The organism is Streptomyces sp. NPDC031554, assembly GCF_055580685.1.
This window is the reverse complement of record NZ_JBVIKX010000010.1, coordinates 114,052-212,771: the sequence shown is the minus strand read 5'-3', so window position 1 is coordinate 212,771 and position 98,720 is coordinate 114,052. Positions and strand designations below refer to the sequence as shown.

At 74.2% G+C, this 98,720-nt stretch carries 75 protein-coding genes and 5 pseudogenes; 44 read left to right on the top strand and 36 right to left on the bottom strand.

The window, feature by feature from the left end:
* Positions 1-126 precede the first annotated feature (126 nt).
* The 4 genes from adhE to ppdK form a co-directional block, all read right to left on the bottom strand.
* Positions 127-2,769: a bifunctional acetaldehyde-CoA/alcohol dehydrogenase gene (adhE, locus tag ACZ5FU_RS25260; RefSeq protein WP_469046676.1), complete on the bottom strand. Its 2,643-nt coding sequence runs from the start codon at positions 2,767-2,769 to the stop codon at positions 127-129.
* Positions 2,770-2,988: 219 nt separating this feature from the next.
* A complete protein-coding gene (locus ACZ5FU_RS25255) occupies positions 2,989-3,633 on the bottom strand; it encodes a CBS domain-containing protein (protein WP_451531101.1) in 645 nt (214 codons plus the stop codon).
* An 87-nt stretch (positions 3,634-3,720) separates the two neighbouring features.
* Positions 3,721-4,104 (bottom strand): hypothetical protein, encoded by a 384-nt coding sequence (locus ACZ5FU_RS25250; protein ID WP_468647042.1) that lies wholly within the window; start codon positions 4,102-4,104, stop codon positions 3,721-3,723.
* Positions 4,105-4,207: 103 nt separating this feature from the next.
* Positions 4,208-6,904, bottom strand: coding sequence for a pyruvate, phosphate dikinase (gene ppdK, locus ACZ5FU_RS25245; protein WP_468647040.1), 2,697 nt, complete (start codon positions 6,902-6,904; stop codon positions 4,208-4,210).
* A gap of 232 nt (positions 6,905-7,136) precedes the next feature.
* Between ppdK and ACZ5FU_RS25240 the strand changes: the two genes are divergently transcribed.
* From ACZ5FU_RS25240 to ACZ5FU_RS25220, 5 genes are all read left to right on the top strand, one after another.
* Entirely contained in the window at positions 7,137-8,069 is a 933-nt protein-coding gene (locus ACZ5FU_RS25240) for a universal stress protein (protein ID WP_468647038.1), read from the top strand.
* 639 nt (positions 8,070-8,708) lie between these two features.
* Positions 8,709-10,967 carry a formate C-acetyltransferase gene (pflB, locus tag ACZ5FU_RS25235; protein WP_451531097.1) on the top strand — a complete coding sequence of 753 codons (2,259 nt, stop codon included), beginning with the start codon at positions 8,709-8,711 and terminating at the stop codon, positions 10,965-10,967.
* Positions 10,964-11,710: a pyruvate formate-lyase-activating protein gene (gene pflA / locus ACZ5FU_RS25230; protein ID WP_451531096.1), complete on the top strand. Its 747-nt coding sequence runs from the start codon at positions 10,964-10,966 to the stop codon at positions 11,708-11,710. Before pflB ends, pflA begins: the two co-directional genes overlap by 4 nt.
* A gap of 238 nt (positions 11,711-11,948) precedes the next feature.
* A complete protein-coding gene (gene ctaD / locus ACZ5FU_RS25225; protein WP_451531095.1) occupies positions 11,949-13,655 on the top strand; it encodes an aa3-type cytochrome oxidase subunit I in 1,707 nt (568 codons plus the stop codon).
* 3 nt (positions 13,656-13,658) lie between these two features.
* A complete protein-coding gene (locus ACZ5FU_RS25220; protein ID WP_468835205.1) occupies positions 13,659-14,225 on the top strand; it encodes a hypothetical protein in 567 nt (188 codons plus the stop codon).
* Between the two features lie 284 nt (positions 14,226-14,509).
* Here the strand turns inward: ACZ5FU_RS25220 and ACZ5FU_RS25215 are convergent, their stop codons facing one another.
* The 3 genes from ACZ5FU_RS25215 to ACZ5FU_RS25205 all read right to left on the bottom strand — a co-directional run bounded on the left by ACZ5FU_RS25215 (position 14,510) and on the right by ACZ5FU_RS25205 (position 19,466).
* Positions 14,510-16,081, bottom strand: coding sequence for an oleate hydratase (locus ACZ5FU_RS25215; RefSeq protein ID WP_451525673.1), 1,572 nt, complete (start codon positions 16,079-16,081; stop codon positions 14,510-14,512).
* A gap of 213 nt (positions 16,082-16,294) precedes the next feature.
* Positions 16,295-17,509, bottom strand: a complete 1,215-nt coding sequence (locus ACZ5FU_RS25210) for a globin domain-containing protein (protein ID WP_451525674.1) — start codon at positions 17,507-17,509, stop codon at positions 16,295-16,297.
* A 244-nt stretch (positions 17,510-17,753) separates the two neighbouring features.
* Complete coding sequence (locus tag ACZ5FU_RS25205; protein ID WP_469046675.1) at positions 17,754-19,466, bottom strand: SulP family inorganic anion transporter; 1,713 nt, start codon at positions 19,464-19,466, stop codon at positions 17,754-17,756.
* A 291-nt stretch (positions 19,467-19,757) separates the two neighbouring features.
* Here ACZ5FU_RS25205 and ACZ5FU_RS25200 point away from each other — a divergent pair, with 291 nt between their 5' ends.
* Complete coding sequence (locus ACZ5FU_RS25200) at positions 19,758-20,606, top strand: universal stress protein (RefSeq protein ID WP_468835202.1); 849 nt, start codon at positions 19,758-19,760, stop codon at positions 20,604-20,606.
* Here the strand turns inward: ACZ5FU_RS25200 and ppk2 are convergent.
* A complete protein-coding gene (gene ppk2 / locus ACZ5FU_RS25195; RefSeq protein WP_451525677.1) occupies positions 20,603-21,406 on the bottom strand; it encodes a polyphosphate kinase 2 in 804 nt (267 codons plus the stop codon). The genes ACZ5FU_RS25200 and ppk2 overlap by 4 nt on opposite strands.
* A gap of 90 nt (positions 21,407-21,496) precedes the next feature.
* On the opposite strand from ppk2, the gene ACZ5FU_RS25190 reads away from it, so the two are divergent.
* The 4 genes from ACZ5FU_RS25190 (at position 21,497) to ACZ5FU_RS25175 (ending at position 25,133) form a co-directional block, all read left to right on the top strand.
* On the top strand, positions 21,497-22,147 hold the full coding sequence (locus ACZ5FU_RS25190) for a pyridoxamine 5'-phosphate oxidase family protein (RefSeq protein WP_468835198.1): 651 nt from the start codon (positions 21,497-21,499) through the stop codon (positions 22,145-22,147).
* A 59-nt stretch (positions 22,148-22,206) separates the two neighbouring features.
* The gene (locus tag ACZ5FU_RS25185) at positions 22,207-22,830 is read left to right on the top strand and encodes a hypothetical protein (RefSeq protein WP_451525678.1); all 624 of its coding nucleotides are present in this window, start codon (positions 22,207-22,209) and stop codon (positions 22,828-22,830) included.
* A gap of 273 nt (positions 22,831-23,103) precedes the next feature.
* The gene (locus ACZ5FU_RS25180) at positions 23,104-23,796 is read left to right on the top strand and encodes a response regulator (RefSeq protein ID WP_451525679.1); all 693 of its coding nucleotides are present in this window, start codon (positions 23,104-23,106) and stop codon (positions 23,794-23,796) included.
* A 344-nt stretch (positions 23,797-24,140) separates the two neighbouring features.
* Positions 24,141-25,133, top strand: a complete 993-nt coding sequence (locus ACZ5FU_RS25175) for an Acg family FMN-binding oxidoreductase (RefSeq protein ID WP_451525680.1) — start codon at positions 24,141-24,143, stop codon at positions 25,131-25,133.
* Positions 25,134-25,641: 508 nt separating this feature from the next.
* On the opposite strand, the gene ACZ5FU_RS25170 is transcribed toward ACZ5FU_RS25175, so the two are convergent.
* Genes ACZ5FU_RS25170 through ACZ5FU_RS25150 form a run of 5 tightly spaced genes read right to left on the bottom strand, consistent with a single transcriptional unit; the run spans position 25,642 to position 33,124 of the window.
* Positions 25,642-26,325 carry a vitamin K epoxide reductase family protein gene (locus ACZ5FU_RS25170; RefSeq protein WP_451780579.1) on the bottom strand — a complete coding sequence of 228 codons (684 nt, stop codon included), beginning with the start codon at positions 26,323-26,325 and terminating at the stop codon, positions 25,642-25,644.
* A complete protein-coding gene (gene narI, locus ACZ5FU_RS25165) occupies positions 26,322-27,107 on the bottom strand; it encodes a respiratory nitrate reductase subunit gamma (protein ID WP_451525682.1) in 786 nt (261 codons plus the stop codon). Before narI (ACZ5FU_RS25165) ends, ACZ5FU_RS25170 begins: the two co-directional genes overlap by 4 nt.
* A complete protein-coding gene (narJ, locus tag ACZ5FU_RS25160; RefSeq protein WP_468835192.1) occupies positions 27,104-27,895 on the bottom strand; it encodes a nitrate reductase molybdenum cofactor assembly chaperone in 792 nt (263 codons plus the stop codon). The genes narI (ACZ5FU_RS25165) and narJ (ACZ5FU_RS25160) overlap by 4 nt, the downstream gene beginning before the upstream one ends.
* On the bottom strand, positions 27,892-29,424 hold the full coding sequence (gene narH / locus ACZ5FU_RS25155) for a nitrate reductase subunit beta (RefSeq protein ID WP_469046673.1): 1,533 nt from the start codon (positions 29,422-29,424) through the stop codon (positions 27,892-27,894). The genes narJ (ACZ5FU_RS25160) and narH (ACZ5FU_RS25155) overlap by 4 nt, the downstream gene beginning before the upstream one ends.
* 1 nt (position 29,425) lies before the next feature.
* Positions 29,426-33,124: a nitrate reductase subunit alpha gene (locus ACZ5FU_RS25150; protein WP_451780583.1), complete on the bottom strand. Its 3,699-nt coding sequence runs from the start codon at positions 33,122-33,124 to the stop codon at positions 29,426-29,428.
* Positions 33,125-33,858: 734 nt separating this feature from the next.
* Here ACZ5FU_RS25150 and ACZ5FU_RS25145 point away from each other — a divergent pair.
* From ACZ5FU_RS25145 to ACZ5FU_RS25130, 4 genes are all read left to right on the top strand, one after another.
* The gene (locus tag ACZ5FU_RS25145) at positions 33,859-35,238 is read left to right on the top strand and encodes a TIGR04053 family radical SAM/SPASM domain-containing protein (protein WP_451780585.1); all 1,380 of its coding nucleotides are present in this window, start codon (positions 33,859-33,861) and stop codon (positions 35,236-35,238) included.
* Entirely contained in the window at positions 35,235-37,874 is a 2,640-nt protein-coding gene (locus ACZ5FU_RS25140) for a multicopper oxidase domain-containing protein (protein WP_469046671.1), read from the top strand. Before ACZ5FU_RS25145 ends, ACZ5FU_RS25140 begins: the two co-directional genes overlap by 4 nt.
* Positions 37,874-38,320, top strand: a complete 447-nt coding sequence (locus ACZ5FU_RS25135) for a hypothetical protein (protein ID WP_468642002.1) — start codon at positions 37,874-37,876, stop codon at positions 38,318-38,320. The genes ACZ5FU_RS25140 and ACZ5FU_RS25135 overlap by 1 nt, the downstream gene beginning before the upstream one ends.
* 224 nt (positions 38,321-38,544) lie before the next feature.
* Positions 38,545-39,513, top strand: a complete 969-nt coding sequence (locus ACZ5FU_RS25130; protein ID WP_469046669.1) for an Acg family FMN-binding oxidoreductase — start codon at positions 38,545-38,547, stop codon at positions 39,511-39,513.
* A gap of 142 nt (positions 39,514-39,655) precedes the next feature.
* On the opposite strand, the gene ACZ5FU_RS25125 is transcribed toward ACZ5FU_RS25130, so the two are convergent.
* Positions 39,656-40,078: a pyridoxamine 5'-phosphate oxidase family protein gene (locus ACZ5FU_RS25125; protein WP_451525690.1), complete on the bottom strand. Its 423-nt coding sequence runs from the start codon at positions 40,076-40,078 to the stop codon at positions 39,656-39,658.
* Between the two features lie 312 nt (positions 40,079-40,390).
* On the opposite strand from ACZ5FU_RS25125, the gene ACZ5FU_RS25120 reads away from it, so the two are divergent.
* From ACZ5FU_RS25120 to narI (ACZ5FU_RS25095), 6 genes are all read left to right on the top strand, one after another.
* Positions 40,391-41,674, top strand: coding sequence for an MFS transporter (locus ACZ5FU_RS25120; protein ID WP_468642005.1), 1,284 nt, complete (start codon positions 40,391-40,393; stop codon positions 41,672-41,674).
* A 103-nt stretch (positions 41,675-41,777) separates the two neighbouring features.
* The gene (locus ACZ5FU_RS25115; protein ID WP_451525692.1) at positions 41,778-42,254 is read left to right on the top strand and encodes a hemerythrin domain-containing protein; all 477 of its coding nucleotides are present in this window, start codon (positions 41,778-41,780) and stop codon (positions 42,252-42,254) included.
* A 252-nt stretch (positions 42,255-42,506) separates the two neighbouring features.
* Complete coding sequence (locus ACZ5FU_RS25110; protein WP_469046668.1) at positions 42,507-46,235, top strand: nitrate reductase subunit alpha; 3,729 nt, start codon at positions 42,507-42,509, stop codon at positions 46,233-46,235.
* Complete coding sequence (narH, locus tag ACZ5FU_RS25105; protein WP_468642010.1) at positions 46,235-47,974, top strand: nitrate reductase subunit beta; 1,740 nt, start codon at positions 46,235-46,237, stop codon at positions 47,972-47,974. Before ACZ5FU_RS25110 ends, narH (ACZ5FU_RS25105) begins: the two co-directional genes overlap by 1 nt.
* Positions 47,971-48,633, top strand: a complete 663-nt coding sequence (narJ, locus tag ACZ5FU_RS25100) for a nitrate reductase molybdenum cofactor assembly chaperone (protein ID WP_451525695.1) — start codon at positions 47,971-47,973, stop codon at positions 48,631-48,633. Before narH (ACZ5FU_RS25105) ends, narJ (ACZ5FU_RS25100) begins: the two co-directional genes overlap by 4 nt.
* Positions 48,630-49,403 (top strand): respiratory nitrate reductase subunit gamma, encoded by a 774-nt coding sequence (gene narI, locus ACZ5FU_RS25095; protein ID WP_468642023.1) that lies wholly within the window; start codon positions 48,630-48,632, stop codon positions 49,401-49,403. The genes narJ (ACZ5FU_RS25100) and narI (ACZ5FU_RS25095) overlap by 4 nt, the downstream gene beginning before the upstream one ends.
* Before the next feature lie 255 nt (positions 49,404-49,658).
* Here narI (ACZ5FU_RS25095) and ACZ5FU_RS25090 read toward each other — a convergent pair whose 3' ends face one another.
* The 4 genes from ACZ5FU_RS25090 to ACZ5FU_RS25075 form a co-directional block, all read right to left on the bottom strand.
* The gene (locus ACZ5FU_RS25090; RefSeq protein WP_469046666.1) at positions 49,659-49,874 is read right to left on the bottom strand and encodes a hypothetical protein; all 216 of its coding nucleotides are present in this window, start codon (positions 49,872-49,874) and stop codon (positions 49,659-49,661) included.
* Between the two features lie 60 nt (positions 49,875-49,934).
* Positions 49,935-51,107 carry a PP2C family protein-serine/threonine phosphatase gene (locus ACZ5FU_RS25085; protein ID WP_468835164.1) on the bottom strand — a complete coding sequence of 391 codons (1,173 nt, stop codon included), beginning with the start codon at positions 51,105-51,107 and terminating at the stop codon, positions 49,935-49,937.
* A 199-nt stretch (positions 51,108-51,306) separates the two neighbouring features.
* Positions 51,307-51,705, bottom strand: coding sequence for a gas vesicle structural protein GvpA (locus tag ACZ5FU_RS25080; protein ID WP_451525699.1), 399 nt, complete (start codon positions 51,703-51,705; stop codon positions 51,307-51,309).
* A 236-nt stretch (positions 51,706-51,941) separates the two neighbouring features.
* The gene (locus tag ACZ5FU_RS25075; RefSeq protein ID WP_451780599.1) at positions 51,942-52,355 is read right to left on the bottom strand and encodes a DUF302 domain-containing protein; all 414 of its coding nucleotides are present in this window, start codon (positions 52,353-52,355) and stop codon (positions 51,942-51,944) included.
* Positions 52,356-52,529: 174 nt separating this feature from the next.
* Between ACZ5FU_RS25075 and ACZ5FU_RS25070 the strand changes: the two genes are divergently transcribed.
* From ACZ5FU_RS25070 to ACZ5FU_RS25050, 5 genes are all read left to right on the top strand, one after another.
* Positions 52,530-53,894 carry an MBL fold metallo-hydrolase gene (locus tag ACZ5FU_RS25070; RefSeq protein WP_469046665.1) on the top strand — a complete coding sequence of 455 codons (1,365 nt, stop codon included), beginning with the start codon at positions 52,530-52,532 and terminating at the stop codon, positions 53,892-53,894.
* A gap of 69 nt (positions 53,895-53,963) precedes the next feature.
* Positions 53,964-54,371: a rhodanese-like domain-containing protein gene (locus ACZ5FU_RS25065; protein ID WP_451780603.1), complete on the top strand. Its 408-nt coding sequence runs from the start codon at positions 53,964-53,966 to the stop codon at positions 54,369-54,371.
* Entirely contained in the window at positions 54,368-55,114 is a 747-nt protein-coding gene (locus ACZ5FU_RS25060; RefSeq protein ID WP_451780605.1) for a sulfite exporter TauE/SafE family protein, read from the top strand. Before ACZ5FU_RS25065 ends, ACZ5FU_RS25060 begins: the two co-directional genes overlap by 4 nt.
* Before the next feature lie 168 nt (positions 55,115-55,282).
* On the top strand, positions 55,283-55,870 hold the full coding sequence (locus tag ACZ5FU_RS25055; protein WP_451525704.1) for a rhodanese-like domain-containing protein: 588 nt from the start codon (positions 55,283-55,285) through the stop codon (positions 55,868-55,870).
* A 139-nt stretch (positions 55,871-56,009) separates the two neighbouring features.
* Complete coding sequence (locus tag ACZ5FU_RS25050; protein WP_451780606.1) at positions 56,010-56,912, top strand: pyridoxamine 5'-phosphate oxidase family protein; 903 nt, start codon at positions 56,010-56,012, stop codon at positions 56,910-56,912.
* 150 nt (positions 56,913-57,062) lie between these two features.
* Here ACZ5FU_RS25050 and ACZ5FU_RS25045 read toward each other — a convergent pair whose 3' ends face one another.
* Entirely contained in the window at positions 57,063-57,512 is a 450-nt protein-coding gene (locus ACZ5FU_RS25045) for a universal stress protein (protein WP_451525706.1), read from the bottom strand.
* Between the two features lie 653 nt (positions 57,513-58,165).
* On the opposite strand from ACZ5FU_RS25045, the gene ACZ5FU_RS25040 reads away from it, so the two are divergent.
* The gene (locus ACZ5FU_RS25040) at positions 58,166-59,089 is read left to right on the top strand and encodes a carbamate kinase (protein ID WP_468642041.1); all 924 of its coding nucleotides are present in this window, start codon (positions 58,166-58,168) and stop codon (positions 59,087-59,089) included.
* A gap of 180 nt (positions 59,090-59,269) precedes the next feature.
* Here the strand turns inward: ACZ5FU_RS25040 and ACZ5FU_RS25035 are convergent, their stop codons facing one another.
* A complete protein-coding gene (locus ACZ5FU_RS25035; RefSeq protein WP_451525888.1) occupies positions 59,270-59,935 on the bottom strand; it encodes a GAF and ANTAR domain-containing protein in 666 nt (221 codons plus the stop codon).
* Between the two features lie 209 nt (positions 59,936-60,144).
* Here ACZ5FU_RS25035 and ACZ5FU_RS25030 point away from each other — a divergent pair, with 209 nt between their 5' ends.
* Together ACZ5FU_RS25030 and ACZ5FU_RS25025 are read left to right on the top strand one after the other, a co-directional pair.
* Positions 60,145-61,158, top strand: coding sequence for a 2-hydroxyacid dehydrogenase (locus ACZ5FU_RS25030; RefSeq protein WP_451525708.1), 1,014 nt, complete (start codon positions 60,145-60,147; stop codon positions 61,156-61,158).
* A gap of 142 nt (positions 61,159-61,300) precedes the next feature.
* Positions 61,301-61,492, top strand: a pseudogene (locus ACZ5FU_RS25025) (alpha/beta fold hydrolase); the annotation flags it as partial.
* Between the two features lie 97 nt (positions 61,493-61,589).
* On the opposite strand, the gene ACZ5FU_RS25020 reads toward ACZ5FU_RS25025, so the two are convergent.
* From ACZ5FU_RS25020 to ACZ5FU_RS25005, 4 genes are all read right to left on the bottom strand, one after another.
* Positions 61,590-62,030 (bottom strand): ATP-binding protein, encoded by a 441-nt coding sequence (locus ACZ5FU_RS25020; protein WP_451525709.1) that lies wholly within the window; start codon positions 62,028-62,030, stop codon positions 61,590-61,592.
* Between the two features lie 311 nt (positions 62,031-62,341).
* A complete protein-coding gene (locus ACZ5FU_RS25015) occupies positions 62,342-62,923 on the bottom strand; it encodes a DUF4383 domain-containing protein (protein ID WP_451525710.1) in 582 nt (193 codons plus the stop codon).
* A 143-nt stretch (positions 62,924-63,066) separates the two neighbouring features.
* Positions 63,067-63,411: a DUF3140 domain-containing protein gene (locus tag ACZ5FU_RS25010; protein ID WP_468642043.1), complete on the bottom strand. Its 345-nt coding sequence runs from the start codon at positions 63,409-63,411 to the stop codon at positions 63,067-63,069.
* A gap of 6 nt (positions 63,412-63,417) precedes the next feature.
* Positions 63,418-63,651: a hypervirulence associated TUDOR domain-containing protein gene (locus tag ACZ5FU_RS25005; RefSeq protein WP_451525712.1), complete on the bottom strand. Its 234-nt coding sequence runs from the start codon at positions 63,649-63,651 to the stop codon at positions 63,418-63,420.
* 578 nt (positions 63,652-64,229) lie between these two features.
* On the opposite strand from ACZ5FU_RS25005, the gene ACZ5FU_RS25000 reads away from it, so the two are divergent.
* The 3 genes from ACZ5FU_RS25000 to ACZ5FU_RS24990 all read left to right on the top strand — a co-directional run bounded on the left by ACZ5FU_RS25000 (position 64,230) and on the right by ACZ5FU_RS24990 (position 66,199).
* Entirely contained in the window at positions 64,230-64,853 is a 624-nt protein-coding gene (locus tag ACZ5FU_RS25000) for a hypothetical protein (protein WP_469046662.1), read from the top strand.
* A gap of 108 nt (positions 64,854-64,961) precedes the next feature.
* Positions 64,962-65,498, top strand: a complete 537-nt coding sequence (locus tag ACZ5FU_RS24995) for a SigE family RNA polymerase sigma factor (protein WP_468642046.1) — start codon at positions 64,962-64,964, stop codon at positions 65,496-65,498.
* The gene (locus ACZ5FU_RS24990; protein WP_469046660.1) at positions 65,495-66,199 is read left to right on the top strand and encodes a hypothetical protein; all 705 of its coding nucleotides are present in this window, start codon (positions 65,495-65,497) and stop codon (positions 66,197-66,199) included. The genes ACZ5FU_RS24995 and ACZ5FU_RS24990 overlap by 4 nt, the downstream gene beginning before the upstream one ends.
* Before the next feature lie 364 nt (positions 66,200-66,563).
* On the opposite strand, the gene ACZ5FU_RS24985 is transcribed toward ACZ5FU_RS24990, so the two are convergent.
* The 3 genes from ACZ5FU_RS24985 to ACZ5FU_RS24975 form a co-directional block, all read right to left on the bottom strand.
* Positions 66,564-67,412 carry a carbohydrate ABC transporter permease gene (locus tag ACZ5FU_RS24985; RefSeq protein WP_451525716.1) on the bottom strand — a complete coding sequence of 283 codons (849 nt, stop codon included), beginning with the start codon at positions 67,410-67,412 and terminating at the stop codon, positions 66,564-66,566.
* Positions 67,409-68,368 carry a carbohydrate ABC transporter permease gene (locus tag ACZ5FU_RS24980; protein ID WP_451525717.1) on the bottom strand — a complete coding sequence of 320 codons (960 nt, stop codon included), beginning with the start codon at positions 68,366-68,368 and terminating at the stop codon, positions 67,409-67,411. Before ACZ5FU_RS24980 ends, ACZ5FU_RS24985 begins: the two co-directional genes overlap by 4 nt.
* Before the next feature lie 117 nt (positions 68,369-68,485).
* Positions 68,486-69,805, bottom strand: coding sequence for an ABC transporter substrate-binding protein (locus ACZ5FU_RS24975; RefSeq protein WP_451525718.1), 1,320 nt, complete (start codon positions 69,803-69,805; stop codon positions 68,486-68,488).
* A gap of 268 nt (positions 69,806-70,073) precedes the next feature.
* On the opposite strand from ACZ5FU_RS24975, the gene ACZ5FU_RS24970 reads away from it, so the two are divergent.
* The 6 genes and pseudogenes from ACZ5FU_RS24970 to ACZ5FU_RS24945 all read left to right on the top strand — a co-directional run bounded on the left by ACZ5FU_RS24970 (position 70,074) and on the right by ACZ5FU_RS24945 (position 76,684).
* Positions 70,074-72,518, top strand: a complete 2,445-nt coding sequence (locus ACZ5FU_RS24970) for a glycoside hydrolase family 2 protein (RefSeq protein WP_468642051.1) — start codon at positions 70,074-70,076, stop codon at positions 72,516-72,518.
* A complete protein-coding gene (locus tag ACZ5FU_RS24965) occupies positions 72,515-73,552 on the top strand; it encodes a LacI family DNA-binding transcriptional regulator (RefSeq protein WP_451525720.1) in 1,038 nt (345 codons plus the stop codon). The genes ACZ5FU_RS24970 and ACZ5FU_RS24965 overlap by 4 nt, the downstream gene beginning before the upstream one ends.
* 184 nt (positions 73,553-73,736) lie before the next feature.
* Positions 73,737-74,038 (top strand): annotated as a pseudogene (locus tag ACZ5FU_RS24960) (ArsR/SmtB family transcription factor).
* A pseudogene (locus tag ACZ5FU_RS24955) lies at positions 74,035-74,424 on the top strand (VOC family protein); the annotation flags it as partial. The pseudogenes ACZ5FU_RS24960 and ACZ5FU_RS24955, both read left to right, overlap by 4 nt.
* Before the next feature lie 457 nt (positions 74,425-74,881).
* Positions 74,882-76,102, top strand: a complete 1,221-nt coding sequence (locus ACZ5FU_RS24950; RefSeq protein WP_468835138.1) for a PP2C family protein-serine/threonine phosphatase — start codon at positions 74,882-74,884, stop codon at positions 76,100-76,102.
* 90 nt (positions 76,103-76,192) lie between these two features.
* A complete protein-coding gene (locus ACZ5FU_RS24945; protein ID WP_451525722.1) occupies positions 76,193-76,684 on the top strand; it encodes a hemerythrin domain-containing protein in 492 nt (163 codons plus the stop codon).
* Between the two features lie 113 nt (positions 76,685-76,797).
* Here the strand turns inward: ACZ5FU_RS24945 and ACZ5FU_RS24940 are convergent.
* Positions 76,798-77,617 (bottom strand): annotated as a pseudogene (locus ACZ5FU_RS24940) (class I SAM-dependent methyltransferase).
* A gap of 403 nt (positions 77,618-78,020) precedes the next feature.
* Between ACZ5FU_RS24940 and ACZ5FU_RS24935 the strand changes: the two are divergent.
* The gene (locus ACZ5FU_RS24935) at positions 78,021-81,029 is read left to right on the top strand and encodes a carbohydrate binding domain-containing protein (protein ID WP_469046658.1); all 3,009 of its coding nucleotides are present in this window, start codon (positions 78,021-78,023) and stop codon (positions 81,027-81,029) included.
* A gap of 114 nt (positions 81,030-81,143) precedes the next feature.
* On the opposite strand, the pseudogene ACZ5FU_RS24930 reads toward ACZ5FU_RS24935, so the two are convergent.
* Positions 81,144-83,479 (bottom strand): annotated as a pseudogene (locus ACZ5FU_RS24930) (heavy metal translocating P-type ATPase).
* 222 nt (positions 83,480-83,701) lie between these two features.
* Here ACZ5FU_RS24930 and ACZ5FU_RS24925 point away from each other — a divergent pair.
* The 3 genes from ACZ5FU_RS24925 to ACZ5FU_RS24915 all read left to right on the top strand — a co-directional run bounded on the left by ACZ5FU_RS24925 (position 83,702) and on the right by ACZ5FU_RS24915 (position 85,062).
* A complete protein-coding gene (locus ACZ5FU_RS24925) occupies positions 83,702-84,259 on the top strand; it encodes a CGNR zinc finger domain-containing protein (RefSeq protein WP_451525725.1) in 558 nt (185 codons plus the stop codon).
* A 72-nt stretch (positions 84,260-84,331) separates the two neighbouring features.
* Positions 84,332-84,640 carry a hypothetical protein gene (locus ACZ5FU_RS24920; RefSeq protein ID WP_451525726.1) on the top strand — a complete coding sequence of 103 codons (309 nt, stop codon included), beginning with the start codon at positions 84,332-84,334 and terminating at the stop codon, positions 84,638-84,640.
* A complete protein-coding gene (locus tag ACZ5FU_RS24915) occupies positions 84,601-85,062 on the top strand; it encodes a hypothetical protein (RefSeq protein ID WP_451525727.1) in 462 nt (153 codons plus the stop codon). The genes ACZ5FU_RS24920 and ACZ5FU_RS24915 overlap by 40 nt, the downstream gene beginning before the upstream one ends.
* A 109-nt stretch (positions 85,063-85,171) precedes the next feature.
* On the opposite strand, the gene ACZ5FU_RS24910 is transcribed toward ACZ5FU_RS24915, so the two are convergent.
* Positions 85,172-85,837 carry a DUF4389 domain-containing protein gene (locus tag ACZ5FU_RS24910; RefSeq protein ID WP_468642059.1) on the bottom strand — a complete coding sequence of 222 codons (666 nt, stop codon included), beginning with the start codon at positions 85,835-85,837 and terminating at the stop codon, positions 85,172-85,174.
* Positions 85,838-86,413: 576 nt separating this feature from the next.
* Between ACZ5FU_RS24910 and ACZ5FU_RS24905 the strand changes: the two genes are divergently transcribed.
* The gene (locus ACZ5FU_RS24905) at positions 86,414-88,048 is read left to right on the top strand and encodes an alpha/beta hydrolase (RefSeq protein ID WP_468642061.1); all 1,635 of its coding nucleotides are present in this window, start codon (positions 86,414-86,416) and stop codon (positions 88,046-88,048) included.
* A gap of 157 nt (positions 88,049-88,205) precedes the next feature.
* On the opposite strand, the gene ACZ5FU_RS24900 is transcribed toward ACZ5FU_RS24905, so the two are convergent.
* Positions 88,206-88,772, bottom strand: a complete 567-nt coding sequence (locus ACZ5FU_RS24900) for a GNAT family N-acetyltransferase (RefSeq protein WP_451525730.1) — start codon at positions 88,770-88,772, stop codon at positions 88,206-88,208.
* Positions 88,773-88,948: 176 nt separating this feature from the next.
* On the opposite strand from ACZ5FU_RS24900, the gene ACZ5FU_RS24895 reads away from it, so the two are divergent.
* Positions 88,949-89,776, top strand: coding sequence for an endonuclease/exonuclease/phosphatase family protein (locus ACZ5FU_RS24895; protein WP_451525889.1), 828 nt, complete (start codon positions 88,949-88,951; stop codon positions 89,774-89,776).
* Between the two features lie 467 nt (positions 89,777-90,243).
* Positions 90,244-90,846, top strand: a complete 603-nt coding sequence (locus ACZ5FU_RS24890; RefSeq protein ID WP_451525731.1) for a LuxR C-terminal-related transcriptional regulator — start codon at positions 90,244-90,246, stop codon at positions 90,844-90,846.
* Positions 90,847-90,886: 40 nt separating this feature from the next.
* Here ACZ5FU_RS24890 and ACZ5FU_RS24885 read toward each other — a convergent pair whose 3' ends face one another.
* From ACZ5FU_RS24885 to ACZ5FU_RS24865, 5 genes are all read right to left on the bottom strand, one after another.
* Complete coding sequence (locus ACZ5FU_RS24885) at positions 90,887-92,794, bottom strand: ATP-binding cassette domain-containing protein (protein ID WP_451525732.1); 1,908 nt, start codon at positions 92,792-92,794, stop codon at positions 90,887-90,889.
* The gene (locus ACZ5FU_RS24880) at positions 92,791-94,644 is read right to left on the bottom strand and encodes an ABC transporter ATP-binding protein (RefSeq protein WP_451525890.1); all 1,854 of its coding nucleotides are present in this window, start codon (positions 94,642-94,644) and stop codon (positions 92,791-92,793) included. The genes ACZ5FU_RS24885 and ACZ5FU_RS24880 overlap by 4 nt, the downstream gene beginning before the upstream one ends.
* A gap of 232 nt (positions 94,645-94,876) precedes the next feature.
* On the bottom strand, positions 94,877-95,005 hold the full coding sequence (gene ramS, locus ACZ5FU_RS24875; protein WP_006130296.1) for a mycelium formation morphogenetic lantipeptide SapB: 129 nt from the start codon (positions 95,003-95,005) through the stop codon (positions 94,877-94,879).
* Positions 95,002-97,680 carry a class III lanthionine synthetase LanKC gene (gene lanKC, locus ACZ5FU_RS24870; protein ID WP_469046648.1) on the bottom strand — a complete coding sequence of 893 codons (2,679 nt, stop codon included), beginning with the start codon at positions 97,678-97,680 and terminating at the stop codon, positions 95,002-95,004. Before lanKC ends, ramS begins: the two co-directional genes overlap by 4 nt.
* A gap of 160 nt (positions 97,681-97,840) precedes the next feature.
* Complete coding sequence (locus ACZ5FU_RS24865; RefSeq protein ID WP_451525734.1) at positions 97,841-98,383, bottom strand: DUF2231 domain-containing protein; 543 nt, start codon at positions 98,381-98,383, stop codon at positions 97,841-97,843.
* Positions 98,384-98,720: the final 337 nt, after the last annotated feature.

The following is a 98,720-nucleotide window of genomic DNA, read 5'->3' as shown; positions in this document are numbered from 1 at the left end:
CCCCGCCCCCCCCCCCCCCCCCCCGCCCCCCCGCCGGGCCCCCCCCCCCCCCCGCCCGCGCCGGGGCCGGGGGGGGCCCCCCCCCCCCCCGCCCGGCTCTCCTCGCTCGTCGCCCGGCGACCGCGCTCAGCCGTAGTAGGCCGCGCGCATGATCTCCTGCATGTCGTCCAGCATCGGCATGCGGGGGTTGGCGGGCGCGCACTGGTCCTCGTAGGCGTTGAGCGCCTGCTGGGGAAGGGCGTCGACGAAGGCCTTCTCGTCGACACCGAGGGCCTGGAACGTCGGCTCGATGCCGACGGCCTCGCGCAGCCGCTCGACGGCCGCGGCGAGGGACTCCACGCCCTCGGCGGGGGTGGCGGCGGCCAGGCCCAGGGCGCGGGCGATGTCCTGGAAGCGTTCGGGGGCCCGGTAGTCCTCGTACTTGGGCCAGCCGGTCAGCTTGGTCGGGACACTGCCGTTGTAGCGGATGACGTGCGGCAGCAGGACCGCGTTGGTGCGGCCGTGGGCGATGTGGAAGGTGGCGCCCAGCGTGTGGGACATGGCGTGGACGATGCCCAGGAAGGCGTTGCCGAAGGCCATTCCGGCGATGGTGCCGGCGTTGTGCATCTTCTCGCGGGCCTCGGGCGAGGCGTCGCGGTCGTTCACCGCGGCCCCGATGTTGTCGAAGATCAGACGGATCGCGTGCAGCGCCAGACCGTCGGTGAAGTCGTTGGCGTAGACGGAGACGTACGCCTCGATGGCGTGGGTGAGGGCGTCGAAGCCGCTGTCCGCGGCCAGGGCCGGCGGCAGCGCGGTGGTGAGCAGTGGGTCGACGATGGCCACGCTGGGGGTGAGCGCGTAGTCGGCCAGCGGGTACTTCTTGCCGGTCGCCGGGTCGGAGATGACGGCGAACGGCGTGACCTCGGCCCCGGTCCCCGAGGTGGTCGGCACGCACACCAGGCGGGCGAGCCTGCCGAGCGTCGGGAAGCGGAAGGCGCGCTTGCGGATGTCGGAGAACTTCTGCCGCATGTCGGCGAAGTCGATGTCCGGCTGCTCGTACAGCAGCCACATCACCTTCGCCGCGTCCATGGGCGAGCCGCCGCCGAGCGCGATGATCGTGTCCGGACGGAAGTCCTCCATCAGACGGGCGCCGCGCCGCACGGAGTCGATGCTGGGCTCGGGCTCGACGTTGTCGATGATCTGGAGGGTGACCGGCTCGCGGCGCCGCTGCAGGACACCGGTGATCCGGTCGACGAAGCCGAGACGGGTCATGGTCGCGTCGGTGACGACGGTGACCCGGTGCACGTCCGGCATGGAGGTGAGGTAGCGGATGGCCTGCGGCTCGAAGTAGATCTTCGGCGGGACCTTGAACCACTGCAGGTTGTTGCGGCGCGTGGAGACCCGCTTGACGTTGAGCAGCTGGGCGGCGGAGACGTTGTTCGACACCGAGGTGCTGCCCCACGAGCCGCAGCCGAGCGTCAGCGACGGCAGCAGGCCGTTGTAGACGCCGCCGATCGCGCCCTGCGAGGACGGGGCGTTGACGATGACCCGCACGGTCTTCATGCGCATGCCGTAGGCCTCCGCGACGGCGCGGTCCTCGGCGTGGACGACCGCGCTGTGACCCTGGCCGTGGAAGGCGACCATGTCGGCGGCCAGGTCGAAGCCGTGGCGCTCGTCCTCGGCGCGCAGCACCGCCAGCACCGGGCACAGCTTCTCCCGGGTCAGCGGCTCGTCCGGTCCCACCCGGCCGGCCTCCACGAGGATCAGCGAGGTGTGCTCCGGCACGGAGAAGCCCGCCTGCTCGGCGATCCACGCCGGGCTCTGCCCGACGGCCGCCGCGTTGACCTTGGGCTCGCAGCCGGCCCCCGCCTCGTGGTCGACGGGGAAGAGGAACGCCTCCAGCTTCGCCTTCTCCTGCGCGGTGGCCAGGTGGGCGTGCAGGGTGCGGAACTCGGCCAGCGCCGCGTCGTAGATCCCGGTGTCCAGGATGACGGCCTGCTCGGAGGCGCAGATCATGCCGTTGTCGAAGGACTTCGACAGCACCAGGTCGTTGACGGCCCGGCGCAGCTTGGCGCTCTTGTGCACGTAGGCGGGGACGTTGCCCGCGCCCACGCCCAGGGCCGGCTTGCCCGCCGAGTAGGCGGCCTTGACCATGGCGTTGCCTCCGGTGGCGAGGATCAGGGAGACGCCCGGGTGCCGCATCAGCGTGTTCGTCGCCTCGACCGAGGGCGCCTCGATCCACTGCACGCAGTGCTCGGGGGCACCGGCGGCGACGGCCGCGTCGCGCACGATCCGGGCCGCCTCGGCGCTGCACCGCTGGGCGGAGGGATGGAAGGCGAACACGACCGGGTTACGGGTCTTCAGCGCCATCAGCGCCTTGAAGATCGTGGTGGAGGTCGGGTTGGTGACGGGCGTGATCGCGCACACCACACCGACCGGCTCGGCTATCTCGACCATGTCCTCGATGTCGTCGCGGGCGATGACCCCGACGGTCTTCATGGGGCCCATGCTGTGCGTGACGTGCTCGCAGGCGAACATGTTCTTGGCCGCCTTGTCCTCGAAGACCCCGCGTCCGGTCTCCTCCACCGCCAGGCGGGCCAGCGCGGTGTGCTGGTCCAGGGCGGCGACCGAGGCCTTCTTCACGATGTGGTCCACCTGCTCCTGGGTGAGGCTCTCGTAGTCGGCGAGGGCCTTGAGCCCGGCCGTGACCAGCCGGTCCACGGCGACCGCGGTGTCGGAGGGGGCCTCGGTGCCGACCGTGGCCCTGGTCCGGGAGTCGTGTCGGGTCATGGAAGAGCCTCCAGTGTCGGGGTGGCCGTGGACCCACGGCTCGGGGTCGCCGTACGAGGACGGCGGTGGCAGGGGCGGGAGCGGCACCGCGGTGGCGGGCGCCGCTCCGTGACTCCACTGTGCTGTGTGCCGGGGTCCCGCGGCAGGTACCGAAGGTCCCCGTCCGAGTCCGTCCGGCCCGGACCCGCAGGGACCGCCGGCCCGCCCGTCGAGGGCGCCTCAGCGACGCCCCGGGGCGCCGGCCGCGGCCGGCGCGCAGTCGTCGACGCGGAACGTCAGCGCGTTCACCACGCCCACGACGCCTTCGAGCCGCCACGCGGCGCGCACGGCCTCGGGGACCTGGCTGCGCGCCTCCACGCGGCCGGCCAGGGTGACGACGCCGTCGCGGACGGAGACGCGGACGGCGTCGGGCGGCAGCCCCAGCGTCCTGCCGACGACCTCCTCGGCGACCTGGCGGCCGAGGTCGTCGTCCGTGCGCAGGAAGACCCGGAGCAGGTCCCGGCGGGTGGCGATGCCGATGAGACGGTCCTCCTCGTCGACGACGGGCAGCCGCTCGACGCCGCGGCGTTCCATCAGCCGGGCCGCGTCCGGGACGCTCTGTTCGGGGTGGACGGTGATCGCGGGGCTCGTCATCAGGTCGGCGGCGGTGACGGCGCCGGTCCTGCCGTGCCCGGACCGGTGCGCCTGCGCGCGCACCAGGTCGGTCCCGGAGACCACCCCGAGCACCTTGTCGTCGTCGTCGGTCACCGGCATTCCGCTGATCCGGTGGTGGTCGAGCAGCCGCACGACTTCCTTGAAGGGCGTCGTCCGGCCTGCCTCGACGACGTCCCTGGTCATCACTTCGCCGACGGTGCGGTGTGTCACGGTGTTCTCCTCACGGGCTTGGGCGGGGAGGCGGGAGCCGTGTCGGCCCCCGCTCCCCGCCGGTTCGGGCACGGGCCCGGCCGGGCCCTACTGCTGCGGACCGCCGCGCCACGGCGGCGGTGTGGCCGTCCTGCGGGTCACGTCCCCGCGGTGCGCGACGCGTTCGGTCCCGTCGCGCAGCCGGTCCTGCAGCCGGTCGGCGAGTTCGCGGGCGCTCGCCTCGCGGGCGTGGACGACCACGAGCTCGTTCCCCACCCGGATCTCGGCGGCGGCCGACCAGGGCAGTGCGACGTGGTGGGCCACGGCCCTGGCCACGCGCACCTCGCCGCTGACGGCCGGCAGTCCGCGCCGGTCGAGCGCGGCACCCACCTTCTCCCGCAGGTACGCGAGGGAGCCCTCGTCCACGTCGCCCTCGGCGCGCACCAGCACGGTGGTGACGACCTCGCCCGCACCCGTGTCCTTGGCAGTCATGTGATCCGCTCCTCGTGATCGTTCCGGTACACCCCAAGCCTGCTGTGCGCGGCGCCCCGGTCCCAGGGTCGGCCGACCCCGGTACCGGGGCCGAGGGTCCCGCTCACCGGCTGTCGCTGACGTCCGCCTCCTCCAGCGCCGCCCGTCCGGCCTCCAGCCGCGCCACCGGCACCCGGAAGGGCGAGCAGGAGACGTAGTCCAGGCCCGCGGCGTGGAAGAAGTGCACCGAGTCGGGGTCGCCGCCGTGCTCGCCGCACACCCCGATCTTCAGGTCGGGCCGGGTGGCGCGGCCCTCGGCGACGGCGATCCGGATCAGCCGGCCCACGCCGTCCCGGTCGAGCGTCTCGAACGGCGAGACGGGGAAGACGCCCTTGTCGAGGTAGGCGGAGAAGAACTCCGCCTCCACGTCGTCCCGGGAGAAGCCCCAGGTGGTCTGGGTCAGGTCGTTGGTGCCGAAGGAGAAGAACTCCGCGTCCCCGGCGATCAGGCCGGCCGTCAGCGCCGCCCTGGGCAGCTCGATCATCGTCCCGACGGGGCAGTCGACGGTGACGCCCGACGCCGCGGAGACCTCGTCGAGCACGCGCCGCACCTCCTCGCGCACGATCCGCAGCTCACGCACGTCCCCCACGAGCGGGACCATGATCTCCGCCCGGGGGTCGCCGCCGGCCGACACCCGTCGTGCGACGGCCTCACCGATCGCCCGCACCTGCATGGCGACCAGACCGGGCACCACCAGGCCGAGGCGCACGCCCCGCAGCCCGAGCATCGGGTTCTCCTCGTGCATGCGGTTCACCGCCGTCAGCAGCTCGGCGTCGTGCGGCTCGGGCAGGTCGCCGCGGGCCTCGGCGGCGGCGACGCGGACGGCGAGTTCGGTGTGGTCGGGGAGGAACTCGTGCAGCGGCGGGTCCAGGAGCCGGATGGTGACCGGCAGGCCGTCCATCGCCTCCAGGATGCGGGTGAAGTCCTCCCGCTGGAGCGGCAGGAGAGCCTCCAGGGCCCGGTCGCGCTCGATCCCGGTGCGGGCCAGGATCATCTCCTCGACCAGCTTGCGGCGCTCGCCGAGGAACATGTGCTCGGTGCGGCACAGGCCGATGCCCTGCGCGCCGAACCGGCGGGCGCGGGCGGCGTCCTCGGGGGTGTCGGCGTTGGCGCGCACCTCCAGGCGCCGCACGGCGTCGGCCCGGTCCAGGGCGCGGGCCACCCCCTCGACCACGTCGGCCCCGTGCCCCTGCGCGCGGCCGTCCTCCAGGAAGCGCATGACCGCCGAGTCGACCAGCGGCACCGCGCCCGCGTACACGGCTCCGGCGGAACCGTCCACGGAGACGACGGTGCCCTCCTCGACGACCGTGCCGTCGGGCGTGGTGAAGCGCCGTTCCTCGAGGTCGACGGAGAGCTCCTCGGCGCCGCACACGCAGACCTTGCCCATGCCGCGGGCGACGACGGCCGCGTGGCTCGTCTTGCCGCCGCGGCTGGTGAGCACCGCCTGGGCGGCGATCATGCCGGGCAGGTCGTCGGGGGTGGTCTCCTGCCGGACGAGCACCACCTTCTCGCCGGCCGCGGCGCGCCGTACGGCCTCGGCGGACGAGAAGACCACCGCGCCGACCGCCGCGCCGGGCGAGGCCGCGATGCCGCGGGCGAGCGGCTCACCGCTCGTCGAGGCATCGAAGCGCGGGAACATCAGCCGGGCGAGCCCCTCGCCGTTCACCCGGGCGAGGCCGTCGTCCGCGGTGATGAGCCCCTCGTCGGTCAACGCGGCGGCGATGGCGAACGCGGCCTCCGCGGTGCGCTTGCCCACGCGGGTCTGGAGCATCCACAGCGTGCCGCGCTCGACGGTGAACTCGATGTCGCACAGGTCCCGGTAGTGCCGTTCCAGCGTCTCCATGTGGTCGCGCAGCCGGGCGAACGCGTCCGGGTTCAGGCGGCCCAGTTCGTCGAGGGGGACGGTGTTGCGGATGCCGGCGACGACGTCCTCGCCCTGGGCGTCGGACAGGTAGTCGCCGTACAGGCCGGGGCGTCCGGTGGCCGGGTCGCGGGTGAAGGCGACGCCGCTGCCGGAGTCGGGACCGAGGTTGCCGAACACCATGCGCTGCACGTTGACCGCGGTGCCGAGGTCGTCGGCGATGTGCTCGCGCCGCCGGTAGAGGCGGGCGCGTTCGCCGTTCCAGGACGCGAAGACGGCCAGGACCGCGCGGCGCAGCTGCTCGGCGGGGGACTGCGGGAAGTCCTCGCCGGTCTCCCGGCGGATGATCCCCTTGTACGTCTCCATCAGCCGGGCGAGGTCGTCGGCGTCCAGGTGGACGTCGTCCGGGACCCCGCGCACGTCCTTGAGGGCGGCGATGGCCCGCTCGAAGTGCGAGGCGTCGACCCCCATGACCGTGCTGCCGAACATCTGGACGAGGCGGCGGTAGGAGTCCCGGGCGAAGCGCTCGCTGCCGGAGACCTTGGCCAGACCGAGGACGGACTCGTCGTTGAGACCGATGTCGAGGATCGTCTCCATCATGCCGGGCATGGAGAACCGGGCGCCGGAGCGCACGGACAGCAGCAGTGGATCGTCCGGCCGTCCCAGCCGCCGGCCCGCGGCGGCCTCGACGGCCGACAGGTGCGCGGAGACCTCCTCCCACATGCCGGCGGGCTCGCCGCCGGATTCCAGGAAGGCCCGGCAGGCCTCGGTGGTGATGGTGAATCCGGGGGGCACCGGCAGACCGAGCCGGGTCATCTCCGCCAGGTTCGCTCCCTTGCCGCCGAGCAGGCCGGCCAGGTCACGGCCACCCTCGGTGAAGTCGTACACGTAACGCGCCATGACGCTGTGCTCCTCAGGTGTGGGGCGTGATGCTTCCAGCGTCGGGCCGGGACCCGCCGTGCGCGAGGTGCCGGCGGTCCCGCCCGCGGGGGTCGGTCGGCCCCGGGCCGGATCCGGGGACGCACAGGGCCACGAGGCCCGGTGTCCGGGCTGTTCGGCCCGGGGGCCGGCGGCCCCCGCCCGGTGCAGGCTGGAGGGGTCAACAGGTCCCACGGACCGGGAGGGACGCGTCATGCTTCACGACATCGCCGTAGGGGTCGACGGATCGCCCGCGGGTCTCGCGGCCGCGCACTGGGCGGCCCGGGAGGCCGGACGCCGGGGCACCGGGCTCAGGATCGTGCACGTGTGGCACCCCCATCCGCGCCCCGCGCCGGACGTACCGCTGGACCGCACCGAGCACCAGTGGGCCGAACAGGTGCTCCGGGAGGCGGCCGAGGCCGTCCGCGCGGCACATCAGGATCTGCGGATCACCGAACGTCTCGTGTGCGACGCCACGGTGGCCGCCCTGCTCGCCACCGCCGCCGAGACCGACCTGCTGGTCCTCGGGTCGCTGGGCCTGGGCGCCGTGGGGGGGTTCGTGACGGGATCGGTGTCCCAGCGCGTGGTCGCCCGCTCCCCGCGGCCGGTGGTGCTGGTGCGGGCGGGCCGGGGCGAGGCGGGCGAGCACCTGCCGGCCGTGGACGGCATCGCGCCGGAGGAGATCCCCGAGACCCCCTTCCGCCCGGTCGTCCTGGGACTGGACACCGGCCACCCCTGCGACGAGCTCGTCGAGTTCGCCTTCGACGCCGCCCACCGCCGCGGCACCGGCCTGCGCGTGGTGCACGCCTTCCGGGTGCCGAACCGCCCCGCCTTCGACCCGGCGGAGACCGCGGCACCGGCCGCCGGCGCCGGCCCGGCGCCGGGCCCGGAGGCACTGGCGGCCGAGGAGGGCGCGGTGGCCGCCGTGCTGCGCCCCTGGCGGGAGAAGTACCCGACCGTCCGCGTGACGGGGACGGTGCGCGAGGGGCGGGCCGCCGTCGTGCTGGCGCACGCCGCGAAGGACGCCGGGCTCCTCGTGGTGGGCCGCCGTGCGAGCGGCCACCGCCTCGGCGCCCGCACGGGGCCGGTGGCGCACGCCGCCCTGCACCACGCCGGCTGCCCCGTCGCGGTGGTCCCGCACGACTGAACCCGCCCGCGGGCGGTCCCCCGACCGACCGGCCGGAGGACCGCCCGGGGCGCTCCTCCCGCCGTGCCCGTGCGGCCCGGCCGAACGGGACCGCCCCCGACCGATTCCGGCCGACCCGACAGCCCTCCGGCAGTGCGCTCGAGGGGCCCCGGATTGGCCGTCCCCCGCCGTCCCGCGCCGCCTGCCGCGACTCCCGCGGCAGGCGGCGCACGGCTGCCCGCAGCCCGGCCGACCCGCCGCCGCCCCTCACCCGGCCCGGCCGCCGACGCCGGGCCGAGCGGTGACGGGCCGAGCGGTGACGGGCCGAGCGGCGACGGGCGGTGCGGGGCCGCAGTGGGGGCGCCGGGCCGGGCGGTGGCGGGTGGCGCCGGGCCCCGCCCGCGGGGGAGTCCGACGGCATCCGGCCCGGCCGTCCTCCCGCGCTGTCCCGCCCCGCCCCGCGTCTGGTCGCCGCCCGCCGGCCCGCCCCGCCCGACGGCCCGAAAGCCCGGCGGCCCGAAAGCCCGGCGGCACAGGGGCCGAAGGTCCCGGCACGGCGGGGCCGGGCGGGACCCGCGCGTGCACTGACCGGCACTGCCCGCCGCCGGCCGGGACGAGCAGCATCTACAGCGAGACAACGGCTCACCGAGAGGACCCGTGATGACCACGACGATGACAGCCGGCCCCCGGACCGCCGACGCCTGGCGGGAGTTCCGCGGCGGCACCTGGCGCGAACGCATCGACGTGCGCGACTTCATCCAGGCCAACTACACCCCGTACGAGGGCGACGCGTCCTTCCTGACCGGTCCCACCGACCGCACCCGGACCGTCTGGGAGAAGGTCAGCGCGCTGTTCCCCGAGGAGCGGGAGCGCGGCATCCTCGACGTGGACACCGCCACCCCCTCGACGATCACCTCGCACGCCCCCGGCTGGATCGACCGCGACCGCGAGCTGATCGTCGGCCTGCAGACCGACGCCCCGCTCAAGCGCGCGATCATGCCCAACGGCGGCCTGCGCATGGTGCAGAACGGGCTGAAGGCCTACGGCTACGCGTCCGACCCCTTCGTCGACAAGGTCTTCGGGACCTACCGCAAGACCCACAACGACGGTGTCTTCGACGCTTACACCCCCGCGATGAAGGCGGCCCGCAGGGTCGGCATCATCACCGGACTCCCCGACGCGTACGGCCGCGGCCGCATCATCGGCGACTACCGGCGCGTCGCGCTGTACGGCACCGACCGGCTGATCGAGGCCAAGCACGCCGAACGCGCGCTGCTGGACGCCCGGCCGTCGGCCGAACACGTCATCCGGGACCGCGAGGAGCTCGCCGAGCAGATCCGGGCGCTGGCCGAACTGACCCGCATGGCGGCGACCTACGGCTGTGACGTCTCCCGGCCGGCGGCCACCGCCCACGAGGCCGTGCAGTGGCTGTACCTCGGCTACCTGGCGGCGGTGAAGGAGCAGAACGGCGCGGCGATGTCCCTCGGGCGCACCTCCACCTTCCTGGACGTCTACCTCCAGCGCGACCTGGACGAAGGCGTCCTCGACGAGGTACGCGCCCAGGAGCTGATCGACGACTTCGTCATCAAGCTGCGGATCGTCCGGTTCCTGCGCACCCCCGAGTACGACGCCCTGTTCTCCGGCGACCCGACGTGGGTGACGGAGTCGATCGGCGGCATCGGCGAGGACGGCCGTCCCCTGGTCACCCGCACCTCCTTCCGCTTCCTGCAGACCCTGTACAACCTCGGGCCCGCCCCCGAGCCGAACCTGACCGTGCTGTGGTCGCCGGGGCTGCCGGAGGGCTTCAAGAAGTTCTGCGCGCAGGTCTCCATCGACACCAGCGCCGTCCAGTACGAGTCGGACGAGCTGATGCGCCCGCGCACCGGCGACGACACGGCGATCGCCTGCTGCGTCTCCGCGATGGCGGTGGGCAGGCAGATGCAGTTCTTCGGCGCCCGGGTCAACCTCGCCAAGGCACTGCTGTACGCCGTCAACGGCGGCCGGGACGAGATGACCGGCGACCAGATCACCCCCGAGATGCCGCCCCTGACCGGCGAGTACCTGGACTACGAGGAACTGGCCGCGGCCTACGACAAGGTCCTGGACTGGCTGGCGCAGACCTACGTCGACGCGCTCAACGTCATCCACTACATGCACGACAAGTACGCCTACGAGCGCATCGAGATGGCGCTCCACGACCACCCGGTCCACCGCTTCATGGCCTGCGGCATCGCCGGTCTCTCGGTCGCCGCCGACAGCCTGTCCGCCGTGAAGCACGCCCGGGTGCAGGTCGTCCGGGACGCCACCGGGCTGGCCGTGGACTTCCGCACCGAGGGCGAGTTCCCCGCCTACGGCAACAACGACGACCGTGCCGACGCCCTCGCCGTCGACCTGGTGGAGTCGTTCATGGCGAAGGTGCGCAAGCACCCCACCTACCGGGACGCCGAGCACACCCAGTCGGTCCTGACCATCACCTCCAACGTCGTCTACGGCAAGCACACCGGCAACACCCCCGACGGCCGGCGGGCCGGCCAGCCCTTCGCGCCGGGCGCCAACCCGATGAACGGCCGGGACCGGCACGGCGTGGCCGCCTCCGCCCTGTCCGTGGCCAAGCTGCCGTACGAGCAGGCGCGGGACGGCATCTCGCTGACGACGACCATCACCCCCGAGGGGCTGGGGCACGTCCCCGAGGAGCGCGCCGGGCACCTGGTCGGCATCCTCGACGGCTACACGGCCTCCGGCGGCTTCCACATGAACGTCAACGTCCTGGACCGGGCCACGCTGGAGGACGCGATGGCCCACCCCGAGAAGTACCCGGAGCTGACGATCCGGGTCTCCGGATACGCCGTCAACTTCGTCCGCCTGACCCGCGAGCAGCAGCTCGACGTGATCAGCCGCACCTTCCACGGATCGCTGTGAGCACCGCCGTCGGCCCCGTGAAGGGCCGGATCCACTCCTGGGACCTGTCCACCGGCGTGGACGGTCCCGGGACCCGGTTCGTCCTCTTCGTCAGCGGCTGCCCGCTGCGCTGCCTGTACTGCGCCAACCCCGACACCTGGCACATGCGGGACGGGCGGGAGGCGACCGTCGACGAGGTGATGGCGGAGATCGACAAGTACCGGGCGTTCCTCACCGCGGCCGGCGGCGGCGTCACCCTCACCGGCGGGGAGCCCCTGCTCCAGCCCGCCCTGACCGGCGCCGTGCTGCGCCGCTGCAAGGAGGCCGGACTGCACACGGCGCTGGACACCTCCGGCTTCCTGGGCGCCCGGGCGACGGACGAACTGCTCGCCGACGTCGACCTGGTGCTGCTGGACGTCAAGTCCTTCGACGTCCCCACCTACCGCCGGCTGACCGGCGGCGAGGTGGCCCCCACCCTCAACTTCGCCACCCGCCTGGACCGGCTGGGCAAGCGGATGTGGATCCGGTACGTGCTGGTCCCCGGCTGGACCGACGACGCCGAGGCCGTCGACGGGCTGGCCCGCTTCCTGTCCGGCCTCGACAGCGTCGAGCGGGTCGACGTCCTGCCCTTCCACAAGCTCGGGGCGGCCAAGTACGACGCCCTGGGCGTCCCCTTCCCGCTGCGCGACACGCCCGTCCCCGACGCGGCCCTGGTGGACCGGGTCCGCGGCCAGTTCCGCGCGCACGGGCTGACGGCCCACTGACCGGTGCCTGCGCCGGGCCGGCCGGCCCGGCGCAGGCAGGGACCGTCGGGCCCTTATGGGGGACCCTGCCGGGGCCGTTCGACCCTAGTCGGGCAGGGGCCCCCTGCGGCGATCATGTGGCAGCGGCCGGGAGTGCCGCGCCACCCACCGTGCCCGGGGCCCCGCCCCGCCGGTGCCGCGACACGCGCGTGCTTCCCGGTCCCTGAACCACAGGAACAGATGGGGAGGACGCCGTCCGATGGACGAGGCGCAGTTGGACCAGGTGACACACGCGGGAGCCCCCTCGAGGAGCCCCGCGCCCCGCGAGACCGGCCCGGCCGTCCGGGCGGCGGCCCGGCCGGCCCGGCCGTCCTGGGCGGAGTGGCTGACGACCACCGACCACAAGAAGATCGGGACGCTGTACCTGGTCACCGCGTTCGTGTTCTTCGTCGTCGGCGGCGTGATGGCGCTGTTCATGCGCGCCGAACTCGCCCGTCCCGGCCTGCAGATCATGTCGAACGAGCAGTTCAACCAGGCGTTCACGATGCACGGCTCGATCATGCTGCTGATGTTCGCCATGCCGCTGTTCACCGGCTTCGCCAACTGGATCATGCCGCTGCAGATCGGCGCCCCGGACGTGGCCTTCCCCCGGCTGAACATGCTGGCCTACTGGCTGTTCCTGTTCGGGTCGTCGATCGCGGCGTTCGGCTTCCTCACCCCCGGGGGCGCCGCCGACTTCGGGTGGTTCCTGTACGCCCCACTCTCCGACGCCGTCCACTCGCCCGGCGTCGGCTCCGACATGTGGATCATGGGCGTCGCGCTCTCCGGCTTCGGCTCGATCCTGGGCGCGGTCAACTTCATCACCACGATCATCTGCATGCGCGCACCGGGCATGACCATGTTCCGCATGCCGATCTTCACCTGGAACGTGCTGCTGACCGCCGTACTGATCCTGCTGGTGTTCCCGGTGCTGGCGGCGGCGCTGTTCGCCCTGGAGTGCGACCGCAAGTTCGGCAGCCACATCTTCGACGCGGCCAACGGCGGAGCGCTGCTGTGGCAGCACCTGTTCTGGTTCTTCGGCCATCCCGAGGTGTACATCCTGGCGCTGCCGTTCTTCGGGATCGTCTCCGAGGTGATACCGGTCTTCTCCCGCAAGCCGATGTTCGGGTACATGGGCCTGATCGGCGCGACCATCGCCATCGCCGGCCTGTCGGTGACGGTCTGGGCGCACCACATGTACGTCACCGGCGGTGTGCTGCTGCCGTTCTTCTCCTTCATGACGTTCCTGATCGCGGTGCCCACCGGGGTGAAGTTCTTCAACTGGATCGGCACGATGTGGAAGGGCAGCCTCTCCTTCGAGACACCGATGCTGTGGACGACGGGCTTCCTGATCACGTTCGTCTTCGGCGGACTGACCGGCGTCATCCTCGCCTCGCCGCCCATGGACTTCCACCTGTCCGACTCGTACTTCGTGGTGGCGCACTTCCACTACACGGTGTTCGGCACGGTCGTGTACGCCATGTTCGCCGGATTCCACTTCTGGTGGCCGAAGTTCACCGGCAAGATGCTCGACGAGCGCCTCGGCAAGATCACCTTCTGGACCCTCACGACCGGCTTCCACCTCACCTTCCTGGTCCAGCACTGGCTCGGCGCCGAGGGCATGCCGCGCCGCTACGCCGACTACCTCGCCGCCGACGGGTTCACCGCCCTCAACACCCTGTCCACGATCGGCTCGTTCCTGCTGGGCCTGTCGATCCTGCCGTTCTTCTACAACGTGTGGAAGACCGCCAGGTACGGCAAGCCGGTCCAGGTCGACGACCCCTGGGGCTACGGCCGTTCCCTGGAGTGGGCGACCTCCTGCCCGCCGCCGCGCCACAACTTCACCTCGCTCCCGCGGATCCGCTCCGAGTCGCCGGCGTTCGACCTGCACCACCCGGAGATCGCCGAGACCGAAACGGCGGCGTGAGCCGTGGCACAGCCCGTCCTGGCCCTGGGCGCCGCCCTGGTGACCGCCTCCGGCTGCGTCTGGTACCTGCCCGCCCTCGCGGAGGTGCGGGCGGGAGCCGACCGGCCCGACTCCCGCCGCAACGCCGCGGCGGCCTGCCTGAGCGGCTGGACCACGGTCGCGGGCGTGGCCGTACTGCTGCTGGTCGCCCGGACGTGGTGGCCGCCCGCGGCCGCGGCCGGAGCGGGCGCGGCCGTCACGGCCGGTCTGTGGACCCGCGCGGCCGTGCAGCGACGGCGTGAGGTGCGCGAGACCCTGCGCGACTGGGCGACGCTGGGCCAGGGCCCGCCCCGCCCCGGCCGCCGCCACCGCGCCGGCCTCTTCGTCACCCTCCTGTGCGCCGGCCTGGCCGCCGCGTCGGGCTCGGCGGTCCTCATGACGGCCGGCGGCATCGGCTCCGGCCGGACCTGGCCCCTGCTCGCCGCCCCCGCCGGGCTGGCGGGCCTGTTCCTGGCCGTCGCGATCGGCTGGGCGGGGCCGGCCGGCCCCGGTGGACGAGAGCGTCCGAAGCGGCGGCACCGCGGCCGGTGACGCACGAACGGCCCGGGCGGGGGGGGCCCCCGGGGGGGGGGGGGGCCGCCGGGGCGGGGGGGGGGGGGGGGGGGGGGGGGGCGGGCCCGCCCCCCCCCGCCCCCCCCGGGGGGGGGGGGGGGGGCCGGCGCCCCCGCCCCCGGCGCGGGGGGCGCCCCCCCCGCCCCCCCCCGGGGGGCCCCCCCCCCCCCCCCGGCCGCGGGCCCCCCCCCCCCCCCCCCCCCCCCCCCCCCCGGGCCCGTGCCGTGTCCGGGAGGGCACGGCGGCCGGCCGCGCCCCCGGACTCACCGGCGGTGCATGGTCTCCAGCGCGGCGGCCAGCACGTGCGGATCGTGATGGCCCTTGTGGACCTCGGGCGGCCCCGAGGGCAGGCCGAGGAGCCGGGCCACGGCCGTCCACGCGGTGCGCACGGAGTACTCGACGGTGAAGACGACGTCGTCCGGCACCTCCGCGAACTGGCCGATGAAGGCGAGGTTGACCGAGCCGTCCGGCACGACCTCCGGGCGGTCGTGCCGGCGGCGGGCCAGGAACTGGCTGGTGATGTACGGCATGTGGCACGGCACGACGGTGGAGGTCTTCAGGACCCGGTCCCGCACCGCCTCGTCGAACGGCAGGTGGTGCAGCACCTCTTCGAGGATCTCCCGGCCGGAGCACATCGTCATGGGCTTCGGCGTGTGGTTGCCCGCGCGGTCCGGGAACAGGCCGTAGCCCCACCACACCGAGACGCCGTCGGGCTGGTCGCGGTAGACGGGCTGGCGCTGGGCGACGACGGTGAGCAGCCAGTTGGAGCCGGTGAAGGTCATCAGGCCGCCCCGGCCGGTCTCGCGGCCGCTGAACTCCGCGAGTGCGTCCAGGAAGGCGGGGTCCTCGGCGGTGACCGTGAACGACTCCCAGTGGGACTCCTTGACCCGCTTGTCGAAGGCGGCCGGGTTCCCGAAGTCGGTACGGCCGCGGGACAGCCGGTGCCACAGCAGCCAGGAGTCCGAGCGGTGGGGACGCGGGGGCGGCGCGGCGGTGTGGGAGCCGAGGCTGGAGGCGTCGGTCATGGACCCGTTGGTCACCAGGACCAGGTCCTCGGGAGCGACGGCGATCTTCTCGTCCCGTCCGTGCCGGGAGAGGTGGACGGTCTCGACCGTGGTGCTCCGGTGCCCCGGCGCGAGCCCGAGGTCGGTGACGTGACAGCCGGTGTGCACGGTGACGCCCCGCTCGCGCAGCCACGCGCTCAGCGGACGCACGATCGAGTCGTACTGGTTGTAGCGGGTGCGCTGGATGCCCGACATGGAGCCGAGCTCGGGGAAGAGGTGGACGAAGCGCCTGAGGTAGCGGCGGAACTCGATCGCGCTGTGCCAGGGCTGGAAGGCGAACGTGGTGCACCACATGAACCAGAAGTTCGTGGTGAAGAAGTGCTCGCCGAAGCAGTCGCTGATCCGCTTGCCGTCGAAGTGCCCCTCGGGCGCGGCCAGACAGCGCACCAGGTCCAGGCGGTCGCGTTCGGAGAACCCCATCGAGCGCGTGTCGACGATCCGCCCGTCCCCGTCGACCAGCCGCGCGATGTCGTCCCAGGCGAACTCCTCGTGCCCGGAGAGGATCTCCTCCGTGACCGACACCGACGGGTCGTCGAGGGAGGGGATGCCGGACAGCAGGTCGTACGTGCAGCGGTACTCGGCCTCGAACATCCGCCCGCCGCGCATGGTGTAGCCGGCCTCGGGGGTGCCGCCCGCGTCCAGGCTGCCGCCGATGTCGCGCTTCCCCTCGAAGAGGTGGATGTCCGAACCGTCGAACCCGCCCTCGCGGATCAGGAACGCGGCCGCGGCGAGCGCCGCCATCCCGCTGCCCACCAGATACGCCTTGGCCATCGCACACCACTCCTTGTCCCGGTCACCCGGTCGGGGACCCACGGCCACAGCCTCTCCCGCGCCGGCCGGCGCCGTCAGGGGGCCGTTGGTCACCGGTGGGGTCCGAACGGCCCGGCCCGCGCGTTCCGCCGGGCATGCGCGAGGCCCGGCCGGTGGGGGTCACCGGCCGGGCCTCGCGCGCGCCGGGGCCGTACGCCCCGGCGCGTCCCGCCGTCAGGCCGCCGTGCCGGGCAGCCACAGGTCGGGGCCGAAGACCTCGTAGCGGATGCCGCGGGCCGGAACCCCGGCGCGCAGCAGCTGCGCGCGGGCCTCGCGCATGAACGGCAGCGGACCGCACAGGAACACCGTGGAACCGGCGGGCACGTCGACGCCGTCGAGGTCCATCAGGCCTTCGCGGGCGTCGGGTTCCTCCGTACCGGGACGCTCGTACCAGAACACGGCGCGCGCGTTCGGCAGCCGCTCGACGAGCGTGCGGGTGTCGGCGCGCAGGGCGTGGTCGGCGGGGGAGCGGTCGGCGTGCAGGACGAGCACCGGGCGGGTCGAGGCCTGGGCTTCGAGGTGGGCCAGGATGCCGGTCATGGGGGTGCCGCCGATGCCCGCGGAGACCAGTACGACCGGAGCGGTGGCGTCGGCCGGGTCGTCGAGGAAGACGTCGCCGAAGGGCGCGGACAGCGTCAGTTCGTCGCCCTCGCGGACCTGTTCGTGGAGCAGCTGGGAGACCTCGCCGTCCGGCGTCCCGGCGGCGCCGGTGACCCGCTTGACGGTGATCCGCCGCAGGTCGCCGCCCGGGCCGCCGGACAGGCTGTACTGGCGCAGCTGGCGCACGCCGTCGGCCGCCCGGACCCGGACGCTCACGTACTGGCCCGCCCGCGCGCGCGGCGCCGGCCTGCCGTCGGCGGGACGGAGCAGGAAGGACACCACGTCCGCCGTCTCGGCCCGGCGTTCCACGACCGTCCACCGCCGCCACACCTCGCCGGGCGCCACGCCCGCGTCCTGGTACAGGCGGGCCTCCCGGCCGATCAGCGCGCCGGCCATCAGCCAGTACACCTCGTCCCAGGCGGCCGCCACCTCCGCGGTGACGGCGTCGCCGAGGACCTCGGCTATCGCGCCGAAGAGGTACTTGTGCACGATGGTGTACTGGTCGTCGGTGACACCGACGGCGGCGTGCTTGTGGGCGATGCGGTCCAGCAGGGTGTCGGGACGGGTGTCCGGGTCGTCGAGGAGCGCGGTGGCGAAGCCGGCGATCGAACCGGCGAGGGCGCGGCGCTGCGCCCCGCTGGCCTGGTTGCCCCGATTGAACATCCCGTCGAGCAGGTCCGGCCGGTCGCGGAACATCGTGCCGTAGAAGCGCGTGGTGATCTCGTCGAGCGCGCCGGCCACGGCGGGCAGGGTCGCACGGACGACGGCGGCGGATTCTGCGGACAGCATGGGGCCTCCCGGGCAGGGTGACGAGGGGAAGTGCGCCGCGTCGCATCGGGCGGCGTCTCCTGTGTAGCAGGCACCCGGCCGTGTTTCGGCGCTGTTTCACGCCACCGGGCGAAGCAGGGCCGAACGGCCCACCGGTTCGGGACCGTCAGCCCCCGCGGTCCGCTCCGGCGCGGGGCCGACCGGCACCGGGACGCCTCCCGCCCGGCCCTGTCCGGCGCCCCGCGCCGGGACGCGTGCCGGCGGCCTACCGGTCGCGGCACCATCTCCGGTACGCGGCCACGGCCGTCGGCAGGGTGGGGAAGACGCGGTCGCGGCCCACGGTGTCGGTGAGACCGTACGCCGTCAGGTCGTCCAGCAGGTCCTGCTTGACGCGGGCCAGCGCGAAGACGATGCCGCGGTGGGTGAGTTCGCGGCGGAGGGCGTCGAGCGCGTCCAGGGCGGTGATGTCGACCTCCACGTTGGCCTCGGCGTTGAGGACGAACCAGCGGACCGGCTCCGGCTGTTCGTCGACGGCGGCCAGGGCGCGGCGGCGGAAGTTCTCGGCGTTGGCGAAAAAAAGGGGCGAGTCGTAGCGGTAGACCAGCAGCCCGGGGATCGTGCGGGCCTGCGGGTAGTCGTCGACGTCGTGCATGCCCGCGACCCCGGGGACCAGGCCCTGGACGGCGTCGTGCGGGCGGGCCACCCGCAGGAGCAGCTCGGCCACGGACAGACCGACGGCGACCAGCACGCCGTACAGGATGTCCAGGGCGAGGACCCCGGTCAGGCAGCCGAGCGCCAGCAGGAGTTCACGGCGCCGGAAGGACGCCAGGCGCCGGAACCCCGCCAGGTCGATCATGCGCACGGCCGCGTAGACGACGAGCGCGCCGAGGACCATTGTCGGGGTCCTGGACAGCAGCGGGCTCAGGAACAGCAGGACGCAGAGGACACCCGCCCCGGCGACCAGCGAGTACACCTGGCTCCTCGCGCCCGCCGAGGCGGCGAGCGCGGTGCGGCTGGCGCTGCTGCTGACCGGAAAGCCGTGCAGTACGCCGGCGCCCAGGTTGGCGGCCCCGAGGGCGAGGAACTCCTGGTTGGCGTCGAGCCCGGGGCCCTCGTCGTCGCGCCGGGTGTAGGCCCGCGCGGTGAGGATGAAGTCGGTGTAGCCGACCAGGAGGACCCCCAGGGCGGGAAGCACCAGGCGGGGCAGCTCCGTCAGGCTCGGCAGGGCCGGGGTCGGCAGGCCCGAGGGGACGTCGCCGATCACCTGGATGCCGAACCGGTCGTCCGGACCGAAGAGGGCCATCGCCGCCGTCGCGGCCACCACGACGAGCAGGGGACCGGGGACGGCGGGCAGGAGACGGGCCACGGCGAACAGGACCGCGAGCGTCACGACGGCACCCGTCAGCGTGGCCGCGTGCACACCTCCCAGGTGTGTCACGAACGACCACAGCTGGGGGAAGAAGGCGGAACCCGTGGTGCGGACACCGGTCAGCTTCGGCAGCTGGTCCACGATCATGATCAGGGCCACGCCGCCCAGGTATCCGATCAGCACCGGCCGGGACAACAGGTCCGCGACGAAGCCGAACCGCGCCGCCCACGCCAGCACGCACAACAGTCCGACCATCACCGCCAGGGTGGCGGCCAGCGCCGCGTACCGGCCCGGATCCCCCGCGGCGAGCGGCCCGACCACGGTCGCCGTCATCAGCGCGGTCGTCGACTCGGGTCCGACCGACAGCAGGCGGGACGAGCCGAACACGGCGTACAGGACGAGCGCGGGCAGGATGGCCCACAGTCCGGCGACCGGCGACAGACCGGCCACCCCGGCGTAGGCCATCACCTGGGGCACCAGATACGCGGCCACGGTCGCCCCGGCCAGCACGTCGCCCCTCAGCCACGCGCGCCGGTAGCCGCGCAGCGACCGGAGTCCGGGCAGCGGACGACGCCACCCGTGGCCGTCGCGGACGGAGCTCTCGGACATGATCCTCCTCGGGCCGAAGGATCTCACGGACGGCGCGGCTCCCGGCGGGCGAGGGGCGACGGTGCGTGACGGCGCACGGCGGTGCGCGGCGGTGCGCGCCGGCGGCATCCGCGGCCCCGAAGGTCCTTCGGCCCCCGGACCGGGGACCCGCGGTCCCTGCCCCGCCCCCGCTCCCGGCACCACCCTGGGCCCGAACCCCGAACCCCGAACCCCGAACCCCGCGGTGGACAAGGAGCGGACACCATAAACGCATCGCCCGAACGAACCTTCGGAGCACCCGTGGTCGTGGGCGTGGACGGATCCGGGCCGAGCCTGCGCGCCGTCGACTGGGCGGCCGACGAGGCGGTGCTGCGCGGTGTCCCGCTGAGGGTCGTGTACACCTGTCCCTGGGAGCGGTACGAGACCGCCGCGCTCGCCCGGGACATCGGCCGGCCGGCCGCGCCGCCCCTGGCCCAGGACGTCGCCGGCGCCGCCGCGCGGCGGGCCCGCGACCGCCGCCCCGGCCTGCGGGTGAACGCCGAGGTGGTGTTCGAGGAGCCCGGGCACGCCCTCGTGCGCGCGGGACGCGGCGCCTGCGTGCTCGTCGTGGGGACCCGCGGCCGCGGCACCGCCGCCGGACTGCTGCCCGGCTCCGTCGGCCCGGCCGTCGCCGCCCGCGCCGGCTGCCCGGTGGTCGTGCTGCGCGGCAGCCACGACAACCAGGCGGCGCGTCCCGTGCGCGGCCGCGTCGTGGTCGGCGTGGGCGAGCACGCGCGGGACTCGGCTGCCGTGCGGTTCGCCGTCGAGGAGGCCCGGCGCCGCGGCGTGCCGCTGGACGCCGTACGGGCCTGGCGGCGCCCCGCGCACGAGGGCGCCGGCCGCACCCGGCCGGCCGGGGAGCGGGTGGGCGGCGGCCTGGCGGCGGCCCTGCGGGACGTCCCCGCCGACGTCGACGTGCGCCCGCGCGCCGTCGAGGGCCGCGTCCGCCGGGTCCTGCTCGACGCCTCGCACGCGGCCGACCTGCTGGTGGTCGGGGTCACCCGGCACGAGGACCGCCCCGGGCTCCGGCCCGGCCGGGTCGCCCTCACCGCGCTGCGCCGCTCCGCCTGCCCGGTGGCGTTCGTGCCGCATTCCCGGCCCGACCGCCACCGGCTCGTCTAGAGGGTCGCCGCGTGATCGGGGACGTACGTCTGCAGGTCGCGCGGTGAGCGTTCGTAGCCGGTCGACGACGGCCTGGAGGGCAGTTCGAGCACCGTCGGCGGCACCTCGTGGTACGGCACGGAGTCCAGGAGATGGGCGATCATGTTCAGCCGCGCCCGGCGCTTGTCGTCGCTCTCCACCACGAACCACGGCGCCTCGGCGATGTCGGTGTGCACCATCATCTCGTCCTTGGCCCTGGAGTACGCCTCCCAGTGGGTGATCGACTCCAGGTCCATGGGGGACAGCTTCCAGCGGCGCAGGGGATCCTCCAGCCGCCTCCGGAAACGCTCCTGCTGCTCGGTGTCGCTCACCGAGAACCAGTACTTGCGCAGCAGGATGCCGTCCTCGACCAGCATCCGCTCGAAGATCGGGCACTGCCGCAGGAACAGCTGGTGCTCCTCCTTGGTGCAGAAGCCCATCACGTGCTCGACACCGGCCCGGTTGTACCAGGAACGGTCGAGGAGGACGATCTCCCCGGCGGCCGGCAGATGCTCCACGTACCGCTGGAAGTACCACTGGGTCCGCTCGCGCTCGGTCGGCTTCGGCAGCGCCGCGATCCGCGCCACGCGGGGATTGAGGTGTTCGGCGACCCGCTTGATGGTGCCGCCCTTGCCCGCCGCGTCCCGGCCCTCGAAGACCACGACCAGCCGGGCGCCCTCGGCCCGCACCCACTCCTGGAGTTTCACCAGCTCCGTCTGCAGGCGCAGCAGCTCCCGCTCGTACGCCACGCGGGGCACCTTCGCCGTCTTCTTGTCGCTCATGCCGCCTCCCTCGCCCGATGTCCTGCGTCGACGCCCCAACGTAGTCGCCCGCTCCCCCGTCCGAGGAGCGGGACACCGCACCGGCCGGCCGTGCGAGGACGCGGCGTTCTCCGTTCCGGCCGGGACCCGTGGCCTCGCGGCCGGGAACCCGGCCGACGCAGGGCGGAAGGACGTGACCCCTGGACCGGGCGAAGGACGGGCCGCTCCGCGCACTCCCCGCATCCCCGCGACGGCTTCCGCGCACCCGGGCGGCACGACTGTCCGCGGCTGACGGCCCGGGCGTCCGCCGGCCGCGTCGTCCGCACCCCACGGTCCCCGCCCACCATGCCGCCGGTCGGCTTCGCCCCGGACCGCGACGGCGCCGTCCCGCCGCGCACCTCGGCGGCCTCGGAGCCGGCCCGCGCGATCGACGGCGCGGTGGTGGCCTTCGAGACCGACGAGGTCGACGTGGTCCGGCACTCCGGCTGGAGCGTCGTCGTCACCGGGCGGGCCACGACGGTCACCGGGCCGGCCCGCACCGGTCCCGGCTCCCGGGTGCCCGCGCCGGGAGAGGTCCTCGTGCGCATCGAACCCGAACCGGTCACCGGGCGGGAGTTCGTCGCAGGCCGCTCCCCGTACGGGCTGCGCTTCACGGCCCGAACGCCGTTCCGATCCCGAACAGCTGGGCGCACAGGGGACGTTCGGCCCATGGTCCAGGGTCCTGCAGCCCCTCTCGGGGGAGTTGACGGCGCGGGACATTGAAGGTGCAACGAGAGCCCACCGCAACCGGTGTCTCCCACTCCTCGAAAGGGATGAGCATCATGGCACTCCACGACCACTCGCACCGGCACCTGGCATTCCGTCTCCCCTCCCTGGGCCGGACCTCCACGGCGCCCGCCTCCGCCGGTGAGGCGACCGCCGCGGCCACCGCGACGCGGGCGTACGTGTTCGCCGGGCTCCGCCTGCTGACCGGGTTCGTCTTCCTGTGGGCCTTCCTCGACAAGACCTTCGGCTTCGGCTACGCCACCGGCTCCGGCAAGGGATGGATCGACGGCGGCTCACCCACCAAGGGATTCCTCGGCTCCGTCGCCGTGGGCCCGATGGAGTCCACCTTCCACGACTGGGCCGGCGCGGCCTGGGCGGACTGGCTGTTCATGCTCGGCCTCCTCGGCATCGGCGTCGCCCTGATCGCGGGCATCGGACTGCGGCTCGCCGCGGTCGCCGGGACCGTGATGATGGCGTTCATGTGGGTCGCGGAATGGCCGCCGGCCAAGCATCTCTCCGACGGGACGGTGAGCATGTCGACGAACCCGTTCGCCGACTACCACCTCGTCTACGCACTGGTCCTCGTCGCCCTCGCGGCCGCGGGCGCCGGAGCCACCTGGGGCCTGGGCAGGGCCTGGGCGCGGCTCCCCTTCGTCAGCCGCAACCGCTGGCTCCTGTGAGGACCCGCGTGGCCCACGGACCGGAAGCACCTCCGCCCCCGGCGGCGGTGCTTCCGGTCGTTCGTGTCCCGGCCCGGTCGTTCGTGTCCCGGCCCGGGCGGACGGGGTCCGGAACGAGGCGATCCGGGACACCGGGACGAGTGGGGCCGGTCGGCCCTGGCTCTTCGGCCCGGTATCGAGCAGGATCTACTGGGACAATGGCCGGCGGCACCCGTTCGGGCGAGCCCCGGCCGGAATGCGGACGATGCACGACGACGGAACAAGGAGTTTCTGATGGCGGACGGCGAGCAGCCCGGAGCCGACAACCCGATCCGGGTCTTCCTGCTGGACGATCACGAGGTGGTTCGGCGCGGGGTGCACGACCTGCTCGACGACGAGCCGGACATCACCGTGGTCGGCGAGGCCGCCACCGCCGAACAGGCCCTGGTGCGTGTGCCCGCGCTGCGCCCCCAGGTCGCCGTGCTCGACGTGCGCCTCCCGGACGGCGACGGTGTGTCCGTGTGCCGGGAGCTGCGCTCCCAGATGCCGGAACTGACCTGCCTGATGCTCACCTCGTTCGACGACGAGGAGGCACTGCTGGACTCGATCATGGCGGGCGCCTCCGGTTACGTGCTGAAGCAGATCCAGGGCTCCGACCTCGTGTCGGCCGTGCGCACGGTGGCCGCCGGCCAGTCCCTGCTCGACCCCAGCGCCACCGCCAAGCTGATGGCCCGCCTGCGCCAGGGCCAGGAGCCGGAGCCCGAGCCCGACGCCCTGCCGGGCCTGACCGAGCGGGAGCGGGAGATCCTGGCCCTCATCGGCGAGGGCCTGACCAACCGTCAGATCGGCCAGCGGCTGTACCTGGCGGAGAAGACGGTGAAGAACCACATCTCCCGGCTGCTGGCCAAGCTCGGTGTCGAGCGCCGGATCCAGGCCGCCGTGATCGCCACCCAGGCCCAGGACCGGCTCAGGCGAGAAGGTCACTGAAACCGCCGCCGGGCGGGCCGTGGGGCGGGGACGCCTCCCGGCCCGCCCGTTCGTGTTTCCGCCCCGCGGCGGCCTCGCCCCGCGGCGGCCTCGCCCCGCGGCCCTCCCGCCCCCTCCTCCCGGCCGTGTCCCGGTGTCTCGCCGTCCGTGGCCGCCGGACGGGGCGGGAGGGCCGACCGGCCCCGGCCGGGGGACCATCGGGGCGTTGCGGGCCCCGTTCCGCGTGTGGTGTGTGGTGGGTAGGGGGAAAGAACACCGACGGTGCGCCGGAACGCACACGGCCCCGCCGGCCGGGGTACCCGGCGGACGGGACCGGTGACCCGGCGCCGTGCGAGGAGGAAGCCATGGCCGAGCGACCGCTCGACGCGACCACGGTGAGCGCGCTGGTGGCCGAGGCCGCCACGGCACCGTCCATGCACAACGCGCAGCCCTGGAGGTTCCGCTGGCTGAGCGGCGAGCGCGTCCTGCTGCTGCGGGCCGACCCCGAGCGGGCGATGCCCCGCTCCGACCCCGACAACCGGGCGCTGTACATCGGGTGCGGTGCCGCCCTGTTCAACCTGCGGGTCGCCGCGGCCCACGCGGACCTCGTGCCCCGTACGACGCTGCTGCCCGAGCCGGACGACCCGCTGCTGCTCGCCGCCGTCCACCTGACCGACGCGGCCGGGGCGGCGGACGCCGGGGAGCTGGCGCGGCTGCACCCGGCGGTCCGGCAGCGGCACACCAGCCGCCACCCCTTCGCCGAGAAGGAGATCCCCGAGGACGTCCGGGCCGCGTTGCGGGACGCCGCCGCGCGGGAGGGGGCAGGGCTGGACTTCCCCGGCCCGTGGCACGTCGAGACCGTGCTCGACCTGGTGCGCGACGCCGAGAGCCGCGACGTCCTCGACCCGCACGTCAACGAGGACCTGGTGCGCTGGACACGGCTCGGAGCCGAGGCGGACACCGCCGTCGACGGTGTCCCCGAGTACGCGTTCGGGCCGCGCAGGCGGGACGGCAGGGCTCCCGTACGCGACTTCTCGGGCCGCCGGCAGGTGGCCGACCGCGGCACCACCGAATTCGAGCGCGCCCCGCTGCTCGCCCTGCTGAGCACCCCGGGGGACGGTCCCGCCGACTGGCTGCGGGGCGGCCAGGCCATGGAACGCGTCCTGCTGGAGGCCACCCTGGCGGACCTGGCCACCTCCCTGACCTCCCACGCCCTGGAGGACCGCACCTTGCGTCTGCTGACCCGGGACCCGGGATCGGGCGCCGGCAGCGTGCAGATGGTGCTGCGCCTCGGCTACGGCCCGCGGGGCCCGGCCACCCCCCGCCGCCCGGTCCGGGACGTGCTGGATCTCGCGTGAGCGGGACCGGCTGACCGGCCGGCCGCGACGCCGGCAGGAGCGGGTGCCGGCCCGGCGCGGTGGTCGTACGAACCGGTGCGGCCGGTCGTGGCGGTCGGGTGGGCGCGCGTGGGCAGGCCGCGGGAGGCGCCCCGGGTCCGGACGGCTCCGGGGCGGGCAAGCGGGAAAGCGGGCAGGCGGGAAAGCGGGCAGGCGGGAAAGCGGGTGAAGCCGGCTTCCGGGACCCGTCCCTGTCCTCTTCTCGCGCCGGGGTGCGGCCGCGCCGGTCCCGGACGACTCGGACGCCCCGGACGACCACGGGCGGCGCGCGGGTGTGCCCGGCCGGTTCCCGGCCGGCGGCGGAGACGGAGTCCACCCCTTCGGAGGCGGTCGTCGCGGTGCGGGAGGCGGCCGAGGGGCCGTCCTTCGGCACGGGCGGTCCCTCGGCCGGGCCGGCGATCACGGCGACGGCCGTGCGGGGCCCTTCTCCGATCGGGGACGGGGTCACCTTCCCTCCCGGCCGGGCCCGTCACAGCAGGCTGCTCCAGTACGGCCAGAAGCGGGTGAGGACGAGCAGCACGATCACCCCGTACCAGGCGCCCAGGAGCATCCCGTGCGTGTCCCGCAGGACCGCCCGCACCCCCGGGGGAACGCGGACGATCCCGCTTTCCAGGCAGTACAGGGCGGTGTACCAGAACAGGGCGATGGTCACGACCCAGACGACGGCGCAGTAGGGGCAGAGCTTGTCGAGCGTGTACAGCGACTGGCCGATCAGCCAGTGGACGAACACCACCCCCACCAGCGCTCCGGCGGTCAGCGCGAGCCACAGCCGGCGGTGCAGGCGTGCTCCCCAGAGCACGGCGGCACCCAGGGCGGTCACCGCGGCGAACGCGCCCAGTCCCAGCAGCATGTTGGGGAACCCGAACAGGCTGCCCTGAGGGCTGGACATGACGCTGCCGCAGCTCACCACGGGACTGATGTTGCAGGGCGGCCGGTAGGCCGGGTCGCGCAGCAGCCGCCAGTCGTCCACGGTGAGTTGGAAGGAGGCCAGCCAGCCGACGGCCCCGGTGAGCGTCATCACCCATCCCGTGCGGCGGCCCGCCCCCACCGCGGACGGGCGCCGGACGGCGGCCCCGTCCGCGGTGCCGGGGCCGCCGGTGCCGGGGCCGCCGGTGCCGGGGCCGCCGGGGACGGGCGCGCGGTCGTGGCTCACGCGGCCCGCCGGGAGCCCGCGGGCCGGACACGGCCGCCCGCCTCCGGCCCCGGAGCCGGTGCCGGCGCGGTGCGCCGCCGGTAGACCAGGTACGGGCGGGCGAGGTACCCGACCGGCGCGCTCCACACGTGGACGAGCCGGGTGAACGGCCAGGCCGCGAAGAGCAGGAAAGCGGACAGGGCGTGCAGCTGGAACAGCAGCGGGGCCCCGGCGATCGCCTCCGGCTCCGGCCGCAGGACGAACAGGCCGCGGAACCAGACGGAGACGGTCGCGCGGTAGTCGTAGCCGGCGCCGAAGACGTTGTGCGCGGCCGTGGCCGTGATGCCCAGCAGGACGGTCGCGGACAGCAGCGGGAAGAGGACCTTGTCGCTGCGGTCGGTGCCCAGGCGGATCTGCCGGGTGAGGAGCCGGCGGGCGCACAGCATGCCCAGCCCGGTCACCATGGCGACGCCCGCCACCGAACCCGCCCAGACGGCCGTGGTGTGGTAGGCGTGTTCGGTGATGCCGACGGCCTCGGTCCACGCGTCGGGGACGGCGAGCCCCACCACGTGCCCGGCGATGACCATGAAGGCGCCGAGGTGGAACAGCGGACTGCCCCAGCGCAGCCAGCGGTGTTCGAGGAGCTGGCTGGTGCGCGAGGTCCAGCCGAACTGGTCCTGGCGGTACCGCCAGACGTGCCCGGCCACGAACACGGCGAGGCACACGTAGGGCACGGCGACCCACAGCAGGAGATCGGCACCGCTCGCCGGGGCGGCGGCCGAGGGGGACAGCGCGGCGTTCATCGGGGGCCTTCCGTACGGCTGGTCGGGAGGGGCGGCACACGGGTCGGCGCGGCGGGCGCGGGCGGCACGAAGGTGCCGGGAGGGGCGAACTCCCCGTCGCCGTAGGTGCCGTAGGGGTCGAGGCCGACCTCCTCGTTCGGCGGGCCCTCGGCGACGAGCCGGGCCACCGCCGCGCGGTCCGCCTCGGTGGGCGGCGGCAGCAGGGTGAGCAGCGCGGCCAGGACGTGCCGGTAGGGCGATCCGGCGTCGGTCAGGGCCCGGTGGATCAGCTCCAGGCCGCGGCGGTGCTGGCGCAGCGGCGCCTCGCCGCCGCCGGGCCCGGCCAGGGCGGCGAACTCCAGCACGACGGGCAGGTGGTCGGGCAGCTCGCCGCCGTCGGTGTCCCAGCCCGCGGCCTTGTACCGCTGGTTCAGGGTGAGCAGCGCCATGCCCCGGCGGCGGGTGTCGCCGTGCAGGTAGTACGTCAGGTAGAGGCTGCTCTTGCGGCGCAGGTCGAACATCTCGACGTAGTGCCGCTCCAGCTCCTCCGGCTCCCGGTGGGCGAACCAGGCGACGAAGTCGGCCAGGTGCCCGGCGGCGGGGGTGGCCGGCAGCGCGTCGACGGCGGCCGTCAGCGCGGGCCGGGCCGCGACGAGTTCGGCGTCCGGGTACTGCAGCAGCAGGGAGCACACCCGCAGCAGCAGGGCGCGCGCCTCGGCCTCTTCGGGGGTGAGCCGGGCCGGGCGGCGCACGGCCGCCCGGACACGGGTGCGCACCAGGGCGGGAATCGTCGAGGGCAGCGGACTCATGCGGGGTCTCCCGTGGACTTGCGGCGCAGGGTGGGGATGCCGAGCATCACCCGTCGGCCACCGGCGTCGGCCGGTTCGCCGGACGACTCGACCGGGCAGCGGTTCTCCGTCGCGCTCAGCGCGGCCGCGTCCTCCTTGTGCGCGGCGGGCACGACGTAGCGGTCGGAGTACTTGGCCACGGCGAGCAGCCGGTGCATGTCCTCGGCCTCGCGGACGGTGAGGCCGACGGCCTTCAGCACGGCCTCGTCGCCCTCCTCGCCGAGGGAGCGCCCGCGCATGTACGAGCGCAGTGCGGTCAGTTTCATCAGCACCCCGGCGACGACGTCGGCGTCGCCGGCGGCGAACAGCTCCGCCAGGTACTCCAGCGGGATGCGCAGCCGGGTGACGGCGGCGAACACGTGGTCCGGGTCGTCCTGGTTCCCGCCCGCCGCGCCCACGGCGTCCAGGACGGGGGAGAGCGGCGGGACGTACCAGACCATGGGCAGCGTGCGGTACTCCGGGTGCAGCGGGAGGGCCACCTTGTACCGCGCGACCAGGTCGTGCACGGGGGAGCGGCGGGCGGCGTCCAGCCAGTCCTCCGGGATGCCCGACTCCCGTGCCGCGGCGGCCACTTCGGGGTCGCGCGGGTCGAGGAAGACGCCACGCTGGGCGTCCAGCAGGTCCTTCTCGTCCGGGGTCGCGGCGGCCTCGCCCACCCGGTCGGCGTCGTACAGCAGCAGGCCGAGGTAGCGCAGCCGGCCGACGCAGGTCTCGGAGCAGACGGTGGGCTGGCCGGCCTCGATGCGCGGGAAGCAGAAGGTGCACTTCTCGGCCTTGCCGGTGGCGTGGTTGACGTACACCTTCTTGTACGGGCAGGCCGTCACGCACATCCGCCAGCCGCGGCACTTGTCCTGGTCGACCAGGACGATGCCGTCCTCGACCCGCTTGTACATCGCGCCGGACGGACAGGCCGACACGCAGGCCGGGTTGAGGCAGTGCTCGCACAGCCGGGGCAGGTGGAAGAGGAAGGTCTGCTCGAACTCGAACCTGACCTTCTCGGCCCACTCCCCGGTGAGGTTGGGGTCGGCGCCGGCGTTCTCGGCCGCGCCGCCGAGGCCGTCCTCCCAGTTGGCCCCCCAGGTGATGGCGGTGGGCTTGCCGGTGAGGACCGAACGGGGGCGGGCGACCGGCATGTCGGGCCCGGCCGGGGCGCTGATCAGGTTGTCGTAGTCGTAGGTGACCGGCTCGTAGTAGTCCTCGATGGACGGCAGGTCGGGGTTGGAGAACAGCGACAGCAGGCGCTTCAGCCGCCCGCCGGAGCGCAGGACGAGACGTCCGCGCTTGTCGAGCGTCCAGCCGCCCTTCCAGTGCTCCTGGTCCTCGTAGCGCCGCGGGTAGCCGACGCCGGGCTTGGTCTCGACGTTGTTGAACCAGGCGTACTCGACTCCGGTGCGGTTGGTCCACGTCTGCTTGCAGGTGACCGAGCAGGTGTGGCAGCCGATGCACTTGTCGAGGTTCATCACCATCGCGATCTGGGCCATGACGCGCATGTCAGTACTCCACTTGCTGGCTGCGGCGGCGGATGACGGTGACCTCGTCGCGCTGGTTGCCGGTCGGGCCGTAGTAGTTGAAGGCGTAGGTGAACTGTGCGTAGCCGCCCGCGAGATGGGTCGGCTTGAGCAGCAGGCGGGTCAGCGAGTTGTGCATGCCGCCGCGCTTGCCGCTGACCTCGGTCTTCGGCACGTTCACGTTGCGGTCCTGGGCGTGGTACATGTACACGGTTCCCTCCGGCATCCGGTGGGTGACCACGGCCCGGCAGGCGACGACGCCGTTGCGGTTGTACGCCTCGATCCACTCGTTGTCCTTGACGCCGATCCTCTCGGCGTCCTCCAGCGACATCCAGATGACCGGGCCGCCGCGGGACAGGTCGAGCATGTACTTGTTGTCCTGGTAGTTCGAGTGGATGGACCACTTCGAGTGCGGGGTCAGGTAGCGGACCGTGACCTCGGCGCGGCCGTCCTCGTGCAGGTGCTCGTCGCCGTAGTGCCGCGGGGTGTTCAACGGCGGCCGGTACACGGGAAGCTGCTCGCCGAGTTCGGCCATCCAGTCGTGCTGGACGAAGAAGTGCTGCCGGCCGGTGAGCGTGTGCCAGGGCTTCTTGTGCTCGGTGTTGATGACGAACGGGGAGTAGCGGCGCCCGCCGGTCTCCGAGCCCGACCACTCGTAGGAGGTCATCACCGCGCGCGGCTGGGTGCGGGTGTCGGCGAAGGTGATCCGCTCCGCCTCCCGCTCCGAGGCCAGCTCCACCAGGCCCTCGCTGCCGGTCTGCCGTTCCAGCTCGCGGAAGCCCTCGGTGGCCAGCCGGCCGTTGGTGGTGCCGGACAGCGCGAGGATCGCCTCGCACATGTCGGAGGCGGTGGCCAGCGAGGGCCGCCCGGCGGCGACACCGTCGCGGACGGTCCCGCAGCGTCGCCGCAGCTCGTCGATCTCCTGGTCCGGGTGGACGGTGACGCCCTTGGTGGTGGTGCCCAGGGTGTCCAGCAGGGGCCCGACGGCGCGCATCTTCTGCGCGGTGGCGGCGTAGTCCCGCTCGACGACGACCAGCTTGGGCATGGTCCGCCCGGGAACCGGCTCGCACTCGCCGGCCTTCCAGTCCCGTACCACCCCGCCCGGCTGGGCGAGTTCGTCCGGGGTGTCGTGCAGCAGCGGTACGGCGAGGACGTCGGTGCGGGTGCCGAGGTGCTCGGCGGCCAGGTCGCTGAACCGGTCGGCGATGGTCAGGAACGTGTCGTAGTCGGTGCGGGCCTGCCAGGGCGGGGAGATGGCCGGGGTGAAGGCGTGCACGAAGGGGTGCATGTCCGTGCTGGACAGGTCGTCCTTCTCGTACCAGGTGGCGGCCGGCAGGACGACGTCGGAGAGCAGGCCGGTGGACGTCATCCGGAAGTCCATGGTGACCAGCAGGTCGAGCTTGCCCTCGGGGGCCTCGTCGCGCCACACCACCTCCTCGGGCCGGCCCTCGGGCGGGGTCTCCTCGGAGCGCACCGCCGCGTCGGTGCCCAGCAGATGGCGCAGGAAGTACTCGTTGCCCTTGCCGGAGGAGCCGAGCAGGTTGGCCCGCCACACGGTCAGCACCCGTGGGAAGTTGGCCGGGTCGTCGGGGTCCTCGACGGCGAACCGCAGCCGCCCGGACTTCAGTTCGTCGACGATGTGCTCGGCGACCGGCCGGCCCGCGGCGGCCGCCTCGTCGGTCAGGTCCAGCGGGTTGCGGTCGAAGCCGGGGTGACCGGGCGTCCAGCCCAGCCGCACGGCCTGCGCGAGGGTGTCCGCGAACCCCTTGCCCTTGAACCGGCCCTCGCCCAGCGGCGAGGCCAGCTCGTCCGGCCCGAAGGCCTCGTAGCGCCACTGGTCGGAGTTCAGGTACCAGTACGACGTGCCCGCCATGTGCCGGGTGGGGCGCTGCCAGTCGAAGGCGAACGCGAGGTGCTGCAGGCCGGTGACCGGACGGACCTTCTCCTGGCCGACGTAGTGCGCCCAGCCGCCGCCGTTGACGCCCTGGCAGCCGGTCATCGTCGTCAGTGCGAGGAAGGCCCGGTAGATGGTGTCGGAGTGGAACCAGTGGTTGGTGCCGGCACCGAGGGCGATCATGGAACGGCCCCCGGTGCGCTCGGCGTTGCGGGCGAACTCGCGGGCGATGCGCGCCGCCTGCGCGGCGGGGACCGAGGTGACCGTCTCCTGCCAGGCGGGCGTGTACGGCTCGGCCGCGTCGTCGTACGAGGCGGGCCAGGTGCCCGGCAGGCCGGGGCGCGCGACGCCGTACTGCGCCAGCATCAGGTCGAAGACCGTGGTGACCAGGCGCCCGCCGATCCGCCGCACGGGCACCCCGCGGACCATCACCGAGCCGCCCTCGGTGCCACCCTCGTCGAAGCGGGGCAGCGCCACGGCCGCGGTGTCCTGCGCGCCCTCGAACAGACTCAGCTCGGGCACGGTGTCGCCCAGGTCGAGGTTCCAGCTGCCCTGCCCGGCCTCGCCCCAGCGGAAGCCGAGCGAGCCGTTCGGCACGACCGGGTCACCGGTGGCCGAGTCGAGGAGGACGGTCTTGGACCCGGCGTTCTCCGTGTCGTGTCCGAGGTCGGCCGCGGTCAGGAACCCGTCCGGGACGAGCCCGCGCTCGTGCTCGCGCAGGGTCACCAGGAACGGGGCGTCGGTGAACGTGCGCAGGTAGTCCCGGAAGTAGGGCACTTCGCGGTCGACCAGGAACTCGCGCAGGATCACGTGGCCCATCGCCATCGCCAGCGCCCCGTCCGTGCCCGGGTGCGGGGCGAGCCACTCGTCGGCGTGCTTGACGTTGTCGGCGTAGTCGGGGCTGACCGCGACGACCTTGGTGCCGTTGTAGCGGGTCTCGGTCAGGAAGTGCGCGTCGGGCGTACGGGTGACGGGGATGTTGGAGCCCCACATGATCAGGTAGCCGGCGTTCCACCAGTCCGCCGCCTCGGGGACGTCGGTCTGGTCGCCGAAGACCTGCGGCGAGGCGATCGGCAGGTCGGCGTACCAGTCGTAGAAGGACAGCAGGGTCCCGCCGATCAGCGAGTGGTACCGGGCGCCCGCCGCGAACGACGCCATCGACATCGCCGGGATGGGGGAGAATCCCGCGACCCGGTCGGGGCCGTACCGCTTGACGGTGTGCACCTGCGCCGCGGCGACCAGCTCGCTCACCTCGTCCCAGTCCGCGCGCACCAGGCCGCCCTTGCCGCGGGCCCGCTTGTAGGCGCGGGCCTTCGCCGGGTCGGAGGTGATCTCCGCCCAGGCCGCCACGGGGTCGCCGAGGCGCCGTCTCGCCTCGCGCCACAGCTTCAGCAGCGCGCCGCGGACATAGGGGTACCGGACCCGGCTGGGCGAGTACGTGTACCAGGAGAAGGACGCCCCGCGCGGACAGCCGCGCGGCTCGTACTCGGGGCAGTCCGTACCGATCGAGGGGTAGTCGGTGGCCTGGTGCTCCCAGGTGATGATCCCGTCCTTGACGTACACCATCCACGAGCAGGAACCGGTGCAGTTGACCCCGTGCGTGGAGCGCACCACCTTGTCGTGCGCCCAGCGGTCGCGGTAGAAGCCCTCCCAGGCCGGGTCCCCCTCACCGAACACGGCGCGCCCGTCGGCCGACACCTCGCGGCGGGTGAGCAGTCTGCGGGCGGCCAGCGGCCAACCCTCACCGGTGCGCGGCGCCTGACGCCGCGCGCTCTGATCGTTCTCCATGGCCGGAACGCTAGGGGGCGCGCACTCCGGCGCACCTGGGGCTTGCGGTCCCTGTCGCACGCCCTTCCGGCCCCATCCCGCCGTCCGTACCAGGGCCGAACGGCCCTGGCGGGGGGACCCGGTCGGCCGGGGAGCGGGTGGGCCCCGAGGTGCATGCTGGACACCGATCGAACCGCGCAGGCCCCTCCGGACGACCGCGTTCCGCGCCTGCCGGGCGGCCGCATCCCCCGTCCCCGGCCGCCGCGGGCACGACGCGCACGGAGCGCGGCCCGGTTCGGTCGTGCGTCCGGCCGCCCTCCGCGGCCGGACGCGGCGTCGTCCCCGGTGCCCGCACGCCCGAAGGCGCGCACACCAGTGCACCCGAAGTCCCGTGCACCCGAAGTCCCGTGCACCCGAAGTCCCGTACACCCCGACTCCTCATACGCCTGAAGCCCCCGTACACCCGAACCGGCCGTCCGGCCCTGTCCACGCCTGCCGGAGAGGGCCGGACGGCCCCGGTGGAGAAGACCATCGGCCGCCGCGCCGGTCACCGTCGCCGGTGGATGCTGGCGGCGACCGATCCGGAGGTACACCGTGCACGACCACGTCGACCGCCCTCGAGGCCGAGCCCATCGATGCCACCCGCGGTGGGAGCCGCGCACGGTACGGCCCGGTCACCGTCCGGCCGCCCGCCTCGTCTGCCCTGACTCCAGGGCGGCCGGACACAGCCCCAGGGCGCTGGGCAGGGCCGTGCGATGACCGACCCCGCCCAGCCCGGCCCCACCGGTGCCGGCGCCGACCGCACCGGCCCCGCCCGGCCCGGCGTCGCCCACGCCGGTCCCGCCCCCGCCCACCCCGCCCACGCCATCCGGCACCAGCGGCACGACGTGGGGGAGCGGCCCTTCATCGTCATCTGGGAGTCCACCCGGGCCTGCCCGCTGGCCTGCCTGCACTGCCGGGCCGAGGCCGTGCCCGACCGTGATCCGCGCGAGCTGGACACCGCCGCCGCCAAGGACCTGCTCGGCCAGGTGGCCGCCTTCGGGCAGCCCGCCCCCCTGTTCGTGATCACCGGCGGCGACCCCTTCCAGCGCCCGGACCTGAACGAACTCGTCGCCCACGGACGCGAGATCGGCGTCCGGGTCGCGGTGTCCCCGTCCGGCACCCCGACGCTCACCGCGCAGCGGCTGCGGGACCTGCACACGGCCGGAGCGGTCGGCCTCTCCCTGAGCCTGGACGGCTCCACCGCCGAGGTCCACGACACCTTCCGCGGGGTGCCCGGAGTGTTCCGCTGGACCCTGGACGCCTGGGACACCGCCCGCGCCCTCGGCATGAAGGTGCAGATCAACACCACGGTCGCCCGCCACAACCTGCACGACCTGCCCGACGTCGTCCGCCTCGTCGCCGAGCACGGCGCGATGCTGTGGAGCGCCTTCCTCCTGGTCCCCACCGGCCGCGGCCGCGGCCTGGGCACGCTCACCCCGGACGAGGTGGAGGACGTCCTCAACTTCGTTCACGACGTGGGCCTGACCGTGCCGGCCAAGACCACCGAGGCCCACCACTTCCGTCGCGTCGCCCTGCAGCGCCAGGTCCTGGCCGCCGCCGGCGACGACCACGTGGCCGTGCTCGGACTCGGGCCGCTCTACCGGGAGTTGCGCGACCGTGCCGCCGAACTGGGCCTGGACGCCGGGGCACGCCGGGCACGGCGCCCGCCGCTCGACGTCAACGCGGGCCGCGGATTCGTGTTCGTGTCCCACACCGGCACCGTGCACCCCAGCGGATTCCTGCCGCTGGGCGCCGGAAGCGTCCGCGAGACACCGCTGACGGAGATCTACCGCGCCTCGGAGCTGTTCACCGGCCTGCGCGACCCCGACCGGCTGGGCGGCCGGTGCGGCGCGTGCGAGTTCCGCCGGGTCTGCGGCGGCTCGCGGTCCAGGGCCTACGGCCTCACCGGCGATCCGTACGCCGAGGAGCCGTGGTGCGGCTACGTACCGGGCTCCTTCCCCCGCTGGCGGGAACTGGCCGCGCTGCTGTCCGGCGCGGACGCGCGGCAGGGACGGTCCCGTCGCCGCGCGGACGCCGACGCGCCGCGGCGGGACGGCGGCACGGGCACGACCGGGCACCGGGGAGAGGCATGACCACCGTCGTCCGCGGACCCTCCCCGGCCGGCGACGCGAACGGAACCGGCAGGTACCCGAGCCGGTTCCGGGCGTCCGGGGTGAAGGCCCGCCACCTGCGCGCCCACGTCCTGGTCGTGGTGTGGCTGGGCCTCGCCCTGGCGGCGGCCGCAGCGCAGGAGTCGCTGCCGGTGGCCCGCTGGCTGGCCGTCCACATGTTCCTGCTCGGCGCCGTCACCACCGCCGTTCTGGTCTGGAGCGAGCACTTCGCCGTCGCCCTGCTGCACGCGAAGGTCCCCGACGAGCGCTGGAGCACCGCCCGGCTGGTCACGGCCGAGCTCGCCGTGGCCGGCCTCCTCGCCGGGGTGTGGGCCGCCCGGCCGCTGCTGACCGCCGTCGCCGCCGTGGCCCTGGTCGCCGCCGCCACCGCGCACCTGGTCGTGCTGGTCCGCCTCGGCCGGGGCGCGCTCGGCGGACGGCTCGAGCCGATCGTCTCCTACTACCGGGCGGCCACGGCCGCCCTGGTCGCGGGCACCGTCCTCGGCGCGCTGCTGGCCACCGGCGGGGCCGGTGGGCCCGACCGGTACGCCGGGCTGCGCCTGGCGCACCTGCACGTCACGCTGCTCGGCTGGATCGGGCTGTCCGTCCTCGGCACGCTGTTCATGCTGTGGCCCACCGTGCTGGGGGTGCGGATGAAGGACCGCACCACGAAGGTCTCCCGGTGGGTGCTGCGGCTCACCGGCGGCGGACTGGCCGTGGCGGTCACCGCCCTGGCGCTCGGCCGGCGCTGGCCGGCCGTGGCGGGCCTCGCCCTCTACCTGGCGGGAGTGGCCCTCGCCGCCCACCTGCTCGCCCGCACCGTGCGCCGCAGCCGGCCCGTCTCCGCGGCGGCGGCCTGGACGCTGGCCGCCGCCACCTGCTGGCTGGCGGTCGCGGTGGCGGCGGACCTCGCCCGGCTGGCCACCGCGCCGCTCGCCGCGGCGCGGACCGCGATCGACGCCCTGCTCCCCGTCCTGCTCGTCGGCTTCGTCGCCCAGGTCCTGATCGGCGCGCTCACCTACCTGCTGCCCGTCGTCCTCAGCACCGGTCCGCGGGACCGCGCAGCTCTACGGGTGCCGCTCGAACGGGGCTGGCTGCCCAGGGCGGTGGCGCTCAACACCGGTGTCGCGCTGGCGGCCCTCCCGCTGCCCGGCCCGGCGCCGACGGCGGGCCTGCTGCTGGCGGCGGTGTCCGGAGGCGCGTTCCTCGCCCTGGTCGTGCCGGTGCTCGTCCGCGGCGGCAAGGGGCTGCCGTCGGACGCGGGCGGCGGGTCGCGGCGCCCGGCACTGTGGGGCACCGCCGCGGGCGTCGTACTGACCGTGCTGGCGGTACTGGTGGCCAACGGCGGAGGAGACCCGGCCGGCGGGACGAACGCCGCCGGGACGACGGGGGCGGGCGACGGCACCACCCGCACGGTCGCCGTCACCCTGGCCGACATGCGCATCCGGCCGGCCCGCGTCGAGGTCGCGGCGGGCACCTCGCTGCGGCTGGAGGTCACCAACGACGACGCCCAGCGCCACGACCTCGAGGTCGAGGACGGCCCCGCCACCCCGATGCTCGCCGAGGGCGACACCCGCGTCCTCGACCTCGGGCCGGTCACCCGCGACCGCCGGGCCTGGTGCACCCTGCCGGGCCACCGGGCGGCCGGGATGACCATGGACATCGTCGTGAAGGACGGCACGGCGACGGACACCGCCGACGGCCACCAGGGCCACGCCCCGGCCGCCGCCCCCGGTGACGACGGCGCCCTCGATCTCACCGCCGACCACTCCGCCGGCCGGCGGCCGCGCGACGCGGTCCTGGCGCCCGTGCCCGGCGGGACCGTCCACCGGGTCGAACTGCACGCCGCGCACACCACCGTCGAGGTGGCACCGGGCGTGAAGCAGCAGATGTGGACCTTCGGCGGCACCGCCCCCGGCCCCACCCTGCGCGGCAGGGTCGGCGACGTCTTCGAGGTCACCCTCGTCAACGACGACGCGGGCATGGGGCACGGCATCGACTTCCACGCCGGCTCCCTCGCCCCCGACCGGCCCATGCGCACGCTCGAGCCCGGCGGACGCCTCCTCTACCGCTTCCGCGCCGAGCACGCCGGGGCCTGGCTGTACCACTGCAGCACCGCGCCGATGCTCCAGCACCTGGGCAACGGCATGTACGGCGCCGTCGTCATCGACCCGCCCGGCCTCGCGGAGGTGGACCACGAGTACGTGCTGGTCTCCTCCGAGCTGTACCTCGGCACCCCCGGCAGCACCGCCCAGGTGGCCAAGATGCGGCGGAACACACCGGACGCCTGGGTGTTCAACGGCATGGCGGACCAGTACGCGAAGCAGCCCCTGAGGCTGCGGGCCGGTGACCGGGCCCGCTTCTGGGTGGTCGCCGCCGGACCCTCCGACGGCGTCGCCTTCCACATCGTCGGCACCGTGTTCGACACCGTCTACAAGGAGGGCGCGTACCTCCTCGAACCGGGCGGGGCGGGCGGCGCGCAGGTGCTGGACCTGGCCGCCGCGCAGGGCGGCTTCGTGGAGACGACGTTCCCGGAGGCCGGCCACTACCCCTTCGTCGACCACGACATGCGCCACGCCGAAGCCGGGGCCCACGGCATGGTGGAGGTGAGCGGCTGATGGACACCGTCGGCCTGTGGTCCCTCGTGCGGTTCGCGCACGTGGCCGGCGCCGCCCTGTGGGTCGGGGGCCAGCTGGCCCTCTCCCTGGTGGTCCTGCCGCTCGCCCGCCACCTCCTCGCCCCGGACGCCAAGGAACGCTTCACCGCCGCGGCGGGCCGCCGGTTCGGGCTCCTGACCGGGGCCGTGTTCCTGCCCGTGCAGGTGGGCACGGGCTGGGCCATGGCCTGGCACCGTGGCGTCACCTGGGCGTCCCTCGCCGAACCCGGCTACGGCCGGACCCTGGCGACCAAGCTCGCCCTCTTCGTCGTGGTGATGCTCGCCGCGGCGGGACACGGCGTCGCCCACGCACGGGGCCGTGCCGACCTGGCCCGTGCCCTGGCGGTCGTCTCCCTCGTCTGCTCGCTCGGCGTGGTCCTGCTCGCCACGGCCCTGCCCGCCACCTGAGCGGCGGTCATGGCGGGAGGAGAGCCACGGACGGAGAACCACGGACGGAGCACCACGGACGGAGCACCACGGACGGAGAACCACGGATGCCGCCGTACGTCCTCGGACGCCGCGGGCCTCCGAGGACGTACGGCCCCCGGAACGGGACCGGTCAACCCTCCCGCGGACCGGGCACCGCGACGCAGGCTCGGGTGTACAGAGGAAAGCGTGGTGAAGGAGCCGTGATGCAGACCAGGGAAGTCGACGCCACAGCCGTTCAGGCCCTGTTGGCCGCGGCGGTGGCCGCGCCCTCGATCCACAACACGCAGCCCTGGCGGTTCGGCCTGGACCCGCGGAGCCGGTCGATCGAGGTCCGGGTGGACCGGCGCAGGCGACTGCCGAGGGCCGACCTCGACCTGCGCGCCCTGCACCTGTCGGTGGGCGCGGCCGTCCTCAACCTCCGGGTGGCCGCCGCGCACCTGGGCTGGGACCCCCTCGTCCGGCTGCTGCCCGCGGCGGACGACCCCGACCTGCTGGCCACGGTGCGGCTGGCGGAGCACCGCGCGGACCCGCCGCCGCCCCTGCTCGACCTGTACGACGCGGTCGAGCGGCGCCACACGAGCCGGATGCCGTTCACCGGACGCCCGGTGCCGGAACCGATCGTGACCGAGATGATCGGCTCCGCCCGCGCCGAGGGCGCGCACCTGGAGGTGCCCGACATCCTGGGGACCCGCCGCCTGCTGCGCCTGACCCAGGCGGCCGAGATGCGCAACGCCGATCACCGCGACCGGGTGGCCGAGGCGCGCGGCTGGATCACCGCTCCGGGCACGGACGCTTCCTACGGCATTCCGGCCACGGCGCTGGGGCCGCTGGACGCCTCCGGGCGGATGCCGGTGCGGGACTTCACCGGGGCGCTGCCCGCCCCCTGGCTGCCCGCCCTGCGGTTCGAGCGCCACGCCCAGGTGGCGCTGCTGTGGACGCCCCGGGACCGGCGGGAGGACTGGGTGCGGGCGGGCCAGGCCCTGGAGCGCGTGCTGCTCACGGCGACCCGGCACGGGCTGCGCACGTCGATGCTGCACCAGGCGATGGAGTGGCCGGACCTGCGGGCCGCGATCGCCGGCCCGCGGCGGCGGTGCTGCCCGCAGCTGCTGATCCGCTTCGGGTACGGCCCCGAGGGCGGCCGCACCCCCCGCGCCGGCACGCCGCACCCCTGACCCCGCGGCACCGGACGAGGGGTCGCGGCCCCTCGCCCGGGGACTTCCCGCGCCGGACGCGCGACGAGGGCCGGGCCGACGGTACGCGACCGTCGGCCCGGCCCTCGCGTTCAGCCCGTCCGGGGGTCCGGCGGGCCGCCCGTCACAGGGCGGCGCACATCCCCTTGAGCTCCCGTCCGCTGATCACCTCGGAGTCGATCCGGACGAACACCCCGTCGCTCAGCGGCATCCAGGAGACCGGGCCGGACCGCGACAGCCGTTCGTGCTCGGCGGGATCGGTCACCACGGCGGCCCGTCCCGTGACGACGACACTCCAGCCGGACTGGGTCGCCGCGTCGAACTCGTCGGCCTCGAAGGCGATCACGACGCCGTCGATGGCGCGGACGAGGTCGGAGTCCGGCGCGGTGCGCAGCAGCACGGAGTGGTCGGCGTCCAGGGAGAAGTTGATGGGCAGGACCGCGGGCAGCGCCTGCCGTGTGTAGACCACGCGGCCGACCGGGACCTCGGAGAGCAGGCGCAGGCACTCCTGCCGGTCGAGTGCGCGAAAGGCGTCGTTCTGGGACATCTGCCCATCGTCCCCGCGACCGTGGTGCGGGGGGTAGGGCCGACCGGCCCTTTCCCCGCACCGTCCGGGCCGCCGGACCCGGCCGTCGTTCCGGCGGAGCGGTGCGGGCACGTCAGGGGGGAGGCATACGAGGCCGGCCGGCCCGGAAGGTGAGGGCCGTCCGTCCCCCGGCAGGGACCCTCGGCCCATGCCTCCGGCGCGTCCCGGCGCGCACAGTGGCCGTGGGATTCCGTTTCCCGGGCAAGAGGCCCGCGGGACGTGCGTGATTCCCGGTGGCCGAGCGCCACCACGAAGAGGGAAGGGACGGACGACATGGTCCAGCCGTCGAAGTCGAAGAGCGACAGCCCGGCGCCACAGGCGCCGGTGTCCGGCCGGGCGTGGCTGATGCTGGCGCTGTCCACCGTGGGGTTCGCGGTGAATTTCTGGGCCTGGGCGCTGCTCAGCCCTCTCGGCCCGCGGTTCAAGGACAGCCTCGACCTGTCGTCCTTCGAGCAGTCGCTGCTGGTGGCGGTCCCCGTCGTGGTCGGATCGCTGGGCCGCATCCCGGTCGGTGCCCTGACCGACCGGTTCGGCGGACGGGTCATGTTCCCGATCGTCTCCGCGGTCACCATCGTGCCCGTCCTCTACCTCGGCCTGGCCGGCCACTCCTCCCTCCCGGCGCTCCTGATCGGCGGGTTCTTCCTCGGCATCGGCGGCACCGCCTTCGCCGTCGGCGTGCCGCTCGTCAACGCCTGGTTCCCGCCCGAGCGGCGGGGACTCGCCATCGGCGTCTTCGGCGCCGGCATGGGCGGCACCGCCGTCAGCGCCCTCACCACGGTCAAGCTGGTCGACGCGCACGGCATGTCCACCCCGTTCCTGATCACCGCCGGGGTGCTGGCCCTGTACGCCACGGCCGCCGCGCTGCTGCTGCGTGACGCGCCCGGCCGCAGCGTGCCGACCGAGCCGCTGGCCCGCAGGCTGGCCGCCACCGTCCGGCTGCCCATCACCTGGCAGGCGTCGGCGCTGTACGCGGTCGGGTTCGGCGGGTACGTCGCCTTCTCCGTCTACCTGCCCACCTACCTCAAGACCGGCTACGGGCTCACCCAGGCCGACGCCGCCAACCGGATGGCCGGGTTCGTGCTGCTGGCGGTGGCGATGCGGCCGGTCGGCGGCTGGCTGTCGGACCGCATGGGCCCGGTCCGGGTCCTGGCCGGTTCGCTGGCGGTGGTGGTGGCCGGTGCGGTGACCCAGTCGTTCACCCCGCCCCTGGCGCCGGTGGGCACCGCCGCCTTCCTGGCCATGGGCGCCGCGCTCGGCGCGGCCAGCGGCGCCACCTTCGCCCTGGTGGCCCTCCTCACCCCGGCCGGCCAGGTCGGCTCCGTCACCGGCGTCGTCGGCGCCGCGGGCGGCCTGGGCGGATTCCTGCCGCCGCTGGTGATGGGCTCGCTGTACGGCGCGTACGGCACCTACGCGGCCGGTCTCGCCCTGCTCGCCGTCGTGGCCGCCGCGGCGCTGGCCTACACCCTCACCGGGGTCCGGGCGGCCGCGGGCGGCGGCGAACGGAAGCGGAGCACCGGCCACCGCCGCGGCCACCGCCCCGCGGGCACCACCGTCTGAGGGCGGCCGGACCGGAAGCGACGGGCCGACGGGCCCACGGGCCGAAGAACGACGAAGAACCACGGGCCGGGAGACCACGGGCCGGGAACCACGGAGAAGACCGATGTGCGAGTACTGCGGCTGCCAGGCCCTGGAGACCATCGACGAACTCACCCAGGAGCACGAGGAGGTCCTGCGACTGATCAGTCACCTCCGCCCGGCCCACCGCAGCGGTGAGACGACCCGGATGGCGCGGACCGCCCGGGAGATCGCACGGGTGCTCGGCCCGCACACCCTGGTCGAGGAGGGAGGCCTGTTCCCGGCGCTCGCCGGGGACTTCCCCGAGCAGATCGCCGCCCTGGAGGCCGAGCACCGCGTCGTCGAGTCGGTCCTGGCCGAGGCCGCCCACGGCGCGACCCCCGCGGACCCGGCCTGGCCGGACCGGCTGATGGACGCGATGGCCGTGCTGCGCGACCACATCCTCAAGGAACAGGACGGCGTCTTCCCGGCCGCCCTCGCCAACCTGAGCACCGAGGAATGGGAGGCGGTGGAGGCCGCCCGGACCAGGGCGGGCAGCCCCCTGTCCCGGCCGGCCGCCTGACGGTCCCGCCGCGCCGTCGCCGGCGGGGCGGCACCTCCCCGCGGCCCTGTGCTCCCGCCCCGAACGGGCGGGAGCACAGGGCCACCACCGCACGGAGCCGCGCCCTCCCCTTCCGCACACGGTCCTCACCGTGACGCGTGGTGTTCGTGGCGTGGTGTTGACCTCCCGGGGGACCGCCCTCGTAGAGTCGGCAACGGCCGGAACCGATCACGATTCGAACGGACGCCACGGTGTCCGGGGCGGAGTGGCGCGGTGAGCGAGGAGACCAGCCGGGAGCGGCGGCGGGCGGGCACGGACGGTGATCTGGCGGAGGCACTGGTGCGCAGCCGCCGGTTCTTCACCAGGGCGGAGGTCTCCGACGACCTGCGCACCCTGCACAGGAAGGGCGGCTGGCAGGCCGACGCGTTCTACCGGGACCGCTGGTCGCACGACAAGGTGGTGCGTTCCACCCACGGGGTGAACTGCACCGGCTCGTGCTCGTGGAAGGTGTACGTCAAGGACGGCATCATCACCTGGGAGGCCCAGCAGACCGACTACCCGTCGGTGGGCCCCGACCGCCCCGAGTACGAGCCGCGCGGCTGCCCGCGCGGGGCGGCCTTCTCCTGGTACACCTACTCGCCCACCCGGGTGCGCTACCCGTACGTACGCGGCGTGCTGCTGCGGATGTACCGCGAGGCCAGGGCCCGCCTCGGCGACCCGGTGGCGGCCTGGGCGGACATCGTCACCGACCCGGCGAAGGCCCGCGCCTACAAGCGGGCCCGCGGCAAGGGCGGCCTGGTGCGGGCGAGCTGGGACGAGGCGGTGGAGATGGTCGCCGCCGCGCACGTGCACACGATCAAGGCCCACGGCCCCGACCGGCTCGCCGGCTTCTCGCCGATCCCGGCGATGTCGATGGTCTCGCACGCCGCCGGCGCCCGCTTCTACTCGCTGCTCGGCGGCGCCATGCTGTCGTTCTACGACTGGTACGCGGACCTGCCGGTGGCCTCGCCGCAGGTCTTCGGCGACCAGACCGACGTCCCGGAGTCGGGGGACTGGTGGGACGCCGGCTACCTGATCATGTGGGGGTCCAACCTGCCGGTGACCCGCACCCCGGACGCCCACTGGATGGCCGAGGCCCGCTACCGCGGCCAGAAGGTCGTCGCGGTCTCCCCGGACTACGCGGACAACGTGAAGTTCGCCGACGAGTGGCTGCCCGCCCAGCCGGGCACCGACGGCGCGCTGGCGATGGCCATGGGCCACGTCGTCCTCAAGGAGTTCTTCGTCGACCGGGAGACGGAGTACTTCACCTCCTACGTCAAGCGGTACACCGACCTGCCGTTCCTGGTCACCCTCGACGAGGCCGACGGTGAACCGGGCACCTGCACCCCCGGCAAGTTCCTCACCGCCGCCGACCTCGGCGGGGCGGCGGCCACCGCGGAGCACGCCGAGTTCCGCACGGTGCTGCTGGACGCCGCCACCGGGCTGCCGGTGGTCCCCAACGGCACGCTCGGCGACCGCTACGGCGAGGCCGGTGCCGGGAAGTGGAACCTCGACCTCGGCGACACCGACCCGCTGCTGTCCGCCGAGGGCGGCGGCGAGCCCCCGGTCGCGGTCGGCCTGCCGCGCTTCGACGCCCCCGACGGCGGCGCGGGACGGCTGCTGCGCGGCGTACCGGTGCGCCGGGTGGCCGGACGCCTGGTCACCACGGTGTACGACCTGCTGCTGGCGCAGTACGGCGTCGCGCGCGAGGGCCTGCCCGGCCGGTGGCCGTCCTCGTACGAGGACGCGGCCGAGCCGTACACCCCGGCCTGGCAGGCGGCGATCACCGGGGTGGACGCGGAGCGGGCGGCGCGCATCGCGCGCGAGTTCGCCGCGAACGCCGAGGAGTCCCGCGGCCGTTCGATGATCATCATGGGGGCGGGCACCAACCACTGGTTCCACTCCGACACCATCTACCGCGCCTTCCTGACCCTGACGACGCTGACCGGCTGCCAGGGCGTCAACGGCGGCGGCTGGGCCCACTACGTCGGCCAGGAGAAGGTCCGCCCGATCACCGGCTACTCGGCGATCGCGACCGCCGCCGACTGGAACCGGCCGGCCCGGCTGATGATCCAGACCGCCTACTGGTACCTGCACGCCGACCAGTTCCGCTACGACCCGTTCTCCGCCGACACCCTCGCGGCGGCCGGTCCGGGCACGGGCGGCCCGTTCGCCGGGAGGACCACGGCGGACGTCATCGCGCAGTCGGCGCGGATGGGCTGGATGCCGTCGTACCCGACCTTCGACCGCAATCCCCTCGACCTGGCCGACGAGGCCGGCGCCGCGGGCCGTCCGGTCGCCGAGCACGTCGTGGACGAACTGAAGGCGGGACGGCTCCGGTTCGCCGGCGAGGACCCGGACGCGCCGGAGAACTTCCCACGGGTGCTGACCGTCTGGCGGGCCAACCTGCTGGGCTCCTCGGCCAAGGGCAACGAGTACTTCCTCAAGCACCTGCTCGGCACCGACCACGCGGTCCGGGCGACCGAGGCGTCGCCGGACGCCCGGCCACGGGACGTGGTGTGGCGCGAGGACGCCCCGGAGGGCAAGCTCGACCTGCTGCTCACCCTGGACTTCCGCATGACCAGCACGACCGTCTTCTCCGACGTCGTCCTGCCCGCCGCCACCTGGTACGAGAAGCACGACCTGTCCAGCACGGACATGCACCCCTTCGTGCACGCCTTCAACCCGGCGATCGCCCCGCCCTGGCAGACCCGCACCGACTGGGACGCCTTCCACACCCTGGCCAGGGAGTTCAGCCGGCAGGCGGCCGACCACCTCGGCGTCCGCACGGACGTCGTCGCCGCGCCCCTGCTGCACGACACCCCGGACGAGATGGCCACCCCGCACGGCAGGGTGCTCGACTGGAAGGCCGGCGAGTGCGAACCGGTCCCCGGCCGCACCATGCCGAGACTGGTGACCGTGGAGCGCGACTACGCCGCCGTCGCCGACAGGATGGCCGCCCTCGGCCCCCTCCTGGACACCCTGGGCGCCACCACCAAGGGCATCACCTTCAAGGTCGACCGCGAACTGGATTACCTGCGCCACAAGAACGGCACCGTGCGCGGCGGCGCGGCCGACGGGCGGCCCTCGATCGCCCGCGACACGCACGCCTGCGAGGCGATCCTCGCCCTGTCCGGCACCACCAACGGCCACCTCGCCACCCAGGGCTTCCACACCCTCGAGGCCCGCACCGGCACGCGGCTGGCGGACCTGGCCGCCGAGCACGAGGGCAAGCGGATCACCTTCGCCGACACCCAGGCCGCCCCGGTCCCCGTCATCACCTCACCCGAGTGGTCCGGCTCGGAGACCGGCGGGCGCCGCTACTCCCCGTTCACCGTCAACGTCGAGCGCCTCAAACCCTGGCACACCCTCACCGGTCGCCAGCACTTCTACCTCGACCACGACTGGATGACCGCACTCGGCGAGCAACTACCGGTGTACCGGCCACCGTTGAACATGCATGCGCTCTTCGGCGAGCCCCGCGTCGGGGAGACGGGCGAACTCGGCGTGACCGTGCGCTACCTGACCCCGCACAACAAGTGGTCCATCCACTCCGAGTACCAGGACAACCTGTTCATGCTCTCGCTGTCCCGGGGCGGCCCGACGATCTGGATGAGCACGCAGGACGCGGCCAAAGTCGGGGTGCAGGACAACGACTGGGTGGAGGCGGTCAACCGCAACGGTGTGGTCGCCGCCCGCGCGGTCGTCTCGCACCGCATGCCCGAGGGCACCGTCTACATGCACCACGCCCAGGACCGCCTCATCGACGTGCCCCGCACCGAGACCACCGGCCGGCGCGGCGGCATCCACAACTCCCTGACCCGTCTGCTGATCAAACCCAGCCACCTCATCGGCGGCTACGCCCAGCTCTCCTACGCCTTCAACTACCTCGGTCCGACCGGCAACCAGCGCGACGAGGTCACCGTCATCCGTCGCCGCACGAACCAGGAGGTGACGTACTGATGCCCCGCGGCGAAGCCGCCATCGGACGTGTCATGGCACAGATGGCGATGGTGATGAACCTCGACAAGTGCATCGGCTGCCACACCTGCTCGGTCACCTGCAAGCAGGCGTGGACCAACCGCTCCGGCGTCGAGTACGTGTGGTTCAACAACGTCGAGACCCGGCCCGGCCAGGGCTACCCCCGCCGGTACGAGGACCAGGACACCTGGAAGGGCGGCTGGGAGGTCAACAAGAAGGGCCACCTCGCGCTGAAGGCCGGCGGCCGGTTCAAGAAGCTGATCCAGATCTTCTCCAACCCCGTACTGCCGTCCCTCGACGACTACTACGAACCCTGGACCTACGACTACGAGACCCTCACCAACGCCCCGCTGCAGGAGCACACCCCGGTCGCCCGCCCCAAGTCCCTGATCACCGGCAAGGACATGAAGATCTCCTGGTCGGCGAACTGGGACGACGACCTCGGCGGCTCGGCGGCGACCAGCGAGAAGGACGTGCTGCTGAACGAGGTCTCGGAGAAGATCAAGTTCGAGTTCGAGCAGACCTTCATGTTCTACCTGCCCAGGATCTGCGAGCACTGCCTCAACCCGTCCTGCGCGGCCTCCTGCCCCTCCGGCGCCATCTACAAGCGGGAGGAGGACGGCATCGTCCTGGTCGACCAGGACCGCTGCCGCGGCTGGCGGATGTGCGTCACGGGCTGCCCCTACAAGAAGGTCTACTTCAACCACCGCACCGGCAAGGCGGAGAAGTGCACCTTCTGCTTCCCCCGCGTCGAGGTCGGCCTGCCCACCGTCTGCTCCGAAACCTGCGTCGGCCGGCTGCGCTACATCGGCCTCGTCCTCTACGACGCCGACCGCGTCCTGGAAGCAGCCTCCACCCCCGACGAGAAGGGCCTGTACGAGGCCCAGCGGAAGGTCTTCCTCGACCCCGACGACCCGGACGTCGTCGCCGCGGCCGAGCGCGCGGGCATCCCCCGCGACTGGATCGAAGCGGCCCGGCGCTCCCCGATCCATGCCCTGATCAACACGTTCAAGGTGGCCCTGCCGCTGCACCCGGAGTACCGGACGATGCCGATGGTCTGGTACATCCCGCCGCTGTCCCCGGTGGTCGACGCCGTCCGTGACACCGGCTCCGACGCCGAGGACCACCAGAGTCTCTTCGCGGCCGTCGAGTCCTTGCGCATCCCCGTCGACTACCTCGCCCAGCTGTTCACCGCGGGCGACCCGCAGCCGGTGGACGCGGTCCTGCGTCGCCTGGCGGCCATGCGCTCCTACATGCGCGACATCAACCTCGGCCGCGAGCCGAACGACGCCATCCCCGAGGCCGTCGGTATGACCGGGGAGGAGGTGTACGACATGTACCGGCTGCTGGCCCTGGCGAAATACGACGAGCGCTACGTCATCCCCCCGGCCCACGCCGAACAGGCCCACAAACTCGAGGAACTGGCCACCGAGTGCAGCCTGGACTACGAGGGCGGCCCCGGCATGGGAGGCTCCGGCCCCTTCGGTGAGACCTCCGGCGGCGCCGCCCCGATCGCGGTGGAGAACTTCCACGCCCTGCGCGGCCGGCAGACCGCCGACACCCCCGCGGCGCCCACCGACAAGGCGAGGCGGGTCAACCTCCTCGACTGGGACGGCAGGAGCTCCCCGCCCGGCCTTTTCCCGGACAGACGAACCGCAGGCACCGGCACCGGCGCCGTCGACGGGGACGACCACGGCGGCGAGGTGGAGCCGAAACCATGAAGAGGAAGACCGCACGCGCACCCCGCACGCAGCCCTGGCACCCCCTCGCCTGGCAGACCCAGTCCCTGCTGCTCGCCTACCCCGACGACCAGCTCCGCCCCCGCCTCGACCTGGCGCACCGGGCCGCCGCCGCACTGCCCCCCGAGGTCCGCGACCCCCTGGCCCGCTTCACCCGGCACGCCGGGCGCACCCCCGCCGACGAACTGGCGGCGGCCTACGTGGAGACCTTCGACCACCGCAAACGCTGCTGCCCGTACCTGACGTACTACGCCCACGGCGACACCCGCAAGCGCGGTCTCGCACTGCTGCGGCTGAAGCAGGCCTACGCCGCGGCCGGCTGGCGCCTCGCCGACGACGAACTGCCCGACCACCTCGCCGTCGTCCTCGAGTTCGCCGCCGGCGCCCCGGACGCCGGCGCCACACTGCTCACCGGACACCGCGCCGGTCTGGAACTGCTGCGGCTGGCCCTGGCCGATGAGGGATCACCCTGGGCGGACGTCCTGGCCTCCGTGTCGGCCACCCTGCCCCCGCCGGCCGGCGACGACCGCGAGGCCGTCCTGCGCCTCGCCGCCCAGGGCCCGCCCGAGGAGCAGGTGGGCCTCGACCCGTACGCCTCCCCGGTGTTCCTGCCGGACCCCGTCGTAGGAGGACCCCGATGACCGCCTCGGCACACCGCACCGCCCTCGCGGCCGGGGCCGGCACCGGCGACATCCTGCTGTGGGTCGCCCTGCCGTACGTCGTGCTGGCGGTGTTCGTCCTCGGCCACGTCTGGCGCTACCGCTACGACAAGTTCGGCTGGACGACCCGCTCCTCCCAGCTGTACGAACGGCGCCTGCTGCGCATCGGCAGCCCGCTGTTCCACTTCGGCGTCCTCGTCGTCCTGATCGGCCACATCGGCGGCCTGGTCGTCCCCGAGAGCTGGACCGACGCCGCGGGCATCAGCGAGCACACCTACCACGTGTCCGCCGTCGTGCTCGGCACCCTCGCGGGCGTCGCCACCGTGGGCGGACTCGCCATCCTGGTCTACCGGCGCCGTACCGTCGGGCCGGTGTTCTCGGCCACCACCCGCAACGACAAGGCCATGTACCTCTCCCTGACCCTGACCATCGGTCTGGGACTCGCCGCGACCGTGGCCGCCAACCTCGTCGGCGGCGGCTACGACTACCGCGAGACCATCTCCCCCTGGTTCCGGTCGGTCTTCTCCCTCCGGCCCGACCCGGACCTGATGGCCCACACCCCGATCCTGTTCCGGCTGCACGCCGTCAGCGCGCTCCTGCTGTTCGCGTTCTGGCCCTTCACCCGGCTCGTCCACATGCTCACCGCACCGCTGGGCTACCTGACCCGGCCCTACATCGTCTACCGCAGCCGCGACGAGGGCCGCCTCGGCGCCCGCACCCCGCGCCGCGGCTGGGAACGCACCGGGTCCTGAGCGACGGGCCGGCCCGCCGCTCAGACCTCCGCCCGCGGGGGAGGGGGCACCGTCCGCTCCACGACGGTGCCCCTCGGCCGGTCCGGCGTGGGCGTGCGGGTGCCTTCGAGGCCGGCGGCGCGGGTTCTCCAGGCCGTGGCGGCGGGCGACGCGGCCGGGCCGATGCCGCGTCCGTCCGCCCGGACCCCGCCGCCGGACGGTCCCGGAAGGGGGCGACGGCATCGTGACGTCCGCCGCTTCCCGGCCGCCGGTCCGTCAGCGCGTCCACGTCTCCGGGCCGCCACCGCGCCACTCGACCCCCTCCGACTGCCGCACCCACGCGTCGTCGACGTCGTCCAGGCCGGCCAGAAGCAGGAACTCGACGATGTCCAGCACCCCGTACGCCAGCCCGACGAAACGCTCGTCGACGCGGACGCGCCGCCCGCCGTCCTCGGCGGGCGGGTAGATCACGATGGGCCGTGTGCCGTTCATACGGCCAGCCTGCCGCCGGAACGGCAGGGGCGCGCGGTGGGATGCGCCGGCCGCGCGGCCTCAGCCGGTGCCGCTCGGGCCGTGCCAGTCCAGGCACATGACGCTGGCGTCGTCCCGCGGACGGCCGTGGCAGGCGTCCTTCACCGCCTCCGTCAGCGCCTGGACCGTCTGTCTGGGATGCAGACGGCGGGTCCGGCGCAGCAGCGCGGGCAGGTCCACCGCCGCCGCCTCCCGGTCCTGCATGCCGTCGGTGAGCAGGACCAGCCGGTCACCGGGGCGCAGGTCGAGCGTCTGGACGCGGTAGGGGATCGGTGAGGGGACGCCGAAGGGCAGGTTGACGGCGAGGCGGACCTCCTCCACGACGCCGTCGCGCAGGCGCAGGGGCCAGGGGTGGCCGGCGTTGACCAATTCCACCCGCTCCCGCACGAGATCGACGCAGAACACCTGCCCGGTCGCCATGGTGCCCCGTCCGTGGGACAGCAGCGCCCGGTGGGCCTGACGCGCCTGCTCGCCGACATTGCATCCCGCGCGGCGGGCGCCGCGCAGGGCACCGAGCAGGAGGGTGGCCAGCAGGGCGGAGTCCACGTCGTGGCCCATGGCGTCGGTCAGCGACAGGTGCAGGGTGTCGCGGTCGAGGCTGTAGTCGTAGGTGTCCCCGCCGATGTCGTCCGCGGGCACGAGCGCGCAGGCGAGGGTGAACTGCGGTGCCTCGCAGCAGGAGGAGGAGGGCAGGAGCTGGTGCTGGATCTCCGCGGCGAGCGTCAGGGGCCTGGTGCGCTGGCCCCACTGGTAGGCGTCCGTGAAGCGGCGGTCGGTGACGATGATGTACGCGAGGGCGTGGGCGGCCTCCGTCACGTGCCGCAGCACCTCCCCGTCGGTGTGGGGGAGCGTCATCTCGAGGACGCCGATGCAGTCGCCGCGGTTGGTGACCGGCGCGAGGACCCGCTGCCGGCCCTCGGCGTCCCGCTCCTGGTGCAACCGCTGCTCGTGGAGGACCAGTTGGTAGACGCTTCCCTGCACGGGGATGCGCACGGGGCTGGTCCCCCCGGCTTCGGCGTCGTCGGCAGCGGTGAGCCGCACCAGTTCCTGGCCCACGAAGTCCAGGAACAGGAAGGACACGGAGACGGCTCCGAAGCGCTTCTGCAGGTTGCGCGCGACGACGTCGACGGAATCCATCGGCGCGGCGTCCTCGGCGGCCGCCAGGACTTCTCCCAGCGCGAACTCATCGGCCATGACTACCTCCTGGCTGGTCGCCCTACGTCTTTCCGCAACCGGTCGAGACATCCCTGGCCGATTCGCGGCATCGCCGGCACGGATGATCCACCGGCGCCGGGCGTGGCCTCGCGCTCCCCGTGCGCGGACACGGCTGTGCCCCCGGACCCGGGGGCACAGCCGAGGACTCAGGCGCGGGGGTCGCCCACGGGGGCGTCGTTCAGTCCGCCCTCCTGCGCGCGCCGGACCGGCTCTCCTGGCTCCGGCCCTGGCCACGGGCCTGCTGGAAGGCCTCGGCGACCGTCTCCGCGGCACCGGACAGGGCGCCCTTCGTCTTGCCCCGGGCGCCGGACTCCATCATCTTCCCGGTGAGCTCCGTGAGGCCCGCCGGCTTACGCGGTCCGGACTCGAGGTCGAGACGGTTGCACGCCTCGGCGAACCGCAGGTACGTGTCGACGCTGGCGACCACGATCCGGATGTCGATCTTGAGTATCTCGATGCCCACGAGGGAGACCCGTATGAAGGCGTCGATCACCAGCCCGCGGTCGAGGATGAGTTCCAGCACGTCGTAGAGCCCGCTGGAACCTCCGCCGCCACCTTGTCGAGCAGCTGTCGTCATCACCCAACCCCTTGCCGGATCCGTGTGTGCCGCCCCGGCCGCCGGCAGCCGGGAACGACGCGTTCGCGGACGGCGGCGGTGAAGCGGAGTCGTGGGGTACGGGTTGCCGCTGCCGACGGCGGACAAACGTGTGCGACGACGCGCCACCGCCCCGGGCACGGCCCCGCCGTCCGCCTGCCGGGAAAGGGAACCCCGGGCCGGCGGCCCGCCGCCGGGGTGCGGGCCGCCGGCCGCCGTCAGCCCTCGCGGTCCGTCGCGGTGAGCTCGGCGAGGGCGGCGTCGAGGCGCCGCCCGGCCTCCTCGGCGACCGGACGGAGGGCGTCACCGCCGGTCAGGGTCACCATCGTGTCCGGGTCGAGGGCCTGTACGGCGGTGCGGTCGCCGTCACGGCGGACGACGACGTTGCAGGGCAGGAGCAGACCCACGGTGCGGTCGGTGTCCAGGGCGCGCTGGGCGAGGGAGGGGTTGCAGGCGCCGAGGATGAGGTAGTCCTCCATGCCCTCGGCGGCGGGGCCGAGCTTGGCCTTGAGGGTGGCGGTGACGTCGATCTCGGTGAGGACGCCGAAGCCCTGGGCGGCGAGGGCGTCGCGGGTGCGGGCGACGGCGGTGGCGAAGTCGGTGTCGAGGTGGACGGTGCGGTCGTAGCGCATGGCGGTGGCCCTTCCCGTGGTTCGCCCGGCAGCGGACGGCGTCCGGTGCGGGCGAGGTGGCTGGAGGTGTGTCTCCCGGGACTCTCCCGGTCTTCAAAAATACCCCCCGGGGTACTCGTGCTACGGTCGTACGTATACCCCCCGGGGTAATTTTCCACTGGAAGGGAGCAGCGTGTGTTCTTCGTCGACACGATCGAGGTCCAAGGTCTCGGCAACCGGAGCTATCTCGCCGGCGGCGAGCGGACGGCGGTGGCCGTCGACCCGCCGCGCGACGTCGACCGGGTGATCGCGGCGGCCGTGCGGCGCGGCGTGCGGATCTCCCACGTCGTCGAGACGCACGTGCACAACGACTACGTGACCGGTGGCCCGGAGCTGGCCCGGATCACCGGGGCTGCCTACCACGTCCCCGCCGGGGCCCGGGTCTCCTTCGCGCGGGTGCCGGTGCGCGACGGCGACCGCACCGAGGTCGACGCCGGCCTGACCCTGCGCGCGCTGGCCACGCCCGGCCACACTCCGCACCACACCTCCTACGCGCTGGAGGAGGACGGCACGGCGGTTGCGGTGTTCACCGGCGGTTCGCTGCTGATCGGCACCGTCGGCCGTCCCGACCTCGTCGAGCCCCGGCTGACCGAGCACCTCGCGCGTGCGCAGCACGCCTCCGTGCGCAGGCTGGCCGCCGAACTCCCGGAGGAGACGGCGGTGCTCCCCACCCACGGGTTCGGCAGCTTCTGCTCCTCCTCGCAGGCGGAGGGCGGCGCCACCACCACCATCGGCAAGGAGAAGGCGTCCAACGAGGCCCTCGTCCGGGACGTCGACACCTTCGTCGCCGACCTGCTGGCCGGCCTGGACGACGTCCCCGCCTACTACGCGCACATGGGCCCGGCCAACGCCGCCGGCCCGGCCCCCGTCGACCTCACCCCGCCCGCCGTGGCCGACGCCGAGGAGATCGCCGCCCGGCTGGCCGCGGGGGAGTGGGTGGTCGACCTGCGTAACCGCGTCGCCTTCGCCGCCGGACACGTCTCCGGCTCGTTCAACTTCGAGGCCGACGGTCAGCTCGCCACCTATCTGGCCTGGCTGATCCCGTGGGGCAGGCCGGTCACCCTGCTCGCCGAGTCGCCCGCCCAGCTCGCCTCGGCCCAGCGCGAGCTGGTCCGGGTGGGCATCGACAGGCCGGCCGCCGCCGCCACCGGCGGGCCCGCCCGGTGGGTGCGCGAGGGCGAGGCGCCGGTCTCCTTCCCGCGGGCGGACTTCGCCGGCCTCGCCGGCCGGCACCCGGCGGAGGGAGTCGTCGTCCTCGACGTCCGGCGCGGCGCGGAGCGGGCGGCCGGGTACGTCGAGGGCTCGGTCCACATCCCCGTCCACACCCTGCACCGCCGCCTGGCGGAGGTCCCCGACGGCGAGGTGTGGGTGCACTGCGCGGGCGGCGCGCGGGCCGCGATCGCCGCCTCCCTGCTGCACGCCGCCGGCCGGGACGTCGTCGCCGTGGACGACTCCTTCGACGCCGCCGCGGCGGCGGGACTCACCATCCGCACCCCCTGACGGCACCGGGCGCCGCACCGGCCCCGCCGACCGTCCGCACCGACACGGGAAACAGGAGCGAGGAACCACATGAGCATCTTCCGACGGGACCAGGGGGGCCCTGGCCGGGTGACCGCGCGGGAGGCGGCCGCACGCACCGGCCACGGCGTCGCCGACGCCGACGGCGCGGGCGGCGACAGCGTGCACGAGGCCGTCCTGCTGGACGTGCGCGAGCCGTACGAGTGGCAGTCGGGGCACGCGCCGCGCGCCCTGCACCTGCCCCTGTCCGCGCTGGCCGCGGGGGCGGCGCTGCCCGCTCACGCGCAGGCGCGGCCCCTGGTCGTGATCTGCCGTTCCGGCCACCGCTCCCGGCGGGCCACCGAACTGCTGGCGGCCCGCGGCGCGACGGCCGTGGACGTGATCGGCGGGATGCGCTCCTGGGCCGAAGAGGGGCTGCCCGTGGTGGACACCGGCGGCCGCGACGGCACCGTCGCGTGAGCGCGGTCGTCCTCGCCCTCGCCGCCGGTGCCGTGATCGGTGTGGCACTGGGCGCGCTCGGGGGCGGCGGGAGTGTGCTCGCCGTCCCCGCCCTGATCTACCTGCTCGGCTTCAGTCCGGTCGCGGCCACCACCGCCGGCCTGGTCATCGTCACCCTGACCTCGGCCACCGCGCTGCTCTCGCACGCCCGCGACGGTCGGGTGCGCTGGCGTACGGGGCTGCTGTTCGCGGCGGCCGGGATCGGCCCGGCGATGCTGGGCGGCGCGCTCGCAGCCCGGGTGCCGTCCGCCGTGCTGACGGCGGCCTTCGCCCTCGTCGCGGCGGCGGCGGCCCTGCGCATGGTGCGGCCCGCGCCGGCCGCCGCGGTCGCGGTGCCGGTCCGCCAGACGCGCGCCGCGGGAGTCGGTGCCGGGCTCGGCGCGGTCACCGGCGTCCTCGGTGTCGGCGGCGGCTTCCTCGCCGTACCGGCACTGGTGGGCGTGGTCGGGATGCGGATGCGCAACGCGGTGGGCACCAGCCTGCTGGTCATCACCGTCAACTCCGTGGCGGCGCTGGCGACGCGCGCGGGCACCGTCCGGGAGCTGGACTGGGCGGTCGTCGGACCGTTCGTCGGGGCCGCGATCCTCGGCGCGTGGGATGCGAAACGGCTGGCCGCGAAGGTCACCGGCGACACGCTCCAGCGGATCTTCGCCGGGGCGCTGCTGGCCGTGGCGGCCTTCATGCTGATCGACGCGCTGCTGTGACGACCGCCGTGAGGCCGTCGTGAGGCCGCGGTGACGGCCGCCGCGGCGCGCTGCGCGACGACACCCCGGCGATCGCGCCCCTTCCCGACCGACACTTCTCCGTAAATACCCCCTGGGGTATCCTGTACTCCGGTTCCCCCGTACCGACCCGCAAGGACCACCTCTGCCATGAGCACCCCCTCCGCCCCCTCCGCCCTCCGCACCGACGAGGCCCGCACCCGGCTGCACGAGTTCACCGTCATCGACGTGCGCACGCCCGCCGAGTACGCCTCCGGCCACCTGCCCGGCGCGGTGAACATCCCCCTCGACCACATCCGGCGCGCGCTGCCGGAGATCCGGCACGCAGCCGGGCGCGGCGACGTCCTCGTGGTGTGCGCCTCCGGCGTCCGCTCCGAGAACGCCCGCAAGCTCCTGGCCGAGCAGGGCGTCGACACCGCCACCCTGGTCGGCGGCACCAGCGCCTGGACCGCCGACGGGCACGACCTGCAGACACCGGCCGCGTGCGACACGCGGGCGAGCTGGAGCATGGAACGCCAGGTCCGCCTCACCGCCGGCAGCCTGGTCCTGCTCGGTCTCCTCCTCGGCGTGCTCGTGCACCCGGCCCTCCTGCTCGTCTCCGCCGGCATCGCGGGCGGCCTGGTCTTCTCCGCCCTGACGAACACCTGCGGCATGGCGGTCGTACTCGGCAAGCTGCCCCACAACCGCCCGCGCGCGGCCGACCTGGACGCGGCGCTCGCCGCTCTGCGCGGCCGCTGAGACCCGTGCCGCCCGCGGGGAGCGGGGCCGTCGGCGGGCGGCCCGGCCGGCCGACGGCCGTACGCCCACGTGGGCCCTGTGGTGCGGGCCGCGTCGCGGAGCGATGCTGGAAGGGGATCCGCAGGGAGAGGGCACGGTCATGCACGCACATGTCGGAGACCGGCTGATCGTCGAGAGCCCGGCCACGGGCGTCGTCCGGCGCGACGGCGAGGTCGTCGGCCTCCACCACCCGGACGGGACCCCGCCGTACGACGTGCGGTGGTCGGACACGGGCGACGTCACGCTCGTCTTCCCCGGGCCGGACGCCCACATCCATCACCCCGGCCACGACGAGGCGCCGGGCGCACCGGTGCCGGGAGGCGCGGACGAGCGGGCCGGGAGCGGCGGGACGGCCGCCGACCCCGGCGACGTGGGCCGCAGGGTGGCCCAGGCACGCCGGCAACGGGGCCTCGGCCTGGCGGAGACGGCCCACCGGGCCCGTATCTCACCGGCCTACCTCGACTACCTGGAGACGCACCCGGCCGATCCCGGCGTCGGGACCCTCATCCGTCTGGCCGACGCGCTGGGAACCACGCTCCTCGAACTCCAGGGCGGCGGCCGGGAACGGCCCCCCGGACAGGGGCAGGCGCTCCACCACCCCCGTCTGCGGGACCTCGGGGAAGAGGAGTGCCGGGCCCTGCTGTCGACCCACGGGGTGGGACGGATCTCGCTGACCACACCGCACGGCCCCGCCGTGTTCCCCGTCAACTACGAGGTGGCCGACGCGGCGATCGTCTTCCGCACGGCGCCCGACGCCGCCCCCGCCGCGGCCGTCGGCCAGCAGGTGGCCTTCGAGGCCGACCACGTCGACGAGGCCATGAGCCAGGGCTGGAGCGTCCTGGCGGTCGGACCCGCGCGGGCCGTCACCGACCCCGCCGAGGCGCGCCGGCTCGACGAACGGGCACACACCGACCCCTGGGCCGGAGGAGGACGCACGCTGTGGGTGGCCGTCACCGTCGAACGGCTGACAGGACGCCGCATCACCCCCGCCGAGGACGCCTGAACACCCGCGGCGACAGACGGCCCGGAGCCTCCGGTGGCCCGGGACCTTTCGGCCCTCCCGCGAGGACCGTCCGCCCCGAACGACTCCGCGCCCGAACGGGGAGGCGGGACGCGGGACGGGGCCGCCGGTCACGACGGCCCCGTCCCGGGTTCAGCCGGCCGCGTCCTCTCCCCGGGGGACGACGACGACCGGGCAGGCGGCGTGCTGGGCGCAGCGCTGGCCCACCGATCCCAGCATCGCCCGGGCGAAGCCGCCCCGGCCCCGGCGGCCGACGACGAGGAGTTCGGCTCCCTCGGAGGCCTGGATCAGCGCCTCCGAGGGGTCTCCCTCGACGAGATGCTCCCTCAGCCGCGCCGGACGCTCCCCGGGGAAGACCGAACGCAGCTCCGCCGCGAAGCGCTCCCGCGCCTGCTGCAGGTCGAAGTCGGGATCGATCGCCGGTCCGCTCCAGCCCGCTGAGGACGGCGTGTCCCAGACGTGGACCGCCTCCACGACACCGCCGACGGTCCGTGCGTACCGCTCCGCCCACCGCAGCGCCGCGTACGACGTCGGAGATCCGTCCACACCCACGACCACCCGTGGTACCGGCTCGGATTGCATGGTCACCTCGCTCAGTCGCCCTCGTCCACGCGTACCCGCGTACGCGTATCCACGCTGCCGGGTCGCGCGCCACCGCGCCAGCCGGGGAGCCGTCCGGAGCCACGGGCGGGACGTGCGGGACGGGCGGCGGACGGATGAGCCGACGGACGCGTGCACGGGTCCGCCGTCGGGCCGTCACCGGATCCGCGACCGCGTCCTGTGGCTTGCCGGAGGGCCGCCCTCGCCGTGCAGACGCTCGTCGTCCGTCTGCTCCGGGCGTGGCGTCCACCGTGCTCCGGGTGTGGCGTCCACCGTGTTCCGCGGGGAACCGGAGCCGTGCGGCGCACGGCCGCCGCTGTCCGGACCCGTGGTGCCGTGAGGGTGCCGGGCGTCCTGAGCACGGCCCGTGCGGGCCGCACGGGCCGTGCGGCAGGGACCATCGGCACCACCGCCGGCCCGTGCGGCCACTGCCCCGACGGGCCGCGGCGGACGAGCATGGACCACGGAACGCATCATCCGCGGCGAGCTCCCGAGGAGCACAGCGATGTCCGGGACCACGGCGATGTCCAGGACCACGGCGAGGGGAGGGCCCGGGCCGGCCGGCCCGGGCCCGGCCCCGGACCGGCCGCACCCCGCCGAGGCCGTACCCGTCGCCACTTTGGAGGACCGAAGCCATGCGCATAGTCGTCGCCCTCGGCGGCAACGCCCTGCTGCGCCGCGGTGAACGCCCCGACGCCGCCGTCCGGCAGTCGAACGCCGACCGGGTCGCCGTCGCCCTGGCCGCGCTCGCCCGCGAACACGAACTCGTCCTCACCCACGGCGACGACCCCCGGACCGGCCTGTCCGCCGTGGACGGCGCCGCCGACCCCGACCCCCACGACCCCTGTCCCCTGGGGCTGCTCGGGGCCCGGACCCAGGGCATGATCGGCTCCCTGCTGGCCACCGGCCTGCACGGCGTCCTGCCGGGCCGCCGCGTCGTCGCCCTGGTCACCCACACCCTCGTCAGGGCCGAGGACCCGGCCTTCGACCGGCCCACCGAGTTCGTGGGCCGGTCCTACTCCCACGACACGGCCCGCGCCCTGGCCCGCAAGCACGGCTGGCACGTCGCCCCGGACGCCACCGGCTGGCGCCGTGTCGTGCCCTCGCCGTCACCGGAACGGATCCTGGAGACCGACACCGTCCACGAACTGCTCAACGGCGGCGCCCTGGTGGTCTGCGCCGGCGGCGGAGGCGTTCCGGTCGTCGCGGACCGGGACACCGGCGCGCTGACCGGCGTGGAGGCGGTCGTCGACAAGGACCTCGCGGCCGCCTCCCTCGCCGAGGGACTGAAGGCCGACTTCCTGCTCGTCCTCACCGACGTCCCCTGCGTCTACGACGACTACGGCACCCCCGCGCAGCAGCCCCTCCTCGACGCCACCCCCGCGGAGCTGCGCCGCAAGGGGTTCCCGGGCGGCTCCATGGGGCCGAAGACCGAGGCGGCCGCCCGGTTCGTCGAGCGCACCGGGGGACTGGCCGCCATCGGCGCCCTGGACGCGGCGTACGAGATCGTGCACGGCTGCTCGGGCACCCTCGTCCGCCCGGAACTGGTGACCGGCTGACGCCCGACCGCGGCGGAACACCGGAGGAACGGAACCGGGACGGCGTCCAGTTCACCCACCACGCCTTCCAGGACCCCCCAGCGGCACGGGAGTTCCAGGACAGCGACCGCCCGGCCTCTCCCGGACGGTCCTCGCCCGCGGCGGGCCGGCGCGGTGCCGTCCACCGGCCGGCGCGGGCGGTCAGGAGCCCTCGGGGCCCTCGTCCCGGATCTGCTGGGCGACGTCACGCAGCTTGACGTTGTGGTGCTGGGAGAACCGGCGCAGCACGTCGAAGGCGTCGGCCTCGCTCAGCTTGTGGCGCTCCCGGAGCATGCCCATGGCCTCACCGATGGCGTGCCGGGCCTCCATGGCGTGCTCCAGCTGGTCGACGGTGCGGGCACCGGACAGGGCGACGGCGGCGTGCGAGGCGAGCAGCCAGCCGGCGGTCTCCACCTCCTCGTGGAAGGCCCCGGGGAGACGGGCGTACATGTTCAGCGCGCCGAAGTCCTCGTCGTCGGTGTAGAGCAGGACCCCGGTCATGCTGCCCACACCCAGTTCCCGGGCCTCCGCGGCGAACCGCCGCCAGGCCGGCCGGGGCCGGCTCAGGTCGGCGATCCGGTACACGCGCTCGCCGTCCGTGCGGCGGGCGAGATCGAAACAGGGGCCCTCGCCCAGCCGGCCCTGCAGGCGGTCGCACTCCTGGACCATGTCGCCGCAGGCAGCCAGGGTCACGGCCCGGCCCTTGCGGACCGCGAGGATCCCCGCCGCGTCGCAGCCGTCCACCAGTTTCACGGCCGACGCGGCGATCTCGTCCAGGGTCGCCTGGACGGAGTCCTGGGCCAGCAGATCACGCGCGAGCACGGCCATCTGCTCGGCGTACTCACGCCACTCCACCGTCACCACCCGCCTCCGTCGCCGGTTCGACCACCCTAACGGCACGACGGCGGACCGGTGCCGCGGACGGCGACCGGTGGAGCGGCCCGGGGGCGACGGCCCCGGCGGAGCGAGACCCCGTCCCCGTCCGCCGTCGGCCTTCCCTAAGGTGGGAGGCCGACAGCCGCTACCGAGGAGTGCACGTGGAGATCGTTGCGTACGGAGTCCTGGCGGACGAGCAGCCGTTGCTGCAGGCGGAGTTCGAGCGGGTGCTCGCCGACCGCCACGACCTGCGCTGTCTGGGGCTCTTCCTGAACCGGGACACTGTCCCGACCGCGGCCGGGCACGAGATCGTCCTCAGCAGCGTCAACGACACGCTGGACGCCGAGGTGCTGCGCGCCCTGGCCGCCGGCGGCACCCGGATGATCGCCCAACGGGCCACCGGCTACAACAACATCGACCTGGCCGTGGCGCGCGAGCTGGGGATCACCGTGGCCCGGGTGTCGTACTACTCGCCCTACTCCGTGGCCGAGTTCGCCTGGACGCTGGCCCTGGCGGTCAACCGCCGGATCGTGCGCGCCGCGCACCGCACCCGTGAGTTCGACTTCCGGCTCGACGGCCTGATGGGCCGTGACCTGCGCGGCCGGACGGCCGGGGTGGTGGGCACCGGCAAGATCGGTGCCGCGTTCGCGAGCATCGCCCATGGATTCGGCATGCGCCTGCTGGGCTGGGACATCGCCGAGAACCCCGACTGCCTGGCCCTCGGCATGGAGTACGTGGAGCGCGAGCGGCTGTTCGCCGAGGCGGACCTGGTGAGCCTGCACGTGCCGCTGCTGCCCGACACCCACCACCTCCTCGACGCGAAGGCCCTGGGCCTGATGAAGAGCGACGCCATCCTGGTCAACTCCAGCCGCGGCGGCCTCGTCGACACGGACGCCCTGCTGGAGACGTTGCGCGCCGGACGGCTGAGCGGGGTCGGGCTGGACGTGTACGAGGAGGAGGCCGGGGTGTTCTTCCTGGACAAGTCGCTGGAGGTGATGACGGACGAACGCCTCGCCAGGCTGATGACGTTCAGCAACGTCCTGATCACCTCGCACCAGGCGTACTTCACCGAGGACGCCGTCGGCCAGATCGCCCGGACCACGGTCGCCAACGTCGCCGACCACCTGGCCGGCCGCACCAGCGACAACGTCCTCGTCCCGCCGCCCGCCGGCTGACACCCGCCCGCGTCGCGCCGGTGACGCGGGCGACGAGGGGGCACACGCTCGGGGAGCACCGCGGCCGCCGCACGCCGTGCTCCCCGAGCGTGCCCGTGCCTTCTCGCACGGGGGTGACGTGCGGAGTCTCCCGCACCGGGGACTCCGGCGGATCGAGGTCCCGGTCCTCGTCGCCCACGGCACCGACGACCGGATCGTGCCCCCACGACGACTCGGCCCCGCTGCCGGCCGAGCCGCTGGGCGACGGCCGGCTCGAGAGCTCCGAGGGGCTGCCGCACGGCATGCCGGCCCCCACCCCGAGGTCCTCGACCCCGGCCTGCCGGCCTTCGTCGAGGAGTGGCGGCGTACCGCTCCGGCAGCGGCGCCCGGCCCTGGCCGGCGGGCGAGGTACGCGGGCCGGGCGCGGACGGACCGGCGGGGGCGGGCCGGGGCTACCCGGACGCGGGGGAGGTCCGGTGCGCGCTCCCGGGGGCGTCCGTGTCGAGCGTCACGTGCACGGTCTTGCCGCCCAGGGCGGGGACGACCGTGACGGAGTCGCCGAGGAGGGCGACGAGGGCCAGCCCGAAGCCGCCCCTCTCCCCGGGCACGCTCCGCCGCTCGGGGAGGTCCTCGCTCTCGTCGGCGACGCCGATGTCCAGCAGCGTTCCCCGCAGGGTGAGCGTCAGCACGCACGGACCGCGCGTGTGGTGGACGGCGTTGGTGACCAGTTCGGAGACGATGAGCACCGCGTCGGTCGCGCGGTGCGTCCCGCCTGCCTCGGCGGCGAGCCACCGGGTGGCGTAGCGGCGCGCGGTACGGGGGGCGTGCGGATCACAGGGGAGGAGGACGGTGAGGCGTCGCACGGCGGCCGCCGTCGATGGGGTGATGGTCATGACCGCTTCCCTCGGGGGGTCCGGCCGGTACATGTTCGGTGCCGGCGTTCCGCCGGTGTCGTGGTGCCGCGGTGTCGGCGGACATGCGCTGTCCCCGTGCCGTCGGCAGCCCTGGGGGAGGAGTCGGCGCCCCGGGCGGGCGCCCGCCGCCCGGGCGGCGCGGTGATCGCGGTAACCGCTCGCCGCCCGGGCGGGGGCCCGGCGGCAGGGCGGTGCGCGCCCGGCCGTCATGGCGGCCGGACGCGCACCGGCGCCCCGTCGCCGCACGGCCGCCCGGCGGCAGGGGAAGCCGGGCGGCCCGGGGTGCGGTGTCACTCGGCACGGCCGACGCGACCGGTCAGGGCGGGGCCGGCCGCCGTGTCGGCATGGCCTTCGGGGAGACCCGCGGCGGCGGTGACGGCACGCCGGCGCGCGAGGGACTCCCGGGCCGCCTCGCGCGGGTGACGGCGGCGCCAGTAGGGGTTGTCGTGGGACAGCTTGCTGGAGACGCGGCCGTACATGCCGAAGGTCAGGATGACCAGGCCCATGATGAAGCTGAACATCACGTTGGTCATGCCGAAGCCGAGGACGTTGGCGGGCCTGTCCAGGATGAAGACGTGGACGAAGCCGCTGATCAGGAAGAGCGTGCCCACGGTCATGTTGAGCGTGGAGGCGAAGTTGCCGCCGACGACGCCGCCCGTGACGAGGGCGAGGCCGACGACGACGGAGACGAGGCTGAGGACGCCGTTGGTGGTCAGACCGGCGAGGCCCTGGCCGTCGGTGTCGAACGGGCTGAGCCGGTCCGCGAAGCCCAGCACGCCGAAGACGAGCAGGACCACGCCGCAGGACGCGGCTCCGTAGCGGTACACCCTGGCGAGCCTGTGGTCGAGGGGAAGCTCGTCGCTGAGCCTCATGGCGTTTCCTTTCCGGCCGGGAAGACGGTTGACCGCCGGGCTGCTGTGCCCCGCACCGCTCCCTCTCGACCCGTATTCGGGACATAGCGTGCGAAAGGTTGCAGCGGGGTGGGGAAAGGAGGGAACGGTGCCTGCCGGGGGTCCTACGCGTCACCCTCGCCCGCGAGCGGATCGTGTCCCCAGTTCATGAGCGAGTGGCGCCAGCGTGAATCGCGTACGTCCCCGGACGGACGCTGCGCCAGGTGGCGGCGGACGTAGCCGACGACCTTGCGCATGTGCCGGTAGTCGGCGTCCGACAGGTCGTCCTTACGGGTCCTGAGGATGTCGAGGATGCGGCGGCCGGAGGAGTGCCCGGTGGATTCGCCGCCGTCCTCGTGCTGCCCGGCGCCGCGGGACTCCTCCGTCCCCAGCCACTTCTCCAGCTCCGACGGCTCGATGTTGACCAGTTCGTGGAACTCGTGCCACGTCCGCTCCCGCTCCTCGTCCACGGCGCCTCACTTCCCGCGCTTCTTGAGGGCGGACGGCTTGTGGACGGCGGAGCGCCCGGACTTGTCGCTGCGCACCTCGTACTGCGGCTCCTCGGGCGAGGCGTCCACGGTGCGCCCCGCGGCCTCCGTCCGCTCGGTGAGCTTCTTCTCGACCCGTCCCGTCGTCTCACCGCCGTGGCTGCTCCAAGCCACCTTGTCGCCCTTGCGCGGGTTCTCGTCCCCGTTGCCGTCGTCGGCCATGGCTGTGCCTCCCGGTGTCGTGGCACGGTCCCGGAGGTCTCCTGCCGGGGCCGCGGTCCGTGCCTCCACCCTGGAGGGCGGACCGGCGGGCCGCATCCCGGCGTCCGTCCCCGGACCGCTCGCCGGGCCGGACCGCTCGCCCGGCCGGCGGAGCCGCCGGCAGCCGGGACGAGGCCGCCCTCCTCGCCTCCAGGACGGACCGGCCGCCCTCCGGGAGGTCGGCCGTCCGCGGTTCGACGACGACGGCACCATGCGGTCCGCCGGTGGCGACGGACCCCAGCCACCCCGGCCGGGGTCGGTCGCCGTGGCCGGGGTGGCTGGGGTCCGTCCGGGACGGGCACCACCGTGGAACCCGGGGGCGGCTCGCGGCGCCCCGCCTCCTCCCCGGCCGTCGTGATGACGGTCACCGCCCGACCGGACCCGCACGGACCGGGCCCGCCGGCACCGGCGGGTCCTCGCGCGAGCGCGCGCCCCGCGAAGTCGCCGAGGAAATACCGGCGTCGTGACATAGACACCGGGGTGGTCCGCCGTCTGAGACATGGAGCCGATCACCGATCGGACGGATCACCGGAGGACACATGAGGACGAAGAGGTTCGCCGTGGCGGGAGTCGCCGCACTGGTCCTGGCGGGCGGGGCCGGCACGGCCCTCGCCGTCGGCGGCCCGGCACCGGCCGCCGCGGACGCCGGAGACCGGCACGCCGGGTCGGGCCGGGAAGCGGCCGGCGCGCAGATGCCCGGACGGGCCCCCGCCGCGCCGGCCGGACCGCGCGTGGTGCGGCCGTACGAGCCGGTGGAGATAGGCCAGGGCGCGAAGATGGGGCTGCTGCCCGAGGGCAGGCAGAACTACGTGGTGGCCTGGGACGACTACGAGGCGGCCGTCGAGCGGGCCAAGAGCCTCGTCGGCGACGCCGTCCGCCCCGACAGCATCAGCGGCGGAGTGGGCGTCGACGGCGACGACGTGCTGTTCACCGGAGCCTTCCGCACGCACACGGTGCCCGCGCGCATCACCCTGCGCGTCGGCACGGGTGCCGAGGTGGACGCCGGCATGCTGACGCTGCCCGGCAGGCCGGGCTGGGGCACGTACTACTACGACGCCGCCGGGACGGGCAGCCCGCGGGGGACGGTCGTGGTGACCGCCCACGCCGCCGACGGCTCGGTCCTCGCGCGCCTGGCCTACGACCCTTCGCCCGCGGGCCGCTGACGACGGCCTCGCCCACGCGGTGGTGAGATCACCCCGTCGTGTCCCTCGGCCGTGAGGGGCACGACGGGGTGCCGGCGGCCGCGCGGGCGGCAGAACACGAGGACTCGATTGAAGACGAGCACGGAGGCGGACTTCCGGGCGTTCGTGGTCAGCCGCTGGCCCCGCATGCTCCGTACCGCCCACCTCCTGACGGGGCATCACCAGGACGCGGAGGACCTGGTCCAGGCCGCCCTCGCCAAGGCCTACGTGAAGTGGGAACGCGTACGGCGCACGGACGACCCGGACGCCTACGTATGGCGCATCATGATCAACGCCAACACGGACCGGTTGCGGCGCATCAAGGTCCGCGAATGGCTGACCACCCGTTTTCCGGAGCGCACCGCCCCGGACGACCACGAGGCCTTCGCCGAGCGGAGCGTGGTACTGGACGCGCTCGCCCGCCTGCCGGCCAGACAGCGGGCCGTGGTCGTGCTGCGCTACCTGGAGGACCGCAGCGAGAGCGAGGTGGCACGGCTGCTCGGCACCGGCGTCGGCACGGTGCGCAGCCACACGGCCCGCGCCCTGAGAAGACTCCGCGAGCAGGTGGGGACGAACGAACCGGCCGCCCTCGGGGCGGACGGCGGCGCACGAGGGGGACAGCGGTGACCGACGACCTGCGACTGGGCGCACTCCTGCGCCACGAGGCGGACGCGTTCCCCACCGGTCCGGCTCCCGTCGACGAGGTGCTGCGCGCGGGCCGCGTCGCGCGTCGCCGCCGCACCGCGGCCGTCGCGGCCGTCGCGGTGGGCGCGGTGACCGCGACGGTGGTCGTTCTCGGCCTGACCGGTCCGGCCCGGACCGCGACCGGTCTCCCGCCGGCCACGGCGCCGCCGGCCACGGGTTCGCCCCGCCCGGTGCCCTCCGCGGCACCCCAGGGGCCCCGGACCGTGGCCCCGTACGAGGCCGTGGACATCGGGCACGGCCACCGCATGGCCCTGCTCCCGGACGGCCGGCAGAACTACGTCGTGGGCACGGGAGACATCAGTGCGCAGGTCGAGCGGGCCAAGAGCGTCGTCGGCGACAACCTCCGCCCCGACAGCCTCAGTTCGGGCAGCAGCGTCGAGGGAGCCGACGTCCTGTACTCCGGGGCGTTCCGCGCGGGGACCCCGCCGTCCGCGATCGAGCTCCGCCTCGACTCAGGACGCCGCCACACCGCCACGGTGCTGACCCTGCGGGGCCGTCCGCAGTGGGGGGCGTACGCCGTCCTCGGCGACGCCTCGGCGGCGGACACCGGCTACACGGTCACCGCCTACGCGCGGGACGGCGGTGTGCTGATCCAGCAGCACTTCGACGCCGCCGCCCCGTAGCCGGGCGGCCGCGGGGCGGCGACCTCCGCAGGACCGGACGGGACGCGGGCCACGCCGGTCGCGCAGGCCGGTGTCCCGCCCGGTGCGGACGGCTCCCCGCCTGGACGGCTCCCCGCGCGGAGCCGTCCGGGCGGGACGCGTCACACGACGGGGGCCGGTTCCGGCCTGCCGTCGTCCGTGGCGGGCAGCTCACAAGGTCCACCGCGACGCCGAGCACCCCTCCCGGCTCGTCCTGCCCTTCACCGAGGCGGCGCCGGCCCCCGGTCCGTCCGCCCGAGCGGGCGGCCGCGGGCCGGCCTGCCGCGCCACCCGACGGGCGGCGCGGTACCCCGGCTCCGCGGCCGTCCGCCGCGGCGCCGGGGGCTCACTTGGTCGCGCCCCGCGCGAACCCGTTGTAGAGGTAGCGCTGGAGGAAGAGGAACACGAGCAGGGTCGGCGCGATCACCAGGATCGTGCCGGCCGAGATGTTCTCCCAGTGCGCGCCGAAGGGGCCCTTGAAGCGGAACAACGCGGTGGAGACGGTGCCCAGGTCCTCCGACGGCATGTAGAGGAAGGGAATGTAGAAGTCGTTGTAGACGGTGATCCCCTTGATGATCACCACCGTGGCGATCGCCGGCTTGAGCAGCGGCAGGATGATCTTCCAGTAGATGGTCAGGGAGTTCGCCCCGTCCAGGCGCGCCGCCTCGTCGAGGGAGACCGGGATGCCCCGGATGAACTGCAGGAAGACGTAGACCGAGACGATGTCCGTCCCCATGTAGAGCAGGACGGGCGCCCACAGGCTGTTGAACAGGCCGAAGCTGTTGACCACCTGGAAGGTGGCGACCTGGGTGGTGACCCCGGGCACCAGGGTGGCGATCAGGAACAGCGCCATGACCGGCTTCTTCGCGCGGAAGGCGAAGCGGTCGACGGCGTAGGCCGTCATCGACCCGACGAGGACCGTCCCGGTCAGCGAGAAGAACAGGATGAACGCGGTGTTCGCGAAGGCGGACAGCATGTGGCCGTCGGTGAAGGCCGTCGCGTAGTTGCCGAAGTTGAGCCAGTCGCGCGGCGGTGTCAGCGCGCCGCCGTCGGCGACCTCCTTCGACGTCTTCAGCGAGGTCAGGAAGACGACGACGAGCGGGACCAGCACGATCAGCGACGCGACGACCAGCGACAGGTAGGTCAGCGCCGGACCGATCCGGCGACGGCGTGCGGCGGGCAGGGACGTGGTCATACGAGGTCCACCTTCTCGTCGGGCACCAGGCGGCGCTGGATCCAGGTGACCAGCAGGACGATCAGGAGCAGGACGACGGCGGCGGCGGACGCCAGGCCCGTCTTGTTGAACTGGAAGGCGAGCTTGACCGTCTGGATGACGAAGGTCGAGGTGCCGGTCGCGCCGCCGGTCATGATGTACGGGATCTCGAAGACCGACAGCGACCCCGAGACGGCCAGGACGACGCTGAGGCTGACGACCGGCCGGATGCCCGGGGCGATGATGTGGCGGAACTGCTGCCACCGCGAGGCCCCGTCCAGCTGGGCCGCCTCGTACAGTTCGGCCGGGATCGACTGGATCGCGCCCAGGAACAGCACGAAGTTGAGCCCGGTGAAGCGCCAGACGGACACCCCGGCCAGCGAGGTGTTCGCCGACGCGGGGTCCCCGAGCCACGCGTGGTCGGAGCCGGCGCCGAAGAAGGACAGCACCGAGTCCAGCGTGCCGCCGTCCTGGAAGAAGTAGAGGAAGACGAAGCCGATGGCCACGCCGTTGACGAGGTAGGGGAAGAACAGGATGCCCTTGAACAGGTTCCGCAGACGCAGGTCGAAACTGAGGACGGTCGCGAAGTACAGGGCGATCACGATCTGCGCGGCGGAGGCCGCGAGGTAGTAGAAGCTGACGAAGAACACCCGGAACAGTTCGGGCCGGGTGAAGATCTGCCGGTAGTTGTCGAGGCCGGTGAAGTCGCGGTCCGGGCTGACGCCGTCCCAGTCGGTGAAGCTGTAGAAGACCATGTTTCCCACGGGCACGTAGGTGAACGTGATCAGCAGGGCCAGCGGGGCGGCGAGGAAGAACCACGGGGTGAGGCGGCGCAGCAGCGGGGGGCCGCCGCGGGGCGACGGGCGGCGTGGCCGGCCGGGGGGTGGGGTGGCGGCGCGCGGCACTCCCGCGGGTGCCGTCTCGGTCGTCTCGGGCATGTCGGGCCTTTCGTCGTCCACCGGTCGGTCGGTCCGCGGTGGTCGGCCGGCCCCGTCCGTCCGTCGGTCCGGGGGCGGGGCCGGTCACGGCCGGGGAGGGGGAGGGGACGGCCGGGGTCAGGAGCCGACGGTCCCGGCCGCCTCGTTCCACCGCTTGTCGAGGTCCGCGAAGAAGTCCTCCAGGTCGCCCTTCTGCGCGCCGCGGGCGAGGTCGACCAGTTTCTGCCGGTAGTCCGGCTTGTTGAGGCCGATCTCGGCCGCGTTGTCGATCGCGTTCACCTCGCCGGTCCTGGCCTCGGAGCGCTCCAGGAAGGTGACATCGTTGTCAACGAAGTCCTCCAGTGTGCTGGGCATCGGGTCGGACTTCAGCGCGGAGACGGCCCCCTCCTTGGCGGCGAAGCCGGACTTCTCCGCGAACCAGTCGATCCAGGCCCGTGCGGCGGCCTTGTGCTCGGAGTGGGTGTTGACCGCCTGCTGGTAGTCGGAGCCGAGCACGGCGCAGTACGTGCCGTCCTTCTGCGCGGGGAAGGGCATGAAGCCGATGTCGTCGGGGTCGGTGCCGGCCTGCCGGGCGGCGTCGCGCATCTGGGTGATGGCCCAGGACCCCAGCTGCATGGTGGCGATCTCGCCCTTGGCGATCATGCCCTTGGACGCCTCCCAGTTGGTGGTGCTGGGGTCCTTCTCCGACAGGCCGGACTCGACGACGTCGTGGAGGAGCGAGTCGATCGTGCGCAGTTCGCCGCCCTTCCTCCAGGGCGACACCGGACCGGCGAGCCTGTCGTTGGCCCGGGCGTCGCAGGTGACCGAGCCGATGGCGTTGCTCCACGCGGTCAGCGGCCAGCCGTCCTTGAAGTTCGTGTAGTACGGCACCGCGTCCGTCCTGGACCTGATCGCCTTCAGGTCGTCGACGAACTCCCGCGGTGTGGTGGGCCAGGCGGTGACGCCCGCCTTCCGCCACACGGCCTTGTTGTAGAGGAAGCCGTTCGCGGTCCCGAAGGTGCTGATGCCGTAGACCGTGCCGTCGACGTCGGCCCTGTCGCTGAAGCGGTACTTGCCGCCCAGCTCCGCGCTGCTGCCCAGCGGGGCGAAGAACTTCGGGTAGTCGTTCTTGGCGATGGCGGCCGGGATCATCAGGACGTCGCCGTAGTCCTCGGTGTTCATCCGGATCTTGACCTCCCCCTCGTAGTCGGTGAGGGCCTCGAACTTCACCTTCACCTTGGGGTGGGTCTTCCGGAACTCGGCGGCGTACTTGTCCATCGTCCCGTTCTGGACGAGATCGGTGCGGTGCGTCAGCACCTTGACGGTGCCCGAGGCGTCGGCGGGATCGGCGGGTGCCTTCGCCGCCTCGCCGGAGGCCGTGCTCTGACCGCTGCAGCCGGCGACGGTCAGGACCGCGGCGGCCAGAAACGCTCCCGTGAGCGACTTCTTCGTGCCCATGTGCCCAGCTCCTTCAGGATTGCGGCTCAACTCTGCGGGTGGGATGTGGGCACTATGGCAGTCACCGATTAACCGGTAAAGCTGAGAATTCCCGCACGATACGCAATCGTTACCCTGGGTGGCGAAAAACCGATCCTGACGTGCGGCGGGTCACCAGAGGTGATCATGGAACGAACTAGACCGGTTTATGGACAGCGGTTGATCAGCGGGTTAGGTTGTCGGCCGTTGTCCCTCCACCGGAGTCCGATTCAGGCGATGGGAGCCGCACATGAAGGACGTCACCCAGCTCACGGAGGGCTGGAGCCTGCGCCACGGACGGGACCTGCTGGAGGCCACGGTGCCCGGCTGCGTCCACACCGATCTGCTGGCCGCCGGCGTCATCCCCGACCCGTTCACCGGACTCAACGAGACGGAGGTCGCCTGGGTCGGCCGTCGCGCCTGGAGCTACGTCCGCGATCTCTCCCACGACAGCGCACACGAGCGCACCGACCTGGTCTTCGACGGACTCGACACGGCCGCGCACCTCACCCTCGACGGCCGTCCGGTCGGCACGACCCGCAACATGCACCGCCGCCACCGCTTCGACGTCACCGGCCGCACCGGTGCGCTGGAGGTCCGCTTCACCTCCGCCTACGACGAGGCCGCGGCCGTCCGCGCCGTCACCGGGGAGCGGCCCAACGTGTACCCGGAGCCGTCCCAGTACATCCGCAAGATGGCCTGCAGCTTCGGCTGGGACTGGGGCCCCACGCTGGTGACCGCGGGCATCTGGCGGCCGGTGCGGCTGGAGCACTGGTCCACCGCCCGCATCGCCGCGGTGCGCCCGCTCGTCACCGTGGACGAGGGCACCGGCCGGGTGGAGGTGCGGCTCGAGGTGGAACGCACCGCGCGGGGCCGGGGCCGCGCGCTGCGCGCCGAGGCCCGGCTGGCCGGTGCGCGCGCCGAGGCCGTCCTGACCGGCGACGAGGCGGTCCTGCGCCTGGAGGTGCCCGGCCCGCGCCTGTGGTGGCCCCGCGGACACGGCGAACAGCCCCTGTACGACCTCCACCTCGCCCTGAGCGACGACGAGGGCGCTCCGCTGGACGCCTGGCACCGCCGGATCGGCTTCCGCACGGTCGGACTCGACCGCTCGGCCGACGAGCACGGCACCGGTTTCACCCTCGTCGTCAACGGCGTGCGGATCTTCGCCCGCGGCGTCAACTGGATCCCGGACGACGCCTTCCCCTCCCGGGTCACCCCGGAGCGCTACCGGACCCGGCTCGCCCAGGCCGCCGGGGCCAACGTCGACCTGGTGCGGGTCTGGGGCGGCGGCATCTACGAGGACGACGCCTTCTACGACGTCTGCGACGAGCTGGGCCTGATGGTCTGGCAGGACTTCCTCTTCGCCTGTGCCGCCTACCCGGAGGAACAGCCGCTGCGCGGCGAGGTGGAGGCCGAGGCGCGCGACAACGTTGTCCGGCTCATGCCCCACCCCTCCCTGGTCCTGTGGAACGGCAACAACGAGAACCTGTGGGGCTTTCGCGACTGGGACTGGGAGGGCGCGCTGGCCGGCGACTCCTGGGGGGAGGGCTACTACCTCGGTCTGCTGCCCCGCGTCGTGGCCGAACTCGACCCGACCCGCCCCTACACCGCCGGCAGCCCCTGGTCCGGCTCCTGGGACCACCACCCCAACGACCCCGCCCACGGCACCCACCACTCCTGGGAGGTGTGGAACCGTCAGGACTACGCCGAGTACCGGGCGAGCGTCCCCCGCTTCGTCGCGGAGTTCGGCTGGCAGGCACCGCCCGCGCGGGCCACTCTGCGACGCGCCCTGCCCGGCGAGCGGCTCGCCCCCGACTCCCCGGGCATGCTCCACCACCAGAAGGCGGAGGACGGCAACGGCAAGCTCGACCGCGGCGTCGCCCGCCACTTCCCGCCGCCCGGGGACGACTTCGACCGCTGGCACTATCTGACCCAGCTCGTGCAGGCCCGGGCGGTCGCGGAGGGCATCGAACACTGGCGCTCGCACTGGCCCGTCTGCGCGGGCACGATCGTCTGGCAGCTCAACGACTGCTGGCCCGTCACCTCCTGGGCGGCCGTCGACAGCGACGGCCGCCCCAAGCCCCTCTACCACGAGCTGCGCCGGGTCTACGCCGACCGGCTCCTGACCCTGCGGCCCGGCACCGGAGGACCGGTGCTCGCCGCGGTCAACCAGGCCGCCGAGCCGTGGCCGACGACGGTGACGCTGCGCCGGTGGCGGGCGGACGGAACCCTGCTCCACGAGAGCGTCCTCGACGTGAGCGTCGAGCCCCGCTCGGTGCTCCGGCTCCCGGTGCCCCGCGACCTCGTCCCGGACGCGCGGTCGGCGGACGAGTTCCTGGTCGCCGACGAGGGGACGCCGCCCCGCCCGGGCGGCGGCGGGGACGGAGCGGGGGAAGGGCTGCGCGCGCTGCACTTCCCGGTCGCCGACAAGGACTTCGCCCACCCGCGGCCCGTCTACGACGTCGTCGTGGAACCCGTTCCCGGACAGCGGGATAGAGTCGACGTCGTGGTGAGCGCCCGTACCCTCGTCCGAGACCTCCTGCTCCAGGCCGACCGGCTCGGTCCGGCCGCCGTCGGTGACCGGGGCCCGCAGACCCTGCTGCCCGGCGAACGCGTACGGATCCGGGTCACCGGCTGCGACGGCGCCGACGTGGGGGACGTCCGGGCCGCCCTGTACTGCGTGGACGTGACGTGAGCAGTCCGACGGAACGGGTCACCATCAAGGACGTCGCCGCCCGGGCCGGGGTGTCCAAGGGCGCGGTGTCGCTGGCGTTCAACCACAAGCCCGGGGTCTCCGCGGCCACCCGCGAGCGGATCTTCGAGGCGGCCCGGGAACTGGGCTGGGCCCCCAGCGCCACGGCGCGCAGCCTGTCCGGCCGGCGGGTGGACGTCGTCGGGCTCGCGCTGTGCCGGCCCGCCCGGCTGCTCGGCCTCGAACCGTTCTACATGGAGTTCATCTCCGGCATCGAGAGCGTCCTGGCGGAGCGGTCGTGCTCGCTGCTGCTGCGGCTGGTGCGCGACCTCGACGAGGAGGTCGCCGTGTACAAGGCGTGGTGGAGCGGCCGGATGATCGCCGGGGCGATCCTGGTGGACCTGCGTGAGGACGATCCCCGGCTGCCCGCGCTCCAGGGCGCCGGGCTGCCCGCCGTGGCCGTCGGCCACCCCTCCCTGACCGGCCCGTTCCCGGCGGTGTGGACCGACGACGCCTCCGCGGTCGGCGAGGCCGTCCGCTACCTGGCGGCGCTCGGCCACCGCAGGATCGCCCGCGTCGGCGGCCCCGCCGACCTCGGCCACAGCGCCATCCGCACGCGGGCGTTCGCGTCGACCATGCGGGAGCTGGGGCTGGAGGAGGGCCGGCAGATCGCCACGGGCTTCGAGGAGGAGGAGGGCGCCCGCGCCACCCGCTCGCTGCTCCTCGCCGCCGACCGGCCCACCGCCATCGTCTACGACAACGACATCATGGCGGTCGCGGGCGCGGGCGTCGCCGCCGAGATGGGCTTCACCGTCCCCGACGACCTGTCGCTGGTGGCCTGGGACGACTCCCAGCTGTGCCGCATCACCCATCCGACGCTGTCGGCGATGAGCCACGACGTGCACCACTTCGGGGCGGAGGTGGCGCGGGTCCTGTTCGACGTGGTCGACGGGGCGCGGACCGGTCCGCACCGGGCGCCGACGCCCACGCTGACACCACGCGGCTCCACCGCCCGGGCGCCCAGAGCCGGTGGATAGGCCGACGCACGCGCACGGGGCCGCGCCGCCGGGGAGGCGAACCCGCGCCGCCGGGCGACCGCGAGGCTTCCCCGCGGGGTGACCGCACGGCCCCGCGGGGTGACCGCACGGCCCCGTGGCGTGGCCGCCGTCCCGGAGACCGCTCCGCTCGATGGGCAAGTGACGGCTCGCCCGTGCCGGGGGTGTGGCCGACGACGTCTTCCGGGCTCTGGCCGACCCCACCCGCCGTGTCATCCTCGACGAGCTCACCGAGAGGTCCGGGCAGACCCTGTCCGAGATCTGCCCGCGACCGACCACGAAGCACGGGCCGGGCATCTCGCGCCAGGGCGTCTCCCCGCACCTCGCCGTGCTGGAGGCCGCCGGACTCGTCGAGACCCGGCGTGAGGGCCGCCACACGTTCCACGACCTCGACACGGCGCCGCTGCGGCGGATCGCCGAGCGCCGGCTCGTGCCCGACCCCCAGGACCGCAGGAGAGCACCCCGTGAAGATCCATCCGGCCAGCGTCTTCGTCGACGACCAGGCCGAGGCGGAGCACTTCTGCACCGAGATCCTCGGTTTCGTGAAGAAGCACGACGTCCCACTGGGCGGGGGCGCCCGGCGGCTGACCGTCGTCTCGCCGCACGAACCGGGCGGCACCGAACTTCTCCTGGAACCGGCCGGGCATCCGGCCGTCAAGCCCTACCGCGACGCACTCGTCGGCGACGGCGTCCCGCTCGCCCGGTTCGCCGTCGACGACGTGCCGGCGGAGTACGAGCGTCTGCGCGGTCCCGGCGTCCGCTTCACCCGGGAGCCGCTGGAGACGGGCCCCGTCACCACGGCCGTCTTCGACGACACCTGCGGGAACCTGATCCGGATCGCGACCGAGCCGCGACAGGCGGCCGGCTCCCGCGCGGGGCCCGTCCGCCGGGGTGCCACCGCGTCCGGCCCGCCCGCGTCGCGACGGACAAGTCGTCGCGGCGGACAAGTCGTCGCGACGGGGAGGAATGAGAGACCGGTCCGTGGGTACACGCGTACAGCGGCAGGGAGACGCGGCACAGCCTGGGGAGGTCGGTGCCGCACTCCCTGTCCGGTGTGCCGGGACTCATGCGGGGACCCGCGCACGCGTACGGCGAGGGACGTGCCGCCCGGCCGCGCGGTGCGGTCCGGGCCGCCGCACACCGCCGACGCGGGGATGCCGGGCCCGCCGTCGTGAGGTTCGCACCGTGTGAGGGCGGGTACGGCGCAGGCGGCCGGAAGGGGCCCCGACACGGTGAAGCCGCCCGTGGGACGCTCGGCCGAGCCGACGCCCGGCGGTCCGCGCGGGTTCCGTCCGACGAGGGGTGTACGGCATGGTTGAGCGGATCGCGGCGGCGTCGCTGCTGGAGCTGATGCAGATCAGCCACACCATCACCCTGGAGCAGCTTCCGGGACTGATCGCCGGGCACGCCGCCATGACCGGCATCCACGGGGCGGCCGTCTTCGTCGTGGACCTCCGGGAGACCGTGCTGCGCGAACTCACCGGCAAGGGACCGGGAGCCGGTGACGGCGGCCAGGAGTTCAGCGTCGAGGGCAGCCTGCCCGGGCAGGCCTACCAGCGCGTGGACCTGCTCGCCGAGCGGGGCAGGACGGACGACGGCCAGGGCCGGTGGCGGTGGTGGGTGGCGGTCACCGACGGCGTGGAGCGCATGGGCGTGCTGCGGGCCGACACGGACACCGACGACGAGGCGATGCGCCAGGCGTTGCGCGATCTGGCGTCGACGACGGCCCTGCTGCTGCTCAGCAAGCGCTCTTTCAGCGACTCCTACGCCCGCCTGGTCCGCACCGAGCCCATGAACGTGGCGGCGGAGATGCAGTGGAACCTCACCCCGCCGCCCGCCTTCGCCGGCCATGACGCGACCGTGGGCGCGGTGATGGAGCCCGCCTACCAGGTCGGCGGGGACGCCTTCGACTACGCCGTGGCCGCGAACACCCTCCACCTGAGCGTCTTCGACGCCATGGGCCACGACACCACGGCCGGGATCACGGCCAACGTGGCCGTGGCCGCCTGCCGCAACGCCCGCCGCCAGGGTGCCTCGCTGATCGGGACCGGCGAGCAGGTGGAGGCCACCTTGGTCGAGCAGTTCGGCACCAGCCGCTACGCCACCGGCGTCCTGGCCGACCTCGATCTCGTGACCGGCCGGCTGACGTGGATCAACCGTGGCCACCCCCTGCCGATCCTGCTGCGCGGCAATCGCTGGATCAGCGAGCTGGCCTGCCCGCCGGCCGGTCCGATGGGCGCCGACCTCGGCCTGCCGGTGACCATGTCCAGCGAGCAACTGGAGCCCGGCGACCGTCTGCTGATGTACACCGACGGCATCGTCGAGGCCCGCGACCCCCACGGCGAACAGTTCGGACGGGAGCGGTTCATCGACTTCGTCCACCGTCACCACTCCGGCGAGCACACCCTGCACGAGACCCTGCGCCGGCTGATGGCCGCCGTGCTGAACCATCACGACGGAAAGCTGGAGGACGACGCCACCGTCCTGATGACCGAATGGCGCGGCGGCCACCAGCGGGAACTGACTCCGTGAACCGCGCCGCGGAGCCGGGAACACTGAAGTCGCCGGGCGGGGGTAGTCGATCCCGGCAGGATTCCCTCACACGAAAGTGATGTCTCTTCCATGGCCGAAACCCGGGACGTCGTCGAACTCATCCTCCAGGACCACCGCAGGATGGAGGACCTCTTCCGTCTGATGCGCAGCGTCGAGGCCGACCGGGCCGCCGCCCTGGGCGAGTTCGCCGAGCTGCTGATCGCCCACGCGCGGGCCGAGGAGGCGGAGGTGTATCCCGCCCTCAAGCGCTACAAGAAGATCGACGACGACGAGGTCGAGCACGGCGAGGAGGAGCACGAGGAGGGCAACAAGGCGCTCCTCGAGCTCATGGAGGTCGAGCGGGTCGGCTCCGAGGAGTGGGACGAGAAGCTGGAGGCGCTGGTGGAGGCGGTCACCCACCACGCCGACGAGGAGGAGCGGACGATCCTCAACGGCGCCCGCGAGAACGTCGCCGCGGAGCGCCGGGAGGAGCTGGGGGAGGCCTTCCTGGCGGAGCGCGAGCGTCAGCTGAAGGCGGGCTGCGGCACGCTGGAGAACGTGCGCGCGCTCGTCGGCTCCTGACCGCCTCCGCGCCGCGGTGCCACCGGGCCGGGGCCGGGTCCCCGGCCCGGTGAGGAACGCGGGAGGCACGCGGGACCGGCGGCCGCGGAGGCCGTCGGGCCGCGCCGTCGTCATCAGGTGCGGCGTGCCGCCCACACCGTGCGCTCGGTGCGCACGGCCAGGTCGTCGCGGCGCAGGACGCCTGTGGGGGCTGTCGTCGTCGAGCAGTCGGTCGAGGACGGCCGGATCCGCGGCCGCCGGCGCGGATCCGACGCCGTCGCGCATGCGGCGCAGGCTGCCGCGGGCGTAGCGGCCCGCCGCCCCGCTCCCGGACGGGCCGACGGCGAGGGAGAGGGTGTGTTCGCCCTCGATGGTGAAACCGGCTCCCGTCAGCTCGGCCGCCCAGTCGGCGCCCCGGTGGGAGACGTGCTCCGCGTGGCGCCGGGCGAGTGCGGCGTGGCAGCGTTCCTCGAGGCCCGGGGCGTCCGCGGGCAGGAACCGGGGGAAACCGGCCGGCTCGACGACGACGAACAGCCCGTCCGGAGAGAACAGTTCACGGACCCGGCGCAGCGTGCGGCCGGGATCGGCCAGGTGGTGCAGGGAGGCCGACGCCCACACCAGGTCCGCCGTGCCGAGGTCCGGCCACCGCGCGGCGTCGAGGTCGGCGTGAACGACGCGGAGGCGTCCGGCGACGCCGGCCGCTGCCGCCCTCTCCCGCAGCCGGCGCAGGTGCGCGGCGGAGGAGCCGACGGCCGTCACCTCGGCCTCCGGGAAGCGGCCGGGCAGGGCGAGGGTGCCCGCCCCGGTGCCGCAGCCCAGGTCCACGACGCTGCGGGTCCCGGTCCGGTCGTGACGGGCAACCTGCCGTGCCCCCGTACGGGTGATCCGGAGCGAAGGGCCTGGCGAGCGCCTCGTCCTGCGGCGAGACCCCGGGCCGCCGGCCGCGCGGGGCACCGTCGAGCGCGGCGCGCGAGGGCCTGCCGGGGCGGGGCCCGGGACGCCCGACGGGCGTCCCGGCGCCGACGGCCGGGTCCGGCCCGGCCGGCCGCTCCCGGCCCTGGAGCGAGCTCCGGAGCGGGCGTTCGCCGACCTCTCGAACAGCCCGTGCCGTCACAGCCCTTTACGAGTCTGTCATGTACCGGTAATTTCCCGTCGCAAGAACTTGCAGCAAGATTCCGGCTGTCTTTTCATTCGGGTCGATCCCCGGGCGCCGGACCTCGCGGCACGTCACATCGGCGACGGCCGGCACCGGTGCCCCCGCACCCGCGCCACCCCGGTGCCCCCGCACCCGCCCCACCGGCCCCACCGCCGCCGAACTCCACGGCCTCGCCGCCGTGGCCCCCGCCTGGAGACCCGTATGCCCCTTGTGAAACGCATCCCGCGCAGGCTGCTCAGACCGTTTGCGGCAGCCACGGCCCCGGCAGCCGTCCTCGGCCTGCTCACGGCGCTTCCCGCCGACGTCGACCTCGCCCCGCGGCCGACGGCCGCCTCGGCGAGCACCGCGACCGTCTTCTACTACACGAAGACCAGGAACTGGGCGGCGTACCACCTGCACTACGCGCCGGACGGCGGTTCCTGGACCGGCGTCCCCGGCGTGCGGATGGAGGCCGCCTGCACCGACTGGGTCAAGAAGACCGTCGACCTCGGCACCGCCGGGGGCCTCCGGGCCACGTTCACCGACGGATCCGGCACCTGGGACAACAACGTCGGCAAGAACTACGCCCTGGGCACGGGTGACATCACCGTCAAGGACGGCGTCGTCGCCCACTCCGACCCGTGCGCGGGAGCCGGCGGCCCGGACCCGACGCCCACCCCGACACCGGGAGAGGGCGCCAAGGCCCTGGTCTACTTCTCCACCGAGGCCCTGGGCTGGACGACCGCCAACATCCACTACCGGCCCGCGGGCGGTTCCTGGACGACCGTGCCCGGCGTCGGGATGCAGCCCGCGTGCACGGGCTGGTGGAAGCACGAGGTCGACCTCGGGACGGCCGCCTCGCTGAAGGCCGCGTTCAACAACGGCAACGGCGTCTGGGACAACAACCGCGGCGCCGACTACACGATCGGCACCGGCCTGTCCACGGTCGAGAACAACACCGTCACCGGCGACGCGGCCGACCCCTGCGCCGCCGAGGTGCCCGACACCGAGGCGCCGAGCGTCCCGACGAAGGTCACCGCCAAGGCCGACGGCGTGTCCGTCGTCCTGACCTGGGAGCCGTCCACCGACGACAGGGCGGTCACCCGGTACCAGGTGACGCGCACCGGCGGCACCAAGGGCACGCTCGTCACCGACGTGGGCTCCACCGTCCTCTCCGACGCGAACCTGGAGGAGCGGACCACGTACACCTACACGGTCAAGGCCGCGGACGCGGCGGGGAACGTCTCCGCCGCCTCCGCCGCGGCGAGTGCCACCACGGGCGAGAAGCCCCCGGCCGCCACCCCCGGCAAGCCGCTCGGCACCGATCCGCGCAAGGACCCGATCTACTTCGTCCTGACCGCCCGCTTCAACGACGGCGACAGCTCCAACAACCGCGGGGGCAGCCAGCACGTGAAGTCCGGCAACGCCGCCAACGACGACCCGATGTTCCGCGGCGACTTCAAGGGCCTCATCCAGAAGCTCGACTACATCAAGGGCCTCGGCTTCTCGGCCGTCTGGGTCACCCCCGTCGTCCTCAACCGCTCGGACTACGACTACCACGGCTACCACGGCTACGACTTCTACCGGGTCGACCCGCGTCTGGAGTCCGCCGGCGCCTCCTACCAGGACCTGATCAACACCGCCCACGCCAAGGGCATGAAGATCTACCAGGACGTCGTCTACAACCACTCCTCCCGCTGGGGCGCCAAGGGCCTGTTCACCCCGAAGACGTACGGCGTCCGCGACGGCCAGTGGAGCTGGTTCTACGACGAGCCGAACTCCTCCTTCGAGTACGACGGCCTCACCGTGGAGCCGAAGTCCGGGAAGTCCTACTACAACGGCGACCTGTGGTCGACGGCCGAGCCGGCCGGCAACACCTGCCTCGACTGGGGCAAGCCCACCGGCGGCAAGAGCGCCGAGGGCTACACCCTCTACAACTGCCAGTGGCCCTCACCGACCTCCGGCATGTTCCCCAAGGCGCTCTACCACCAGTGCTGGATCGGCAACTGGGAAGGTGAGGACTCCCGTTCCTGCTGGCTCCACGAGGACCTCGCCGATCTCGACACCGAGAACGCGACCGTCCAGAACTACCTGATCGGCGCGTACGACAAGTACATCGACATGGGCGTCGACGGCTTCCGCGTCGACACGGCCGTACACATCCCGCGCACCACCTGGAACCGCCGCTTCCTGCCCGCCATACAGGAGCGCGTCACCCGGCAGCACGGCGCCGGGGCCGCGAAGAACTTCTTCGTCTTCGGCGAGGTCGCCGCCTTCGTCAACGACAAGTGGAACCGCGGCTCGGTCAACCACTCCGCGCAGTTCTACACCTGGAAGGAACGCGAGGAGTACGACGCCGACGACGCCGAGGCCGCGCTGGAGATGTACGACCACGAACAGCGGATCGGCCCGGCCGGCCAGCCCACCAGCACCAACGCCTTCCTCCAGGGCAACAGTTACCACACCCCCGACCACAGCAGGTTCTCCGGCATGAACGTCATCGACATGCGCATGCACATGAACTTCGGGGACGCGCAGAACGCCTTCGGCAACGGCAAGGACTCCGACGACAGCTACAACGACGCCACGTACAACGTCGTCTACGTCGACAGCCACGACTACGGCCCCAACAAGTCCGGTGAGCGCTACGCGGGCGGCACCGACGCCTGGGCCGAGAACATGTCGCTGATGTGGACCTTCCGCGGCATCCCCACCCTCTACTACGGCTCCGAGATCGAGTTCCAGAAGGGCAGGAAGATCGACTGCGGGCCCACCTGCCCGCTGGCGACCACCGGCCGCGCCTACTACGGCGACCACCTGCGGGGCGACGTCAGCGCGTCGGAGTTCGGCAAGGTCGACTCCGCCACCGGTGAGGTCGCGAGCACCCTCGCCCAGCCGCTCGTCGGGCACGTCCAGCGGCTCAACCAGATCCGCCGCGCGATCCCCGCGCTGCAGACGGGCCAGTACTCCACCGAGGGCATCAGCGGTGGGATGGCCTTCAAGCGCCGCTACACCGACGGCGCCACGGACAGCTTCGCGCTGGTCACCGTCACCGGCGGCGCCACCTACACCGGCATCCCCGACGGCACCTACCGGGACGCCGTGACCGGCGACACCCAGGTCGTCACCGGCGGAAAGCTCACCGTCGGCGCCCCCGGCAAGGGCAACCTGCGCGTCTACGTCCTCAACGGCCCCGGAAAGATCGGCACGGCGGGCGCCTATCTGAAGTGACCCGCCGCCCGAGGCGACCCACCGCCTGAAGCGACCCGCCGCCGCGCGGGTGACGAGCGGGTGCACCCGGCCGGTCCTGACGGCCGGGTGCACCCTTCCGCGCGGGGCGCGCCCTCACGGGGCCAGCGAGAAGTAGTTCTCCTCCTCCTGCGTGAAGTGCAGGCGCAGGACGGTGTTCAGCCCGTACAGGCTGGAGCGCAGGTCGTCCAGCTGCCCGGGGGTGAGGCCGCCGTCGGCGTGCGCCAGGCGCAGATGGGTGGCGATGCGGCGGGAGAGGCGTTCGATCTCGGCGTGGGCGCGGCTCATGGTGGCGGTGGCCTCGGGGCCGCCGAGGGTGGGGGCCAGGGCGGGGTAGAGCTGGTGTTCCTCGGCGTACTCGTGGGGCAGCAGCCGTTCGACGAGCAGCCGGTGGGTCTCCTCGACGGTGGCCAGGGCCTTGGGGCCGGGGCCGTCGGAGAGCTGGTCGGCGGCGTCGCGCACGGCCTCGAGGACGTCCTGGAGGTCGTCGTGCTCCGCCGCGAAGCGGTGGACGAGCGCCTCGGCGGCCGGTGTCAGGGCGGGGCGCGCGGACGGCCCGACGCGCAGGGCCCGCAGGGCGTTGAGGATCACCGCGACGTCGATGCCCTCCTGGAGCAGCGCGCCCGCGGCGGGCGGCAGGAAGCCGAACGCGGCCACCGCCATGGCGGCGAGCGACATCAGCATGCCGCCCAGCGCGCTCTGCACGGCGATGCGCCGGGCGCGTACGGCGATGGAGACGGCGTCGGCCAGACGGTCGACGCGGTCGGAGGTCAGGACGATGTCGGCCGCCTCGGAGGAGGCGGTGGAGCCGCGGGCCCCCATGGCCACGCCGATGTCGGCCGCGGCCAGGGCGGGCGCGTCGTTGACGCCGTCGCCGACCATCACGGTGACCGCGCGGTCGCGTTCGGCGCGCACGACGGCGACCTTGCCGGCCGGGCTGAGCCCGGCACGCACGTCGTCGAGGCCGAGGACGGCGGCGACCTCCTGGGCGGGTTCGGCGCGGTCGCCGGTGAGCATCAGCAGCCGTTCGATGCCCGCCGCGCGCAGGTGGCGCAGGGTGCGGGGCGCGTCGGGCCGGACCGGGTCGCGCAGGAGGACGGCGCCGGCCGGCCGTCGACGGTCAGCCAGGCGACGGCCGCGCCGTCGAGGAGGGCACGGTTGTCGACGGCGCGGGCCCACGCGGGCTCCAGGTCCGCGGCGTCGAGACGGCCGATGGAGACCCGGTGGCCCTCGACCGTGCCCGAGGCGCCGCGTCCGGGCTCCTCGCCGACGTCCGCCGGGACCGACAGTTCCAGCTTGCGTTCCCGGGCCGTGTCGACGATGGCGTGGGCCAGGACGTGCGGCGAGTACTGGTCGAGGGACGCGGCCAGGCGGAGCACCTCCGCGGGCCTGCGGCCGGGCGCGGCGATCACGTCCAGGACACGGGGGCGGCCGCCGGTGAGGGTGCCGGTCTTGTCCAGCATCAGGGTGCGGGCGCGGCCGAGGTTCTCCAGGGCGCCGCCGTCGCGGACGACCACGCCGAGGCGGGAGGCGCGGGAGAGACCGGAGACGATCGCGACCGGCGCGGCCAGCAGCAGCGGGCACGGGGTGGCGACCACCAGCACCGCGACCGCCCGTACGGCGGATCCGCTGATCAGCCAGGCGAGTCCCGCCACCACCAGGGACAGCGGGAGGAACCAGGCCGCGTAACGGTCGGCGAGCCGCACCACGGGCGCGGACTCCGCGCCGGCCTGCCGGGCCAGGCGCACGATGCCCGCGTAGGTGCTGTCCTGCTCGGTCGCGGTCGCCCGCAGCTCGAAGGCGCCGCCCGCGTTGACCACACCGCTGCGGACCGCCTCGCCCCGCGGCCGTTCGACCTGGAGGGGCTCACCGGTGAGCACCGACTCGTCGAGGACGGCGGCGGCGCTCTCCACCCTGCCGTCCACGGGGACCACCTCGCCGGGACCCACGACGAGCAGGTCGCCGGCACCGACCTCGGCCAGCGGCACCGTGTCGACCCCGGCGTCCGTCCGACGGCGCGCCGATCGCGGCGCGTGCTCCAGCAGGGCCCGCAGGTCGTGCGAGGCGCGCCGCCGGGCGGCCGCCTCCAGGGTGCGGCCGGTCGCGAGCATCAGCGCGATCAGGGCCCCGGCCAGGTACTCGCCCACGGCCAGGGTGCCGCCCAGGGCCAGCACCGCGATCAGGTCGACGCCGGCGCGCCCGTGCCGCAGCGCGGTCACCACCCACCCCACCGCGGGCACCACGGCGGACACCGTGCCCACGGCCCAGAACAGGTCGGCGAGACCGGCGGCGCCGGCGAGCCGGGCGATGCCGCCGGCCGTCAGCGCCGCCGCCGTGACGGCCAGGAGCCCCGCCTCCCACCGGGGGGAGAGGACGGTGTCCGTCAGGCGGCGCGGCCGCCCGGCGGGGGTGGGAGTGGGGGAGTCGTCCATGGCACACCTCGTCCGGCTGTCGCGACCGCCGCCTCCGGTTCTGTCCCTTCCATCACACCGCGCCGCCCGGCGTTCCTCCAAGGGCCGTACGGCCCTGCCTCCCCGGGGCCGTACGGCGCGGCCGGGTCGCCCCTTCCGCTCCCGCCGCGCCCGTGCCGGGAGCGTGCCTCGGGAAGGGGGCCGGTCCTTGCGCCTCCATGCGTCACCCTCCAGAATGGTGACATGATGCATGCTTTCCCCGGAGGTGCCCCCGCGCTCGACTTCGCGGGAACGCTGCGCTATCGGCACCGCTCCGAGCCCCGTGAAGACCTGTCCTCGCCCGAAAGCCTCGGCGTGTGGTTCCGCGAGAGCGGGATCGCGGAGCACGAGATCCCTTGCGAGGCCACGGATCTGCGGACGGCCCTGACGCTCCGCGAGGCCGTCCACCGGCTGATCCTGGCGAAGATGGCCGGTGCCGCCTACGGCCACGACGCGCTGGCGCTGGTGAACGCGTACGCCCGCCGGCCCACCCCCGTCCCCCGCCTCGACGCGACGGGGCGTCACGTCGAGGCCTCCCTCGAGCAGGCCCTCGCCGCCGTCGCCCGGGACGCCGTCGCGGTGCTCGGCGGGCCGGACGCCGCGCTGCTCAAGGAGTGCGGCAACCCCGAGTGCTCGCAGGTCTACCTCGACCGGTCCCGGGGCGCGCGGCGGGAATGGTGCGCCATGGACCCGTGCGGCAACAGGATCAAGGCCGCGGCCTATCGTGCCCGCAAGCGGACGAACACGCGGCGGACGGCCTGAGGCCCCCGCCGGGGCCGCCCCGACGGACGCGGTCCCCGTGCCGGCGCGTGAGGACTGCCGCAGACCGCCGGCATGCCCGAGGACGAGACACCACGCACCCCCGCGGACCTGCTGCTGCGGGTGATCGACAACCTGGCGCGGTTCCACCGGGAGCACGAGGAGTACCACGCCCAGGCGCCGCTGCGGCAGGCCGGAGAGCTCCAGGCGCGCTCCCGGGCCCTGAAGTCGCCGGCCGACCGGTGGAGCGAGGCCGAGGCCGGTGAGCGGACGTCGGCGATCGGATGCGCCGGCGCCGAGGACCTGAACGCCCCGAATCTCGTGGCGGAGTCGGGATCCTCTTCATGGAAGGGGAGGGCGAGCCCGCTGAACTGCGCAGGCTGAGGAGGGAGGTCGGCACGGTCGCCGACGACACCGAACAGAGCGGCGCCTGGCCGGCCCGGGCGATGGAGCAGGCGTGGGAGATCGCGGGATACCTGGCCGCCCACCCGGCGCCGGCCGACCTGCTGGGGGAGCGGCACCGGATCATCGCCGACGACTGGCAGTCGGCGGGCCTGCGGACCCTGGTCGCGCGGCTGCTGCGCCGCGCCCTCGACCTGCTGGCCCGGGTCGACCTCTCCCCGGCGGCGCTCAGGGCCGACCTGGCAGGGGAGCGCGACGCTCCCCGCCACCTCTACGCGGCTTCCGAACTGCTCGACCGGGCGGCCGGCCTGATGGCGGAATCGGCGGTGCTCGTGCACGGCAACGAGCGGCGCCGGCGCGTGTTCCGCGCCCGGGTCCGCGAACTGCGATCCGGGCAGGGATGACCCGCGGCACGGATGACCCGCGGCACGGAGCGGCCGTGACGCGGGAGGTGCGGGAGGTGTTGGAGGGCGGGCGGCGCCGGAGGACGGCGCCCGCCCCTCGGCGCGGCGGTCAGACCCGCTCCCCGGCGGCAGGCGTCTCCGGGCCGCCCATGTCCAGGCGGAACGGCGGATAGACGTCCGTCATCAGCGCGGCATAGGCGCAGACGCGCAGGACCCACCGGTTGAGGCCGATGATCAGGTCGAACAGGTCCTTCGGATACTTCTCGGTGAAGGCCAGGATCACGACCGCGACGAGCGTGAGCACGCCGATCAGCCCGCTGGACCACCAGTCGAGGTGTGCGCCGCCGACGAGGAAACCGACGACCAGGTAGTGCGGGATCGCCAGCAGCCACCACTTCACCAGCACCAGGCCGCGGGAGAGCCGTTCGGGGTAGGCGATGTCCAGCCGGGCCGGGTAGTCCGGTTCCTCGCCCAGGCTGAACGGGGGGTACCGGTCGGTGCCCAGCGCGTCGTACGCGTAGAAGGCCACCCGCCAGCTCCAGCGCAGGACGCCCAGGTTGAAGTCGAACAGGGCGCGGGGATAGCGCTCGGTGAACAGGACGGCGAAGAACGCGATCACGGTCACCACGAAGAAGGCGATCCACAGGAAGAAGAGCACCACGTAGTGGGGCACGGCGAGGATCCACTTCACGAGCCACATCCATCGCGACAACGGCGCGTCGACCCGCGCGTCCACCCGGACCGGGCGGTCCGGGAATCCGGCCAGGTGTGTCATGGCGATCAGCTCCTTCGCTCCGGTGGATCGCCGGATTGGGCACATGACAAGCCTGGCCGCTTCCCCGTGACGCCGCGAGGGCAGTCCGGCCCCGCCCGGGGCCCGTCGGCCCCGCGTCCGCCGCCCGCGACACCCCGCGTCCGCCGTCCCCCCACGCGTACCCGTCGCCGTCCGGGCCGGCACGGCCGGCTCCCGGTGGTCCCGGGCCGCGGCCCCCCTCGGCGGTCCGACGGCCGACCGCCGCCGGTCGCGGCGGTGGACGCCCTCGGCACCGCGCGCCGGCGACCCCGCCCTCGCCCACGGGGGCCCCGGGACGGCCACCGGACCCGGCCCCGTGCCGGCCGGCCGCTCCGCCGGACCCGGCTCCCCTCCGGCACCCCGTGACGCCTCCGGCGGGAGGCGCCCCGGACGGCCCCGGACGGCCCGTCCGGCGGCCGGACCTTTCCCCGGTCCCGATCGGGAGAAGACCCGGCGCGGACGGCACCGTTCCGGCTCTTTCCCCCTCTGTCCAGTCGGCCGGATCCGCCCTGCCCGGCGAGCACCCGGCCGTACACCGACCCAGGGGGGAAGAGGACCATGACCACACCACACCGCACACCGGGACGCCTGCGACGGCTCACCGCCGCCGCGGCCGCGCTGACGGCGCTCGCGGCCGCCGTGACGGGAACGGCGGCCCAGGCGGCGGCCTCGCCGAAGACACCCGGGAGGCCGCCCGTGCCGTCCCTGACCTGGACCGACTGCCAGGGCGGCTTCGAGTGCGCGAACGCCGACGTCCCGCTCGACTACCGGGACCCGCACGGCAGGACCGTCACCCTCGCGGTGATCCGCAAGCCGGCCGCCGACCCGGCGAACCGCAAGGGCACGCTCTTCCTGCAGCCCGGGGGACCCGGCAACTCCGGCGTGGACTTCGTGCGCAACAACCACGCGGACCTGCCGGCCGCACTCCGCGACTCGTTCGACGTCTTCGGCTACGACGTCCGCGGCGTCGGCCGCAGTTCACCGCTGACCTGCTTCGACGACGCGCGCTACACGCGGGCCGTCACGGAGGCGAAGGGCGTGCCCGGCCCGGACGCCTACGGGCCGGCGCTGCGTCAGGCGGCCGAGTTCGACCAGGCCTGCGTGGACAACGCGGGCGAACTGCTGCCCCACATCGGCACCGCCTACGTCGCCCGCGACATCGACCTGCTGCGCGAGGCGCTCGGGGAAGAGCGACTCACCTACTACGGCCGGTCGTTCGGGTCCTACATCGGAACCGTCTACGCCGCCCTGTTCCCGAAGCGGGTACGGGCCCTGGCCCTCGACGGCGCGTACGACCCGGTGCACTACGCCGACCGCCCGTACCTCTCCGACCGGTCGCAGTACCTGGCGCTGGACGGCGCGATGAGCCGCTTCCTGGACTGGTGCGCCGCCGACCGGGCCACCTGCGGGTTCGGCGACGGCGACCCGCGCGCCGCGTTCGAGAAGCTGAAGGCCGACCTGGACGCCGACCCGGTCCCGACCGCGAACGGCGGCCTGGCGAACGGCTACACGCTGGTCTACCGGCTGATGTTCAACATCAACGAGGGCAAGGTCATCTGGCCCGCGTTCGGCGAGGCACTGCGTAAGGCCCAGCTGCGCGACAACACGTCCTTCCTGCTGCGGCCGCCGTCCCCGGCCAGCTTCGACTTCCTGGGCCCGAACGTGGCCGTCGAGTGCGTCGACCGCGACTACCCGCACGACCCGCGCCTGCTGGAGCGGAACGTCACGGCCTACGCGAAGGCGGCGCCCCTGCTCGGCCCGGCGATGGCGTACGGCCCTCCCACGTACGACCACCAGCACGCCACCGCCTGCGCCCAGTGGCCCGGCGAGCACGTCAGCCGCTACGACGGCTCCTACCGGGCGAAGGGCTCGGCGCCGATCCTCGTCCTCGGCACCACGGGCGACCCGGACACCCCCTACCAGGACGCGGTGGCGCTGTCGCGGCGGCTGGACAACGCCTCGCTGCTCACCTTCGAGGCCGAGGGGCACACCGCGTTCGGCCGCAGCGCCTGCGCGACGGACGCGGTCGTCGGCTACCTGGTGGACCTGAAGGTCCCTGCCCCGGGCGCCACCTGCGCGGACGAGACGCAGCCGCCGTCCTCCACGCCGAAGGCGGCCCCGCCCGGCACGACGCTCGGTGAACTCCGCGACGGCGTCGACGAGCGCGTCGAACGCATCGGTACCGCCGGCTGACGGTCCCCGGCCCCCGCCGCCGGCCCCCGTACCGCAACCGGACAGGGGCCGGGGGCGGCCGTACCGGCGGCCCCCGGCACCGTCAACTGCCCCGCGCGGGCGCGGCGGACCTCCGGCACCCGCTCATCGGCGTCGTGCCCCTGAGCGGTGCCGCCCGTCAGTCACGGAAGCCCCCGTCGTCGCCGGCCCCGGTCAGCAGGCGCCACCTCACCCGGACGCCCGTCTCGCCGGGGGCCTCCGGCCCGTCCGGCACCCGCACCCGCTCGACCTCGGTGAAGCCCAGACGGCGGGCGATCGCGCCGCTCGCGGGGTTGGCCTCGTCGTGGTGGATCTCGATGCGGTCGATGCCCGGCAGCTGCCGTCCCGCCCTGACGAGGGCGGCCGCGGCCATGGTGGCCAGCCCCTGCCCCGTCCAGGCGTGGTGGAGCCAGTACCCGATGTCCAGACCGCCGGGGCCGATCCGGCGGTGCAGTCCGCAGCTGCCGACCACCGCTCCGCCCGAGGTGATCGCGTAGTTGTACGCCTGCCCCGAGGCCCACTGCTCCTCGGACCAGGCCAGGAAGCCTTCTCCCTGTCTCCGGTCGTGGGTGGCCGCGAAAGGCATCCACGGCAGCAGGTGATCACGCGACTCGGTGATCGCCCGATCCAGGCTCTCGATGTCGTCGACACGCCATCGGCGCAGTTCGACCCGGTCCAGGCGAAGCACATCGGCAGGCTGTTCCATGACGGGAATGCTGCCCCGGCCCCCACCGGATCGACAACGTGATCACGGACACCGCATCCGCGACCCCGCACGGCCTCCGCCCCCGGGCCGCCGTCCCCGTCCCGTAATCTCGGTGCGGGGGCCGTCTTCTGCCGCGCGTGCCCCGCAGCGAGGAGGCGAGGGTGTTCGGAAGGCGCATGCCGTTGCTCGCGGGCGTCGCGATCCTGGCCCTGGTCTGCGTGGCACTCGTCGGCCGCGGTGCACCGGACGACGACCTCTCCGGCAGGGCACTGCCCGCCGACGCCGCCCGGGACGTCGTACCGAACCGGGTCATGACGTGGAACCTCTGCAACCCCTGCGACACGGACAACGCCGACCGGGCGCTGCAGATCGCCACGTACGCGCCCCAGGTCGTCGCGGTGCAGGAGGCGTGCGCCCGTGACGTCGAGAGGATCCGCGACCGTCTGGAGAACCGCTACGGGCTGGTCTACCACGTCGAGTACGGGACGGTCCTGCGCAACTGGGGCCGCTGCGGCGGCATGCCCTGGAGTCCCGGAGCCTACGGCCAGGCACTGCTCTCGGCGGCCCCGATGACCGACCGCGTCGTCGCGGAGTACCCCGACGGCGGATCCGAGGACCGCGGGTACATGGCCGTCACCACCACGGTCGGCGGCCGGTCCGTCCGGGTCTTCAACACCCACTTCGCCGAACGGCGCCAGGAAACGGTCCGGGCGGAGCAGGCCGCGGTGCTCGCCGAGGAGGTCGCCCGCCACGACCGCGCGATCGTCCTCGGCGACTTCAACGCGGTGCCGGACGCTCCCGAACTCGCCCCGATGTGGGCACTGGCCGCGGACGCGGACCCGCGGTGCCGTCCCGCGTCCACCGGAAGCTGCGCGCCGACCACCGACTGGCACAGCAAGTTCGACTACGTCTTCCTGCGCGGCATCACCCCGCTCGCCCACCGCGTACGACCCACCCCGTACTCGGACCACCACGTCTTCCAGGCCGACCTGGGCCCGGTCTGAGACCGGGCGGCTCCTCCACGGCCGCCGCGGCCGCGCGCGGCGGGGGAGCGGTCCGGCGCCGCCGTGGATTTCGCGTCAGATTGGCGGAGGACCGTTTCCGGCCGGTCGCCGTGAGGTTCCGTACCGCTCTCCGTTATCTCCCGTCCGGCGGGGTACGACCGGCCCGCGGGACGGTCCGCCGCCGTGGCCAGGGAGCCGAGGACGGCGACGGGCACGCGCCGGTGCGTCGTCCGGACCTCCCGGCGCCGGTCCCCGTCCGTGGCCGGAGAACGTCTCCGCCGTTTTCACCGGCGCGTGCAGCGGTTTCGCGCGCCCCTCCGCGCGCCGGAAGCGGCGAATTGCATCCGATACCCCGTCCTGGTGCTGCTGTGCGGTGTTCTCCCGGAACGAAACAGGGCACATGGCCCTGGTGCGCGAGCAGCACGGCCGTTCGTCCGACGAAACAGCAGCTGACAGGGGTGGGGGAGATGGTCCGTATCCGCGTGGTGCACGACGAGGAATTACTGCGCTCGGCATTGGTGGAACTGCTGAGATCCGACGACACGCTGGAGGTCTCGGCCATGTCCCCCCACGCCGACGCCGACGCCGGGGACGACGGGACGCTGCCGACGGACGTGTGCGTCGTGGACGGCGAGTGCCTGCAGGGGCCGGGGGAGGGGCACGACGCGCCGTTCCGGGCGCGGTGCGGGGAGCCTCTCGTCGTCCTGACGACACCCAGACGGCCGGGCGTCCTGCGCAGGGCGTTCGACGCCGGCGCACTCGGTCTGGTCGACAAGAACGCCCCGGCCGAGCGGCTGATCACGGCGGTGCACACCGTGGCCAAGGGGGAGCGCTTCCTCGACGCGGCCCTCACCGTGGCCCTGCTCGAAGGCGCGGTCATGCCCCTGACCGCCCGTGAGCTGAGCGTGCTCTCCCTGGCGGCGGAGGGGGCGCCGATGGCCGAGATAGCGGCCCGTCTGCATCTGTCCCGGGGGACCGTCCGCAACTACATGGCGACGGCGATCCGCAAGGTCGGCGCCCGCAACCGGGTCGACGCGATACGCATAGTCCAGGACGCCGGCTGGACCTGAGGAACCGCGCGGCGCCGCGCCCTCCCCCGGCGTCCCGCGTTCAGCCCTCCCGGTGGGGACCGCCGTTCCAGTGGCCCGTCAGGTCGCGGTAGAGAGCCGAACGGGCCAGCACCTCCTCGTGGCTGCCGCACACCGTCTCCGCGCCGTCCAGCACCAGCACCCGGTCGGCGCGGACGGCCGACGACAGGCGGTGCGCCACCACCAGCAGCGTCCCCGGCCGCCGGGCGAGGGCCTCCTCGGCCCGGGCCTCGGACGCGGGGTCCAGATGGCAGGTCGCCTCGTCGAGCAGCAGCAGCGGCGCGGGCGACAGGTACGCGCGCGCCAGCGCGACCGACTGCCGTTCGGCAGGGGAGAGTTCACCGGGCAGCACGGCGCCGTCGAGCCCGCCCAGACGGTCGACCAGCTGCCCCAGACCGAGGGCCCGGACGGCCGCGTCGAGTTCGGTCCGGCGCGCGTCCGGACGCAGATAGGCGAGGTTGTCGGCCACGGTGCCGGAGAAGACGTACGCCTCCTGGGGCACCAGCGTGCGCAAGGGGGCGAGTTCGGGGGCGGCGCGCCCGGTCACCGGGTGTCCGGCGACCCGCACCTCCCCGTCGCCGGGCGCGAGCGTCCCGGCGACCAGGCGGGTGAGCGTCGACTTGCCGATGCCGCTCGGTCCGACGACGGCGAGGTGCTCACCCGGTGCGACGCGCAGGTCCAGCGAGTCGAGCACCGGCTCGGCGCGGACGCCGTAGGACAGGGTCACGGACCGCAGTTCCACCGCGGGGGTCCGCGAGCGCGCGTGACGGCGGTGACCGCCGGGGGCCGCGGCGGCGGCACCGGCGGCGGCCGGGGGCGGCTGTGCCGGGCGGGCCGGCCCGGGCTCTCCCGCCGGGGCCGGGCCGGGCCCCGGGAGCCCGGCCCGGCCCCCGGGAAGGACGCCGGGCGGCGGACGGTCCGCGGCAACCGGCGACGGCACGGGACCGGTGATCCGGTCCAGGACGACCAGCAGCCGGGAACCCGCCGCGCCGAGCGCGGTCATCAGGGTGTGCAGGGCGGGCAGCAGCGACTGGACGAGGTAGGTGAACGCGCCCAGCAGCGCGCCCGCCGTCACCCCCCGACCGCGCAGCCACGGCACCGCCAGCAGCAGGGCCAGGACGGGCAGATGACCCGCGACGCCGAGTGCCGCCGTGCGCACCGCCGCCCAGCCGGCCAGGACACGGGACGCGGCGGCGGCCTCCGCGACCAGGTCCGCGCCGCGCCGTGCCGCCTCGGGGCCGGTCCCGCAGGCCGTCAGGTCGCGCAGCGCCGTCCGGGCGCGGGCCGCCCGGTCGCCCAGCGCCTCGTCGGCCGCCAGGGCGCGCCGCTGGGCCGCCGCCATGGGCCGCAGCGTGGCCAGGAACAGGGCCAGGCCGCCGGCCAGCGGCGGCAGGACCACCACGAGCAGGGCCGGGTGCAGGGACAGCAGTCCGAGCAGCGCTCCGGCTGCGGTGAAGAGGAACGAGCGCAGGGTGAGGACCAGACCGGCGAAGCTGTCCCGGGCGATCTCGACCTGGTTCGTCAGCCGGGAGACGGCCGCCCGGTCCGTCCCGCCGGGCGTCGACCGGGCCCGGTCCATGGCCCGGTCGACGGCACGCCGGACCAGACCGTCGCGCAGCGGCTCCGTGAGCCCGGCCAGCTGGGCGAAGACGCCCCGCACCACCGGGGCGGCGAACAGCACGGCGACGAGGGCGACCGCGAGCCACAGCAGACCCCTGCGGGTGTCTCCGGCGAGGAAACCCCGGTCGACGGAGTGGGCGACGCAGTAGCCCACCAGGAAGGCCTGCCCCGCCTCCGCCAGTGACCAGAGCGCGAGCCGCACGAGGACCCCTGTGCGGCGGGCGAGGAAGCGACGGGCCGGCGGCGCGATCCGGCGCAGGGCCCCCGCCCCGTCGTCCGCGTGGGGCGCGAGGTCGCCGGAACCGCTCACGGCCGGGCCTCCTCGGGTTCGGGCAGCCGCGCGGCCCTCGTCACGGACCCCGGGGCGGACCCCGCTCCGGGCGCCGGGGCCGCACCGCCGCCGGTGCCGTCGCCACCGCCCTGACCGCCGCCGGCGTCGCCGGCGCGGTCCGTGCCGCCGATGCCGAAGACCGCCCGGTAGTCGGCCTCGCGCCACAGGTCGCGGTGCGGGGCGACCGCCCGCACCTCCCCGTCCTCCAGCCAGATCACCAGGTCCGCCCGCCCGGCGACCGACGGGCGGTGCGCGACGACCAGCCGGGTCCCGGGCCGCGGCGACCGGCGCAGCGCCCGGTCCACCTCGTGCTCCGTGGCAGTGTCCAGGCTGGACGTCGCGTCGTCCATGATCAGCAGTCGTCCGGCGTGCGCGAACGCCCTTGCCAGACCGAGCCGTTGGTGCTCACCGCCCGACAACGGCGCGGCGGACAGCGGGGTGTCGTAACCGTGGGGCAGCCGGCGTGCGAAGCCGTCGGCGCCGGCGTCCCGGGCGGCCTGCCGCACCTGCTCGCGGGAGACGGGGCGCGGCCCGGCGGCGACCGCTTCGGCGACCGTCCCCTCTCCCAGCACCGGACGCTCGAAGGCGTAGGAGACCTCGGTGCGCAGCGCCTCGCGGCTCAGCAGGTCGAGGCGGACGCCGTCCAGCAGCACCTGTCCCTCGTCGGGGTCCATCAGCCGCCCCGCCACGGCCGCCAGTACGGACTTCCCCGCCCCGCCGCGGCCGACCACCGCGGCGGTGGTGCCGCCCGGGATCCGCACGCCGTCCGCGCGCAGCACCTGTCTGCCGTCGCGCACCACGCGCACACCGCGCAGTTCGAGGGCGCCCCGGCCGTCCGGCGGCAGGACGCCCGTCCCGTGGACCAGTGGGGGCAGCCGTTCCAGTTCCAGGGTCCGCTCCCGCGCCCGGCGGCCCCGTACGACCGCGCCCAGCAGGGACGCGGCACCGCCGATGCCCGCCGTCAGCTGCGCGTACCGGGAGGCGGCGAGCAGGCCGCCCACGCTCAGGGCGCCCGACGCGAGGCGCAGGCCCCCGACGGCCGTGGCGGCCAGGACCAGCAGCGGCACCAGGACGCCGCTCCTGCCCAGCGCCCGTCCGTGCAGCGCCCACATGTGCCGGCCCAGGGCCGCGAGTTCCCCCAACGGCGCGAGCACCCGCGCGCGTTCACGGGCGCCGGTGCCAGCGGCGGCGATCGTCGCCGTGCCCTCCAGCGCCTCCAGCAGCCGGGAGGCGATCTGTGACTGGGCGCGCTGGTAGGCGGCCACCGACGCACCGGTGTCACGGGCGAACGCCCGCAGCACCAGCGCCAGGGCGGGCAGCCCGGCCAGTACGCACGCCGCCACCCAGACGTCGACGACGACCAGCGCGGCGAGCGCGCCCACCGGGGTGACCAGCGAGGCCAGCAGCGCCGCGCGGGCCGCCGGGGCACCGCCGGCGTCGGCGGCGTTGAGGGTCAGACGGGTGCCGACGTCCCCCGGGGCCAGGCTCCGCGCGCGGTCCGGTACGGCGCCCAGCAGCCCGGCGAAGGCGCGCGAACGGATGTGGGCCGTCCAGCCGGCGGTGCAGCGGCCGGTGAACAGCGAGGTGAGGCTGTCCAGCAGCACCTCGCCGACGAGCAGCGCGGCGCTGAGCGCCGGCCAGTACCCCGCGTCACCGTCGCGCAGCAGGAGATCGAGGGTGCGGCCGAGCACGAAGGGCTGGGCCACCGCCGCCACCGCCGCGCCGACGGAGGAGAGCAGCACCAGCAGCGCGGGCGTACGCCCCGGTCCGCCGCCGCTTCCGTCACCCGTCGGGGGCACCCGCCGTGCTCGTGGCCCGGTCGTCTCCACCACCGCGCGAACCCCTTCCCCTGCGCCCCTTGCCGGTCCTTTCCCCGCCGGTCCGTTCCCCACCGGTCTGTCGCGTGCCGGTCTGTCGCGTGCCGGGACGCCGGTCGCGCACGCGGCGGGGCGCGTGGCACCGGTGTCCGTACGCGCGGACACCGGTGCCCCGGGCGAGAGCCCGGGGCACCGGTGCCGAGCGGCGTCGCTCACCGCGTCGCCGCGGCGGCCGACTCGGGCGTCAGTTACAGGTCGTGACGCTCAGGCTGCTGTCGCCGCAGAGCAGCAGGCTCGCGCGGCTGCCGGTCTCGACGTCCCCCATGGCCTCTTCCTTCGGGGTCTCCATCGACTGCAGGTCGAACAGGTTCATGAAATCTTCCCTTCGTGTGGCAACGGGTTCTGCTCTTTCATCACGACCTCGGGTGAGGCCGAGTCAGTGGCCGCCGGCCGGGGGGACGGCGGCGGGAGGAACGGCAGGGCGGCGGGCGTGTCGCCGTGGACGGAGGCGACGGCCAGCAGGCATCCGGCGGTTCCGGTGGACAGGTCCATGGACAGGCGCATCATCTGCTCGCCGGGAAAGGCGAGATGACCGCGGTAGGACATGGCGTGCCAGGTCAGCGCGTCGAGCTGGCGGCGCAGGGCCTCGGGCCCGGTGCCGGGAGCCGCGCCGGCGGCGGTGCCGGCGGTCGCGGCGGCGGTGCGGCCGAGGTACAGCACCATCCCGGCCACGCCCCGGTAGAGGCCCGGCTGGGCGTAGAACATCGCCTGGGCCGCGGCCACGATCTCGTTCCTCGCCCGGGCGAACTCCTCGTCGTCCCGGTGCGCCAGGTAGTCGTCGAGCACCATGCCGATGCCCACACTGCCCGCGCCGAGGTACGGCATGGTGCGCCACCCCTCGTCGACCTGCAGCGCACCGCCCGCGCCCCGCACGCAACGCGCCAGGTCCCGGCGCAGCGCGTCGCGCGCGAGGTCGAGCAGCGCGCAGTCGCCGGTGCGTTCGTACAGCCGCAGGAAGAGCAGCGCAGCGCCCGTCGCACCGTGCAGCAGGCCCGCGCGCGGCCGGGCGGGGTTCCCGCTCCCGGCCGGCGCGCCGCGAACGGCCAGGTCGGCGCAGCGCAGGGCCGCCGCGTGCGGTGCGGCCTCGCCGGTGGCGGCGGCCAGCGAGTCCAGGGCGAGGCCCAGTCCGGCGGTGCCGCTGTGCAGGTCCGGGGCCAGATGGTCGAAGGGCTGGTCGAGGAGCAGCTCGGTGAGGTCGAGGGCGCGGTCGCGATGGCCGAGACGCTCCAGCGTCCAGGCGATCCCGGCGAGCCCGTCGTGGAAACCGAGCGGCATGCCCGACGGCGGTTGCTTGGTCCGCTCCAGCAGCCACTGCTCCCCGTCCTCGCTGCGGGGCGCGCCGCTCTCGGCGAGGGCGTACAGCACGCCCGCCGCGCCGTGGCCGAAGGCCAGCCCGCCGCCCGCCGTGGCGAACTGCGCGATGTCGCCGGGGAAGAGCCGGTCCGTGCGGGACGGCGTCGCGGACGCGTGGATCGCCGCGGCCATGGACTCCCGGCTGCGCGGCCAGTCGCCCGGCCGGACCGGCACGAACGGCCCGGCCGCGGGCCGCACCGAGGGCGCGCCGGCGGCGTCGGCGGTGATCTCCTCGACCGCCGCGTCCAGGAAGGTGCGGTCCACCGGGAACTGCTCCGCGACCACGTCGGCGAGATGTGCCGCCTTGCGCCGGTCCAGCGCGAGCAGACTGGTGAGCGGCAGGAACAGCGCCAGCCGCAGACACGCCAGCGCGTACCGGTCCACGGCCGTGCCCCGCCGGTCGGAGGGTGCCACGAACGCCGGGTTGGCGACGGTCTGCCGACCGGGTTCGCCCACCTGGTGCGCCGCCTCGAAGTCCAGCAGGGCGACGCTGCCGTCCTCCCGGAGCATGATGTTGAACAGGTGCAGGTCGTTGAAGACCACGCCCCGGGCGTGGACGTCCTCGACGGCCCGCTCCACCCGGGCGTGGACGTCGAGCGCCCAGGCGGTGTACTCGGCCAGCCGCTCCGCGCCGGGGTCGGCCTCGATGAGCGGGTGCCGGCGGGCGAAGAACGTGTTGAGCGGCTTGCCGTCGATGTGTTCCAGCACGAGGAAGTGGTGTTCCCCGACGGTGAGGTGGTCGAGCACCTCGGGCGTGCACTCCAGGCCCGACAGGCTTTCCAGCGCCCGGCGTTCGCGGTGCAGTCGGGTCACGGCGTCGGCGCCGTCGGCCGCCAGTCCGGCGTGCGGACGGGCCTCCTTCAGGACGACCCGTTCACCGCTGCGGGTGTCACGCGCCAGGTAGACGCCGCCGCCGTTGGAGAAGTGCAGCGCCGACTCGATGGTGTAGGGCAGGTCGGCGACGGTCACCGCGGAACGGGCGTCCAGGTGCGGGCGCAGGAAGGCGGGCGGACTCACCCACTCCGGCACCCGGAAGACGGGACCGCGCAGGTCGGGCACCAGCTCCCCGTCGGGACCGGTCACCGCCGGCCGCAGCTCGCCGTTCGCGTCGTAGCAGTTGCGCCGGGTGAAGCCGCCGTAGCGGACGTGCACGGGACCGTCGCCGAGCCGCAGGTCGCTCAGGATGTGCGGCCCGGCCTCGCCGGCCAGCAGGGCCGACAGCTCGCCCGCGAGCTGTTCGAACCGTGCCTCGTCGGCCGGGTACACGGTGATGAACTTCCCGCTGCCGGCCCGGTCCGCGTACTTGGCGTTGCGCTGGTGCAGCAGGTAGCGGCTGGGGACGAACTTGAAGGCCGTGCCGCCGGCCACGCAGTGCCGCCACACGCGGTCCAGCACGGACTCGGCGTTGTCGAGGCAGGCGGAGACGTGGATCTTCCAGCCCTGGTCGGGCAGGTCCGCGTCCACCGGGCGCAGCGCCAGCCAGTCCCCGCTCTCGTTGCGCTGCCATCCCGCGGGGACGGGCGCCGAGGCCGCGGCGTACCGGGAGCGTCCGGAGCCGGTACGGGGGGCCGTGCGGTACGGAGCGTCGTAGAAGTACGGATCCGCGTCGCAGTACACGGCGTAGCCCTTGTTCACGCCTTCTCCCTCCCACCGATCGCTGACGGGCAAGACGCTGTCATGTCGCGTGGGAGCCCGCACAGTTGCCGCTGTCATCAATCCGACGTGCGGAACGCACGGGTAACTTCGACGGCGTGGAGGGGAGGACGTGCCGGCGGCGTGGTGCCGGTGCCGGGTGTCAGTCGTCGTCGCCGTCGCCCGTGGCGGTCCGGGAGAAGCCGTTCTGCCAGGCGGCCTTCGCCCCCGAGTCGCCGATCCGGTACACGTCCACCACGGCGCCCGCGGCGACCCCGACGGACAGCACCACCGCCACCGCGCGGACCACCAGCGCGGACCGCGCGGAGGCGGAGCGGATCCGCCCCCCGCCGGGAGCGGCCTGCGCCGCGGCCGGGCCGCGGTTCGTCCACCAGACCGCCGTCGCCAGCAGGAACAGGCCCGCGGCCCAGGGGAGGAGACCGTCACCGAGTTCGGCGTGCCGGCGCACCAGGGGGTTGCCGTCGACGTGCTCCTCCAGCCACTCGCCGGCCTCCGTGGCGACGGGCACGCTCGCCAGCGTCACCAGGGCCAGCACCGGCAGCGCGATCCCCATGCGCCGGGCGGCACCCGGCCATGCCGCACCTGCCACGACGGCCAGTGCGCTCAGGGGGACCAGCACGATGACGAAGTGCACGACCAGGACGTGCGCCGGCAGGCCGTTCACGAGGGACAGGCTCAGGCTCATCGGGTGTTCCTCCGGAAGGCGACGACGAGGGGCCGGCGCGGGCACGGCTGCGCGTACCGGCCGACGGGGCGCGTCAGCCTCGCACAGGAATCTCTCAACTTCCTCTGAGGACCAGGCCCGTCCGGAACCGGCGAACCCGCGTCCCGGCATCCGCACGGTGATCGCGGAACCGCGCGGCACGCCGTGATCACCCCGGTCGTCGCCTCCGTGCCCGCCGGCGCCGGCCCCGGCGTGCTCGGCGGCGACCCCGCCCCGCCACCGCGGCCGTCCGCCCCGCGCCGGCCCTCTGCCGGCGGGAGGAGTTACGGTGCTGCCGGGCCGCGACGACCGGAGGGGG

Coding starts and splice junctions, on each gene's coding strand:
- adhE (WP_469046676.1), bottom strand. CDS start 2,769: ATGACCCGACACGACTCCCGGACCAGGGCCACGGTCGGCACCGAGGCC.
- ACZ5FU_RS25250 (WP_468647042.1), bottom strand. CDS start 4,104: ATGACTGCCAAGGACACGGGTGCGGGCGAGGTCGTCACCACCGTGCTG.
- ppdK (WP_468647040.1), bottom strand. CDS start 6,904: ATGGCGCGTTACGTGTACGACTTCACCGAGGGTGGCCGTGACCTGGCC.
- ACZ5FU_RS25240 (WP_468647038.1), top strand. CDS start 7,137: ATGCTTCACGACATCGCCGTAGGGGTCGACGGATCGCCCGCGGGTCTC.
- pflB (WP_451531097.1), top strand. CDS start 8,709: ATGACCACGACGATGACAGCCGGCCCCCGGACCGCCGACGCCTGGCGG.
- ctaD (WP_451531095.1), top strand. CDS start 11,949: ATGGACGAGGCGCAGTTGGACCAGGTGACACACGCGGGAGCCCCCTCG.
- ACZ5FU_RS25215 (WP_451525673.1), bottom strand. CDS start 16,081: ATGGCCAAGGCGTATCTGGTGGGCAGCGGGATGGCGGCGCTCGCCGCG.
- ACZ5FU_RS25210 (WP_451525674.1), bottom strand. CDS start 17,509: ATGCTGTCCGCAGAATCCGCCGCCGTCGTCCGTGCGACCCTGCCCGCC.
- ACZ5FU_RS25205 (WP_469046675.1), bottom strand. CDS start 19,466: ATGTCCGAGAGCTCCGTCCGCGACGGCCACGGGTGGCGTCGTCCGCTG.
- ppk2 (WP_451525677.1), bottom strand. CDS start 21,406: ATGAGCGACAAGAAGACGGCGAAGGTGCCCCGCGTGGCGTACGAGCGG.
- ACZ5FU_RS25185 (WP_451525678.1), top strand. CDS start 22,207: ATGGCACTCCACGACCACTCGCACCGGCACCTGGCATTCCGTCTCCCC.
- ACZ5FU_RS25180 (WP_451525679.1), top strand. CDS start 23,104: ATGGCGGACGGCGAGCAGCCCGGAGCCGACAACCCGATCCGGGTCTTC.
- ACZ5FU_RS25175 (WP_451525680.1), top strand. CDS start 24,141: ATGGCCGAGCGACCGCTCGACGCGACCACGGTGAGCGCGCTGGTGGCC.
- narI (WP_451525682.1), bottom strand. CDS start 27,107: ATGAACGCCGCGCTGTCCCCCTCGGCCGCCGCCCCGGCGAGCGGTGCC.
- narJ (WP_468835192.1), bottom strand. CDS start 27,895: ATGAGTCCGCTGCCCTCGACGATTCCCGCCCTGGTGCGCACCCGTGTC.
- narH (WP_469046673.1), bottom strand. CDS start 29,424: ATGCGCGTCATGGCCCAGATCGCGATGGTGATGAACCTCGACAAGTGC.
- ACZ5FU_RS25150 (WP_451780583.1), bottom strand. CDS start 33,124: ATGGAGAACGATCAGAGCGCGCGGCGTCAGGCGCCGCGCACCGGTGAG.
- ACZ5FU_RS25145 (WP_451780585.1), top strand. CDS start 33,859: ATGACCGACCCCGCCCAGCCCGGCCCCACCGGTGCCGGCGCCGACCGC.
- ACZ5FU_RS25140 (WP_469046671.1), top strand. CDS start 35,235: ATGACCACCGTCGTCCGCGGACCCTCCCCGGCCGGCGACGCGAACGGA.
- ACZ5FU_RS25135 (WP_468642002.1), top strand. CDS start 37,874: ATGGACACCGTCGGCCTGTGGTCCCTCGTGCGGTTCGCGCACGTGGCC.
- ACZ5FU_RS25130 (WP_469046669.1), top strand. CDS start 38,545: ATGCAGACCAGGGAAGTCGACGCCACAGCCGTTCAGGCCCTGTTGGCC.
- ACZ5FU_RS25125 (WP_451525690.1), bottom strand. CDS start 40,078: ATGTCCCAGAACGACGCCTTTCGCGCACTCGACCGGCAGGAGTGCCTG.
- ACZ5FU_RS25120 (WP_468642005.1), top strand. CDS start 40,391: ATGGTCCAGCCGTCGAAGTCGAAGAGCGACAGCCCGGCGCCACAGGCG.
- ACZ5FU_RS25115 (WP_451525692.1), top strand. CDS start 41,778: ATGTGCGAGTACTGCGGCTGCCAGGCCCTGGAGACCATCGACGAACTC.
- narH (WP_468642010.1), top strand. CDS start 46,235: ATGCCCCGCGGCGAAGCCGCCATCGGACGTGTCATGGCACAGATGGCG.
- narJ (WP_451525695.1), top strand. CDS start 47,971: ATGAAGAGGAAGACCGCACGCGCACCCCGCACGCAGCCCTGGCACCCC.
- narI (WP_468642023.1), top strand. CDS start 48,630: ATGACCGCCTCGGCACACCGCACCGCCCTCGCGGCCGGGGCCGGCACC.
- ACZ5FU_RS25090 (WP_469046666.1), bottom strand. CDS start 49,874: ATGAACGGCACACGGCCCATCGTGATCTACCCGCCCGCCGAGGACGGC.
- ACZ5FU_RS25085 (WP_468835164.1), bottom strand. CDS start 51,107: ATGGCCGATGAGTTCGCGCTGGGAGAAGTCCTGGCGGCCGCCGAGGAC.
- ACZ5FU_RS25080 (WP_451525699.1), bottom strand. CDS start 51,705: ATGACGACAGCTGCTCGACAAGGTGGCGGCGGAGGTTCCAGCGGGCTC.
- ACZ5FU_RS25075 (WP_451780599.1), bottom strand. CDS start 52,355: ATGCGCTACGACCGCACCGTCCACCTCGACACCGACTTCGCCACCGCC.
- ACZ5FU_RS25065 (WP_451780603.1), top strand. CDS start 53,964: ATGAGCATCTTCCGACGGGACCAGGGGGGCCCTGGCCGGGTGACCGCG.
- ACZ5FU_RS25055 (WP_451525704.1), top strand. CDS start 55,283: ATGAGCACCCCCTCCGCCCCCTCCGCCCTCCGCACCGACGAGGCCCGC.
- ACZ5FU_RS25050 (WP_451780606.1), top strand. CDS start 56,010: ATGCACGCACATGTCGGAGACCGGCTGATCGTCGAGAGCCCGGCCACG.
- ACZ5FU_RS25045 (WP_451525706.1), bottom strand. CDS start 57,512: ATGCAATCCGAGCCGGTACCACGGGTGGTCGTGGGTGTGGACGGATCT.
- ACZ5FU_RS25040 (WP_468642041.1), top strand. CDS start 58,166: ATGCGCATAGTCGTCGCCCTCGGCGGCAACGCCCTGCTGCGCCGCGGT.
- ACZ5FU_RS25035 (WP_451525888.1), bottom strand. CDS start 59,935: ATGGCCGTGCTCGCGCGTGATCTGCTGGCCCAGGACTCCGTCCAGGCG.
- ACZ5FU_RS25020 (WP_451525709.1), bottom strand. CDS start 62,030: ATGACCATCACCCCATCGACGGCGGCCGCCGTGCGACGCCTCACCGTC.
- ACZ5FU_RS25015 (WP_451525710.1), bottom strand. CDS start 62,923: ATGAGGCTCAGCGACGAGCTTCCCCTCGACCACAGGCTCGCCAGGGTG.
- ACZ5FU_RS25005 (WP_451525712.1), bottom strand. CDS start 63,651: ATGGCCGACGACGGCAACGGGGACGAGAACCCGCGCAAGGGCGACAAG.
- ACZ5FU_RS25000 (WP_469046662.1), top strand. CDS start 64,230: ATGAGGACGAAGAGGTTCGCCGTGGCGGGAGTCGCCGCACTGGTCCTG.
- ACZ5FU_RS24985 (WP_451525716.1), bottom strand. CDS start 67,412: ATGACCACGTCCCTGCCCGCCGCACGCCGTCGCCGGATCGGTCCGGCG.
- ACZ5FU_RS24980 (WP_451525717.1), bottom strand. CDS start 68,368: ATGCCCGAGACGACCGAGACGGCACCCGCGGGAGTGCCGCGCGCCGCC.
- ACZ5FU_RS24975 (WP_451525718.1), bottom strand. CDS start 69,805: ATGGGCACGAAGAAGTCGCTCACGGGAGCGTTTCTGGCCGCCGCGGTC.
- ACZ5FU_RS24970 (WP_468642051.1), top strand. CDS start 70,074: ATGAAGGACGTCACCCAGCTCACGGAGGGCTGGAGCCTGCGCCACGGA.
- ACZ5FU_RS24950 (WP_468835138.1), top strand. CDS start 74,882: ATGGTTGAGCGGATCGCGGCGGCGTCGCTGCTGGAGCTGATGCAGATC.
- ACZ5FU_RS24945 (WP_451525722.1), top strand. CDS start 76,193: ATGGCCGAAACCCGGGACGTCGTCGAACTCATCCTCCAGGACCACCGC.
- ACZ5FU_RS24935 (WP_469046658.1), top strand. CDS start 78,021: ATGCCCCTTGTGAAACGCATCCCGCGCAGGCTGCTCAGACCGTTTGCG.
- ACZ5FU_RS24925 (WP_451525725.1), top strand. CDS start 83,702: ATGATGCATGCTTTCCCCGGAGGTGCCCCCGCGCTCGACTTCGCGGGA.
- ACZ5FU_RS24920 (WP_451525726.1), top strand. CDS start 84,332: ATGCCCGAGGACGAGACACCACGCACCCCCGCGGACCTGCTGCTGCGG.
- ACZ5FU_RS24915 (WP_451525727.1), top strand. CDS start 84,601: ATGGAAGGGGAGGGCGAGCCCGCTGAACTGCGCAGGCTGAGGAGGGAG.
- ACZ5FU_RS24910 (WP_468642059.1), bottom strand. CDS start 85,837: ATGACACACCTGGCCGGATTCCCGGACCGCCCGGTCCGGGTGGACGCG.
- ACZ5FU_RS24905 (WP_468642061.1), top strand. CDS start 86,414: ATGACCACACCACACCGCACACCGGGACGCCTGCGACGGCTCACCGCC.
- ACZ5FU_RS24900 (WP_451525730.1), bottom strand. CDS start 88,772: ATGGAACAGCCTGCCGATGTGCTTCGCCTGGACCGGGTCGAACTGCGC.
- ACZ5FU_RS24895 (WP_451525889.1), top strand. CDS start 88,949: ATGCCGTTGCTCGCGGGCGTCGCGATCCTGGCCCTGGTCTGCGTGGCA.
- ACZ5FU_RS24890 (WP_451525731.1), top strand. CDS start 90,244: ATGGTCCGTATCCGCGTGGTGCACGACGAGGAATTACTGCGCTCGGCA.
- ramS (WP_006130296.1), bottom strand. CDS start 95,005: ATGAACCTGTTCGACCTGCAGTCGATGGAGACCCCGAAGGAAGAGGCC.
- ACZ5FU_RS24865 (WP_451525734.1), bottom strand. CDS start 98,383: ATGAGCCTGAGCCTGTCCCTCGTGAACGGCCTGCCGGCGCACGTCCTG.